The sequence below is a fragment of the Apibacter sp. HY039 genome (assembly GCF_004023655.1).
GTDB lineage: Bacteria > Bacteroidota > Bacteroidia > Flavobacteriales > Weeksellaceae > Apibacter > Apibacter raozihei.
The window spans coordinates 57,672-167,325 of sequence record NZ_SAYM01000007.1 but is presented as its reverse complement, the minus strand read 5'-3'; the positions used below and the strand labels follow the sequence as shown (position 1 = coordinate 167,325).

The 109,654-nt window shown below is 31.9% G+C and carries 99 protein-coding genes and 3 tRNA genes (1 of these 102 running past the window's edge); 57 read left to right on the top strand and 45 right to left on the bottom strand.

Annotation, left to right across the window (positions count from 1 at the left end):
• The 8 genes from EQ921_RS13030 to EQ921_RS13000 all read left to right on the top strand — a co-directional run.
• Nucleotides 1–1,548, top strand: a 1,548-nt coding sequence (locus EQ921_RS13030; RefSeq protein ID WP_128331958.1) for a type VI secretion system Vgr family protein, incomplete at its 5' end; no start/stop codon positions are given.
• Between the two features lie 8 nt (nucleotides 1,549–1,556).
• Nucleotides 1,557–2,627 carry a LysM domain-containing protein gene (locus EQ921_RS13025; RefSeq protein ID WP_128331957.1) on the top strand — a complete coding sequence of 357 codons (1,071 nt, stop codon included), beginning with the start codon at nucleotides 1,557–1,559 and terminating at the stop codon, nucleotides 2,625–2,627.
• 328 nt (nucleotides 2,628–2,955) lie between these two features.
• Complete coding sequence (locus EQ921_RS13020) at nucleotides 2,956–3,204, top strand: hypothetical protein (RefSeq protein WP_164875638.1); 249 nt, start codon at nucleotides 2,956–2,958, stop codon at nucleotides 3,202–3,204.
• 7 nt (nucleotides 3,205–3,211) lie between these two features.
• Nucleotides 3,212–3,811 carry a hypothetical protein gene (locus EQ921_RS13015; protein WP_128331955.1) on the top strand — a complete coding sequence of 200 codons (600 nt, stop codon included), beginning with the start codon at nucleotides 3,212–3,214 and terminating at the stop codon, nucleotides 3,809–3,811.
• Between the two features lie 394 nt (nucleotides 3,812–4,205).
• On the top strand, nucleotides 4,206–4,331 hold the full coding sequence (locus EQ921_RS14950; protein ID WP_255424494.1) for a hypothetical protein: 126 nt from the start codon (nucleotides 4,206–4,208) through the stop codon (nucleotides 4,329–4,331).
• Nucleotides 4,332–4,514: 183 nt separating this feature from the next.
• On the top strand, nucleotides 4,515–4,970 hold the full coding sequence (locus EQ921_RS13010) for a hypothetical protein (RefSeq protein WP_128331954.1): 456 nt from the start codon (nucleotides 4,515–4,517) through the stop codon (nucleotides 4,968–4,970).
• 14 nt (nucleotides 4,971–4,984) lie between these two features.
• A complete protein-coding gene (locus EQ921_RS13005) occupies nucleotides 4,985–6,280 on the top strand; it encodes a hypothetical protein (RefSeq protein WP_128331953.1) in 1,296 nt (431 codons plus the stop codon).
• 65 nt (nucleotides 6,281–6,345) lie between these two features.
• Nucleotides 6,346–6,651: a hypothetical protein gene (locus tag EQ921_RS13000; RefSeq protein WP_128331952.1), complete on the top strand. Its 306-nt coding sequence runs from the start codon at nucleotides 6,346–6,348 to the stop codon at nucleotides 6,649–6,651.
• A 259-nt stretch (nucleotides 6,652–6,910) separates the two neighbouring features.
• Here EQ921_RS13000 and EQ921_RS12995 read toward each other — a convergent pair whose 3' ends face one another.
• From EQ921_RS12995 to EQ921_RS12965, 7 genes are all read right to left on the bottom strand, one after another.
• Nucleotides 6,911–7,624 carry a formyltransferase family protein gene (locus tag EQ921_RS12995; RefSeq protein ID WP_128331951.1) on the bottom strand — a complete coding sequence of 238 codons (714 nt, stop codon included), beginning with the start codon at nucleotides 7,622–7,624 and terminating at the stop codon, nucleotides 6,911–6,913.
• A 20-nt stretch (nucleotides 7,625–7,644) separates the two neighbouring features.
• Complete coding sequence (locus tag EQ921_RS12990; RefSeq protein ID WP_128331950.1) at nucleotides 7,645–8,769, bottom strand: metallophosphoesterase; 1,125 nt, start codon at nucleotides 8,767–8,769, stop codon at nucleotides 7,645–7,647.
• Nucleotides 8,770–8,898: 129 nt separating this feature from the next.
• Nucleotides 8,899–10,161, bottom strand: coding sequence for a threonine ammonia-lyase IlvA (gene ilvA / locus EQ921_RS12985; RefSeq protein ID WP_128152129.1), 1,263 nt, complete (start codon nucleotides 10,159–10,161; stop codon nucleotides 8,899–8,901).
• 482 nt (nucleotides 10,162–10,643) lie between these two features.
• Nucleotides 10,644–11,099 carry a type II toxin-antitoxin system death-on-curing family toxin gene (locus EQ921_RS12980; protein WP_128331949.1) on the bottom strand — a complete coding sequence of 152 codons (456 nt, stop codon included), beginning with the start codon at nucleotides 11,097–11,099 and terminating at the stop codon, nucleotides 10,644–10,646.
• Nucleotides 11,083–11,268 carry a hypothetical protein gene (locus EQ921_RS12975; RefSeq protein ID WP_128331948.1) on the bottom strand — a complete coding sequence of 62 codons (186 nt, stop codon included), beginning with the start codon at nucleotides 11,266–11,268 and terminating at the stop codon, nucleotides 11,083–11,085. The genes EQ921_RS12980 and EQ921_RS12975 overlap by 17 nt, the downstream gene beginning before the upstream one ends.
• Nucleotides 11,269–12,651, bottom strand: a complete 1,383-nt coding sequence (glmM, locus tag EQ921_RS12970) for a phosphoglucosamine mutase (RefSeq protein WP_128331947.1) — start codon at nucleotides 12,649–12,651, stop codon at nucleotides 11,269–11,271. It lies immediately after the preceding gene.
• A gap of 8 nt (nucleotides 12,652–12,659) precedes the next feature.
• Nucleotides 12,660–13,229, bottom strand: coding sequence for a TlpA disulfide reductase family protein (locus tag EQ921_RS12965; protein ID WP_128152121.1), 570 nt, complete (start codon nucleotides 13,227–13,229; stop codon nucleotides 12,660–12,662).
• 206 nt (nucleotides 13,230–13,435) lie between these two features.
• Between EQ921_RS12965 and EQ921_RS12960 the strand changes: the two genes are divergently transcribed.
• The 11 genes from EQ921_RS12960 to EQ921_RS12910 all read left to right on the top strand — a co-directional run bounded on the left by EQ921_RS12960 (nucleotide 13,436) and on the right by EQ921_RS12910 (nucleotide 21,082).
• Complete coding sequence (locus EQ921_RS12960; protein ID WP_128152119.1) at nucleotides 13,436–13,798, top strand: DMT family protein; 363 nt, start codon at nucleotides 13,436–13,438, stop codon at nucleotides 13,796–13,798.
• Between the two features lie 117 nt (nucleotides 13,799–13,915).
• Complete coding sequence (locus EQ921_RS12955) at nucleotides 13,916–14,590, top strand: hypothetical protein (RefSeq protein ID WP_128331946.1); 675 nt, start codon at nucleotides 13,916–13,918, stop codon at nucleotides 14,588–14,590.
• A 24-nt stretch (nucleotides 14,591–14,614) separates the two neighbouring features.
• On the top strand, nucleotides 14,615–15,283 hold the full coding sequence (locus EQ921_RS12950; RefSeq protein ID WP_128331945.1) for a hypothetical protein: 669 nt from the start codon (nucleotides 14,615–14,617) through the stop codon (nucleotides 15,281–15,283).
• A 249-nt stretch (nucleotides 15,284–15,532) separates the two neighbouring features.
• A complete protein-coding gene (locus EQ921_RS12945) occupies nucleotides 15,533–16,168 on the top strand; it encodes a hypothetical protein (RefSeq protein ID WP_164875637.1) in 636 nt (211 codons plus the stop codon).
• Entirely contained in the window at nucleotides 16,165–16,842 is a 678-nt protein-coding gene (locus EQ921_RS12940) for a response regulator transcription factor (protein WP_128152111.1), read from the top strand. The genes EQ921_RS12945 and EQ921_RS12940 overlap by 4 nt, the downstream gene beginning before the upstream one ends.
• A 61-nt stretch (nucleotides 16,843–16,903) precedes the next feature.
• Nucleotides 16,904–17,899, top strand: coding sequence for a sensor histidine kinase KdpD (locus EQ921_RS12935; protein WP_128331943.1), 996 nt, complete (start codon nucleotides 16,904–16,906; stop codon nucleotides 17,897–17,899).
• A 111-nt stretch (nucleotides 17,900–18,010) separates the two neighbouring features.
• Nucleotides 18,011–18,253: a hypothetical protein gene (locus tag EQ921_RS12930; RefSeq protein WP_128331942.1), complete on the top strand. Its 243-nt coding sequence runs from the start codon at nucleotides 18,011–18,013 to the stop codon at nucleotides 18,251–18,253.
• A 49-nt stretch (nucleotides 18,254–18,302) separates the two neighbouring features.
• Nucleotides 18,303–18,929: a YceI family protein gene (locus tag EQ921_RS12925; RefSeq protein ID WP_128152108.1), complete on the top strand. Its 627-nt coding sequence runs from the start codon at nucleotides 18,303–18,305 to the stop codon at nucleotides 18,927–18,929.
• A gap of 101 nt (nucleotides 18,930–19,030) precedes the next feature.
• Complete coding sequence (locus tag EQ921_RS12920; protein ID WP_128331941.1) at nucleotides 19,031–20,797, top strand: DUF885 family protein; 1,767 nt, start codon at nucleotides 19,031–19,033, stop codon at nucleotides 20,795–20,797.
• 85 nt (nucleotides 20,798–20,882) lie between these two features.
• Nucleotides 20,883–20,956 (top strand) — tRNA-Asp (locus EQ921_RS12915).
• A 52-nt stretch (nucleotides 20,957–21,008) separates the two neighbouring features.
• Nucleotides 21,009–21,082 (top strand) — tRNA-Asp (locus tag EQ921_RS12910).
• Nucleotides 21,083–21,411: 329 nt separating this feature from the next.
• Here EQ921_RS12910 and EQ921_RS12905 read toward each other — a convergent pair.
• From EQ921_RS12905 to EQ921_RS12885, 5 genes are all read right to left on the bottom strand, one after another.
• Nucleotides 21,412–22,626 (bottom strand): hypothetical protein, encoded by a 1,215-nt coding sequence (locus EQ921_RS12905; protein ID WP_128331940.1) that lies wholly within the window; start codon nucleotides 22,624–22,626, stop codon nucleotides 21,412–21,414.
• A 258-nt stretch (nucleotides 22,627–22,884) separates the two neighbouring features.
• Complete coding sequence (locus EQ921_RS12900; protein ID WP_128152105.1) at nucleotides 22,885–23,733, bottom strand: DMT family transporter; 849 nt, start codon at nucleotides 23,731–23,733, stop codon at nucleotides 22,885–22,887.
• A gap of 193 nt (nucleotides 23,734–23,926) precedes the next feature.
• Nucleotides 23,927–24,406: a copper resistance protein NlpE gene (locus EQ921_RS12895; RefSeq protein WP_128152103.1), complete on the bottom strand. Its 480-nt coding sequence runs from the start codon at nucleotides 24,404–24,406 to the stop codon at nucleotides 23,927–23,929.
• An 83-nt stretch (nucleotides 24,407–24,489) separates the two neighbouring features.
• Nucleotides 24,490–25,287, bottom strand: a complete 798-nt coding sequence (locus EQ921_RS12890; protein ID WP_221410498.1) for a PhzF family phenazine biosynthesis protein — start codon at nucleotides 25,285–25,287, stop codon at nucleotides 24,490–24,492.
• A gap of 84 nt (nucleotides 25,288–25,371) precedes the next feature.
• Nucleotides 25,372–27,402 (bottom strand): dihydrofolate reductase, encoded by a 2,031-nt coding sequence (locus EQ921_RS12885; protein ID WP_128331939.1) that lies wholly within the window; start codon nucleotides 27,400–27,402, stop codon nucleotides 25,372–25,374.
• Nucleotides 27,403–28,428: 1,026 nt separating this feature from the next.
• On the opposite strand from EQ921_RS12885, the gene EQ921_RS12880 reads away from it, so the two are divergent.
• The 5 genes from EQ921_RS12880 (at nucleotide 28,429) to asnB (ending at nucleotide 33,348) form a co-directional block, all read left to right on the top strand.
• Entirely contained in the window at nucleotides 28,429–28,902 is a 474-nt protein-coding gene (locus EQ921_RS12880) for a 23S rRNA (pseudouridine(1915)-N(3))-methyltransferase RlmH (protein WP_128152099.1), read from the top strand.
• Entirely contained in the window at nucleotides 28,895–29,704 is an 810-nt protein-coding gene (locus tag EQ921_RS12875; RefSeq protein ID WP_128152098.1) for a CPBP family intramembrane glutamic endopeptidase, read from the top strand. The genes EQ921_RS12880 and EQ921_RS12875 overlap by 8 nt, the downstream gene beginning before the upstream one ends.
• Nucleotides 29,689–30,276: an RdgB/HAM1 family non-canonical purine NTP pyrophosphatase gene (gene rdgB / locus EQ921_RS12870; RefSeq protein WP_185144518.1), complete on the top strand. Its 588-nt coding sequence runs from the start codon at nucleotides 29,689–29,691 to the stop codon at nucleotides 30,274–30,276. The genes EQ921_RS12875 and rdgB overlap by 16 nt, the downstream gene beginning before the upstream one ends.
• A gap of 161 nt (nucleotides 30,277–30,437) precedes the next feature.
• Nucleotides 30,438–31,472 carry an alcohol dehydrogenase AdhP gene (adhP, locus tag EQ921_RS12865; RefSeq protein WP_128152094.1) on the top strand — a complete coding sequence of 345 codons (1,035 nt, stop codon included), beginning with the start codon at nucleotides 30,438–30,440 and terminating at the stop codon, nucleotides 31,470–31,472.
• A 211-nt stretch (nucleotides 31,473–31,683) separates the two neighbouring features.
• The gene (gene asnB, locus EQ921_RS12860; RefSeq protein ID WP_128331937.1) at nucleotides 31,684–33,348 is read left to right on the top strand and encodes an asparagine synthase B; all 1,665 of its coding nucleotides are present in this window, start codon (nucleotides 31,684–31,686) and stop codon (nucleotides 33,346–33,348) included.
• Nucleotides 33,349–33,697: 349 nt separating this feature from the next.
• On the opposite strand, the gene EQ921_RS12855 is transcribed toward asnB, so the two are convergent.
• Nucleotides 33,698–34,975, bottom strand: a complete 1,278-nt coding sequence (locus tag EQ921_RS12855; protein ID WP_164875276.1) for an N-acetylmuramoyl-L-alanine amidase — start codon at nucleotides 34,973–34,975, stop codon at nucleotides 33,698–33,700.
• An 88-nt stretch (nucleotides 34,976–35,063) separates the two neighbouring features.
• Between EQ921_RS12855 and EQ921_RS12850 the strand changes: the two genes are divergently transcribed.
• The 3 genes from EQ921_RS12850 to EQ921_RS12840 are packed head-to-tail and all read left to right on the top strand — an operon-like array spanning nucleotide 35,064 to nucleotide 38,483.
• On the top strand, nucleotides 35,064–37,607 hold the full coding sequence (locus EQ921_RS12850; protein ID WP_128331936.1) for a putative LPS assembly protein LptD: 2,544 nt from the start codon (nucleotides 35,064–35,066) through the stop codon (nucleotides 37,605–37,607).
• A 48-nt stretch (nucleotides 37,608–37,655) separates the two neighbouring features.
• Complete coding sequence (locus EQ921_RS12845; protein WP_128331935.1) at nucleotides 37,656–38,033, top strand: RidA family protein; 378 nt, start codon at nucleotides 37,656–37,658, stop codon at nucleotides 38,031–38,033.
• A gap of 15 nt (nucleotides 38,034–38,048) precedes the next feature.
• Nucleotides 38,049–38,483: a hypothetical protein gene (locus EQ921_RS12840; RefSeq protein WP_128152084.1), complete on the top strand. Its 435-nt coding sequence runs from the start codon at nucleotides 38,049–38,051 to the stop codon at nucleotides 38,481–38,483.
• A gap of 4 nt (nucleotides 38,484–38,487) precedes the next feature.
• Here the strand turns inward: EQ921_RS12840 and EQ921_RS12835 are convergent, their stop codons facing one another.
• Nucleotides 38,488–38,976 carry a YkgJ family cysteine cluster protein gene (locus EQ921_RS12835; protein ID WP_128152082.1) on the bottom strand — a complete coding sequence of 163 codons (489 nt, stop codon included), beginning with the start codon at nucleotides 38,974–38,976 and terminating at the stop codon, nucleotides 38,488–38,490.
• 24 nt (nucleotides 38,977–39,000) lie between these two features.
• Entirely contained in the window at nucleotides 39,001–39,909 is a 909-nt protein-coding gene (xerD, locus tag EQ921_RS12830) for a site-specific tyrosine recombinase XerD (protein WP_128331934.1), read from the bottom strand.
• A gap of 112 nt (nucleotides 39,910–40,021) precedes the next feature.
• Between xerD and rocD the strand changes: the two genes are divergently transcribed.
• The 13 genes from rocD (at nucleotide 40,022) to rpiB (ending at nucleotide 54,436) form a co-directional block, all read left to right on the top strand.
• Nucleotides 40,022–41,263, top strand: coding sequence for an ornithine--oxo-acid transaminase (gene rocD, locus EQ921_RS12825; protein WP_128331933.1), 1,242 nt, complete (start codon nucleotides 40,022–40,024; stop codon nucleotides 41,261–41,263).
• 13 nt (nucleotides 41,264–41,276) lie between these two features.
• Complete coding sequence (locus tag EQ921_RS12820; RefSeq protein WP_128331932.1) at nucleotides 41,277–41,603, top strand: nucleotide pyrophosphohydrolase; 327 nt, start codon at nucleotides 41,277–41,279, stop codon at nucleotides 41,601–41,603.
• Nucleotides 41,600–42,790 carry a 3-phosphoshikimate 1-carboxyvinyltransferase gene (locus EQ921_RS12815; protein WP_128331931.1) on the top strand — a complete coding sequence of 397 codons (1,191 nt, stop codon included), beginning with the start codon at nucleotides 41,600–41,602 and terminating at the stop codon, nucleotides 42,788–42,790. Before EQ921_RS12820 ends, EQ921_RS12815 begins: the two co-directional genes overlap by 4 nt.
• A gap of 254 nt (nucleotides 42,791–43,044) precedes the next feature.
• Entirely contained in the window at nucleotides 43,045–44,010 is a 966-nt protein-coding gene (locus tag EQ921_RS12810; protein WP_128331930.1) for a glycosyltransferase, read from the top strand.
• A 3-nt stretch (nucleotides 44,011–44,013) separates the two neighbouring features.
• Nucleotides 44,014–45,159, top strand: coding sequence for an EpsG family protein (locus EQ921_RS12805; RefSeq protein WP_128331929.1), 1,146 nt, complete (start codon nucleotides 44,014–44,016; stop codon nucleotides 45,157–45,159).
• Nucleotides 45,160–45,210: 51 nt separating this feature from the next.
• Nucleotides 45,211–46,194, top strand: coding sequence for a hypothetical protein (locus EQ921_RS12800; RefSeq protein WP_128331928.1), 984 nt, complete (start codon nucleotides 45,211–45,213; stop codon nucleotides 46,192–46,194).
• A complete protein-coding gene (locus EQ921_RS12795; RefSeq protein ID WP_255424493.1) occupies nucleotides 46,191–46,955 on the top strand; it encodes a glycosyltransferase family 2 protein in 765 nt (254 codons plus the stop codon). Before EQ921_RS12800 ends, EQ921_RS12795 begins: the two co-directional genes overlap by 4 nt.
• Nucleotides 46,936–48,051 (top strand): glycosyltransferase family 4 protein, encoded by a 1,116-nt coding sequence (locus tag EQ921_RS12790; protein ID WP_185144517.1) that lies wholly within the window; start codon nucleotides 46,936–46,938, stop codon nucleotides 48,049–48,051. The genes EQ921_RS12795 and EQ921_RS12790 overlap by 20 nt, the downstream gene beginning before the upstream one ends.
• A gap of 79 nt (nucleotides 48,052–48,130) precedes the next feature.
• On the top strand, nucleotides 48,131–48,940 hold the full coding sequence (locus EQ921_RS12785) for a polysaccharide biosynthesis/export family protein (protein WP_128331927.1): 810 nt from the start codon (nucleotides 48,131–48,133) through the stop codon (nucleotides 48,938–48,940).
• A 9-nt stretch (nucleotides 48,941–48,949) separates the two neighbouring features.
• Complete coding sequence (locus EQ921_RS14815) at nucleotides 48,950–51,472, top strand: exopolysaccharide transport family protein (protein ID WP_128331926.1); 2,523 nt, start codon at nucleotides 48,950–48,952, stop codon at nucleotides 51,470–51,472.
• An 81-nt stretch (nucleotides 51,473–51,553) separates the two neighbouring features.
• Entirely contained in the window at nucleotides 51,554–52,762 is a 1,209-nt protein-coding gene (locus EQ921_RS12775; protein WP_128331925.1) for an NAD(P)/FAD-dependent oxidoreductase, read from the top strand.
• On the top strand, nucleotides 52,749–53,669 hold the full coding sequence (locus EQ921_RS12770) for a CPBP family intramembrane glutamic endopeptidase (protein WP_128331924.1): 921 nt from the start codon (nucleotides 52,749–52,751) through the stop codon (nucleotides 53,667–53,669). Before EQ921_RS12775 ends, EQ921_RS12770 begins: the two co-directional genes overlap by 14 nt.
• 305 nt (nucleotides 53,670–53,974) lie before the next feature.
• Nucleotides 53,975–54,436 (top strand): ribose 5-phosphate isomerase B, encoded by a 462-nt coding sequence (rpiB, locus tag EQ921_RS12765; protein ID WP_128152056.1) that lies wholly within the window; start codon nucleotides 53,975–53,977, stop codon nucleotides 54,434–54,436.
• Nucleotides 54,437–54,551: 115 nt separating this feature from the next.
• Here the strand turns inward: rpiB and upp are convergent, their stop codons facing one another.
• The 4 genes from upp to uvrA all read right to left on the bottom strand — a co-directional run bounded on the left by upp (nucleotide 54,552) and on the right by uvrA (nucleotide 60,140).
• The gene (gene upp / locus EQ921_RS12760) at nucleotides 54,552–55,211 is read right to left on the bottom strand and encodes a uracil phosphoribosyltransferase (RefSeq protein WP_128152054.1); all 660 of its coding nucleotides are present in this window, start codon (nucleotides 55,209–55,211) and stop codon (nucleotides 54,552–54,554) included.
• A 175-nt stretch (nucleotides 55,212–55,386) separates the two neighbouring features.
• On the bottom strand, nucleotides 55,387–56,058 hold the full coding sequence (locus EQ921_RS12755; protein ID WP_128331923.1) for a DUF4919 domain-containing protein: 672 nt from the start codon (nucleotides 56,056–56,058) through the stop codon (nucleotides 55,387–55,389).
• 180 nt (nucleotides 56,059–56,238) lie between these two features.
• Nucleotides 56,239–57,210: an acyltransferase family protein gene (locus EQ921_RS12750; protein WP_128331922.1), complete on the bottom strand. Its 972-nt coding sequence runs from the start codon at nucleotides 57,208–57,210 to the stop codon at nucleotides 56,239–56,241.
• Nucleotides 57,211–57,314: 104 nt separating this feature from the next.
• Nucleotides 57,315–60,140 carry an excinuclease ABC subunit UvrA gene (gene uvrA, locus EQ921_RS12745; protein ID WP_128331921.1) on the bottom strand — a complete coding sequence of 942 codons (2,826 nt, stop codon included), beginning with the start codon at nucleotides 60,138–60,140 and terminating at the stop codon, nucleotides 57,315–57,317.
• Nucleotides 60,141–60,334: 194 nt separating this feature from the next.
• Between uvrA and EQ921_RS12740 the strand changes: the two genes are divergently transcribed.
• Nucleotides 60,335–61,054, top strand: coding sequence for a hypothetical protein (locus EQ921_RS12740; RefSeq protein WP_128331920.1), 720 nt, complete (start codon nucleotides 60,335–60,337; stop codon nucleotides 61,052–61,054).
• 94 nt (nucleotides 61,055–61,148) lie between these two features.
• Nucleotides 61,149–61,790, top strand: a complete 642-nt coding sequence (locus tag EQ921_RS12735; RefSeq protein WP_128331919.1) for a trimeric intracellular cation channel family protein — start codon at nucleotides 61,149–61,151, stop codon at nucleotides 61,788–61,790.
• Between the two features lie 13 nt (nucleotides 61,791–61,803).
• Here EQ921_RS12735 and EQ921_RS12730 read toward each other — a convergent pair whose 3' ends face one another.
• Entirely contained in the window at nucleotides 61,804–62,841 is a 1,038-nt protein-coding gene (locus EQ921_RS12730; protein WP_128331918.1) for a YafY family protein, read from the bottom strand.
• Between the two features lie 227 nt (nucleotides 62,842–63,068).
• Between EQ921_RS12730 and EQ921_RS12725 the strand changes: the two genes are divergently transcribed.
• Together EQ921_RS12725 and EQ921_RS12720 are read left to right on the top strand one after the other, a co-directional pair.
• Nucleotides 63,069–63,140: transfer RNA gene (locus EQ921_RS12725), tRNA-Glu, on the top strand.
• Between the two features lie 566 nt (nucleotides 63,141–63,706).
• Nucleotides 63,707–64,801, top strand: a complete 1,095-nt coding sequence (locus EQ921_RS12720) for a slipin family protein (RefSeq protein ID WP_128331917.1) — start codon at nucleotides 63,707–63,709, stop codon at nucleotides 64,799–64,801.
• Nucleotides 64,802–64,861: 60 nt separating this feature from the next.
• Here EQ921_RS12720 and EQ921_RS12715 read toward each other — a convergent pair whose 3' ends face one another.
• The 10 genes from EQ921_RS12715 to EQ921_RS12670 all read right to left on the bottom strand — a co-directional run bounded on the left by EQ921_RS12715 (nucleotide 64,862) and on the right by EQ921_RS12670 (nucleotide 76,190).
• Nucleotides 64,862–67,150, bottom strand: coding sequence for a multicopper oxidase domain-containing protein (locus tag EQ921_RS12715; RefSeq protein WP_221410497.1), 2,289 nt, complete (start codon nucleotides 67,148–67,150; stop codon nucleotides 64,862–64,864).
• Nucleotides 67,151–67,267: 117 nt separating this feature from the next.
• The gene (locus EQ921_RS12710) at nucleotides 67,268–67,555 is read right to left on the bottom strand and encodes a hypothetical protein (protein WP_128331916.1); all 288 of its coding nucleotides are present in this window, start codon (nucleotides 67,553–67,555) and stop codon (nucleotides 67,268–67,270) included.
• 244 nt (nucleotides 67,556–67,799) lie between these two features.
• On the bottom strand, nucleotides 67,800–70,856 hold the full coding sequence (locus EQ921_RS12705; RefSeq protein ID WP_128331915.1) for an efflux RND transporter permease subunit: 3,057 nt from the start codon (nucleotides 70,854–70,856) through the stop codon (nucleotides 67,800–67,802).
• Nucleotides 70,857–70,878: 22 nt separating this feature from the next.
• Nucleotides 70,879–71,931, bottom strand: coding sequence for an efflux RND transporter periplasmic adaptor subunit (locus EQ921_RS12700; protein WP_128331914.1), 1,053 nt, complete (start codon nucleotides 71,929–71,931; stop codon nucleotides 70,879–70,881).
• 3 nt (nucleotides 71,932–71,934) lie between these two features.
• Complete coding sequence (locus EQ921_RS12695) at nucleotides 71,935–73,347, bottom strand: TolC family protein (protein ID WP_164875636.1); 1,413 nt, start codon at nucleotides 73,345–73,347, stop codon at nucleotides 71,935–71,937.
• A gap of 89 nt (nucleotides 73,348–73,436) precedes the next feature.
• A complete protein-coding gene (locus EQ921_RS12690) occupies nucleotides 73,437–74,057 on the bottom strand; it encodes a TetR/AcrR family transcriptional regulator (protein ID WP_128152027.1) in 621 nt (206 codons plus the stop codon).
• A gap of 227 nt (nucleotides 74,058–74,284) precedes the next feature.
• Nucleotides 74,285–74,935, bottom strand: coding sequence for an NAD(P)-dependent oxidoreductase (locus tag EQ921_RS12685; RefSeq protein WP_128331912.1), 651 nt, complete (start codon nucleotides 74,933–74,935; stop codon nucleotides 74,285–74,287).
• A gap of 68 nt (nucleotides 74,936–75,003) precedes the next feature.
• Nucleotides 75,004–75,411 (bottom strand): Rrf2 family transcriptional regulator, encoded by a 408-nt coding sequence (locus EQ921_RS12680; protein ID WP_128331911.1) that lies wholly within the window; start codon nucleotides 75,409–75,411, stop codon nucleotides 75,004–75,006.
• 43 nt (nucleotides 75,412–75,454) lie between these two features.
• Nucleotides 75,455–75,760 carry a hypothetical protein gene (locus tag EQ921_RS12675; protein ID WP_128331910.1) on the bottom strand — a complete coding sequence of 102 codons (306 nt, stop codon included), beginning with the start codon at nucleotides 75,758–75,760 and terminating at the stop codon, nucleotides 75,455–75,457.
• A gap of 43 nt (nucleotides 75,761–75,803) precedes the next feature.
• The gene (locus tag EQ921_RS12670) at nucleotides 75,804–76,190 is read right to left on the bottom strand and encodes a VOC family protein (protein WP_128331909.1); all 387 of its coding nucleotides are present in this window, start codon (nucleotides 76,188–76,190) and stop codon (nucleotides 75,804–75,806) included.
• Nucleotides 76,191–76,325: 135 nt separating this feature from the next.
• On the opposite strand from EQ921_RS12670, the gene EQ921_RS12665 reads away from it, so the two are divergent.
• A complete protein-coding gene (locus tag EQ921_RS12665; RefSeq protein ID WP_128331908.1) occupies nucleotides 76,326–76,892 on the top strand; it encodes a Crp/Fnr family transcriptional regulator in 567 nt (188 codons plus the stop codon).
• A 192-nt stretch (nucleotides 76,893–77,084) separates the two neighbouring features.
• Complete coding sequence (locus EQ921_RS12660; RefSeq protein WP_128331907.1) at nucleotides 77,085–77,750, top strand: hypothetical protein; 666 nt, start codon at nucleotides 77,085–77,087, stop codon at nucleotides 77,748–77,750.
• A 55-nt stretch (nucleotides 77,751–77,805) separates the two neighbouring features.
• Here the strand turns inward: EQ921_RS12660 and EQ921_RS12655 are convergent, their stop codons facing one another.
• Nucleotides 77,806–78,129, bottom strand: a complete 324-nt coding sequence (locus EQ921_RS12655; RefSeq protein WP_128152013.1) for a zinc ribbon domain-containing protein YjdM — start codon at nucleotides 78,127–78,129, stop codon at nucleotides 77,806–77,808.
• A gap of 225 nt (nucleotides 78,130–78,354) precedes the next feature.
• Here EQ921_RS12655 and proB point away from each other — a divergent pair, with 225 nt between their 5' ends.
• Together proB and EQ921_RS12645 are read left to right on the top strand one after the other, a co-directional pair.
• Nucleotides 78,355–79,437, top strand: a complete 1,083-nt coding sequence (gene proB / locus EQ921_RS12650; protein WP_128331906.1) for a glutamate 5-kinase — start codon at nucleotides 78,355–78,357, stop codon at nucleotides 79,435–79,437.
• The gene (locus EQ921_RS12645; protein WP_128331905.1) at nucleotides 79,434–80,687 is read left to right on the top strand and encodes a glutamate-5-semialdehyde dehydrogenase; all 1,254 of its coding nucleotides are present in this window, start codon (nucleotides 79,434–79,436) and stop codon (nucleotides 80,685–80,687) included. The genes proB and EQ921_RS12645 overlap by 4 nt, the downstream gene beginning before the upstream one ends.
• 73 nt (nucleotides 80,688–80,760) lie before the next feature.
• Here the strand turns inward: EQ921_RS12645 and EQ921_RS12640 are convergent, their stop codons facing one another.
• The 12 genes from EQ921_RS12640 to EQ921_RS12585 all read right to left on the bottom strand — a co-directional run bounded on the left by EQ921_RS12640 (nucleotide 80,761) and on the right by EQ921_RS12585 (nucleotide 97,852).
• Nucleotides 80,761–81,321, bottom strand: coding sequence for a hypothetical protein (locus EQ921_RS12640; protein ID WP_128152007.1), 561 nt, complete (start codon nucleotides 81,319–81,321; stop codon nucleotides 80,761–80,763).
• A 354-nt stretch (nucleotides 81,322–81,675) separates the two neighbouring features.
• Nucleotides 81,676–83,337 carry an SWIM zinc finger family protein gene (locus EQ921_RS12635; RefSeq protein ID WP_128331904.1) on the bottom strand — a complete coding sequence of 554 codons (1,662 nt, stop codon included), beginning with the start codon at nucleotides 83,335–83,337 and terminating at the stop codon, nucleotides 81,676–81,678.
• Between the two features lie 5 nt (nucleotides 83,338–83,342).
• On the bottom strand, nucleotides 83,343–86,771 hold the full coding sequence (locus EQ921_RS12630; protein WP_128331903.1) for a WGR domain-containing protein: 3,429 nt from the start codon (nucleotides 86,769–86,771) through the stop codon (nucleotides 83,343–83,345).
• A 17-nt stretch (nucleotides 86,772–86,788) separates the two neighbouring features.
• The gene (locus EQ921_RS12625; RefSeq protein ID WP_128331902.1) at nucleotides 86,789–88,309 is read right to left on the bottom strand and encodes a retron St85 family RNA-directed DNA polymerase; all 1,521 of its coding nucleotides are present in this window, start codon (nucleotides 88,307–88,309) and stop codon (nucleotides 86,789–86,791) included.
• 453 nt (nucleotides 88,310–88,762) lie between these two features.
• Nucleotides 88,763–90,109, bottom strand: coding sequence for an NCS2 family permease (locus tag EQ921_RS12620; protein WP_128331901.1), 1,347 nt, complete (start codon nucleotides 90,107–90,109; stop codon nucleotides 88,763–88,765).
• 151 nt (nucleotides 90,110–90,260) lie between these two features.
• Nucleotides 90,261–91,547 carry an MFS transporter gene (locus tag EQ921_RS12615; RefSeq protein WP_128151995.1) on the bottom strand — a complete coding sequence of 429 codons (1,287 nt, stop codon included), beginning with the start codon at nucleotides 91,545–91,547 and terminating at the stop codon, nucleotides 90,261–90,263.
• Between the two features lie 130 nt (nucleotides 91,548–91,677).
• Nucleotides 91,678–92,496 carry an SDR family oxidoreductase gene (locus tag EQ921_RS12610; RefSeq protein WP_128331900.1) on the bottom strand — a complete coding sequence of 273 codons (819 nt, stop codon included), beginning with the start codon at nucleotides 92,494–92,496 and terminating at the stop codon, nucleotides 91,678–91,680.
• 87 nt (nucleotides 92,497–92,583) lie between these two features.
• Nucleotides 92,584–93,351: a GolD/DthD family dehydrogenase gene (locus EQ921_RS12605; RefSeq protein WP_128151991.1), complete on the bottom strand. Its 768-nt coding sequence runs from the start codon at nucleotides 93,349–93,351 to the stop codon at nucleotides 92,584–92,586.
• A gap of 26 nt (nucleotides 93,352–93,377) precedes the next feature.
• The gene (gene glpK / locus EQ921_RS12600) at nucleotides 93,378–94,859 is read right to left on the bottom strand and encodes a glycerol kinase GlpK (RefSeq protein WP_128331899.1); all 1,482 of its coding nucleotides are present in this window, start codon (nucleotides 94,857–94,859) and stop codon (nucleotides 93,378–93,380) included.
• Nucleotides 94,860–94,874: 15 nt separating this feature from the next.
• Nucleotides 94,875–95,810 (bottom strand): transketolase family protein, encoded by a 936-nt coding sequence (locus EQ921_RS12595; RefSeq protein ID WP_128331898.1) that lies wholly within the window; start codon nucleotides 95,808–95,810, stop codon nucleotides 94,875–94,877.
• 30 nt (nucleotides 95,811–95,840) lie between these two features.
• A complete protein-coding gene (locus tag EQ921_RS12590; protein ID WP_221410496.1) occupies nucleotides 95,841–96,668 on the bottom strand; it encodes a transketolase in 828 nt (275 codons plus the stop codon).
• Between the two features lie 401 nt (nucleotides 96,669–97,069).
• On the bottom strand, nucleotides 97,070–97,852 hold the full coding sequence (locus tag EQ921_RS12585; protein ID WP_128331896.1) for a DeoR/GlpR family DNA-binding transcription regulator: 783 nt from the start codon (nucleotides 97,850–97,852) through the stop codon (nucleotides 97,070–97,072).
• Nucleotides 97,853–98,208: 356 nt separating this feature from the next.
• On the opposite strand from EQ921_RS12585, the gene EQ921_RS12580 reads away from it, so the two are divergent.
• From EQ921_RS12580 to EQ921_RS12560, 5 genes are all read left to right on the top strand, one after another.
• On the top strand, nucleotides 98,209–99,318 hold the full coding sequence (locus EQ921_RS12580; RefSeq protein WP_128331895.1) for a GntR family transcriptional regulator: 1,110 nt from the start codon (nucleotides 98,209–98,211) through the stop codon (nucleotides 99,316–99,318).
• Between the two features lie 303 nt (nucleotides 99,319–99,621).
• The gene (locus tag EQ921_RS12575; protein ID WP_128331894.1) at nucleotides 99,622–101,037 is read left to right on the top strand and encodes a sedoheptulokinase; all 1,416 of its coding nucleotides are present in this window, start codon (nucleotides 99,622–99,624) and stop codon (nucleotides 101,035–101,037) included.
• Nucleotides 101,038–101,127: 90 nt separating this feature from the next.
• Nucleotides 101,128–102,531 (top strand): PTS galactitol transporter subunit IIC, encoded by a 1,404-nt coding sequence (locus EQ921_RS12570; RefSeq protein WP_128151976.1) that lies wholly within the window; start codon nucleotides 101,128–101,130, stop codon nucleotides 102,529–102,531.
• A gap of 47 nt (nucleotides 102,532–102,578) precedes the next feature.
• Nucleotides 102,579–103,469, top strand: a complete 891-nt coding sequence (locus tag EQ921_RS12565) for a sugar phosphate isomerase/epimerase (protein ID WP_228427610.1) — start codon at nucleotides 102,579–102,581, stop codon at nucleotides 103,467–103,469.
• Between the two features lie 312 nt (nucleotides 103,470–103,781).
• On the top strand, nucleotides 103,782–104,627 hold the full coding sequence (locus EQ921_RS12560; protein ID WP_128331893.1) for a DUF4349 domain-containing protein: 846 nt from the start codon (nucleotides 103,782–103,784) through the stop codon (nucleotides 104,625–104,627).
• A gap of 109 nt (nucleotides 104,628–104,736) precedes the next feature.
• On the opposite strand, the gene EQ921_RS12555 is transcribed toward EQ921_RS12560, so the two are convergent.
• Nucleotides 104,737–105,669, bottom strand: coding sequence for a ribonuclease Z (locus EQ921_RS12555; protein WP_128331892.1), 933 nt, complete (start codon nucleotides 105,667–105,669; stop codon nucleotides 104,737–104,739).
• Between the two features lie 307 nt (nucleotides 105,670–105,976).
• On the opposite strand from EQ921_RS12555, the gene dctA reads away from it, so the two are divergent.
• The 4 genes from dctA (at nucleotide 105,977) to EQ921_RS12535 (ending at nucleotide 109,643) form a co-directional block, all read left to right on the top strand.
• Nucleotides 105,977–107,305, top strand: coding sequence for a C4-dicarboxylate transporter DctA (dctA, locus tag EQ921_RS12550; RefSeq protein ID WP_128151968.1), 1,329 nt, complete (start codon nucleotides 105,977–105,979; stop codon nucleotides 107,303–107,305).
• Nucleotides 107,306–107,310: 5 nt separating this feature from the next.
• Nucleotides 107,311–107,898, top strand: a complete 588-nt coding sequence (locus EQ921_RS12545) for a hypothetical protein (RefSeq protein WP_128331891.1) — start codon at nucleotides 107,311–107,313, stop codon at nucleotides 107,896–107,898.
• 186 nt (nucleotides 107,899–108,084) lie between these two features.
• Complete coding sequence (locus tag EQ921_RS12540) at nucleotides 108,085–108,468, top strand: protease complex subunit PrcB family protein (protein WP_164875635.1); 384 nt, start codon at nucleotides 108,085–108,087, stop codon at nucleotides 108,466–108,468.
• A 14-nt stretch (nucleotides 108,469–108,482) separates the two neighbouring features.
• Nucleotides 108,483–109,643, top strand: coding sequence for a cysteine desulfurase family protein (locus EQ921_RS12535; protein WP_128331889.1), 1,161 nt, complete (start codon nucleotides 108,483–108,485; stop codon nucleotides 109,641–109,643).
• On the opposite strand, the gene EQ921_RS12530 is transcribed toward EQ921_RS12535, so the two are convergent.
• On the bottom strand, nucleotides 109,640–109,654 hold the 3' portion of the coding sequence (locus tag EQ921_RS12530) for an aminopeptidase (protein ID WP_128331888.1). It continues 2,808 nt past the right edge of the window; 15 of the gene's 2,823 nt are visible here — the last part of the coding sequence; its start codon lies off the right edge, out of view; its stop codon occupies nucleotides 109,640–109,642. The two genes, EQ921_RS12535 and EQ921_RS12530, sit on opposite strands and share 4 nt — an antisense overlap.

Sequence of the window (109,654 nt, the reverse complement as noted above, 5' to 3'; positions counted from 1 at the left end):
GTAGACGGGCATAACAAGCTCTTTATCCGGGGTCATGCCCCCACCATCCTGCTGGAAAACGGACAGGACTGTGAGAGCTTTGAAGATAAAACACTGGATGCCATTATCCGTAAAGCCACCGGAGAATACCCGCAGGATTTGGTAGCCTGGGACCTACGTCCAAACCTGAAAGACCCGTTAAAATATACCGTACAATACCGCGAGAGCGACTGGAACTTTGTCAAAAGATTAGCGGTACGCTATGGGGAATGGCTGTATTACAACGGACAAAAAATCGTTTTTGGAGGCAGTGGAGGAAAGACCGAAGAACTGGTGGAAGAACAGGATATTTACAGCTATGAGCTGAGTATGCGACTGGTACCCCAGAAGTTTACCTATGTAGGTTACGATGCCAAACAGGCAAAAAACCATACGGTAAACTCGGACAGTGTGCCCATTACCCACCAGCTGGTGAATCCTTTCCAGCAGCATGCCATCAAAGCCTCTGAAGAGGTCTATTCCAAGGTGCCTTTGTCCCTGTATAACCAGTCCTTATTAGAAAAAGGAGAGCCGGAACTCAAAGAGGCGGTAAAAAGACAGAAGCTGAGCCGCCAGAATGTATTCTTTCTGGAAGCCAGGACCAATAATCCGAACCTGAGACTGGGGGATATTGTGAAGATGAAAGCCTGGATGCCGGGGCATGAGATATTTAAAAACGGGGAAGTTCCGTTGGAATCCTATAAAGTTATAGAAATCAGCCACCATCAGGACATTACCGAAGGATATTACAACCAGCTGATAGGCGTACCGATGGACAATGAAGTGCCGGCCTACATGGATGAAAATGCCATACCGGAGTGCGAAGAACAATCCGCCATAGTAACCGATAACAACGATCCGGACGGAATGAGCCGTATACGGGTACAGTTTGCCTGGCAGGAACCTACCCAGGGACAAAGTCCATGGATACGGGTAACCACTCCGTATGCAGGAAAAGGCAAAGGAATGCACGTGATACCGGAGATAGGTGAAGAAGTTATTGTAAGCTTTGAGAACGGAAATGCAGAGAAACCGGTAGTTATTGGCGCCATGTTTAACGGAGAAGGAAAGAGCGGACACGGAGGCGCAGGCAATTATACAAAAGGCATTGTAACCAATAGTAATTGTGGAATAGAATTTCATGATAAGCATAAGCATACCAGATTATGGGATGGAGTAGGTGATGAAATTAAACTGGATGGTGCAGGAAATATTACCACTATTGCTAATGAGATGAATCTTGTTAAGGTAGGAAATGGGGCAAGTCTTTATATGAGTAAAGACGGTTTTATTGAAAAAGATGCAACAAAAAAAATCAGATTCATGTCTAAAAGTAATGAAATAGAAATAAATAGTATGGATGGGAAAGTTTGTGTAAAAGCCGATACCACAATAGAATTTTGTGTTGGTGGAAATACTATAAGCATGAATAAAGATAAAGGTATAACCATATCTTCAGATAAGCCTATAATAATACAATCGCCTGCTAATCCTGTTACTATAAAAGGTTCTCAGGTTGATGTAAATTAGAAGAATTAATGAATCAAGAATATAAAATTCATATAGTAGAATCAGAAGAAAAACTTTCTACTATTGCTAGTAAATACAATACTACTCCTCGTGAAATAAAAGTTCATAATCCTGAATTAAAAACTTTTGGAGGGTTTATTGGAGGAGAGTTTGTTTCTGTAGGACAGAAAATTAGAATTCCTATAGCTGAATTGGTTAAATCTGTATCTGAAATAGAAGATAATTATTTTACCAATTTGGAATTTGAAAAAAAAGCCAGATACAGATGCGAGCAGTTTAATATTACCCGTGTAAATGAAGAAACTATTACCTTATCTTCTGAAACAAGAAATCAATATCTTTATTCATTATCTAAAAATGAACCTGCAATTATGCAAATAGTGTTGGAAGATTCCAATTTTTCAGTGGAACCAGCTTACTTTAAAGAAGGATTTGAATTTGCCCGGAAAATAGAAGACGTAAAAAAGAATCTAATACTCAAACAAAATACTAGGGGCGAAATATCTGATGTTGTTAATATAAAGGAGCTTGATACAAAATGGAATTTTTTTAAAGATAAAGAACTTTCGGTAGATCCTTTATATAAAAATTTGAAAGATAAAGCTCCAGAACAGGCTAGAGATATTATATCTACAGGAGATAAAGAGTTTTCCTCTCAGCAGAATTTAGGAAAAACATTGGGTAAAAATTTATTTTTTCATATTTTGTTACGTGCCAATGTAGGGGAAGAATTGGAAGATTATACTCTTACGCAATATTCACAGCTTTTTCCTAATTTGGAATTAACTACTCATGTGGTTAAATCCAAAGTAAAAGAAGAAGAAGGAATAACTACCTACCGGCTGGTAGGATCTCTGGATAGAACCTATCTGTCCGAAGAAGAATTAAAGCAAAGGTATGATGAGCTGTATAAACCTATGATTAAATATAACTATACGGAATTTAATTACATCTATAGGATTACATATTCTATTAATGCAGACAATTTATTGTTACAAGCCCAAGGTTCTCTCTGTGAAAAAATTAAAAATAATTTTGAAGTGATTACAGAATATACTATTAGAAAAATGGAATTATAAAGTTATGAAAAAAGATATCCGATTAAGAGTTCTAAATAGTAGAATAATTTTACTATCTATATTGGTTCTGGTACCTTTAATACTATTTATAGTTTTCATTGCTGAGAAAATTACTAACACCACTAATCAAACATATTTTATAATAACTTGCTTATCTATTATTGCTATTATTAATTTTTTAATTGTTAAAAAATCTACCAAGCTTGTTAATTTTTCATTTTCTGATTCTTCATTATGTATTTCATCGGATACTATATCCACAAAAATTATTTATTCAGATATTAATAATTATAATATTTATTATTAAATTATTAAAAAAATGGGATACATGATTCGTATAAAAGAAAAAAGAAATTATTTTTTTTGGATTACGTGGAAAAATTTTGATAAAAAAGAAAAGGCTGATGAAGAAGATTATCATGTAATATATGAACTTTTTTACAAGACAAATCTCTTAAAAAAAATGATAGGGATAGATAGAATTATTTTACTATTAGCTTCGCTACCATGGATTATATTAATGGTTGGATTACTTTGCATAGTAGGTATATTTTATTATATATTTTTTATGATATAAAATAATTATGGAATCGAAAAAAATCACATTTAAGGCTGTACATCCCTTAGTATCGGTGTTATGGTTTGCTGTTGTTCTGGTATTACTTTTTTTACTATTAGAAATAGTGCAGACTATATCTTATATGGGGCAAAGAACTTACATAATGATTTCAATCTTTGCTATTATACTGATAGTAGGATATAGGGTTCTAAGAAAACAAATAAAACAAGTTGAATTATTGATTAAGGCAGATAGTCTAGAAATAAGTGAACAAAAAATAGTAGAGAAAAAAGATAATTATTTTTCGAAAGTTCCTTTTAATAAAATTAAAAATTATAATGTTTACTATATGTTGACAAAAAAGATGGGATACATTATAAGGATAAAAGCTGATAAAACGTATATTTATTATGTAGATTGGATTTCATTAAGTGGATCTCAAAAATTTGATACTAATACATATAAAGAAGTGAAAAGTATTTTGGATAATAAGATGTCTAAAAAAAAGAAAACTATAGTAACAGATATACTATTATTACTTTTCTCATCTGTCCCATGGATTACATTTATTGGAGGAATGATGCTATTGTTGGGCATATTTTATTATATATTTTTTATGATATAAATTATAGAATATAAATTAAGGTATTTAAAACTATACAGTGCTTATTTTAAGATGGCTGTTTTAATGACAAAAATTGAAGTATATACCATTAGCTTTAAAAATATAATAGTTTACGCCCTTACAACTTTTATATATCATTAATAAAAATACTTTTTTAACCTCTTTCTCTTTTAGTTCAGATAGAGTATTGGTTAAGAATAAAAAAACTAAAGAATTAAGTATAAAAATTTCGGGAATATCAAATTATGCAATTTATTACCTTATTTTAAAAAAATAGGGCTTTTTAGTGAGAATAAACGAAAATAACAAGAATTTTTATTTTTATAATACCCCGTTAAAATATAATAAAGTAAATCCTGTGGATCATGAGAACTATATACTATTAAAAGAAACTATGAAGAAATATACAAATAAGTATCCTACTAAAACGTTAGTAGACGGGTTAATTCTTTTGATAGCGGGTTTGCCTTTGCTGGTGATAGTAGAGGTATTGGTAAGTATCTTTATTTTTTTACGATAAATATAATATTATAACAAAAATTTTATAGCCTGTATGATGAAACAAAATACACAAATAAGGATTATAAATTTCAAAATTTTTATAATATCTACGTTATTATTGATCCCTTTGTTATTATTAATAATATATATATCAAATAAATTATCGTATAATCCTGTTTATTTCATTATAATTTCATTAGTTGTGATTGTTGGCTCAATGATTAGACTTGAACAAAAATCAACTAAATATGTTATTTTTAATTTTAAAGATAATAAACTATTAATAGAAGGAAAACAAAACGAATCTCTTTTATATTCGAAAATTTTTAATTTTAACCTATACTCTTTGTTTCCTAAAAAGAAACTAGGTTATATACTTCGTATACAGCAAGAAAAAGGGAATTTTTATTTTTGGATTACTACAAAAAATAAAAATATGAAATGGAGTAAAAATGACTATCAAAATATATTAATTCTTAATAATTCCTTAGAACAAAAAGTACAAAAAAAACAATTATTCATAGATTATATTATTTTTGGAATAGCTTTAATTCCTACAATAATAATATCCTTTGTTTTCTTGTTCGTTTTTGTTGTTTTATTTTCACTAATTACAGGAAATATAGAATGGTTTCAATATTTAGAATTTTTAAATTAATCAATAAATAAAAAATGGGAAAATCCTATATACCTAAAGATAAGGTTTTTGCAGTTTGTACCTATCAGTTAAGTTCAGACCCGCAAAAATTTTCCAATACCCGGGAAAAGCCTACGGTATTTTATAAAAATAATAAACAACCGGTTTTAAATAAAGAAGATCGGAATCTGGCGAAACCTTTTACCTGTAAATCTCCATGGAGTTTAGCTAGTTCATTCCTTGCTTTTGGAGCAGGGTTGTTAGTTGCTGCAGCCTTGATGTCTAATCCTGCAGGTTGGATAGTATTGGCTGGAGCAGCGTGTTTATTAGTAGGAGGAGTAGCAACAATTGCTGCCGCAAATCATAAATGTACCGATCCCCTAAATGGAGGAAAATGGCATTTAACACATAGTTCCGTAAAAATAAACGGTAAAATAGCCATAACCGGAGCTTCCCTTCTAAAATGTGGATCAGACGGAATACTAACGCCTTTTTTTAGCGAATCGGCAGCCCGTCAGGCAGCGGCAGAGGTAGCATCCAACAACCGTTGGGAGTTGGGGCTTAATATTGTTGCTTCTTTCGGTGCCGGATTTTTTTTACCCGGAGCTTTTTCCGGAATAGGAGCAGCTGCCGGAACTGCAAAAATTTCAGCCGGAGGAATTCTTGTAGGGAAAATGGGTGCCGGATATGTAGCTTTTAGTGTCCTGGCTTGGGCAGAAAGGGAAACGATCAGAGGATATCATGAAAACCTGGGAGAGTTAAAAGACAGTGAAACTTATGCAAATATGAATACGGTGGAAGGAAATGATCTCATAGGGTTACCAGGAAAGCCTGATGATCTGTTTCAGGACGGAACCGATTTGGTAAATCCTCCTGCTGCGGGTGCTGATCCGAGTGCAAAAGTTGAATACCTGCAAAAATTAACTGCGGTTTGGAAAACCGGAGGATTAATTATTGATGATGTAGCATTGGCAGGAAAACTTGATAAATTAGCTGGTTTATCCAAACCTCAATTAAGAAACCACCCGGTAGCTTTAGAATTAATGAATGAACTGAGTGACCCTGCTAATCACACCAATTGGAGGAATAGTATGAGACACCCCAACTCTAATCGGATGAATCCTTCTATGGTGGAAGATGGTCGTGCAGCAGCAGCTCAATCCTATAAAAATAATCTTCAGCAATTAGGTAAAAATGCAGCAGAAGGAGTATTATTCTTATTACCTTTTGTGGCTACCTGGTTTTCCGAAAATGCGCGAGCTTCATTAGCTAAAGCACTAGCTAATGATGTTTCAGATGTTAGCTTGATAGCCGATAAACCCATTGATTGATTTTTTTATTTTTGAGCGACTACTTATTTTACTAAAAAAATTAGGGTAATGGATTTGATACAGATGTGGTAAAACTACAAGAAGCAGGTTTACAACAAAATCCTTCGGATCAATCTAAATCAATGGATGATTTGGGAAACGATATAGGAAGTGCAACCGATATTGGAAACAAAACCGTTGGAGATCGAACTTCTCAGTTTGTTACTCAAGAGCTTTCCAGTTTTGTACGGTTAGATGATATTGAAGAACACGGTTCAGTTTCCACACGCCAAAGTAGAAGGATAAATGGAACCATTGTAGGGATAAATCAAATGGGAATCAGTCATATAGAAAGAAAAAAGTTTAAAAAACAATTTACCACATATAAGTAAGCAAAAAAGCCAACTCATAAGAGTTGGCTTTTGTTTTTTTAAGCATTCAACTTGTCCAACAATTCCAGTTCTTCCTCTGGAATAAGGATCTTAATAAGTGTAAAGATATTGTATAAGTCCAGCGGTTTGTGGCAAAGGGTAAGGCTTTTGCATTCCGTTTCGGCCAGTAAAGCCGTTTGTGCAATATTACAGAGAGATTTGAGGGTAAAGCCTAAATTCTCTTAATAGGAACTATTTATAATTTTAAGCCCCATAAATCTTATAGGCTTTCACCCTTGGCAAATATTTTTTTATACTCTTCAAAACGAGTATATAATTCCTGTTCTTTTTCTTTAGGCATTCGCCGATGAGATTCTCCAAAATCTGTGGATAAAGCCACGGGTTCCGTAAGTGTCGGAATAATTTCAACAGAATCTACCAAAAGCTGCATTTCCATATTCCAAAGTCTGAAACACATCGTATGGAAAGTATCCTGTAAAGACAATTCCAGCTTTTGCTGAGTAATCAGAAAACCTGCATCTGCTTCCTTGTTTACCCAATGAACGGTAACACCCAGCGGAAGTTTTTCATACACCGCCCATTTTACCGCATCCAGCCCGCGCACGTAGGGAAGATACCCCGGGTGTGAATTTATAATCCGGAAATCAGTGACTATGTTTTCAGGCAGCAGCCCTGCTCCGGCAATTAAAATAGCCTCATAAGACTCGGAATAAAAGGCCGAAGCCATAGACTCCAGCGTGGCTCGTATATATTGATACTGTAAATGATGGCTTAATTCCTCATTATCTAAAGCAAGCAAAAGCTCCGCAGGACGGTGAACCACCAACGGCTGCAAAGGCTTCCTGTAGACAAAAGGCAAGGCATAAACATCTACCTGTGAATACCCTTTACCTTTTAAACGCAATAAAACTTCCTGGGTTTTACGGGTTGGATAATCGTAGGAAATAACTGCGATTCTTTGTTTTTTATTCATAGCGATTACAAAAATACGATCTAAGCTTCATTTTTGGAACTAAACTCTATAACCACATATTCCGACTGGGTTCCTATCCGGTATCTTCCTCCCCAGATGCCGATTCCGGAGCTCACATAAATATGAGTATTCCCCTTTTTAAGGTAACCGTGGGAATCTTCGTATATAGCATCTGCAATTAACGATAAGGGCCATACCTGTCCCCGGTGAGTATGGCCGGAAAGTTGAAGGTCTATTCCGTTTTCCTGTGCTTCTTCCAGATGATACGGCTGATGATCCAATAGTATTACCGGTTTACTTCTGTCCAGTCCTTCACAAAGTTCGGATAAACTTTTACGGGCCGGATTCGTTCGATCATCTCTCCCCACAATATAAAAACGTTGGTTTACCAGAACCGAGGAATCCCTGAGCAACTGAATGCCGGTTTTATTGATAAATGAGATACTTTCTCCGATATTGCTTAAATACTCGTGATTCCCCAGGCAGGCATAGGTACCCAGTGGTGCTTTGATCTCTTTGAAATACTTTTCCAGATGATAATAATTCAACGGCCGGACACTGTTATCTATAATATCTCCGGCAATAAGAAGAAGATCAGGCTTCTCCTCATTAATTTTTTTAATCCATTCTTTAAGTTCTTTTTTGCGGATGGCAAACCCGAGATGCAAATCGCTAATCATCACTATCTTCAGCGGAGTATCCAATTTCTTGGATGTCTTTATTTTCAGTTTGATTCGACGCTTCTGCAAATAATTCAAATGTCCGTATATTCCAATGAATAACAGCAGAACTAATACGATCTTCACTCCTGTTTCCTCTATTAAAAAGCTTGAAGGAAGAATTTGTAATTGCCGAATGCCATACACTACAATATCTAACAGGAAAAACAGCAAAAATGAATATACTAAAATAATCATCCAGCCCGTAGATATTTTATATAAAAGGGTTGCCGGGTAAACGGGTAATTTTTTAACAAATAGAAAAAACACGATAAATGAAGTAGGAAGAAACAAATACAGAAGAAAAAATACATTTTTAACCCAACCTGAGGAATATTCAATTAAAATATTTATGTGTCTGAAAACGTAATAATTAGCTAAAAAGTAAATAAAAATAATGGCAGCAAATGTAAATATTCTTTTCATAAGAAGAAATAACTATTTTTAATTAAAAACGAAAACCAGTATACAAAAGTATCTGAAAATAATGAGAAAAAGAATACTGCCTTTATCTCCACCTGTAAAAACTGGCGAAAATTGCTACGAAAAGATGTATTAAAGCATGAATCTTCCGATATCGCTATTAGGATCCAAGGGCATAAAATCCAGGCCGTACTCCGTCATTCTCTCCCAAAGTTTTTCATACTCCAGATAAGAATCCAGCTCTATTCCTACCAAAGCAGGGCCGGTTTCTCTTTCATTTTTCTTCATATATTCAAATCTGACAATATCTACATGCTCGTTTAGTACCTGATTTACGAAATCTCGTAAAGCACTGGGCCGTTGCGGAAAACGAACAATAAAATAATGTTTTAACCCTTCAAAAATGAGGGATCTTTCCTTTATTTCCTGCATCCGGTTAATATCGTTATTACTTCCGCTTACAATGCATATTACATTTTTTCCTTTAATTTCTGAAGCATAATGATTCAGCGCCGAAATGGAAAGGGCTCCTGCCGGTTCTGCCACAATAGCATCTTCGTTATAAAGTTTCAGAATCGTAGAACATACTTCGCCTTCGGGTATCAGGCAGATTTTATCCAGAACCTTACTGCATATCTGGTACGTGATATCTCCTACCCTTTTAACCGCCGCACCGTCTACAAAACGATCGATTTGTTCCAGAGTTACCGGATGTCCTTCTTTTAAAGCTTTCTTCATGCTTGCAGCCCCGGTAGGTTCCACCCCGATAATCTGGGTATCCGGCGAATAATCTTTAATATAGGCTCCTACTCCCGAGCACAGTCCTCCGCCTCCGTTAGGAATAAAAATATAATCAATTTTTTTATCCTTAAAATCCTTCAGTATTTCCATGCCTATCGTACCCTGCCCTTCAATAATCCGCCTATCGTCGAAGGGAGGAATAAAAGTCATATCATGTTCCTTGGTATATTGCTTGGCAGCTTCTGCACTTTCGTCAAACGTATCTCCCACCAGCACAATTTCTACAAAGTCTTTTCCAAACATTTTTGTTTGTTTCACTTTTTGCTTGGGAGTAATTTTAGGCATGAAAATCACACCGCGCACTTTCATTTTATTACAGCAATAAGCTACTCCCTGGGCATGATTCCCTGCACTGGCACAGGTGACTCCTTTGCTCAAAAGAGCCGGGTCCAGGCTGCTCATCATGTTATAAGCCCCCCTCAGCTTGTAGGATCTTACTACCTGTACGTCTTCTCTTTTCAGATAGACCTGGGCATGAAAACGGTTGGATAAGGTATGATTATATTCTAGTGGAGATCTTTTAACTACTTCTTTGATACGTGCTGCCGCCTCTTCAATATGCAGTTTAAACTCTTTCGTTATTTTAGCAGACATTCTTTTTTTATTTTAAATAGTATACAAATTTATTAATTTAAATTGATTATAAATAAGGAAACCTTTGGGTTATTTCAAAGATTTTAAAATTAAAAACGGAAGTGTAAACCTTTTCCGATGATGTATAAAGTAATTCCTGTATTGAAACTATCAGCGAATGCAGATATCCGGATTCTATAAAGTAGATTACCCGTCACTTTACTTTTCAAACCGCTTCAAGGAGCTGTCATCTGAGCCAATGTTATAAATCTTATAAATCCGGTACCCTACCTCATCGGTAAAAATATAAGATAGACCCACCCATAAATATGTTTGATAATTTATCTTTAGATTTAGGATGCAAAAAAGAGAAACAGAAGTTCTGTTTCTCTTTTTCTCTTTTATACTGATAGTAATAATTGCCTGTAAGAAAAGCAAAACACTCCAGCTGACAGGTACGTATTGAATTATCTCTTCGAATCGTATAAATTCATGGTCAAAAACTATGAATCTGAAAATGGTCCGATATATTGCAAGGTTTTAGTTTCCAGCATATCCAGAATTTCTTGCCTATGCTCTTCAGTACTTTCAGCAACTAAAACTGTCATTTCAAACAATTCAGTTTCAAGACTGACCTCATCCAGATATAACCGATGAACATTTTCAAGTAAAAAGGTAAAATAAATAACCAAAGCCAGCCTTTTGTTTCCGTTGGCTAACGGATGGTTTTTAATTATTGAATAAAATAACCAGGCGGCCTTTTTTTCAATAGTATCATACACTTCCACATCAAAATAAACCGCTTTAATCTGTGCCAATATACTTTCTAATTTCCCTTCATACCGATTCTTGAATGCGGGAATATCTGTTGAATATTCCTGCTCTTCATCCAATAACTGATTAAAAACCAGCTCAAAATCGGAAATATCCAAATAGAAAAGATTATTCACCCTTGTCATATCTTGACAATAACGTTAATGTATGAGAGAGCCTGAGAAGCAATGGTTTGTTTACTCCTTCAAATTTCAGGTTAGATTTTTTTTCTTTGACTATCCAACCTGAAGAAGATGATACAACCTGATTTCTATGCTTAATTTTCTCCAGGGTTTCTTTAAATTTCACTTCCACTTACGCCAAATTCTTTATTTCTTCGATAAAACGATCGGCCAGCTGATCAGCTTCCTGCTGAGTAGGAGCTTCCGTATATATACGTATAATCGGTTCTGTATTAGACTTTCTTAAGTGTACCCAGGTGGAAGGAAAATCTATTTTTAATCCGTCAATAGTTGTAATGGTTTCACCGGAATATTTTTCAGTCAGTTTTCGTAATATCTGATCCGTATCAATTTCCGGTTTTAAATCAATTTTTTTCTTTCCCATAAAATAAGACGGATAGGTTTCCCGTAATTGCTTGCAGGTAATTCCCTTTTTTGCCAGATGCGTTAAAAAGAGAGCAATTCCCACAAGTGAATCTCTTCCGTAATGAAGTTCCGGATAAATGATACCTCCGTTGCCTTCTCCTCCGATTTTCGCTGCGGTTTCTTTCATTTTGGTAACCACATTTACCTCACCAACGGCAGAAGCCTCGTATTTCTGGCCATACTGACGGGAAATATCGCTTAAAGCACGGGAAGAGGATAGATTGGATACTGTAGCGGAAGGAGTCTGAGAGAGAACATAATCAGCTACAGCTACCAAAGTATATTCCTCTCCGAACATGGAACCGTCCTCTGAGATAAGTGCCAGCCTGTCTACATCAGGATCCACTACGATACCGAAATCTGCTTTTTCTTCCGGAACTTTTTTCATAATATCTCCCAGATTTACTTCCAAAGGTTCCGGATTATGAGGAAAATTTCCATTAGGCTCACAGTACATTTCCACCACTTCCACACCCAGTTTTTTTAATAACGGGGGTACAGAAATTCCTCCGGTGGAATTCACAGCGTCTAAGACAACCCTAAAACCTGCTTTTTTAACGGCTTCGGCATCTACCAAAGGCAATTTTAATATTTCGCCGATGTGATAATCGATGGCTGTATTATCTTGTATATAGGTTCCTAACCGGTCTACCTCTACATAATCAAAATCTTCATTTTCAGCAATTTCCAGCAACTCTTCTCCATCTTTGCCGGAAATGAATTCTCCCTTGGAATTAAGGAGCTTTAAAGCATTCCATTGTTTAGGATTATGACTGGCGGTAAGAATAATTCCTCCATCAGCTTCAAGATAAGGAACCATCATTTCCACAGTGGGTGTGGTGGATAAACCCAAATCAATAATATCAATTCCCACTCCCTGTAAGGTAGAAGAAACCAGTGCGGAAACCATTTGTCCGGAAATACGGGCATCTCTTCCTATGACCACTTTTACCTGTTCTTTAGATAATTTTCTTTTTAACCAGGTACCATAGGCCGAAGCAAATTTAACGGTATCCAGCGGAGTAAGATTATCTCCGGTTTTACCGCCTATAGTTCCTCTGATTCCGGAAATACTTTTAATTAATGACATAGATCGTATTATTTACTTTTATTTAAAAAATCATTTATTTTTTCTTCTATAAATGCTCTGGGCATGGCCCCTGCAAATCCTTCTTTCACCTCACCTTTTTGTAGTACGGTTACCGGAATACCGCCCTGAAGATTCGGATCTATAGATCCGATTCGTGAGCTTAATTCACTTACAGGTATCTGATACACATTCTGCATTTTATTTTTCAAGACAAAAGGTGCTACCTGAGCCTGTGTGCGTGCATCGTCTACATTCACAAACAGGAATTTTACCTTTTTATCTTTATATTCATTATGAAGCGCTACAAAATCAGGAATTTCTTCAACACAAGGTCCGCACCAGGTTGCCCAGTAATTTGTAATGTATAGTGTATCACTTTGGGTATTTGCCAATGCTTGAATTTTATCAAAATCGGAACTTATAATAGTAACCTCTTCAGCGGTTTCATTATCAGCGGGAATTTCCGGCTCCGAAGAATTTACCGACAACGAATCCTTTGCTACAGGTGTTTCTTTTGCCTTTTCTTTACAGGAAAAAAAAAGTCCTAAAACCATAAAGAAATAAATAATTTTTTTCATTTGACTGTATTTTATATATACAAAAGTAAGGATTTTTAAAAAGCCGACTTTAAATATTCATGTATATATCCGGTTATTTCTCTCATTTATCATTTGATATTCTTTACAGGTAAACATACATGAAGAAATCTTAATGTTTTATTCATATCAATTTTATTTTCAACTCTCAATTTTGTTTCAAATAATAATTATAAATAAAAGAACAAATGAAAATAGCATCAACCATAGGATTTCTAATATTATCCAATGCATTTATGAATATTGCATGGTACGGACATTTAAAATTTTTCGGAAAAGACAATCATACTTCAATATGGATCATTATACTCTTAAGCTGGGGACTGGCATTATTTGAATATTGTTTTCAGGTACCCGCAAACCGAATCGGGTTTCAGGAAAATGGAGGCCCTTTCTCTCTGGTACAGCTGAAAGTTATGCAGGAAGCCATTACTCTAATAGTATTTATGATTTTCTCTAAAATCGTTTTTCAAAATGTACAGTTTACAGTTAATCACCTGATCGGGTTTTTACTTTTAATTGGTGCCGTCTATTTTATATTTAAAAAATAAACGTACGAAACATAAAAAAACAAGATATGAAGAAAACTTAATTTCCTGTTCATATCAAATTTATCTCGGAATTGCACCTTTACACTATCAAATAATAATAACAAAAAACATAATATCATGGAAACAAAAACAAATCCAACTCAATTAACAGAAAATAGTAACGAAACAAAAAAAACACCTGCGAATGATTTGAAAAAACCTAAACCTGAAAAAGATGAAAAAAAACATTTAATTGACATGAAACCTTTACAATGTTTTCAGGGAACAGTTAAAGAATGGCTATCTAACAAGGATTTTATTTACGATGGTTTTATTCTCGAAACAGAAAATGAAGAGATAAAAATAAAATTCCCTCCTCATTCGGCTAAATTAATCCGAACAGCTGTTGAGAACCATCCTGAAATTTCTTTAAAAGGTGTAGTTCATAACTCTCCGGAGAAAGTTAAAACAGTTCACCTGATCAATTTTCAATCCGAAGGTAATACTGTTGATATTGTTCCTCCTGCTCATCCACCTGTACCGGATACTATGATTAGAAAAGAAGGCAAAGTTACTGATTTTCAACATGATTCAAAAAACAATATCTGTGGATATTTCATTAATGATACATATCTGCTGAAAATACCTCCGCATATAGCTGAAAAATTAAAAGAACAAATGCAGATAGATGTCAGGGTTGAATTTACCGGTATGGCTAAATCCGACAAGGAAGGTGAAGTTAAAGTAAAAGACTACATTATTATAAACACTCAGACTTTAGCTGTAAATACTAACGAATATTTAATTAAATAATAATAACCTATAAATTATAAAAAGATGAAAACAATTATTTCAAAATCCCTGATTTTAGCGGCTCTCATGATAAGTTTTTCCACTTATATGTCTGCTCAGAAAAGAAATCCAAAACCTATGCACAGAGAGGAAGCTGTAGAAAAAGTAACGGCTGTAAACGGTGTAGTAAATGAATGGATATATAACGATGACTTTATTTACGACGGTTTTACTTTGCAAAGCGGAAATGAAGAACTATTTGTAAAAATACCTAAACACATGGGTAAAGTTCTCCGCAATTCCATCGCAAAAAACAATATAACTGTCAATGGTGTTGTTAAGTATTCTCCGGAAGGAAATAAAGAATTAAAATGGGTAAGCATTGTTACAAACGGGAAAACCATTTACGATATTCCTAAAGAAAGACCTGAACAACCACCTGTTGAAAAATTTGTAAACGGAAGTGGAAAAGTTTTGAAATTTCAACAAAACGAACGCGGAGATACTCATGGAATATTTCTTGATAACAAAATCCTGCTTCGTATACCTGCTCATAAATTTTCTTTGTTAAGCTCTTTATTACAAACCGGAAAAACCATCCAGTTTACAGGTTTTGAAAAACCAAAAAACGAAGATGAGGCTGTAGCTGATAATTATTCAGTAATTAAACTTGAAACTCTGACCGTTGACGGTGAACAATATCTTATTAAATAAGCCTTTAGATAGTTAAATAAACAAAGCACTAAGTAAGTGCTTTGTTTATGTTATACACTGTACAGAAACAAAATTTCATATATTTGTTTTTAAATGCAAAAATTATAAGCAAACAATAAAATTAATATGTCTGAATCGTTTCTGCTATATAGTGTTATATTTTTATTGCTGATTTTACTTTTAGCCTTATTAATTTTAAAATCCAAACACATGCATTTTACAATTCACAAATTAAAAAACGTGCTGGGAATGAAACCCAAACGGAACGAAACAGTAAATCGCCTTCATTCAATTCATTCTAATTCCCTGTCTAAAAAAGAAATTGAGTCTAATCATAGTGAAATACTGATTGAAGGAGAATTGATTGATTTAAAAAACAATCACGTTGGCGATGTAGATATGCTTATCATAAATTCACAGAATGAAACTCTGGCAATTCATTTTCCGCCACATTTAGGTAAACCTGTTACGCATCTGATTTCTAAAGGCAAAAATCTAAAATTCAAGGTTCATCCATCCAGAAAAAAAATGTATGAAAACTTCCCTTTATACAATCTTACCGCTATTAAAAGATCGTCCGAATGGATTTATATAGACGATATAAAGCCTGTACCACCTACGGGAATCCCGATTCAACTGGACGGCTATATTTCTGATTTTGTATACAATAAGAGCCATTCTATATCCGGATTTATCCTGAATAACTTTCTTGTTGACATTCCTCCGCATTTCGGTGAAACGATAACTCCTTTTTTAAAAAAAGATGAAAAAATTAATGTTCGTGGTTACAAAAGAAATAAAAATACTGATTTTATAAATAACAGCGGTTATGATATTATTCGACCTTATTCTATAAGTACTAACGAAACCGATTATTTATTATGAAAATTTTAATTATAGAGGATGAAGACAGCCTGGGGACATTTATGAAAAAAGGTCTTCAACAGGCAGGACATTCTGTAACACTTATACAAGAGGGAACTGAAGGTCAGAAAATGGCGGCCATGGAAAATTTTGATCTCATTCTTCTGGATCTAATGCTTCCGGGAATTAACGGGTTTGACATATTATCCAATTTACGAACTTTTCAGATTACTACTCCTGTAATTATTACCAGTGCACTTTCCAGCACTCAACAGGTAGTTCAGGGATTGGATCTAGGAGCCGTAGATTATATAAAAAAACCTTTTGAATGGGAGGAGTTACTGGCTAGAATACGCGTCGTTCAAAAAAAGATTTCCAATCAAACTTCCAATAATTTAGTAATTCAGGATCTAACGATAGACGTGGTAGGCAGAAAAGTTTTTCGTGCAGGCAAAGAAATTAAACTTACGGCTAAAGAATATATTTTATTGGAATATCTGGCAAGAAATGCAAACCGTATTGTAAGTAAGAACCAGATTATGGAACATGCCTGGGATTTGGATTTTGATCCGGGAAGTAACATTGTAGAAGTTCACATGTATCAACTGAGAAAAAAAATTGATAAAGACTTTCCTAATCCTCTTATTGAAACTATTGTTGGTTTGGGATATTCTTTAAAAGGCGAAAAATCGTAAAAAGCAACTTATTATCAAAAAACTATTCACATATTTAAATCTTTACACTCGGATCGCCTGTGTGAATACCTTAGTATTTATGCTTTTATGGCTTTTACTGGGGCTCTTTTTCCATTTTTTTACTTCTTTTAACCTACATTCAAATATTACTAAAAAAGAAGTATTGTTTTTTTTTAGCTGCATTTTATTTTTAGGAAGCTTATTTACTTTTATTACTTCTTACCGGATTACTTTATATGCCTTCCAACCTTTGCGAACTGTTATAGATAAAGCAAATGAAATAAATATTTATAAAAATGCCGAACTGCTTGCAGAACCTAAAGATCAAAGCGAACTAACCGATTTAATCCGCTCATTTAATCATATGCTTTTACGGATAAAAGAACAATCGGAACATCAGAATGCTTTTTTTGCCTCTGCCTCTCATGAATTGAGAACTCCATTGGCTGTGATGCTTACCCGGCTGCAAATTATGATAAAAGAACCTGATGTTTCTTTTGCAACCCAGGAATTATATAAAACACAAATTAAGGAAATCCAACAATTGATTCATATTGTTAACGACTTTCTGTTAATGGGAGAAATTAATAACCAAAACTTACAACTTCAACGGAATCATTGCGACCTTACTGATATATTTCTTCAGCTGATCGAAAAATTTTCTCTTCGCTCTGCTGAAAGAAATACACCATTTAAACTTTCTTTTCTACCCATTGAAGAAGACTTTCGTGTATGGGCAGATGAGGAAAAACTAACCGTTATTCTATCCAATTTAATTAGCAACGCTGTTAAATATTCCCAACAGAATACCTCAATTGACCTTACGGTTTTTAAAAAAGATAATATTGTCAGTATCCTCATCAGCAATAGCATACGTGAAGATATTAATCCTCAAATTACGGATATCAAAAATAAATTTTATCATTCAAAACCTATGAAAGGAGAAGGTTCCGGACTGGGACTATGGATTTCAAAACAACTGGCAGACATTCAGGATATTGAATTATTTTTCAGTATAAAAAACCAAACTTTGTTCGAAGCTCATATTATCATTTAATTATCCGAAAAAAAGATACTTTATTTTCTGTATTAAACATTGATAAACCGTCCTACATTTAGCAGGGAAAAATCATTGAAAAATTTTTATATTTGAAAAAAATATACAGATATGAAAAAAAATATTTTAGCAATCGCAATTCTTACCCTGACGCTTTATTCTTGTGACAATGCTTCGGGAGGTAATAAAAATATAATTCCTGTAGATCCTTCAACACAGTCAGCTGACAGTGCACATGCCAATCATTCTGCTCAAAACCATGAAGCTCACGGTACTGAAAAAAATATGGATTCTACTCATACAGAAAAACAACAACCGGCCAAAGATTCCATTTCGGTACATCAGGGGCATTAATATTAACCCGTTTCAGCCTTTTTATTACTTAATAAAACCGAATTATACCATGAAAAAACTTTTCTTATCTTTTGCAGCCGGAGCATTGCTCCTGTTTTCCTGCAACGATAATTCCAAACATCAGGTGGATACGACTTCGGCTGCTGTCGAAACTGGCAGTTCTGTAGAAGCTCCTATACAGCCGGTAGGAAAAGAATCTACTTATAAAAAAGAACTTCAGTGGACGGCATTTAAAACTGATAAAAAAGTTCCAGTAGCCGGAACTTTTCTAAAAATATCACTTACAGGTGTTAAGGAAGATTTAGCTATTCCCGAATCTTTGGTCAATGCCCGCTTTATTTGTGACGGAACTACAACTTCTACCGGAGATACAGCCAGAGATGGAACTTTAACTACTTTCTTCTTTAAAAGACTTTCTAACCCTGAAATATCCGGATATTTTCAGAAATTTGAAAATAATACCGCTTATATAGTTATTCAGTTAAACGGAAAATCGGTAACAAAAGAGTTTCCTTATGAATTGAAAGGAAATCAAATTATTATCAAAGGCAGTGTTGATATACTAAACGATTTCAATGCGCAAAAACCATTTACCAGTCTTCATAGAGCTTGTTATGATTTACATGAGGGTAAAACATGGACAAATGTAGATTTGGTTATTAAAATTTCAAAATAATCTTAGTAAAGTACTATAAAAGTTAAGAATAAGGAAATCCCTTATTCTTTTTTTATACCTAAGACCTATTTTTTAACGATACAGATTCTAAAATTTAGTTCATGAAAAAAATACTTGTAATTCTGACTTCCTGCCTGTTTTCTAATTTTATTTTTTCTCAATCTGATGAAAATAAATCTCTGTATGATCTGGCTGATGATTATTATGAAGATTTCTTAAAATTAAATCCCATACAAGCCACAATGCAGGGAGATTACAGGTATAATGATTTATTAACCAATGATATTTCCGATGAATTCTTATCTGAATATGAAGATTTTTTTCAGATTTATCTACAAAAATTAAACAAAATTAATTACAGCCAGCTAAACGAAAATTCCAAAATCGTTTACGATGTATTAAAAAATGAAATTGAACTTAGTTTAGAAAAACTCCCTTATCATTTTGAGAGAATTCCTTTTACCCAATTTGAGGGACTTCCCCTGCAAATGCCCGTTATGGGGAGTGGACAGGGTATTCAACCTTTTAAAACCGAAAAGGATTATTCTGACTGGCTCAAACGTGTAGATGCTTTTAGCGGATGGGCAGATACAGCTGTTAAAAATTTTAAAAAAGGAATTGATACCGGAATGGTTCTGCCGGATGTATTAGTTTCTAAAATGATTAAGCAGATGCTTAATGAAGATATTATAAGCGCCGATTTTGAAAAAAACATTTTTTACGGTCCTATTAAAAATTTACCTTCAGACTTTACTTTAGCACAAAAAAAAGATATAACTCAAAAATATCAACAGATGATTATAGGTAAAATTATCCCTACCTATACTCAATTGGGAACTTATCTTAAAGAAGAGTATTTACCTCACAGTCGTAAAAGCATAGGGTATAATTCGTTACCTGCTGGCAATACCATGTATTTGTACTGGGTAAAATATTGGACCACAACAAACAAAACACCGGAAGAATTTTATCAGGCAGGTCTAAAGCAGGTAGACAGCCTTAAAAATGAAATGAATAAAGTACGACTGCAAATAGGTTTTGAGGGATCTTTGAAGGATTTTTTACTGTATGTTAAAACAGATCCGAAAGCTCGCCCCTATACAACTCCAAAACAAATTTTAGATGAATTTAATTCTATTTTATTCAAAATTGAACCTCAGCTAAAATTATTATTTAATAAAACTCCCAAAACCGCTTTTGAAATAAGGCAAACAGAAAAATTCAGAGAAAATACAGCCAGCGCAGAATATTATCAGGGTACTGCTGATGGAAGCAGACCCGGAGTTTTTTATATGCCTATTCCCGATGCAACACAATTCAATGTAACTTCGGGTATGGAATCCTTATTTCTTCATGAAGCTATACCCGGTCATCATTATCAGGTTTCGTTGCAACAAGAAAATACATCACTTCCCAAATTCATGCGGTTTGGCTGGATAGGTTCATACGGAGAAGGCTGGGCCTTATATTGTGAATCATTAGGACCTGAACTGGGGCTTTATACAGATCCTTATCAAAAATTAGGTTCCTTGAGTGATGATATGCTTCGTGCCGTACGGCTGGTTATTGATACGGGAATACACACCCGAAATATGAGCCGGGAGCAAGCTATTGAATATTTTCTGGATCATGTTGCATATAACAGAAATGAGGCTGTAGCGGAAGTGGAAAGGTACATATCTTATCCTGCACAGGCTTTAAGTTATAAGGCTGGCTCTATGAAAATTCAAGAATTAAAAAACAAATATCGTAAAATTCTGGGAAATAGGTTTTCGATTTCAGAGTTTCATGATGAATTATTAAGTTCGGGCTGCCTGCCTCTCAATGTATTAGAAAAAAAGATGTCTGCTTGGGCTGAAAAAAAGTAATTTTTTAATGTAAAAAGTTTGCAGAATAAAAAAATGATTCTATCTTTGCACCACTGAAAAATACTTGTAACAAGTATTGGTAAGAGATCCGGTAGTTCAGTTGGTTAGAATACCTGCCTGTCACGCAGGTGGTCGCGGGTTCGAGTCCCGTCCGGATCGCAATAAGGAATTTAGTTTCCATTCTTTTAAAAACACAAATAAAAATCTATCCGATCCGGTAGTTCAGTTGGTTAGAATACCTGCCTGTCACGCAGGTGGTCGCGGGTTCGAGTCCCGTCCGGATCGCTTTTTTAAGCATTTTATCCACTTTTTTATTTTACAGCTTCAATTTTTTAAATAAAATGTAAAAAATATCTTTTACTTATATTTAATTTTACAACGTACTTTATTCAAATTTCCCAAACATATAATTTATAGTTTCAGCTCTAATTACCCAATAATTTTAATTTAAATGTCTGCAAAATTATTATTTATTCGACGAATTATGTTTTCAATCTGGAATTCCGAGCATATCATCTATAAAAAATATTCAACAAAAAAAGTAACCTTTATTTGAAAAGGTTACTTTTTTTCAATTTTATAAAAATATATAAGAAAAAATATACGATTTCACCTTAAAGCTTCCACCATACCAGGGAAGTACGATCAGCGGATGTATTGGTAGTTCTGGAACTTAAAGTCCAAGGGTACACCGTATTAGTAAAGTGATTCATTCTAAATGTTATTTTATCCCCTGCTTTAGCATCACAAGCCAAAACTACTGAATAGGTTGCAACAGTTGAAATGCCTGTAGTAGGTATAATATTAATATCCAACTCAGCAGCATCTACTAAAGTATTATTTTTTAATAATCCAATATAGTAAACAACAGTACGTGCTGCTTTGACACTTGTTCCCGTAGTTTCTTTTACAGCACCGTATAATCGGAAATTAAATGCATATGCTCCATCTTCAGTTAGCGTAATTGAATATACTTTGGTAGTTGCATCAACAGCACCAAAAGGTAAAACTGTTCCTGAAGTTGCTAAATTTGCAAGAGTTCCAGCATTAGTTGTAACAGAGGTTGCCAGATTCAAAAGGTTGACGGTACTTTTTGGTCTTTCATTTTGCAGACGGTTCCATTGTTTATTCATCCAAAAGTAATATCCTGGATATAAATCGCTGGCCGCAGAACTGGTAGTATTATAAACTAAAAGCCCATCGACTACTGTGCTCATAGGACTCATATTTGTAGCACCTACCAAAGCTACTCTGTTTGGTAAAAATCCCTTATTAGAATCTCCTAATTCTAGTTGGGCTGATGAATTATTGACAGAAGTTCCTCCAATTTTACTTGTTCCGGTTATATATTCGTTACCGGAGACCTGAAATTTGTAATTACTGGAAACTACAGACTGTCCTCCTACATTTACACTTCCCGATTGATAGATATTTTGTGTATTATCTGTCGCCTGAACAGTACTTCCCTGAACTTGCCAGGGCTCTGCAGGAATACCTGCAGCACTGGATACCATATGCTGCCAAAGGACACCATCAAAATAATAATACCCAACATAAGTAACCTTAGCTGTTTTTGTGGTTAAAGTACCTGATAAATCGGAAACATAAACGATTGCTCCTTTTTGATTATCTCCATAGCTATCGTTTTTACTGATAAGGCTTGCACGTGTTAATACAGGAGCTATTATTCCTTCGGGAGAATTGTTTACACTCGTTATCGGAGATACATGAAAAGTTGCATGAGGTTCATTAGTATTAATGCCAACTTGAGCGTTTAAAAAATTAATGAGCATTAAATTTGCTCCAAATAAAAAGATCTTTTTGTTCATCACAATTAAATTATTAGCAATGCAATTTAATAAATAATAAAATAAATTCAAAAAAATATTAAATATATTAAATTAAATTACGAATAAATAAAAAAAACATTACATAATTTGATCTTAATAAATATTAAGTTATTAATTTTTTACTAATAAATAACAATTTATTTTTTTCCTATATTTTATAAAATACAATGCAATTATTTTATATTAACACAAAATATATTTTTTTAAAAAAATGATAGTTAACCAAATCTTCTAAATTTATTTTTTTCTAAAAATAGTAGCTCCTATGCTGGCAACAATAACACAAAGTATGGATAAGCATTGACTAATACTCAGAATTTCGTTTAGAAAAACCAAGCCTGATAACGCTCCAAAAGCGGGTTGCAAACTCATAAGGATACTGAATGTTTTAGAGGGAATCTTTCCTAAAGCAATCAAATCCAATGAAAACGGAACTGCACTGGATAAGAGGGCAACTCCCAATCCCACTAAAAGCCATTTACCATTTAAAACATCCAGATCTCCGGAAAAAATCCCAAAGGGCAGTATAAAAAGAGTAGCGATACACATTCCTACACTTACTGCTTCACCTCTTTTTACTTTTTTTAAAATTTTTCCACCGATAAGTATATAAAAAGCCCAAAATGCACCCGCAACCAAGGCTAAAATTAAACCAATAATATCAACCCCTGCATTATTCCATGGGACAAGTAATGCTATTCCGATGCAAGCTAAAAGAGCCCAAAATAAATCAAGTATTTTTCTTGAACTGAATAGAGCCAATGTTAAAGGTCCTACAAACTCCAAAGCAACACCCAGCCCTAATGGAATACGTTGAATTGCATAATAAAAGATAAGATTCATAGCCGCTAAACAAATTCCATACCCCGAGCAGTATAACCACTGTTCTGCTGTGAGTTTTCGAATATTGGGTCTAAAAAAAAGAACAAGCAGTACTGCTGAAAGACCAATTCTTAAAGAGGCTGTTCCACCGGCTCCTAAAACCGGAAATAGGCTTTTAGCAATTGAAGCTCCTCCCTGAACACTAATCATAGATAAAAGTACAGCAGGTATAGCCGGAAAGGTTTTCTTAGAGTTTGAAGACATAGTATTTAATCTGGCTTATTAAAATGGATAAATGTTATTTTTAAATCAATAACACAGCTTACCTATATTATTTAAAAAGTTTCAAATGTAAAGATTTATCCTATAAAACAGAAGCTTTACCCATAAGATTAAGTATTCAGTTAAAAAAAACGCCGGCTTAAAAGCCGGCGTTTTTACATATTAATTGATTTAATTATTTTTGTTTAAGTAATGTATATTTGGATGCTAACTCCCCACTAATTACATTACCTTCAGTATCCAGTTGGATTAATTGATTTTCAGCTACTTTAAATTGTTGCTTTTCTTTGTCTCCTTCTAAGGTAATTTTGTTTCCCTCTTTACTCCAAACATACTTACCTTTTGATTCAAATGGTTTTTGATCTCCTTTTCCTAAATACCTGGATGAAAGAGTATACATATTATTTTTTTCCAGCTTCAATATAGTTTCGATACCTTCACAATCGGCACATGGTATCACTCCTTTATAAACACCTTCCACATCCAGCGAATTTTCAGAGGTATGTGCATTAACCAAAGAGTCTGCTTTTTGTACCAGAGTATCAGCAATAGCTGAAGTACTGTCTTTGATTTCTTCTGCTTTTTGAGCTTGTTTTTTATCACAGCTAACTACTAAAGCTGCTACAGCAAATAATAAAAAGACTTTCTTAATCATTTTTTTTGTATTATCAAATTTATCCCTATAACACTCAAAAACAATACCATGTTATTGTTTTAACTTCCTTATTTTATATGAACTTATGATAGGTAAATAGAACCTTTTAAATATAATTTTGCATAACCTGAAATTAAAACTTTATTTTCAATAATATCACAATAAATATAACCGCCTCTTTGTGAGCATTGATAGGCTATCATCTTCTTTTTCCCTAATTTCTGATTCCACAGGGGAATTAAAGAAGTATGAGCAGATCCGGTAACCGGATCTTCCGCTACTCCTACTGAAGGAGCAAAAAAACGAGATACAAAGTCAGTAGTTTTTCCTTTGGAAGTAATTATAACACCTAAATATTCAGATGCTTGAGCAATTTTATTTAAATCAGGATTAACTCTCCGTACTTCTTCTTCATTTTCAACCACCAAAATTAAGTCCCTGGAAGCCCAGGCTTCCAGAATTTCACAATCTATCATTTCTTTAAATAAAGGTAATATCTGTAACCGTTTCGGATCTCTGGAAGGAAATTCCATTTCATATTTATCTGATTTACAGATCACAGTAAGAATACCGCTTTGAGTATAAAACTGTATTTTTTTTAAAGTACTATCTACAAAATTAGATAGTACATATGCAGATGCTAAAGTGGCATGTCCGCACAAATCAACTTCAGATTTAGGTGTAAACCACCTCAAATCATAATTTGCTCCCTCATCTCTTTTTAAAATAAAAGCCGTTTCAGATAAATTATTTTCAGCTGCTATTTGCTGCATAATTTGATCATCAATTTTTTGCTTTAAATAACAAACACCTGCCTGATTACCTGAAAAAATTTGTGATGCAAATGCATCTATTATATAATATTCTATAACTGATTCCATAATTTAATTATAAAAATTTATATTGAAGTTATTATTTTACTAATGTAAAAAAGCGGTTATTAAACCGCTTTTTAATTTATTGTATTAATTTTCTAAAGGTAAAAAACTGTATTTTTCAGAATAATACAGCATCTCTTCAGCAAATGATTTAGGATAAGTAACCTCAATATCAGTAATATCTCCTTTACTATTAACTTTAGGAACTAAAACAGGGTTTAGAAAGCCTTTATATGGAGCTAGATTAAATTTTGAATTTCTTTCAAGAACTTCTTTATGAAGCTTTGGATCTACTTTAACACCATATGTTTCAACCAGGTCTTTTGCAGCCTGATAATCACCTTCTGATTTAATTCTCTGAGTTTCTTTTAATAATTCTCCAAATAAATTATGTAATTTTTCATAATTATTTATTTTAAAATAAGTTTTACCATTTTTCTCTATTTTTTCAATAACCTTATCTTTCTGACCTTTTTCACAAACCCATGCACTTACCCACTGACGGTTTCTCATATGTGCTTCTTCAATGTCCCTTCCGGGTTCTATACGTACTAACTGCGTCATCAGACCGTTACGAATATAATCATTGTAAGCAGCCATACCTACCTTTTTCCAATCTTCGACTAAACCTAACTCCTGTAATTTAGGGCTATATAAATAATAAAGACCTACAAGATCAGCTCTCCCTTCCTCAAGTGTTGAAGCATAACTTTTTAATGTTTCCTTTGGAGTACCCACTCCTTTATTTATTTGCCCGGAAGCATGTCCCACCACTTCATGTAGTGCTGTATGTAACTTATCTGCAAGTTCTCCGTATTTTTCGGATAATTCAACTTCTTGCGAGTCGTAAGCAAATTCTTTTAATTTCTCCGTTCCGCCTGCCTGACCATAAGCATCTATGATATTACCTAGAGATACAGATTTTGAACCATACTCTGCTCTAATCCAATCAGCGTTGGGCAAGTTTACACCTATAGGTGTACTTGGGGATGAATCACCCGATTCCGAAGCTGCTATTACCGTTTTATATGATATACCTACAACATTTTTCTTTTTATGCTCTGGCATTAAAGGAGAATTATCTTCAAACCATTGTGCATTTTTGGAAATTACTTCCATTTTTGCAGACATATCAAAATCTTTGATTTGAACAATACTTTCATAAGAGCCTTTATGTCCTAAAGGATCATTATACACCTCTATAAATCCATTAATGTAATCAATATTTCCCTCGGTGGCCTTCAACCAAGCTATATTGTATTCATCCCAGGTCTTCAGGCTACCTGTTTTATAATAACTGATTAGCAGTTTTAAAGCTTCCGCCTGCGGTTTATTTTCAGCTACTGAAACTGCTTTTTCCAACCAAAATATAATTTGATCTATTGCAGCTCCATACATACCCCCGCTTTTCCATATTTTTTCTTCTAAATTTCCCTGTTCATTTTTGATCAATTTGGAATTGAGCCCCCATGAGACAGGTCTGTCTGAATCCTGATTTGTTTTCCCTGAATAATATTTCTCTACTTCTTTATCCGTAATACCTTTCCCATAAAAATTTATTGCAGAACCAGATATAAATCCCTTAGACTCATCCAGATTAACTTTTTTATTATCCTCTTCATTAAAAAGTATATCTACAATGAATGGTTCCAATTCTGTACTAGTATCATTTAATAATTGCTGAAAATAATTCTGTGAAAATTCCGGCATAATTTTGTCATTAGAGTAATGGTGGTGAATTCCATTAGAAAACCATACCCTTTTTAAATATATTTCATAGTTTTTCCAGCTTTGTGCTGATTTATCTCCTTTATAGTTTTTATAAATACTTTCTAATGCTTTACGAATTTTTAAGTTATATTTATAATTCTGATCCCATATTATATCTCTTCCGGACATACCTGCCTGAGCTAAATAGTAAACCAACTTTTTTTCTTTCAGGGAAAGTTTTTCCCAACCAGGAATCTGATATTTCAATACTTCTATATCCGCAAAACGATCAACTTTATATTCAAAATTTTCAGGATCTGTCTTACCTATAGTATTTGAAAATTTAGTATCGCAAGAGACCAGCATAACCGAGGAAGCTATAATAGCTGTTAAAACATTTAATTTCATATTTTGAAATGATTATATACTCATCAAAATTAATAAAAATAAACTTCGTATTCTTATTTAATAATTGTTGATTAATAAACCATGAAGTTAAAAGGATTTTTATAGAAAATGAAAGATAAAAATATGCGCAAATATACTATAATGGATGTATGAAGGAATTAAAAGCGCGGGTTAAAAATCTTTACTTGCCTATAGGGGCTCTGGTAAGCCAAGAAACACAAATAAGATAAGAACCCACGCTATATGGTGTGAGCCCAACTTACTTATTCTGTGTCTCTTTTGAATTTACCAGATTCCCATAGACAGAATAAAAGCTAGCGCTTTATATTAATTAATCCATAAATTACTGGGACAAATATAATAAAAATAAAATAATATACCTCAATACAATATTTTTTACCCAATAAAAAATATTTAACAAACACAATTTTATATTTTATTTACTTTAATCATTATATAGATTAGTTTAATTATTATTAATATAAAAACACTTCATAAATCAAATTCATATTTTAAAAAATATTTCACTTATAATATTATGAAATAAATAAATTTTCTGTTTTTATATGTATTTTTTAGATTATAAATAGCTATTTTTTATATTTTCCTGATTTTATTGTAAAACTAAGTTCAATTTATGATTATTAATTACGTATTAAAAATTATAAATCGTATTTAAAAAGATTATCTTTTACAAGATTTAATGATGTATATAAATTAAAAAAACAGTTATAAAGAATAATTTTTAAATATACATGTTTTATTAGTTTCTCATCTACTATTTTGTTAAAAGAATACAACATTTTAAGTTAACTTAAGCATTATCTGCATCCTATAAATAAAAATATTTTCATATTTAGTATATTTTATCTTGATTAATCTAAAGTAGTAACAAAGATTAATTTCTACTTATTAATTAAAATAAGCAGATTTAAATGTATAATTAACTTATTCAAACCTTTAAAAGGCAGGATAGAGACTATTATCATTAAAAATATTCTCTTACTTTTGTACTCTTTACGTATTATGAAAATTACATTACTCTCGATAGGCAAAACAAATTCGAAAGAGCTGCTGACTTTGATTGAGCAGCTTGAAAAACGTTTACCTTCCTTTATTAAATATGAAAGAAAAGAACTTTCGGATATAAAAAATGCTAAAAATCTTCCGGAATCTGATTTGAAAAATGCGGAAGCTGAATCTTTTATTTCTCAATTACATGCTAGTGATTCACTCATATTATTAGATGAAAAAGGCAAGCAATACACATCTATTGAATTTTCAAAATTTATTGATAATCAAATGAACAATTCAACTAAACACATTGTTTTTTGTATAGGTGGAGCCTGGGGATTTTCAGATAAAATCTATAACTTACCTCATCAAAAAATTTCATTATCTTCCATGACTTTTACACATCAAATGATACGATTATTTTTTACGGAACAACTTTACCGTGCATTTAGTATATTACAGGGTAAACCATATCACAATGAATAACTACTTAAAAATCTATTGGTACGACATTATATTTGCTATTGTTTTATTCATAACCATAGCGGGTATTTCAGGACAACTATTTTTCTATCTTGCGAACTTTTTACACCTAGACACAGCTTTACTAACTCCTATAAATACTGTTTTTAATTATTTAATGCTGTTTCTCATTTTTTATTTTATTTGTTTAAAACCAAGAGAACAAAAATTTAGATTAAGTTATAATTTAAAAAAATTTCAACTATTCCCAATTTGCTTATGCTTATTCATCGGACAGTTTTTATTGTCCGAATTTTTAACAGGATTAATACCCACCCAAGGACCCTTTTTTGGTTATCTGCACAATTTAATGACCCAAGCTTTAGTAGGCTCGCTTAACAAACAACCGGTTGCCGTTTTTATTTCTATATGTATTATAGCCCCGATATTCGAAGAAATATTCTTCAGAGGTTTTATATTAAAAGGAATGCTTAATAATAAAGTTCCTCCTTATAAAGCCATTATTATATCTTCTATAATTTTCGGCGGCATACACATATTCCCCTGGCAGGTTTTAGCAGGTATCTTGGCCGGCATAGTCTTAGGAATATCTTTTTACAAAACCGGTTCACTTGCAGTAAGCACATTACTTCATTTTTTAAACAATTTGTTAGGCTTTTATCTATATTACAAAAATGGAAATTTTGATTCGCCTGAAATCGGATTTAGCAATTATGTTTATCCTATCATTGGTCTTATAATCATCATTATATCAGGTTATTTTCTTAATAAAATCACAAAAAAATACTCATGGAAATATTATTAGCAACTCAAAATACTCATAAAAAAGATGAAATTTTAGCCATGCTTCCTTCTAATTTAAATCTAAAAACATTTAATGATTACAATTTTGAGGGAGATATTGAAGAAACCGGACTCACTTTTGAAGAAAATGCATTTATAAAAGCAAAATTTGGATACGATCTATCGGGAATACCTTGCTTTGCTGATGACAGCGGACTTGTGATAGAAGCATTAAACGGAGAACCTGGAATTTATTCAGCTCGTTATGCCGGAACCGGCTCTTTTGATGATAACATAGCAAAAGTACTTTCTAATATGAAAAATATTACTGATAGAAAAGCTTATTTTATAAGTGTAATTTGCTGGGTTAATAATAAAGAAGTTCGCTATTTTGAAGGAAGAGTTTACGGTACTATTTCAAATTCAATCCTGGGAAAACACGGTTTCGGCTATGATCCTATTTTTGTTCCGGAGGGTTACTCAAATAGTTTTGCAGAAATTTCTGCTGATGAAAAAAATAGAATAAGCCATAGAGCGTTAGCATTAGATCAATTTAAAAAATTTATTAACGAAAATAATCCTATTCAGAACTGAAATTATAGAGTATAAACATCAATAATACAATACCTTGGATAGAAACCTAGATTTTATAAAAATATTTATATTAATATATACTAATAAAAAAAAATCTGTCAGCTTTAAGCATTTAAATTTTAGTTATATTCACAAACAACCATTATCAAAACTAAAATTTTATGTTACCACAAAAAATGAAAGCTGCAGTTGTTCGTGAATTTGGACAACCTTTACAAATTGAAGAAGTAGAAGTTAAAAGACCGGGTAAAAACCAGATTCTGGTAAAAATTATTGCTTGTGGAGTATGCCATACCGATTTGCATGCTATTGAAGGAGATTGGCCTGTAAAACCTAAAATGCCTTTAATTCCCGGACATGAAGGAGTTGGCTATGTTGTTGCTACTGGTGCAGAAGTAACAAGGGTAAAGGAAGGAGATGCTGTTGGTGTACCCTGGTTATATAGTGCCTGTGGCTGTTGCGAATTTTGCATTTCCGGATGGGAAACATTATGCGATATACAAGAGAACGGAGGATACAGCGTTGATGGCAGCTTTGCTGAATACGTAATTGCTGATGCCCGTTATGTGGGAATTTTACCTTCAAATGTTAATTTTTTAGAAATGGCTCCCATTTTGTGTGCAGGTGTAACCGTATATAAGGGGTTAAAAGAAACGGAAACTAAACCAGGAGAATGGGTTGCAATTTCAGGAATCGGAGGACTTGGACATATTGCCGTTCAGTATGCTAAAGCAATGGGGATGCACGTTGCTGCTATAGATGTTGCTGACGATAAACTTAATCTGGCAAAAAAACTGGGAGCAGATTTAGTGGTAAATGCATTAAATACCAATCCCGGAGAATATTTAAAAAAAGAAACCGGCGGTATGCACGGGGCTTTAATCACAGCAGTATCCCCAATAGCATTTAAGCAGGGACTTGAAACCTTACGTAAAAAGGGAACCATAGCTCTAAACGGGCTACCTCCCGGCAATTTTGATCTTCCCATTTTTGAAACTGTTTTAAACCGTATAACCGTAAGAGGCTCAATTGTGGGAACAAGAAAGGACCTGCAGGAGGCTATAGAATTTGCACATGAAGGTAAAATCAAAGCTACTGTAAGTACTGCTAAGCTCGATTCAATAAATGATGTTTTTGATAAAATGAAAAAAGCCCAGATCGACGGAAGAATTGTTTTAGATATGGCCAGTGCCTAGCATACACAAACTGATATTGAACTTGTAATCAATTTTAACTATTATATAAGGCTATATAGAATAAATTAAATTGACTAAATAAAGCCAAAAAAAATTAAATTAAAAACCAAAACAAATAAATACGTTTATAATTTAAACTTATTTTGTATTTAAAATTAAATTAAATAACTTTTAATGTACTTTTGTATTCGAATTTAAAACAATAAATTGTATGTGTGGATTTGTAGGAGTTTTCGAACTGAAAGAAACAAGTGAAATAGTAAGGCCGGAAGCGCTGAAAATGGCTAAAAAAATTCGTCACAGAGGACCGGACTGGTCTGGTATATATTGTGATGATCTTGCTGTACTGGCCCATGAAAGATTATCTATAGTCGATATTGCTTCAGGAGGGCAGCCTCTATTCAGTGAAGACAAAAATTTAATATTAGCTGTTAATGGAGAAATCTATAATCACAAGGAAATACGTAAACAATTTGAAGGTAAATATAATTTTCAGACACAATCTGACTGTGAAGTAATTCTTGCTTTATATAAAGAAAAAGGTATAAAACTTTTTGAAGATATTTCCGGTATTTACGCTTTTGTACTTTATGATAAAGAAAAAGATGTTTATCTGGTAGGTAGAGACCATATGGGAATTATACCTTTATATATGGGTTATGATAAAAAAGGTCAGTTTTTTGTAGCTAGTGAATTAAAATCATTAGAGGGTGTATGTCCTGATATCAAAGAATTTGAGCCTGGAAAATATTTTTATAGTCCCGATGGAGAAATAAAAGAATGGTATCATAGAGACTGGATGAAGTTTGACTCTGTAAAAGATAATACTTCTGATATTCAGAAATTAAGAAAAGGATTGGAAGATTCAGTACACAGACAACTTATGTCGGACGTACCTTATGGTGTATTATTATCCGGAGGTTTAGATTCTTCAATTATTTCTGCTATTGCAAAAAAATATGCGAGCAAAAGAATTGAAGAAGATGGACAAACAGATGCCTGGTGGCCACAACTACACTCTTTTGCAGTAGGTCTTAAAGGTGCTCCTGATTTAATTGCTGCTAAAAAAGTAGCCGATCATATAGGAACTGTTCACCACGAAATACATTTCACTATTGAAGAAGCCTTAGATTCTTTAAGCGATGTAATTTATCACATTGAAACGTACGATGTGACTACTGTAAGGGCTTCAACGCCCATGTATCTTCTTGCTAGATATATTAAATCTATGGGGGTTAAAATGGTTTTATCTGGTGAAGGATCTGATGAACTGTTTGGAGGATATTTGTATTTTCATAAAGCTCCGGATGCCCAGGCATTTCATGAAGAAACTGTACGAAAACTAGATAAACTTCATTTATATGATTGTTTAAGGGCTAATAAATCTTTAATGGCTTGGGGAGTTGAAGGCCGTGTTCCTTTTCTAGATAGAGAATTTATGGATATTGCAATGACTCTTAACCCTAAAGATAAAATGTGTGGAGGTGGAAAAATTGAAAAACATATCTTACGGGAAGCTTTTGAAGACTACCTTCCTGCTGAAGTTGCCTGGAGACAAAAAGAACAGTTTTCTGATGGTGTAGGATACTCTTGGATTGACACTCTTAAAAAAGTTGCTGATGAAAAGATCACTGATAAGCAGATGGAAAGAGCAGCAGAACGTTTTCCTATCAATCCACCTATGTCTAAAGAAGAATACTGGTTCCGTTCTATATTCGAAGAACATTTTCCATCTCAGGCAGCAGCACAGACAGTTCCTTCCGTACCTTCTGTTGCATGTAGCTCAGCTGTAGCTCTTGAATGGGATGAAGCTTTTAAAAACAATCCGGATCCATCCGGACGCGCTGTGAAGACAGTACATACTGATGCAATATAAAAATACATCAATATATATACTATAACTAAATAGTAGCCTTTGGATGATTACTCCAAAGGCTTTTTATTTTACATTTAAATACTATTTACATTTATACTGAATGTTTATGTATCTCTTAATTTATAACTAAAAGAAACAAAAAATTAATATGATAAGATGACTCTTATTTGTTTTAAAAAAATCTTATTTTTTCTAAGATATTATTGAAAAAAGTTTCTTCGAAGAATTTGAAAAGATTAAATAGAGTTTAATTTACCAAAACATAATTTAGCAAAAAAATAGCCTGTTTATAAATAATATAAACAGGCTATAAAACTAACTAATTTTTCTACAAATATTTTCAGATTTTTTATGCAGATATTTTGGATATAACTGCATCGTTAAATCCTAATTTTTTAATATTATCTAGTAATCTTTTTGCCGATTCGTAATTAGTTACTTTGCCGGATGTATATATATAGATATTATTGATTTTATCTCTTACAACATTGTTCAATCCTTTAAAAATAGGATCTTTTTCCCTGTATTTTTTTGTGGATAATAAAATTTCAATAGTGTAATACTCATTTTTTAATGATTCACTATCTTTAAATTCAACGACTGCAGCATCTTTAAAACCAGCTTCTTTAACAATTTTGAGATTTGTGTCTGCCTCTGATTTTAAATTGGTAGCTCCTGCATAATAAACATATTTCCCATTAGATTTTATAATTTCGACATCTTTTATACCTCTAAATTGAGCAGCTCCTTGTGGATACTTGTTAAATGATGCTAAAAACTGTATTTTAAGCGTTGTATTTTTTAAAGGTATTTCGGCTTCTTTAACTTCGACTTTTTGTATTTCAGTTCTACCTGATCTTTTATCAAATTCCTTTTTATATGCCAAAAAGGCTTCATAAATATTTTTTGCTATTGTATTTTGACCTTCCGCAGAAGCTAAATATTCTCCTTCCTGATAATTGGATATAAACCCGGTTTCTATAAGAACTGCAGGCATAGCTGTCTGAACTAATACTAAAAAACCTGCCTGTTTTACTCCTCTGGATAATCTACTTTCTTTTTTGAAATTTTCTTCTACATAAGAGGCAAGTTTTAAGCTGTTTTCAAGATAAACGTTCTGCATAAGTGTTAATCCGATAAGAGACTCAGGTGAGTTGATATCAAACCCCTCATAGGTGGTCTGATAATCTTTTTCCATATATACCACAGAGTTTTCTCTTTTTGCTACATCAAAGTTATCTCTGTTTCTATGAGATCCTAAGACAAAAGTTTCGGTTCCGTAGGGTGCGCTCTTAGAACTGGAGTTACAGTGAATGGATATAAATAAATCTGCTTTGTTTTTATTAGCAATACCTGCCCGGGTCATTAATGGAATAAACTCATCAATAGTACGGGTATAAATAACTTCTACATCTTTATTGTTCTTTTCAATCATTGACCCCACCTTCAATGCCAACGATAGATTAACATCTTTTTCATTAGCATACGGTCCTTTGGCTCCATAATCATGTCCTCCATGTCCCGCATCCAGAACCAGTTTAAACTTTTGTGAATAAGAAAAATTTATACATAGGGCTGTAAACGCAAATAATATATTTTTTAAGTTAAAAATTGTTAAAACTCTCATTAATTCTTTTTTTTGATTAATTTTGGACACAAATTTTTTGAATTTATATACTTTGATTAATTCAAGCTTCAAATATAGTGTACTTTGTTTGTTTTTTCTAATTTTTAACATTCTGTTAGCACAAGTTAAAAAGACTGAAACGCCTTCTGATTCGACAAAAATAATACCTTCAAAAAAAGAAAAATTAGAAGATGTGGTAGATTCCAGAGGGGATGAAATCCGCAATATATTTTCTAAAAAAATGACCTATCTGATACATAATGCTTCCGTTTCCTATCAGGACATGACGATAAAGGCGGATTATATTGTTATGGACTGGAATACAGGGGATATTTTTGCTCGGGGCAAAGTTGACAGTTTAGGAAGAATTATTGAAAATATTACTTTTAAACAAGGAAACAGAGAATTCGAATATACTGAAGCCAAGTTCAACATGAATACAAAACAGGGTACAGCTTTTAATGTACGTACTGAAGAGGATGAAATGGTGATAATTGCTCAAAAAGCAAAAAGGATGAATGAAGAGGAGTATTACATGAGAAACGGGATGATTACAACGGATGAATACTTTAAATCAAAAAAAGATTCTGTGCCCGATTATCATTTATCAACCACCCGTATGAAAATGATTACGGGAAAAAACCAAAAGACTTTAATTGCGGGACCTACAACCATGTATATTGAACAGGTTCCTACTCCATTTATACTCCCTTTTTTATATCTTCCATCATCAGGTCGTAAAAGAGAAGCCGGACTTCTTATCGGTACTTTCGGTGAAAGACAATCTAAAGGTTTTTATCTGGAAAGATGGGGAGTGTATGTTCCTATAGGGGAATATCTTGATTTAGAAACCCGGTTTGGTATTTACACTAAAGGGAGCTGGACTATTGATAATCGTTTCAGATATACTAAAAGATATAAATATTCAGGTAATTTCAACCTGGTATATGAAAAGAATATAAATAGTACTAAAGGTCTGAGTGATTACTCGGAAACAGAAAATTATCGTGTAGTATGGACTCATTCTCAGGATGCTAAAGCTAATCCAAATTTATCGTTTAATTCTTCTGTTAATTTTGTTAGTCAAAATTATTATAATAATAGTATATATAATCAAAACGCATTATCTGGTAATGTAAATAATAATCAAACCTCATCATCCATTTCACTGGTTAAGCGATTTAACAATAATCCGTTAACAGTTTCATTAAATACTTCGGCTTCCCAAAATATTTCTGATGGAACAGTTGCGCTTGTGCTTCCCAGCTTATCCGTTACAATGCCTCAAATTTATCCTTTTGCTCCTAAAAGCGGCTCAAAAAAAGGTTTGTTTCAAAATATTTACATGGATTATAAAATGAATCTTCAAAACTCCGTTACTACGACCACTGAGGATATGTTTTCATCCAAAATGTTTGATAATTCCAAAAACGGAATAAAAAACGAGACAAATCTGGGAACTACTACTACTATATTTAACTACTTCCAATTAGGATTAACCGGAAATTACAAGGAAGCATGGACAACCAAAACAATACGCAGAGATTATAATTCTGTTACAAATGAAGTTGTAACTCTAAATAAAGACGGACTCAGGTCTTACAGAACTTTTGGAACTGCTTTAAATTTAACTACAACACTTTATGGAATGGCTAACTTTGAAAAAGAGGGGCAGGATAAAATGATAAAAGCTATCCGACATATGATATCCCCTACTCTAAGTTATAGTTATTCTCCTAATTTTTCTTCTGATTCATGGGGGTACTATGGTACTTATATAGATGAAAATGGTAAAAAGGTTAAATATTCCTATTTTAACGGCGGCGTTTTAGGTGATCCTTCAAATACAGAGAATAGTTCTGTAAATATTTCCCTGGCTAATAATCTGGAAATGAAAGTGCGGAATAAAAAAGAAAAGACTGGTATAAAAAAGATAAAAATCTTTGAGAGTCTAAATATTTCCACCTCTTATAATTTTGCTGCTGACTCTTTACGATTAAGTCCTATAACTGCTACTGGTTCCAGCTCTCTATTCAATTCTAAACTGAGAGTAAACTATGCTTTGAGGATTAATCCTTATAAAATTGTATTTGATTCTCCAACTTCTACTGTGGGATATAATGTTGATAAATTAGGATATTTCTCTATAGCCAGTTATACAATGGGATTGAACTTTTCTCTGGAACCTTCTATGTTTGGTGGTAAAAAAGAAAAAAAATATTCAAAACAAGGCTCAATACGATATGAAAAATATAATTTTGATGAAGAAAATTATGCCCATTTTGAAATTCCATGGAAATTGGATGTGGGACTTAATTATGCCAGAACCAAAGAATATAACCGTACGGCAAATACATCAGCTACTGTAAATTTAACAGGAGAAATATCGCCTTCTCCGTATTGGAAAATTACAGCTTCTACCAATTATGACCTTGAAAGTAAAGAGTTTGGTTATACCCGACTAGGATTTATGAGGGATCTAAGAAGCTTTAATATCAATTTTAACTGGGTTCCTATTTCTTCCGGTTATAATAAAACATGGAATTTCTACATAGGAATAAAGGCTGCAATTCTTAAAGATGCTGTGAAATATGAAGCAAGAAATTTCAATGACACAAGCACTGATCTTTAAAAAATTAATACCTTTATGAATTAAATTTAATCGTACAATTACAAGAAAATGAAAAAAGAAATTATATCTACTTCTCAAGCTCCTGCAGCTATTGGTCCTTACTCACAGGCTGTTAAAGTAAATAATTTATTATTTATTTCAGGTCAAATCCCGGTTAATCCGGCAACGAATGAATTTTCAGACGAAATAACAGAGCAGACTCATCAAGTGATGAAAAATATTCAGGCTATTCTTACAGAGGCAGGGTTGTCTTTTAATCATATTGTTAAATCTTCTATTTTTTTAACTGATTTAAACAATTTTGCTATAGTTAATGATATTTATGCATCCTATTTTGCAAATTCTTATCCTGCAAGAGAATGTGTACAGGTATCTGCTTTGCCTAAAAACGTATCCATAGAAATATCAGTAATTGCTGCAGAATAAATAGTTTACTATAAAATGATTAGAAATACAATTGCAGTTTTATCGGGACTGTTTGTAGCCGTAGCAATAATTACTTCGTCGGTTATGATTAATCCTTATTGGATACCTTATGAGTATAAAGGTCTTGCAATAGAGTACTGGACTCCTATCATAAAAACGGCTAAGGGTGAGTTTTTCATAGCTTTGCTCATTTCATCTGGTATTGGCTCTTTACTTGGAGGTATCGTTTGTGCCTTGATTGTCAAAACTGCTAAAAAGGCTTATGCTATGTTGATTGGTTTTATTTTGTTATTAACAGCTATTGCTACTGTATTTATTTTCCCTGGCCATCCTACCTGGTACATCGTAAGCATGTTTTTTATTTTTTTTCCGTTTTCGTGGTTAGGTGCACAACTTGTGGAATGGTTACAAAATAAAAAAGAAGCCAAATCAAAAAAGGATTCAGTATAAAATTCTACATTGGAATTTTTTTTATCATCTCTTCGACTACTTTGAATGCTGCTGGACAGATCAAAGTATTTTTCAATGTAATTTTATTGATCTGATATATCTTTTTCCGATCGGTATGCGGATATTCCCTGCAAGCTTTAGGACGAACGTCGTAGATAAGACAATAATTTTCAGAATCCAGAAAAGGACAAGGTAAACCATTAAAAACCCAGTCATTATCTTCGTCTTTATGCAAATATTTATCTATAAAAGCAGAAACTTTCATTTTTAAATGTTTGGAAATTCTTTCTATATCTTTTTCTGTAAATAAAGGACCCGTTGTTTTGCAACAGTTAGCACATTCGAGACAATCAATTTTATTAAATACAGAATGGTGTATTTCTAAAACTTTTTGATCCAGATTTTTTACTTTTTTGTTTTTTAATTTTGATAAATATTTAGAATGAATATCCTGCCGTTTAATAGCTTCTTCTTTATTTTTTTCTATATCCATATTCTTTATCGGTCTTTTTGTAAATTATTGATCCGATTTATAGAACGGGTGAAACTTTTCAATAGCATCCCGTAATTGTTGTTTATCCAAATGAGTATATATTTCAGTTGTTGTGATACTTTCGTGTCCCAGCATCTGCTGAATTGAACGCAAATCAGCACCATTTTTTAAAAGTACTGTTGCATATGAATGTCTAAATGTATGCGGAGATACATTTTTTTTTATTCCAGAATTTGCCACTGCATTCTTGACAATTATAAAAATCATTTCTCTTGTCAATTTTGCTCCTCTTCTATTTAAAAACAAAAAATCTTTATATTGAGGCTTTATTACCTGATGATTCCTGATAGATTGAATATATATGGAAATATATTTTATTGTCCAGTCTGAAACAGGAACTAGTCTTTGCTTCTCTCCCTTACCTATAACTCTTATAAAATTCTCTTCGAAAAATAAATCAGAGAGCCTTAAGTTTGTTAATTCTGATACTCTAAGTCCACATCCGTAAAGTGTTTCTAGAATTGTTCTATTTCTTTCTCCTTCAGAATTTGATAAATCAACAGACTCAATTATTTTCTGAACTTCCTGATGATTAAGCGTATCAGGTAATCTAAATCCGATTTTAGGACTTTCGAGTAATTCTGCCGGATTGTCTTTTCTGATTTCATCTTCCTGCAAAAAATTAAAAAAAGATTTTAATGATGAAATTAATCGTGCCTGAGATTTTGCTGCTTTTGTTTTTTTAGAAAAATCATAAACAAAATCCTGAATAGCTTCTTTGGTAATTATTGATGGATCTAACGCATGATTTTCAGCCGCAAATAATTTTAATTTAGCTAAGTCCCTAACATACGCTTTTCGTGTATTTTCAGACAATCCTTTCTCTAACCATAAATATTCCTGAAAATTTTCTATTGCAGAAATCCATTCCATAATGCAAAATTAGTCTTTTGAAAAAACAAACTCCTAGTAAATATTATTAAATTTGTTTTAATAATTTACAAAAAGAACTAAATTACCTAAATTGCAAAAAAATAAAAAATATATGGAATCAAAATTATCCTCACTACATTTAATGGAGTTAGAAAATCAGTATGGTGCCCATAATTACCACCCTCTTCCTGTCGTTTTAGAGAAAGGTGAAGGAGTGTATGTATGGGATGTGGAGGGGAAAAAATATTACGATTTCCTTTCAGCTTATTCCGCTGTTAATCAAGGTCATTGTCATCCTAAAATTATCAATACATTAATTGAGCAGGCTAAAAAACTTACGCTAACTTCTCGTGCTTTTTATAACAGTGAATTGGGGAAATATGAAGAATTTATAACAAAATATTTTGGCTTTGAAAAAGTTCTTCCTATGAACACGGGTGCAGAAGCGGTAGAGACAGCACTCAAACTGTGTAGAAAATGGGGATATGAAAAGAAAGGTATTAAAGAAGATCAGGCTCATATTATTGTATGTGAAAACAATTTTCATGGAAGAACTACTACTATTGTATCCTTTTCTGTTGATGCCGATGCTTATACTCATTACGGGCCCTTTACTCCAGGCTTCATAAAAATTCCATACAATGATGTACATGCATTACAATCTGTACTGGAACAAAATTCTAATATTGCCGGCTTTTTAGTTGAGCCCATACAGGGTGAAGCTGGTGCTTATGTTCCCGATGATGGATATTTAAAAGCCTGTTATGATTTATGTAAAGAAAAAAACGTACTCTTTATTGCGGATGAAGTTCAAACGGGCATTGCCAGAACCGGAAAATTACTAGCCTGTAATTATGATGAAGTTCAGCCAGATATTTTAATTTTAGGTAAAGCTTTGTCCGGAGGTGCATATCCGGTTTCTGCCGTACTTTCAAATTCTGAAATTATGGATGTAATAAAACCGGGACAACATGGTTCTACGTTTGGTGGTAATCCACTAGCTGCTGCTATAGCAATTGCTGCATTAAAAGTTATTGAAGAAGAAAATCTGGCATCTAATGCATACGAATTGGGTAAGATTTTTAGAGATGAATTAACAAAATTCTGTAAAGATTCTAAAATTGCAGAATTTGTAAGAGGCAAAGGGCTATTGAATGCATTAGTAATTAATAATTCTACTTATAAAAATTTAGCTTGGGAAATTTGCCTTAAATTAAAAGAAAATGGATTACTTGCCAAACCTACTCATACTAATATAATACGCTTTGCTCCACCTCTAGTTATTAACGAAAATCAATTACAGGAGTGTCTTGAAATAATAAAAACTACCATAAGAAAATTCGAAACTATATAACAGATTATTTATTATGAGTTTAAAACTAATTCAGGAACAGGTTGATCAATGGATACAGGATTATGGTGTTAGATATTTTGATGAACTCACTAACATGGCCCAGCTAACAGAAGAGGTTGGAGAGGTTGCACGAATTATTAGCAGAAGATATGGTGAGCAATCCGAAAAAGAATCCGATAAAAATAAAGATTTAGGAGCAGAATTAGCTGATGTTATTTTTGTAGTTACCTGCCTGGCAAATCAAACCGGAATTAATCTTGAAGAAGCTTTTCAAAATCAAATGAATAAAAAAACAAAAAGAGATAAAGACAGACACAAAAATAATGAAAAACTAGTATGACTAATATTTCCATCAAACTTTCAGGTTCCAAAAGTATAACGAATCGTCTTTTAATTCTAAATGCATTATATAATGGCTCCATTTCATTAAAAAATTTGTCTCATAGTCAAGATTCAGATTTACTTCAAAAAGCTCTTTCTTCAAAAGAGGGATTAATAGACATTCATCATGCAGGTACAGCCATGCGTTTTTTAACTGCTTTTTATTCTATACAACCGAATAAAAAAATTATTTTAACAGGATCTCAACGTATGAAAGAGCGCCCCATTGAAATATTAGTAAATGCTTTAGTCGATTTGGGAGCAGATATATCTTATCTTGAAAATACCGGATATCCGCCTGTTGAAATAAACGGTAAAAATATAAATACTAATTCAGTGAATTTATCAGCAGGAATTAGTAGCCAATATATTACTGCACTTTGTCTTATAGGTACTCAGATTGAAAATGGGCTTAAAATAAGTTTAAAAGGAAAAATTACTTCATTACCCTATATCAATATGACCTTGTCTATTTTAAATTCTTTAGGTATTGAAGCTTCATTTTCTAATAATACTATTGATATTCCTTTTAAAAAAGATATTAACAAACAAAATTATATAATTGAAAGCGATTGGTCATCAGCATCTTATCATTATTCATTATGTGCTTTAGGAAAAAATAAAAAAATAACTCTTTCTTATTTATTTGAGGACTCTTTACAAGCTGATAAACGAATTGTCTCAATTTATAAAGATTTTTTTGGTGTACATACTGAATTTAATTCCGGAGAAATTACTTTATCAAAAATAGAGCAATTTGACTATCCTGAATTTATTGAACTTGACATGAATGATTGTCCGGATATTGCCCAGACTGTTTCTGTCACAGCTTTTGGTTTAAAAATACCCATTAAAATAACAGGTTTGGAAACATTAAAAATTAAGGAAACTGACCGTTTATTTGCTCTAAAGAAAGAAATTGAAAAATGTGGTGGCAAGGTTAAAATTACGGATTCTACATTTGAATTAAAAAAATTCGACCAATTTATCGAAAAACAAAAAATATTAACTTATAATGATCATCGCATGGCGATGTGTTTTACTCCCTTAAAATTACTTTTCCCTATAACAATAGATAACCCTTCTGTAGTTGAAAAATCATATGTTGAATTTTGGGATGATATGAAATGTTATGGTATTACATGATTTTTTGGTTACGTGTAAAGTATGATTTTGTATCCTGATTGTTAAAATATTTTATATATTTTAACACTGATTTACTATGATAATATAATTAATTACAAAATTATCTTTACTATATGTTTTTAATATTTAATATTTTAATTTATATCCTAAAAAAAAAATTACACAAATATACATGAAGCAAATCCTAAATTATTTTAAATTAAATAATTAATAATTCGTGTTAAAAAAGTAACTTTGCAACACTTTTTTAATACATGGCTTATAAAGTATCTATAATTGTACCCGTATATAACGTAGAAAAATATCTTTCTAAATGTATTGATTCTTTAATAAATCAAACATTGCAGGAAATAGAAATTGTCCTGATTAATGATGGTTCTACAGACGGTTCCCAGATTATCATTGATAGTTACACAAAAAAAAACACAAATATTGTCAGCATTTGTAAAACTAACGGAGGTTTGAGTGAAGCCAGAAATTTGGGTATAAAAAAAGCTACTGGTGAATACATAGCTTTTGTAGATAGTGACGATTGGGTTGAAAAAGAAATGATGTCAGATTTATATTTTCTTGGTAAAAAACATAATGCTGATATTGTTTTTTGTAATCTTCAAAATGTTGATGAAAAGGGGGAAATTTTCAAATTGCTACCTCAATTACCACAACTTTCGGAAAAAATAATTTTAGAAGAAGATTTTACTGTATTTGGTGAAATGTCCTGTTTTGCATGTAACAAAATTTTTAAACGTGAACTGTTTAATTATATCGAATTCCCATCTGGCTTACATTTTGAAGATATTGCCACTATACCTCGTTTATTTTTGAAATCTAAAGTTATTGCTAAAAGTAATAAGTATTTATATAATTATTTTGTTCGTAAGGGATCTATAACCAGAAATTACACTTCTAAAGGTTTAGACATGTTTAAGGCTATAGGACTTGTGAAAGAAGATTTTTCAATCAGTATTTACAAGAATAACACAGAAGATTGGGAAAAATTTGTAATTTTACAGGGTTTTTATAGTTTTTTAGCTTATTACGCTTATGTTAAAGACAGTTTAGTGAAAAAAAATATGATTATTCATCTTAAAAATTTATTAAAAGAAGAAAATATAAGTAAATCAGACATTATATATTTAAAAAGATATAACAAATTTTATTTATTTTCATTAAGTTACTTAAAAATTGTTTTTTATACTTTAAACATTATCAGACTATAACTTATGCTACATCCTATATATTATGCAATAATGATAATTCTTACTTTTGCAAGTTATAGAGAATTAAGTACGGGTATTAAACAAAAGATATTTTTTGTATTATTTTGTATTATTTTTGTCACACTTGCTGGAATAAGAGTAGCTCAAGGAGCTGATTATTGGCCATATTTTGGTCTTTATATGAGCTCTAATAAGTATGTATCCTGGAGCATGATATTTGATAAAAATATTGGTATTGAGCCCATGTATGTTTTGCTTTCCAAAATAATTGGTACTCTTGGACTTCCTTTTAATGCTTTATTGTTTACAATTGCTGCTATTTCAATCACTTTAAAGGGGAAAACTATATACAATTTTTCTCCATTGCCTGTGTTTTCATTATTATGTTTTTTTATGCCTGGTTTTTTTGCAAGTGATATGGGCCATATGAGGCAGGCACTCGCTACTGCTATATGTATGTATTCCTTTAAGTACATCTCATCAAAAAAATTATATAAATATCTAATATGCCTTTACTTAGCATACTTATCACATAAAACGGCAATGGTATTTATACCGGCTTTTTGGGTAGCCAATATGAAAATATCAACAAATCGAGCTATCTTAATTATAGCTATTGGAGTATTTTTATGGCCTTTTGAACCTTATAGATTGTTAGGAGAATGGTTAAACAATATTTCTACAGAAAATTTAGCTACGGAATCTTTTAATTCTTATTCACAATTAAAAGAAGAATCTTTAACTGTAACTGAGTTTGTTAAAATATTTTTCTTTATCATAATTTTTGTAAACGACAAATATATTTTAAATCAAAATATAAATGAAAATTATATGAAAGTGAGAAATCTTATAGTTGTTTTTTATTTTTTTTACTATGCTTTTCATGGTAATCCAATATTTTCTATAAGACTTTCAGCAATTTATCAATCATTTGATATAATATTAATAGCTATGATTGTAGCATATTCAAGATATAAAAATTTAATTTTTATCTATTACATATTATATATTTATTTGATAAGCTGGAGATTCTGGAGTAATACCAGAGAATTAGGTTTTGATAAATTTAATACGATGTTTAATGCACCAGAATTTAATATTTATTATTTTACCCCACATGAATTTTATGATGAAAAAAGTTCTAATTAATAAAAAACGATATTTATAATTTTGATATGATTTTCTAAAACACTATTACTTATGTTAAAAAAATTTAATTTTATTTGCTATGCAATTCTACTTCCTTTTATTCTTTCTTTTATAACCTATTTTGGATTTACTTCCAAATATGCACAAGTACATGCTAATCTTAATAAACTTCCAGATTTGTATTATTCTGGTTTATATAACTATCGTTTTTTATCCCGTGATTTATTAACTCATATTTATAATTGGCTATCTCCATTTTTACAGAATTTACGAAACCAAAGTATATTTAAACCAATGAATACTTTGGGTACTGATTTTTTTATTCTTACTGTATTATATAATACTTTATTTTATATACTATCCTGTATCATTTTGTATAAAATTTTAATCAAAAATATAGCACAGCCATATTTATTATATTTTCTAATAATATTTATCTTTGCATTATCTCAATACGTTATAACACCATTTGATAATGCTTCAATGTTTTTTTTCTTTTTATCTATTTATTTTATATTCAAGCTAAATGAAAAATTTAATTACAGTTACACTATTTTATTATCATTATTAGTAATTATATCTACATGTAACAGAGAATCTTCTGCTTTAACTTTATCATTCTATGCTTCAGTATTAGTAAATAGTAAGATAACTAACCTATTTAAAAAACAAAAAATTCAATATTTATTAAAATGTTTATGGCTTCCAGTACTAAGTTTTTTAATAGCTTATATAGGCATAAGAATATTTATACATACTGATAAAGCTAGTTTAGTGGAAGGTAACTATTTTAGTCACAATTATAAAGAGATAAAAAACATTTTAGGATTTATTTTTTATTTAATAATAACCTATTTTTCAATTACATCTTCAATAAATAAAAATTATAAATATAATGTTTATAATTATATTGTATTTTCATTTCCTTATATAATTACAATTATATATGCCGGATTACTTTGGGAAATCAGATTGTATATACCATTGATTGCTGGTCAATTAATTTTAGCTAACTATAAATTGTTATCAAAATGATTGATAATCCATCAATATCTATAATCACTGCTTCTTATAATTCAGAAAAATATCTTTCAGACACTATTCGCTCAGTAATAAATCAAACTGATACTGATTGGGAGTGGCTTATTGTTGATGACAATAGTTCTGATAATTCTGTAAATCTTATTAAATCTATTAAAGATCAGAGAATTAAACTAATTGAATCTAACCAAAACTATGGTGCAGCAAAAGCTAGAAATATAGGGTTAAAACTTGCTAAAGGTCGCTTTATTACCTTTATTGATAGTGATGATATATGGTTACCCGATTTTTTAACTACTACTAAAAATTTTTTACTTAATAATAACGAAGAATTAGTTTATAGTTCCTATAAAAGATATGATGAACAATTAAATCCTTTACTATCTGACTTTATAGCAGAGGATCATATTACTTATGAGAGAATACTATATAACTGTCCTATGCCTATGTTAACCACTATGTATGATAGCCAAAGAATTGGAAAAATCCTTATTCCTGAAAATGTATATAAGAGAGAAGATTATGCCTTATGGATAAATGTATTGAAAATTGTCTCTGAAGCAAGAGCAATTGTGAAACCCTTAGCTGTTTACAGAATTCGTGAAAATTCATATTCAAGAAATAAATTTAAAATTGCATATTATCAATTTTTAGTATATTATAATTTTTTAAAGCTATCTTTGCCTAAATCAATTTATTATACAATACAATGGAGCCTTAATGGTTTAAAAAAATATGGAAAATTTAGATATTAGATTAATCAAAACGTTTTTAGGTATTGATAGTTTTTACCTAAAGTGTATGATAGGTTTTGTAGGTTCCTTTTTGTTAACTTTTTTAACTATACCTAAAATTATACGAGTTTCATATAAAAAAAATTTAATGGCTCTTCCAGGAGATCGAAGTTCGCATGTCAAAAGAACTCCTAATCTTGGAGGTATATCTATTTTTTATTCAATAACCATAATGTCCTCTATATGTGCATATGAACTTTTTTCAGCATATATTTTTTTATTTTCTGCCATAATTATATTATTTTTCATTGGACTTATGGATGATATTCTGGTAGTTGCTCCTGACAAAAAATTTTACGCACAGATAGCCACTGCTCTCATGATTTCAATTGGTTCAAATGTTAGAATAGGTAATTTCTTTGGAATACTTGGAATTGAACTTTTACCCTATTGGTTTAGTATACTCTTTACGGTTTTTGTATTTATTTTACTAATCAATGCATATAACCTTATTGATGGTATTGACGGCCTTGCATCTGGTGTAGCTATTTTAGTAAGTATCGCTTTTATCTGGACTTTTTGGAGACTTGGAGAAATAAATTATCCTATGATTGTTTTGTGTTTGACTATTATTGGAAGCTTAAGTGCATTTCTGATTTTTAATTTTTCAAAAAAATATAAAATATTTATGGGGGATACGGGCTCTATGATTATAGGTTTCTTACTTTCATTTATGGGAATAAAATTTTTGAATTTATTTTTACTTTTATCTTCATCAGGAATGCCTATATATCATTTACAATCAGCACCTGTTATAGTTATAGCAATATTAATCATACCTATCGTAGATACATTATGTGTTTTCACAATTAGAATATCTAAGGGAAAATCTCCTTTTGCTGCTGATAGAAATCATATGCATCATCGATATTTACGACTAAATTTAAATCATAAACAGGTTTCAGTAATTATGGTTTTAGAAAACGCATTTATCATTGTAGTTGCTTATTTATTTAGACATATAAATATCCATATATTACTTGTTACCATAATGTTATTAGGAATAATTTTTTCGTTTCTACCGATACTTATATTAAGACTTAATAAATATAATTAAAGTCAATTAGTATCATAAAAAATATTATGGATAATAACAATATAAAAAAAATAACTATTTTTGAAAAATTAATTTTATCATGATGAATTCTAAATTTTACATATTAATACTTTTCTTATCAATATTTTTAACTTCATGTATTGGTGTGAAGGATTTGAAATATTTACAACCCAGTGACAATCTTCAATTAAATCAGTACGGTTTAATACCTGTATCGTATGAGAATTACAGAGTAAAAAAAGATGATATATTAACCATGGTATTAATAACTACTGATGAGAATGCTTCTAAATTTTTAACTACCGAGAATACAGAAGCATTTAAAAACTTTTCAGGCTCATCAACTGGTCGATTAAAAACCGGAGGGTTGCCTGTTGATCCGGATGGCTTTATCACAATATATGGACTTGGAGAATTTTACGTTTACGGATTAACTCTTAGTGAAATAACGAGTTTAGTTCAGACTAAATTAAATCAGGTTTTGTATAATGACGGAAAAGCAGAAGTGAGAATAAACTTAGGAACTATAAAATACTACATGGTCGGAGAAGTATCTTCACCCGGTGAAAAAACAGAAGATTCCAATAGACTTGATTTACTCCAAGCTATAGCTAAAGCAGGAGATTTAACCAGATATGCCGACAGAAGACACATTAGAATTATAAGAGAATATCCGGAAGGAAAAAAAAATATAGTTCTGGATATTACTAGAGATGATATAATGAACTCTCCTTATTACTATTTACAACCTGGAGATCAAATTATAATTGATCCATTAAAAGAAAAAATATCTGGGCTTGGTGGAGGAACAACTATAGGAGACGTAACACAGTTTATGTCGTTAGGAATGTCTGCTATAACTACATATTTATTCTTTAAAAATTTATAAAAATATTTTATGTCTAACGAAACTAATTCTAATTCCAACCCAAATTCTGCATCTTCTAAAAATAAAGCTTCTGAAATTCTAGAAAAAAATTTTTTCAGTATTGAAAGATTTATTAGAAGACTGATTAATAACTGGTATTGGTTTATAATAGCTTTTATTATTGGATGGGTAGTGTCTTATGTTGTAAATAGATTTTCTGACAGGTATTATCAATCTACAATTACTACAAGTATTTCAACGGGTACTTCTAGTGTATTAGCTCCTAGTCAGTCTATAAACTTTATTTGGGGAGGAAATTCCGGCGCTACTCAGGGAATTTTTTATAAAAAATTATTATCGTCCAGAACTCACAATGAAACTCTTGTTAAAAAACTAGGTCTTTATATAAATTATACTCAAAAAGGAAATATTAAAACTACTGAAATTGATTATATTGATATTCCCTTTAGAATAATTATAGATACCTCATATGCTCAAGCTCTGAATTATAACACAAAAGTAGAAGTTTTAAAAAATAATAAATTTAAAATTACTTTTCCTGAGACGTCTAATGAAACTTGTTATTTTTATTCTTCTGAAAAATTGATCAATAGAAAAGCAAATAATAAAAATGAAATAATTATTCCTCTAAATACTTGGATTAATACTAATAATCTTAAATTCAAAATAATTAAAAACGAAGATTTTGAAGGAAATGGTAATGCAGAAGGACTGCAATTTTATTTTAATCTAATATCTATAAATCAAGCCGTATCTACAATTCAGTCATTAATAAGCGTAAATTTTGATAATGAGTTACCATCAGTAATGATTGTTTCTAAAAGAGGATTAAGTTTAAATGGAACTATCAATTTTTTAAATAAATCCATAGAACAGCTAATAATCAGAAGATTAGACGATAAAAATATTGTTAATCAAAATACTATAGATTTTATAAAAGATCAAATAGTAATTACAAAAAAGAAATTAGATAGTGCTTCTGCTGAATTTCAAAAAGTTCAAATTAAAAATAAAACCTTTTCTCAATCAGACATTGGAACTAGTGTAGCTTTGTCCAAGATTCAAAATTTAGATCAACAAAAAGCTGAACTCCAAGCTAAACTTCAAGCTGTATCTTTGTTAAGAAACTCTGTTTTCAACGGCTCTATCATTATCGATAGTAATCTTTCCGGAGTAGACCCTGGATTTTCATCAATACTACAAAACATTCAAAGCTTAGAACAAGAAAAAAGAGAAAAACTTATTTTATATAGAATTAACTCTGAACCAATAAAAGCTCTTGATTATAAAATAAACTTGGCTAAGAATAAAGCGGTTTCAATTTTAGCCAACTCTGGAAAAAATATTTCTAACGATATCAATAATATATCAGAAAAAATCAGGGAAATAGAAGCTGATTTTGCAACTCTTCCAGAAAAAGAACGTGAATTCATAAATGCACAACGTGGTTATTTATTAAATGATGGAATTTATAATAGTTTACTAGATAAATTATCAGAAGCGGAAATGAGAAAAGCCACCACAGTTTCTGATATAGTCATATTAGATAAAGCTAAAAATATAGGTCAGGGCCCCATAACTCCTGATGTAAGAAAAAATAAAATTTTATATATTGGAATTTTTAGTTTAATACCTTTCATTGTACTTTTCTTAATCGAATTATTAGACAACAAGATAAAATTAATTTCTGATCTTAAATCTACTACCAAAATTCCTTTAATTGGTACTATAGGTCCAAAAAATGCAGAAAACAATTTAGTTGTTTTAACAAGACCTAAATCAAGTATTTCAGAAAGTTTTAGAGCTATACGTTCAAATCTTAGATTTTTATTTAACGAAAAAACTGTTAAAAACGGTAAAGTATTTCTTATCACTTCCTCTATTGGAGGCGAAGGTAAAACTTTTATAGCTATCAACTTAGCTTCAGTAATAGCTTTAAGCGGTAAGAAAACCGTACTGGTAGGTATGGATTTAAGAAAGCCGAGAATTTTCGATGACTTTAATATAAGTAATAAAATAGGTTTATCCGGTTATTTATCTGGAAATAATACTCTTGAAGAAATTATTAAACCTACAGGCTATGATAATTTTGATATTATACCTGCAGGGCCAATTCCACCTAACCCTGGAGAATTATTAATCAGTGATGAAAATCGGGAATTAATTGAAAAGTTAAGAAATTTATACGACTATATTATTATAGATTCGCCACCTGTAGGTTTGGTAATTGATGCTTACGATTTAATGAGACTTTCTGATGCTAGATTATATGTTACAAGATGTAATTATACATATAAACAACTATTAAGAAGCATAAATGAAAAATATAAAGCAGAAGAAGTAAATCATATAGGAATAATTTTTAATGACTTCACTAATCCTGGAGGTATTGGCTATGGGTACGGGTATGGCTATGGATACGGTTATGGGTATGGGTATGGATACGGATATGGATATGGATATTTTGAAGAAGATGAAAATTACGACAATTCCTTAATATCCAGAATAAAAAGATTATTTAAAAAATCATAAATTCTAATAGGACTGGTTAAACCAGTCCTATTCATTTATATAAAATTAGGAATAATTCAATCTAAATAAAATTTTAACTCTTTGAAAAAATTAGTTATCATAGGTGGAGGAGCTTCCGGCTTTTTCTTAGCAGCCAATCTTAATAAAACTAATTGGAAAGTTACCATATTAGAACAATCCAAACATCCGCTACAAAAGGTTAAAATATCTGGTGGAGGAAGGTGTAATGTAACACATGCATGTTTTAATCCTAAAGAACTGGTTAAATTCTATCCTAGAGGGTCCAAAGAATTAACTAGTATTTTTTCTCATTTTCAACCTTCTGATACTTTTGACTGGTTTGAAAAAAGAAAAGTTAATTTAAATACAGAAGCTGATAACAGGGTATTTCCTGACACTAATACATCGCAAACAATCATTGACACATTACTTAAACATACTGAAAAAAACAATATACAAGTACATTACGAAACTGTTGTTTCTGATATAATGAATGAAAATCAATTGTTTAAAATTATAACTTCGAAATTCGTTTATGAAGCTGATGCATTAATCATAGCAACAGGAAGCTCTCCCAAAATGTGGAAAATTATATCTAAATTAGGCCATTCAATAATTTCTCCTGTTCCCAGTCTATTTACATTTAATTGTAAATCTCCTTTAATCCAGAATCTTCAGGGAACTTCTTTTACTGAAGCTGAAATATCAATTCCTTTGTTAAAACATACTGAATACGGACCTTTATTAATAACCCACTGGGGACTGAGTGGCCCATCAATACTTAAACTTTCTGCCTGGAAGGCCAGAGAACTTGCTGAATTAAAATATAACTTTATTCTTAAAATTAATTGGGTTTCTGAGAGTTTTGATGAAGTTAAAAATACACTTAACGGTTATAAAGTTCAAAATCCTAAAAAATCCATTTATTCTCTTAAACCCTATAATCTTACACAAAGATTCTGGCAAAATATGCTAAATGTTTTAGAAATAAAAGAAAAAGTGCTTGCTGAATTGAGTAAAACTGATATAAATAGGATTACAGAAACATTAACTAATACCCGACTAACAATAAATGGCAAAAGTACATTTAAAGATGAATTTGTTACTGCCGGAGGAGTCAATCGTAGAGAAATAGATTTCCGGACAATGCAGTCAAAACTAGTGCAAAATCTTTATTTTGCTGGTGAAGTTATTGACATAGACGCAATTACCGGAGGATTTAATTTTCAGGCATGTTGGAGCGAAGCTTTTGTTATCAGTCAACAATTTAACATCTATGAAAAAAATTGATAAAAAAAATATTACATTATTTATTATTTTATCTTTTTCTTTTAGCTGGACAATTGCCTGTTTAATTAATCTGATTGGCTGCAAATCTAATTCCATAACATATTTATTACTTGTTATCGTATACATGTATGGACCTACATCCGCAGCTCTTTTATTAATTAAATTAAAAAAAAATAAGTTTTCCTTAAAATTAAATTTTAAGCCTTATAATAAGCTTTTATTAATACCCTTGGTATTTGTTTGTTTAATATTATTATCTTTTACAATTATTTGGATATTTGGAAATAATCATTTGAATGAAAATTTTGGACAAGTTGACTTCTCAAGTGAAGGTTTTTCTTTTCGTTTAACAAAATTAACTCAAAAATTAATTCCTACCTCTTCAACAGCTTATAATATATCATCTATTTCACCTATTATATTATTTTTTGCATTCTTCATACAGTGTACAATCTTTGGAGGAATTGTAAACTTATTTGCAACATTTGGAGAAGAATTCGGATGGAGAAATTTTTTACTTAATGAAACAAAATCATTGGGATTCTTTAGATCATCAATATTTATAGGAACCATCTGGGGCTTATGGCATATTCCGCTAATTATTATGGGGCATAATTATCCATCATCACCAATTGTAGGAATTTTAATTATGTGTCTGTTTACTATAACAATTAGTCCTATTTTTAGTTATTTAACATATAAAACAAACTCAATATTAGCTCCTTGTTTATTTCATGGAATGATCAATTCTATAGGCACCCTATTTCCTCTTTACGTCTCTAATGGGAACGAACTATATAGTTCCGTAGTAGGAATTTCTACAATACTTTCAAATATAATTATTATCTTATTTATTTTCATCTTTGATAAAAAATTTATACTAAAAATTCATTCTAAAATAGAATAATATTTAATAAAGACATATATCAATCAGTCAATTAGCAATAATAAGTAAAAATCTTATATTTATCTGTTTTTTAATCTTGTTAATTTAGCAATCAATATTTTATTAAAACAAAAGTTTCACTATCGAAATATTTAATAATTAATTAATTAACTGATTATCAATTACTATATTATACATCTATGATAAAAACTGTTAATTATCATAAAAATTATTTCATAATAGTATTGTTTAGTTTTGTTTTAGTAAGTATATTTGTGTTATTGAAATTAAGTCATTTACTAATTAAGAAAATATAATAGTATATCATGGAAAAGAAAAAAATAGCAATAGGTTGTGATGAAGCGGCTTATGCACTAAAAATAGTATTAAAAGAATATTTGGAAAAGCTAGGATATGAAGTAAAGGATTTTGGAGCAGAAAAAGGTGAAGTGGTTCTTTACCCAGATGTTGCAGCAAATGTAGCCAAAGCTGTTGCTTCAGGAGAATTTGAACGAGCTGTATTAACATGTGGAACTGGCATAGGTATGGCTATAACTGCTAATAAAATACCTGGTGTAAGAGCAGCCGTATGTCATGACCCGTTTTCTGCTGAAAGAGCGAGAAAAAGTAATAATGCTCAAATTATTTGCTTTGGGGAACGAGTTATTGGACATGAACTTGCTAAAAGCTTACTAAACACATGGCTTGAATCTGAATTTAGCGGAGGAGGTTCCACTCCTAAAGTTCAACGTATCTGTGATTATGAAGAAGAATATTCAAAAAAATAAATTTGTACAACCAAGTTAGTATAACCTTTTACTCTTAAAATCATTAGTAATTTTATTAAACAAAAAAAGCTGAAGTTTAAACTTCAGCTTTTTAATTGAATTTAAAAAATTCAGTTTATTTTGACAATTTTTTACCAAAAGCAAGATCTCCTGCGTCACCTAATCCTGGTATAATATATTGATTATCATCAAGCCTTTCATCAACAGAAGCAATCCATAGTTCAGAATTTTCGGGAAGTTTTTTAGTTATATAATCAATTCCAGGTTTTGAACCTATAGCTGCAACAATATGAACTTTTTTAGGAACTCCCTGACTTAATAGTACTTCATACACATTAGCCAATGATTCACCTGTAGCTAACATAGGATCGGAAATGATTAAAGTTTTATCCTGTAGAGAAGGAGTAGCCAGATATTCAACCACAATTTCAAATTCCTTTTCACCATTTGGATGATGACGAAAAGCAGACACAAACGTTGTTTCTGCCTGATCAAAAAAGTTCATCATTCCCTGATGTAAAGGTAAACCTGCACGCAATATGGTGCATAGAACAGGTTGTTGATCCAATAAGTCTGTAGGCTTAATTCCAAGTGGGGTTTTAATATTTTCCGTATGGTAATTTAATGATTTACTTAATTCATACCCTAATATTTCACCTATTCTTTCCAAATTCCTTCTGAAACGCATTCGGTCTTTTTGTACTTCAACGTCTCTTAACTCTGCTACAAAATGATTTAATATAGATTTAGTTTGACTAAAATCGTGAACAATCATAAATAATATTTTTTGTAAATATAAGTATTTGTATTATGAATATCCAATCATCTTCAACTGATATTGCACAGAATTTAATAAAATTAAAAATTATATCAAAAACTATCGGTTTTTATGTTAAAATTTTAACTACCCAAAAATAAAACTTATTTAGTACGATAAATATTCAAAAAATTTAATCTACATTTGAGTATACAACTGTATAAATTTTCTCTCTATGATCATCTGCGAAGTTATTATCTTTCGTCCAGATATCTAAAATTTCTTTTGTTTTCGAATTTTCCGATTTTCGAGTATATTTAGCCAAATTAATCCCTAAATAATTTAGCAGAATATATTCATCCCCTAAAGCAATAACTTTAAACGCAGTTTCCTTAGATTTACCATCACCATACTTGGCTATAGCTGTTAACAAAATCTCTGCCTGTAGAGATAATTTATTTATTTTATCTTTGTTTTCATCCTTATTTTGGTTTTTATACGAATTAATTAAATTCATTATAATAACTAAATTTACAGGATCTTTTTCGATCAAATTCTCTCCTAAAGCAATAGCTTTAGAATATTTTTTATCTCCGGTTAATTTTATCAACCGCATATTTTGCGACTTAACCTCCGATGATTTCTTATAGTAGGTAGAAAATAATTTACCGTAATATAAATATTCAGATTTTACTGTATCAGCACGAAAAGTTTCAGGATGTTCAATAAATTGCTTTACCAAATCTTCATAATAAAATGAAGAGTTTTTATTTATTACTTCTTTTTTAACAGTTTCGAGGTCTATTGTTTGCGAAAAAGAACAACTAATCACAAAAAGAGTTAATATAAGAAAAATTCTTTTCATAAGATTTTTATATAATTATTAATTATCAACTAAGATACACACTTTTACTTATATAAAATATTTATACGCATAAAAATTTATACTGAAAATCTTACAAAAACAAAATATAATATTTAATAAGAATAATTTAATAAATGAATATAAATATTTATATTATTTATTATTTATTATTTAATGTAATCAGGACCGTTTTTTCCATAAATCCATAGGATTTATCAGGTATTTGATAAATTTCAACTTTCCTAAATATAAACAAATTATAACAATAAGCACAGCTGACAAAAAAACCAAGATAAAAGGAGGGTTTAAATGATAATAACCTACAATAATATTAAATACGTAATAAACAAAGAGTGGATGAAGCAAATAAATCTCCATTGTATTTAATCCTAAATTAGGTAATACAACAGGCATCACATTTATAAAAGCTATGGAAACAATAATGGTAATCAAAAACCAGACTCCTCTGTAAACAATTCCTTCCAATATAGTTGGATAAGCGTTGTAAGTAGATTCTCCAAAAAGATTGTATCTATATAAATTACTCGTTGTAAAATAAAGTGCTAAAAAAAATAAAATTAAGAAGGTCGTAAAATATATTTTATTTATAGATCTTATTTTTTTTATAAACTTTTCACTGCAAAAATATCCTAAAATAAAATAAGGGAAGAAAGTTAATATTCTTGAAAAAGGAATTACATCTTTCGTAAACCCTAAGGCAAAAGTAATTACTAATGAAATAGTAAATACCAGTATAAATGAAATTTTAAATTTTTCAATAAAATAGAATAAAAAGCGCCAAATCATCAACCCTGCTATGTACCATAAAACGCTTTGAGGAAAAAAGATAAACTTAAACCAATCAAATTTCCCTGAAAAAAAGAACTGAAATAAAATAAATAAAAACTGGAAAACAACATAAGTTGAAAATAATGATTTAAAGCTTTTCACAAATTTATTCCAAGTAATATTTTTAGAAAAATAGCCTGAAATAAAAATAAAAAGAGGCATATGAAAAGTATATATAAAATCGAAAGCTACTCGATTCAAATGATTTATGCCTGCTACTGCTTCCAGCAAATGACCAAGAACCACTAAAAAAATTAATATAAATTTTATAGAATCAAAAAAAGAATCTCTTTGCTTAGGCATAATCTAACTTTATAGTAATTTAAAAATCGATGCAAAAATATAAAAATCCCGCTAAAAAAGACCTTTATTTTAATACATTTTATACTTTACACGTATTTAATATTTTAAAGCATTTCCTCTTTTAAATATTTAGCTGTATAACTTACTTTATTTTTTATTATTTCTTCCGGAGTTCCTTGCACCACAATTTTACCTCCTTTATCTCCTCCTTCCAATCCTATATCCACAATATAATCAGAAGCTTTGATAACATCCAGGTTATGTTCAATTATAAGTACAGAGTTACCTAAATCAACCAGCCTGTTAATAACATCCATTAATATACGAATATCTTCAAAATGCAAGCCAGTAGTAGGTTCATCTAATATGTAAATAGTATTTCCGGTTTGTTTTTTACTTAGTTCAGTAGCTAATTTTACTCTTTGTGCTTCGCCTCCTGATAAAGTAGTAGACTGTTGTCCCAAAGTTATATACCCTAATCCTACTTCTTGTAAAGTTTTAATCTTTTGATAAATCTTAGGTATGGGTTGAAAAAATTCAACCGCTTCATCGATAGTCATATCCAAAACATCGGAAATAGATTTTCCTTTATACCGAACTTCTAAGGTTTCTCTATTAAATCGTTTCCCATGACAGGTTTCACAATGAACATAGATATCCGGTAAAAAATTCATTTCGATAAGCTTTAGTCCGGAACCCTGACAAACTTCACATCTTCCTCCTTTAACGTTGAATGAAAAACGTCCTAATTTATATCCTCTTATTTTAGATTCTGGAAGTTGAGCAAAAAGATTTCTTATTTCGGTAAAAACTCCGGTATAGGTAGCTGGATTAGAACGTGGAGTTCTGCCAATCGGAGATTGATCAACATCTACAATTTTATCCAAAAATTCTATTCCTTCAATTTTTTTGTATGGTAAAGGCAGCTTTTCAGCGCGATAAAAATGCTTGTTTAAAATGGGGTATAAAGTATTGGTTATCAAAGAAGATTTACCACTACCTGAAACTCCGGTGATGCATACTAAACTTCCTAACGGAATATCCAAGGTTATATTTTTTAAATTATTTCCGGTACAACCTGATAATTTTAAATGATGACCATTTCCGGCTCTTCTTTCATCCGGAACATTAATTTTTAGCTGACCGTTTATATATTGAGATGTTAACGTATTAGCTTCTGATATATCTTTAGGTTCACCCTGCCATACTATTTCCCCTCCCCTTTTGCCGGCAAAAGGCCCTAAATCAATCACATAATCTGCATGTAAAATCATATCTTTATCATGCTCTACAACTATTACCGAATTTCCTAAATCTCTTAGTTTTTTAAGTGATTCTATTAATTTTACATTATCTCTTTGATGTAGACCAATACTAGGCTCATCTAAAATATACAATACATTTACCAGCTGAGAACCAATTTGCGTAGCCAGACGTATCCTTTGGGATTCACCTCCGGAAAGCGTTTGAGAAGGACGGTTTAAACTTAAGTATTCCAACCCAACATCTAACAGAAAACTTAACCTTTTGGTTATCTCCTGCAACAACTCTTTGGCTATTATATTTTGATTTTCGGAAATTTTTGCGGGAAGTTCTTTAATCCAGACATCTAATTGTTTTAACGAATAATTTGATATTTCTGAAATGTTTTTCTCATCAAGCCTGAAAAATAAACTTTCTTTTTTTAAACGCGCTCCCTGACAAACCGGACAAATATTATCTTCAAATATCTGGGTCTTAAATTTTTGAGTATCTCCCTCTTCATTACCTTCCGTTAAACGGGTCAGATGTTCCAGCACACCCTCAAAACTTATCTTATAGGTCTTCTTGATCTGAGCATAATCCAAATCCATGGTAATTTTTTCATTAGCACCATATAACACCTCATTTTGCGCCTGCTCAGAAAATTTTTCCCAAGGAGTACTCATGTCAAAACCATTTTTTTTCAAAATAATTTCTATCTGCGACATAATCCACCCGGTATGTTTTAATTCTTCAAAGACTGGAAAAACATTTTTATTAAAAGACAGTTTGGTGTTAGGTATAAGTTTAGATATATTAATTTCTTTCACTCTTCCTATACCATTGCAGTGCTCACATGCCCCTTTGGGAGAATTAAATGAAAACGTATTGGGTTCAGGTACCTGATAAGAAATTCCCGTAGTAGGACACATGAGATTTTTACTAAAATATTTTCCTTGTTCTTCACCCTGTTTAAGCAACATGATTGTACCCTCACCATGCTGCATAGCTAAACGGACAGAAGATAAAATACGCTGATTATATTCATTCTCATCAATAACTAACTTATCTATAACAACTTCTATATCATGTATTTTATATCTATCCAGCTTCATGTCTTTTCCAATCTCTCTAAGCTCTCCATCAACTCTAACCTGTAAAAATCCTTTTTTGGCCAAACTGGCAAATAGTTCACGGTAATGTCCTTTCCTTGAACGGATTAATGGCGCCAGTAACAATACTTTTTCTCCTAAAAAATCCTTATAAATCAAATCGATAATCTGATCTTCCGAGTATTTAATCATTTTTTCTCCGGTATTATAGGAGTAGGCATCAGATGCACGCGCATACAATAAACGGAAAAAATCATATAATTCTGTAACTGTTCCTACAGTCGAACGAGGATTTTTAGACGTAGTTTTCTGCTCTATTGCTATAACAGGAGAAAGTCCGTCAATTTTATCAACATCCGGACGTTCCAAAGTACCTAAAAATTGGCGGGCATAGGCTGAAAAAGTTTCAATGTATCTTCGCTGACCTTCTGCAAAAATAGTATCAAATGCCAATGATGATTTACCACTACCACTCAATCCTGTAATTACCACCAACTTATTTCTGGGTATTTCCAAAGACAAATCTTTCAAATTATGTTCTCTGGCTCCGTATATTTTTATATAATCCTGATTCATAAATTTAATTGTCTTAAAATTATAGATTTACAGATATTTTCAAGACAAATGCAAAGGTACGAAAATTGAAACTTTTTAAAGATTATATTACCTCATAAATTCATAAACAGATTGTTATTTACACAAGCAAAAATTAATTACTGAATTAAAACTTATATAAGTCATTTTTGTACCTTTGCCTCCTCAATAAGGATATGGATAAAAAGCAAGAGTATCTAATAAATAATTCAAGCCCTTTAATTTTAGATAATATTCCGGATCAGGTTAAACCGGGATGGGCTTGTTCTATACTCTCATTATTTGATGTCTACATAGATACCTTACCTGATCCGGTTAGAGAATTATACACTATTATACCGGATATTGAACAGTGGCGATTTGCTTATGAAATTTATCAGAAATTAAAAGATTTTTCAACGTTAAACACTGATTTTGCACCAAATACTTATTTATTGTTAGCGGAACTTACAGCCCAAATTACTTATAATAATTCCGGACATTCTTATGCTTCTGCTTTTGATAAAAATAATGAATTGGATTTTCCTTATCTGGCTATTAATACTGCTAACTATTTTGAAGACAAAACTTTAATCGAAGAAACCGAATCATTACTTCTTTTATTTAACCGGAGTAAAGGCCTTAAGAATACACTAAAAACCAGTCAGGACTTTATTCTCTTCAAAAAAATTAATGATATTTTGTGGATTAACTGGCATTCTAATTTCGAAGGTATAATAAATGGTAATAATAAATTCCAGAATTATATTCCGGATATTTTCATTCTCAAAAAGACAGGTGCTGATATAACTTCCATTACCAACCGAATTTATCAGATTGAAAGAGACATATTAAATCTTCCGGAAAATTTAGAATATTGTACTTTATTAGCTGAAGCCATTCTCGCCATAAAATAATTACAGACTCTGATTAATAAATTATAGTTATCCATTTCTAAAATTTTTAATAAATATTGTAATATTGCAAAATTTTTAAAATTCAGTCAGAAAAATGAAAGAATCTGTAATTGATTTACTCCTGCAAATCCGATATGTGGAAATCATTGAATTTATAGGAACTTTTGCTTTTGCTATAAGTGGTATTCGTGGTGCTGCCACTAAAAATTGCGACTGGTTCGGAGCGTTTGTTCTGGGCTTCGTAACTGCTGTGGGCGGGGGAACTTTACGGGATCTTCTTTTAGATATAACTCCTTTTTGGATGCTAAACAGTATCTATTTATGGTGTACACTTCTGGCTCTCTTATTTTATATTTTTCTAAGGGAACATCTTAACCATCTCAACAGATTTTTCTTCTGGAGTGACAGTATCGGGCTGGGCTTATTTGTAGTCGTCGGTGCAGAAAAGGCCATGCTTCTAGGCTATAACTCATGGGTTATTATTTCTATGGCAACTATAACAGGTATTATTGGCGGAATTCTCCGGGATGTTTTTCTAAATAAAATTCCTCAGATATTTAAACGTGAAATTTATGCCTTTCCTTGTATTTTAGGAGGTAGCTGCTTTGTATTTTTACAACTGTTTAATTTTCAACTTCCTTTCATAAGTATTATCACTGTTGGAGTAGTTGTACTACTACGTTATATAGCTGTGAAATGGGATTTACAAATCCCAAGACTTAAAAGTGAAAGATAAATTGTTTTTTTTACTAATCATCAGATTTTGTTTCAGCTTCGGTGTATAATTGGGATGCACTGAGTAACTTTTTTCTTATTTTTTTTTGCAATAATCTGGGACTTAACACCTTTACTGTATCTCCAAAACCTAATATTTCTCTTTCCAGTTCAAAATTAAGTACCACATCAATTCGTATTACTATACCTCCATCCTCTTCGTTCTTTACAATCTGCTGAGAGCTATGCAAAGGCTTAGTAATTACATAGGGAGCATTATCTTTATTAAACCATAAAATAACTTTTTGTGCCCTATCTTTTTCTGTTTTGGAAACTCCTATTACCTCGTCAAAATAACGGTTAAAGTCAACCCCTTCATACTCAACATAAGGTTCTGCTGCCAATTCGTAGACTTCTTCCATACGATCCAAGGCAAGATTATAAAGAAATTTTCCGCTCTTCTGCTTAGATACCAGAAACCAGCGATTACGATATTCTTTGAGTAGATAAGGATAGTAAACAGATTGCCTAGCCTGTATGGCTTTAAAAGATTTATAATTAATAAGTAATGGTTTTTTATTAACTATTGCATGATAAATAGGAGTAATATATTTAATTCCTCTTAATCGTTGATTTCCTTCAAATTGTATAAATTCCTGTTTTTTATCTTCTGTTTTATATAAACTATTCTCTAATCTGGCTATCATTTCACTCATTTCATCAAAATACTGGAAACCGTTAAGCTGCTTTAATACAGCTACAATTTCCTTCATTTTCCCCATATCGGCATCGGTGATTGGTGAGTTGGTTATACTATATTCAGGATCATCATAAACATAATATTTTCTTTCTTTAACAATAATAGGTGCATTATATCCTAATTTATCGCTTCTCATTAACTGAATATCGGCCTGAATTGTTCTCTTACTTACACCCGTGGTTATGCCTTCATATTCGTATAATGCGTCGGAAACCTTATCGATCAAATCTTCAAGTGTCCATTTCCGATATGGGTTTCGTAAACAATTATCTATAGTTCTGTAACGTATTAATGCAGATTTGTTAGTTGCCATATTATTCTTATCTTTTCAAATATAATTCATTTTAATTTAAAAGACGCAATATAATTGCGTAATAGAGAATATTCTCTCCAATTAAAAAAATTAAATCATAAATAAAAAAGTGATTTACAGTTATATATAAAAAATTATATAAAATTGTTTAATTACGCAATTCTATAACACACTTAAGCATGTATATTTGCAGTATTGATATAGTTAATACCTACTTTCAATGATTCGCTCAAGTAGCACAATGGCAAGTGCATCAGATTTTCAATCTGGAGATCAGGGTTCAATTCCCTGCCTGAGTACGAGTAACACCGGTTCGTTGTCTGAATCTCATGTTTCTGTATAGCATGGAAGTGGTATAAGCCTTTGGCTGTTACCATACTGGAAACAAAACGTGTGTCTGCTAACCATGAACGCTGGGGTTACAGGTTCGAGTCCTGTTGTTTTTTTAAACATAGCTCAATGGATAGAGCACAGTTTTAATCTAGCTGGTTCGATTCCAGCATCCAACTTTTAATTGGACATTGGTTTGTTTAATAGACTGTAAATCTATTAGTAGGAAGGATGAGATACCTTAAAAAATTTCTCGACTTAGGTTTATTGAAAGGAGATTCGGCTTATTATCGTTGGATAATTAAACGGCACTTTACCGAATACTCTGAAAACATAACCAGGTTTACTTATAATTTTTATAAACATTTTGTGAATTCACTAAAATATTATACCATTAAATTTTAGTGATTAAAAACAAAAAAGGATTATATCAAACATTTTTAAACCTCTTTTGTTTCCGTATAAGGAAAGGAATTTCTTTTCAATACACCTTTTTAATTTATAAAATAATAATTATAATGTAAATTTTATACTTATGAAAAGAGTACGAATTATTACCAACACGATTGGATTGGTATTTAAAAATGGTGAATTGATACGAATTTTGGAAAAAGGTTCTCATTGGATTTTTTGGAAAGAAATACTGGAAATTTACGACATGGAGCAACCTTTTAATCCTTATATTAATTTAGAAACTTTACTATTAAATGAAAATTTAAAGGAAAAGTTACATGTTTTTGCCCTTGCGGATAATGAAATAGGTTTAGTATATAAAGATAAAAATTTTTATACTATACTAGAAGCCGGGAAACACGCTTTCTGGAAAAGTAATGAGGGTTTTTCTTTTACTACGGTTGATCTAAATTCACTTGAAATGGATGAATCTATTGATAAAAATTTATTTACCAGAGATATTTTCTTTAAATATATAAGAACTTATCAGATCCAGTCCTACGAAAAAGGGTTGCTTTTTATTGACGGTAAATTTGAAGGTTTACTGGAAGCCGGTTCCTATTACTGGTGGAAAAACAATACAACCATACATGTAGTTAAATCGGATGTACGAAAAATTTCAATGGAAATACCGGGACAGGAAATCCTTACCCGTGATAAAGCTCAGCTTAGAATCAATTTTACAATTACTTATCAAGTAATAGATTTTGTTAAAGCCCTGGTAGAAAATAAGGATTTTGATAAACAATTATATACTTGTGTTCAGTTTGCGCTAAGAGAGTACGTGGGGAAATTGACTTTTGACGAGTTAATGGATACTAAGACGGAAATTGCCTCTGTTGTACTTGCCCTTTGCGCCGATAAAGCTAAAAAACTTGGTGTTGAACTTATGGATTGTGGTTTAAAAGATATTATTCTTCCCGGAGAGATCAAGGAGATAATGAATCAGGTTTTAATTGCTGAAAAGAAGGCTCAGGCAAATAGCATTACCCGAAGAGAAGAAACTGCTTCTACACGTAGTTTGTTGAATACTGCCAAACTAATGGAAGAAAATAGTATGTTATGGAAGTTGAAAGAAATGGAATACATGGAAAAGATAGCAGATAAGATTGGTGAAATCAGCCTTTCCGGTGGTGGAAATACATTGGAACAATTAAGAACTTTGTTTTCTAAATAGCCTTTTAAGAAAAAGACAGCCCAATGATTGGGCTGTCTTTTTTTATTATAAATATTATGATTAATATCTGAACTGCAACCCTGCTCCCCATTTCCATTCACTGTCATAGTAACCGGAAACTGAAATATATTTGGTTAGCAAATAACGCATACGTGTGGTAAATTCAAGGTGATCATCTAAAGACAAGTCCATACGCAGCCGGGGACTTACTACCACATCTTCTTTTTCCAGCTTAACTCTAACCTGCCCGCTGGTTGGTGAAACGCTGGCATCTAAACGCACCAGCATCGGAAGAAGATAACGAAAACCTATGGTCAGGTCATTGATGGTTTGTCTGTTTTGCCTCTGTCCGAATATATTTTTTTCTCTTTCGGAACTTGTATGATTCCAATTGTATCCTATATACGGCATAAACCATTGCATTTTGCCTATATACCTCCCTAAACGAACTTCTGCTTCATAGCCTGGATCGGATTGATAGGCAAGTTTCCATTCCGATTGTAAAGCCCATCTTTTATTTTCCAGCATTAATTTCCCTGTATTACCTCCGCTGCTAAATTCATTTTGTATGCTGAACCGTTTCATTTTATCCATCATGGAAAACATTTTCCAGGACATGGCAGAATCAGGAAGCTGAGGGTTTTGCGGTGAATTTTCATAGCTGAATACCCTACCCATTCCACTCATCATATGATATAATATATGACAGTGGAAAATCCAGTCTCCGGATTCATTAGCTTCAAATTCAATCGTATCGGTTTCCATGGGCATAATATCCAGCGTATGTTTTAAGGGGGAATATTCACCCTGACCATTTAAAATCCGGAAGAAGTGCCCATGCAAATGAAGCGGATGCCTCATCATGGTATTATTATATAATACAATTCTTACCTTCTCTCCTTTCTTTATAACTATTTTGTCAGCTTCAGATATGGTTTTATTGTTTAGCGACCACACATACCGATCCATGTTACCGGTGAGTTCAAAACGCAATTCTTTTACAGGACCTTCAGGCAGTGTAGTAACTACAGGAGATTTAAGCATTGAATAGTTTAATGTAACCGGATTAGTATTTTTTTGAGTAGTGGTATGCATAGATTCATGATTCATAGTATGCCCTGAATGCTCATTTTTTGAATCTTCACCCTCCATATTCATGTTCATCCCCATAGCATGATCGCCATGACCGGAATGTCCGCCTGAGTTATTTTTAATTTCGGGATACATCACCTGATTCATATCCATCTTTTGCATTCCCATTTTCATTCCCATAGGATCCAGGTTTCCATTCATTTTCATCATACCGTTCATCATTTTCATTCCTTCAAAATATTTGAGCGGTTTCAATCGTTCAGCCGGCATTTTATGGCCTCCGTTACCAACCCAAAGAGAAGCTGTACGGGTACGATCTTCAGTAGTAGCTAATAGTTCATACGACATAGAATCATCCGGAACTTCTACCCAGACATCATAAGTTTCTCCATTTCCCATAATAAAACGGTCTACCGTTACCGGTTCCACATCTTTACCGTCGGCAGCAACCACCTGCATTTTACCTCCGGAATACGTAACCCAGAAATAGGAGGAGGAGCCTCCGTTAATAATTCGTAATTTAACTCTTTTATTATGATTTGTTTTGATAGTATCTCCCTGTTTTCCATTGATTTGTATCTGGTCATAATAAACATCGCTAACATCCATTGCACTCATTCTTTTCCACTCATTTTTTATTTTTGTTCCCAAATGTCCTTGTTGAATAGCTTCCAGATAACTTTGAGTAACTCCTTTTTGTATTTTATTTTTCTGTATTTCAGCCCAGTCATCGTGAAAATACAACCTGCGTAAAACATCATTGGAATTAGCATTGGTCCAGTCCGTAACAAGAACCGTATGTTCCGGATAGGTAATTTTTTCATCCTTTTTATCAATGATAAAAGCACCATACATTCCGTCCTGCTCCTGTAATCCGGTATGAGAGTGATACCAATAAGTACCGTTCTGAATAATCGGGAATTTATAAACAACCGTTTCTCCTGCTTTAATAGGAGCTGATGTCAGATAGTCTACACCATCGTATTGGTTGGGTAGCAATATACCATGCCAGTGCAACGAGGTAGTTTTTCCTTTCAGCTTATTATGTATGTATATAACTGCAGTATCTCCTTCCGTAAATCTAAGTGTAGGCATAGGTATTTGCCCGTTAACGGCAAAGGCTTTTTTATTTTTCCCTGTATAATTAACCAGGGTATCTGTAATGGTTAAGTCGTAACGTACTGTTTTTTGTGCAGTAAGCTGGTAGATGCTCATGAAAAAAAACAGCGGAATAATTTTATATATTTTGGATATCATAAATCTGATTGTATAATTAAAAAAAGTTTATAAGTGTTTTTGTATTTAATTTACTATCAAATAGTAAACCATGTTTTATCTTAAGCTTCACGAATACAAAAACGAAATTGAAAAAATCTAGAATTCCGGAGGCTGCCAGGCAACAAAATATACCTGCTGCAATTGAAAAAATTGTAATTTATTTATTTTTAACGTATACTTTTTTAAAGTATTGATGAAAAGTGTGTAGACTGGTGCTTTTGTAACAAATAAACCTGTGGCATGGCATGAATTGTTTATGCATAGCCGGTTTTTGGTATCTGTTGTTTTGCAATGAGTATCTTTTTCTTTCTTACAGCATTCTCTTGACTGGTGCTTCTGTGTGTAGAGTTCGTTACCCCTATAGACTGACTGTACAATATTCACTGAAAACAGGAATAGCAGAAACAAAATTATCGGAAATGGTTTCTTAATCAGAAGCATTTTACAAAAGTAAAGGATCAGGGCATATTACGTTTTATATAATTTCGGTTATTATTTATATAATATTTTTGCCTGGTAATTATAAAACCTATTTTTAATGTTTTCAGTGTAAATAAGGTATATGAATTAAATTTTAACGGATAATTATTCGGGTAGAATATTTCTACCCGAATAATAAAGTAAAATCTCATTCTTTTTCCAGGGCAGGTAATAATAGTTTATACAAAACTGGAGTTAGAATGCGTGATAATAATAAGGAGCTTATCAATCCCCCTATAATAACTAATGCCAATGGACTGTATAATGGAGAGTATTGTATCACAAGCGGTATCATACCAGCTACAGCAGTCATAGTGGTTAAAAATATAGGTATAAACCTAACTTCACCGGCATGTGCAACAGCATCTGTAACGGACATTTTTTCTTCTTTTCTCAAGTAGTGGGTATAATCAACCAGAAGGATCGAGTTTTTTATCTCAATACCTATTAAAGCTATAAAACCTACCATTGAAATAAATGAGAGCGGGTGTCCCGTTATAAATAATGCCCATATTCCTCCCATAATTCCTAAAGGAATAACAGATAATACAATAAGAATGGATTTAAAATTTTTAAATTCTAAAATCAAGGCTGATATAAAAGCTATAAAAGAAATAATCAACACTATGCCAAAACCGTTAAATGCTCTTTGTTGATTTTCTTTTTCTCCTGCAGCTGACCATCTATAACCGTTTGGTAAATCTAACGTATTTAGTTTTTCAATAATTTCATTGTTTATATTATCATATAAGTATCCTTCTATAGCAGAAGCTGTAATAAGGGTATATTGTTCTTTGTTGATACGTGTAAGTGTACTTGGAGTTTTTTCAAAAACTATAGTTGCAACAGATTGAAAGGGAATTGATTCTCCAGTATCAGATTGGATGTATATTTTGTCAAATACTTCGGCAGTTTGTTGTTTGTTTCGGGGTAAAGTCAATCTTATACCTGATTTATTTTCTACATATTCCAACTCAATTTCTCCGGCATCAATTCCGGCAATTGCCATTTGTACCGCAAGATCTATATTGGTAGGGTTAACTCCCAACAGAGCTGCTTTTTCTTTGTTTATAATAATTTGTAAGCCTGTCTTTGTTATCAGTATTGGATTTTGAACATAGTTAGTACCTTCAACCTTTTTTATTATATCTTCAATTTTAACCGAATATGCCTGTAGTGTATCTATATTCTCTCCATATAGCCGTATAGCAATTGGTGCTTCTAATGCGGGTCCTTGTTCATATTCTTTTATTCTGATTTTACTATCTGATACATTTTCTAATTTCTTTCGCAGTCTTTTTATAATTTCAGTTTTTTCCTCTACGGAAATATCTTCATAGCATTGAACAAATATCTCAGCATAATTATTCATAGTCTGCATAGGATTGACATTGTAATAAACTCTGGGATTACCCTTTCCTACATTAGTGGTAAAATATTGAATGTCTTTTTCTGTTGCTAAGGCTTTTTCAACTTCTTTGGCTTTTAAATTTGTGTATTCCAATGATGAATTTGGAGTTGTTTCAATTTCCATATAAAATTGGGGTTTATCCGATTTAGGGAATAGTGAAAATCCCATCATGGGAACAACAGAAAAACCTAAAAGAGTAATAAGCATGACTGAAAGAGCTGCCCGTACGGGATATTTTAAAGAAATTCTGATGATTTTACTATAGGTTAAATCTATTCCTTTTTTTACGGCTCTCAAAAATATGTTGCCTTGAGGATTAGTTTTATCTGTTAATATTTTACTTGAAAGAAACGGGACAATGGCCAGGGATACAAATAAGGAAGCTGACACCGCCAGGATTACTGCCATAGGCAATGATCTTATAAATTCACCGGTGCCTTCGGGTAAAAAAACTATAGGCATAAATGCTATAATCAAGGTAGCCGTAACTCCTATCACAGCAAAAGATATTTGATGGGTACTGGTTAAAATAGCTTTTTTTAAAGGTAGACCAGAACGTACCGTCCTTTCAATATTCTCGTTAACAACAATGGAATCATCTACCAATATACCCAGTGCAATAATCAATCCTACAATACTTAATTGATTAAGATTGTATCCTAACAGGTTTAAAGCTACTAAAGCTATTGCTAATGACAGAGGAATGGATATAATAACAACCAACGTAGATCTGAAGCCTAAAGGCAGAAGAGTTATTATTACCAAAAAAAGAGCAATTATAAAATCACCACCCAACTGTTTTAATCTTTTTTCCACACTACTCGATTGATCAAAGTTTGTTTCAAGTTTAATGGTATCTGGTAAGTTTTTTTCAAAGGAGGATATTTTATCTTTTGCTTCATCTGCGACTGATACTATATTATACCCTTCTTTTAATGATGCTGTAACCAAAGCCGATTGCAGACCATTAAGCCTGATTATGTGGTCTTCTTCTTTATATGTTCTTTTTACGGTTGCAATGTCTTTAAGCTTTAGGTTTGTCTTATTTTTAGTATAAACTATGGTATTGGCTACCTGCTCTACTGATTGATATTTATTACCTGCTTTTACACTAAAAACTGAATTTCCCGATACTACGTTACCTGCTGATATATTAAAACTTTCACGTTTTAAATAATTAATAATTTGAGAGACCGGAATATGATAATTGGCAATTTTATTAATATCAAGCTCAACTCTTATTTCCTGCTCAGGATAACCGTGAGTTTTTATATTTTTAAGACCCTCTACTGTTCTTAAAACATCTTTTAACTTTACAGCATATTTTTCTAATTCTTTATAATCTGCTCCTTTGGATTGTAAGGCCAGTTGAAAAATATTGACATCACTGTTTTTAAAATGTTCGATGCTAAGGATGTATGCATTATTCGGAAGTTTTTGATTTCTAACAATCTCCATTTCTCTTACAACTTCCTGATATTTACTATCTCCATCAACTCCGTATTTATATTCTATAGTAGTAACTGCAATATCACTCCATATCTGAGCTTTAATTTCTTTCACATCCTCCAGTTCGTAAAAACGATCTTCTATCGGTTTTACAATTCGTTCCTGAATTTCATTAGGCATTGCTCCCGGCATTGCTGTAACTATAACATAATAAGCATATTTGATTTCAGGATCTTCACTTCTGGGCATGTTGTTCAACGTTGTCCATCCTAAAGCTAAGATTCCTAAAACAATAAGCAAAGTCAGAGAACTTCTTTCTAAGAAAAATTTTAAAAATGAATTCATAGTGAATAATAGTTTGTATTTCTTATTGGTTAATTGACACCCTGGAACCGGAGGATAAAAATCCTGCACCTTCTTTTATTACTGTATTAATATACTCCGGCTTTTTTTTGAAATAAAATAGGCCTTTATCAATGAAGTCTATATCCAGTTCTACTTTTTCAACCCTTTTGTTTTCTTTGGGTACATATACAAAACCTTTCTTATTGTTACCCTCTATTAAACATTCAAGGGGTAAAGTATAATAGGCAATTGATCTTTCCGGAATAATATTTACTGTAGCAAACAACCCTACGGATATGCTTTCGGAATTTTGGTTTATTTGAATATCTACAGTATGTAAACCTGTGGAATAATCTGCATTATGGGCAATATGTTTAACTTTACCCTTAAATTTATTATTCAATTTTCCTTCCAATTCTATCTCTGCATAATCTCCAACTGCTACTAACAAACGTTCGTTGGCTGTTAAGGAAACTTTTATAATAAATTCATTATTTTTTTCAGAGCTCACCATATAAACTGGACTCCCAGCATTAACAAACTCTCCTTCATTATTCATCTTTTGTAAAACAACTCCATTTTCCGGTGCTTTTATCACTGTATACGCTTTATTATATGCTAATATTTTTAAAGATTCGCGAGCTATATTCATGGTTGTTTCAGCATTTTGTATCTGTTCAAGAGTAGCTGCTGAATCTGTTCTTAAATTCTGAAGTCGTTTGAAATCTCTGACCGCCTTGTTATAACTTTCAGTTGCCTGATCAACTTGTGCCATTAATTCTGTAAGCTCCAACTCTGCCATGAGTTGTCCTTTTCGTACATACTCTCCTTGTTTTGCATACATCCGCTTTATTCTTCCATTCATATTAAAAGACATCTTTACATCTTCTTGTGTTTTTATTATTCCATAAGCTTTAATTTCAGGAATTATACTTTTCTTCTCTATATCTATAATTTTAACAGGAATTGTTTCCATATTTTCCTTAAAATCTGCTTTGTGTTGATCTTTATTTCTGGCGCATGCAGTAAATAAAAGCATAATAACAGGAAATATTATAATTTCTATTTTTTTCATTTTTTAATAGTTTGATAAGTTAATACTGGCACTAGCTCTCTCTACTTCAGCATATTTAATTTTTATATCGTAATACGAGATATTGTATAACAGATTCGTATTGATAAATTGATTTTGTGCATCAAGAAATTCTATATATAATGCCATTCCTTCTTTAAATTGCTTTTCAACTTCTTTATAGTACTTTTGAGCTGCTGATAGTCGTTTTTGTATAGCATAAAAACTGTTGACGACTTCTTTATATGAGTTTATAGCTGTCAATAGTTGTAGCTTAAGCTGCCTTTCTGCTTCATCTTGCTTTGATTTTATTATTTCCAAATTTGCTTTGGACTTTTTTATTTTATATAGTTCTTCTCCTCCTAATGACAATTTCCAAATTAGTGATACTCCCACCATATAATAGCGAGTATTTTGATTAAATCTCCAATCTATACCTTGCGAACCTATATCAAAAAAAGCGTTCATTTTAGGTAGATAATAGCTTTTTGCACTCTGGTTCTCATAGTCGTATATTTTACTGGCAAAATCAAGTTTTTGAAGTTCTTCTCTTTCTCCTAAGCTATCTTCATTAATTTCATCCTTATTTATATCTGAAATTTCGAAATCAGTGAAGCTAATATGACTATCAAAAGGTTTGTTTAGTAAAAAGTTAAAATAAGCCTGAGTATTTTGTAATTTTAGTTTTGCTGAAAATAACTTTTCTTCATTTTTGCTTACTTCATTTTCTGATCTCAACACTACTGATCTATTTACTTTACCATTTTTGAACATAGATTCATTTATTCGTGATCCCTCTTTTGCTAGTTTTACTCCATTCTCATATATATTTATTTCTTCTGTCATCTGACAAAATTGGTAATAAGCTATTTTAATATCTTTTACCAGCTCTCTCTTATATATTTGTAATTCTAGTTGTTGCATGTTAAAAGCTGATTTTTGAATCTTTTGATTGTAGTAGATTTCCGAATTAATTATGGGAAGAGACCATCTGATTTTACTGTCATAATAGTTTTTTGGATTGAGTTGTTCACTAATATTATTTACCTCTGAAAATTGCGCACTGGTAGAGAGTTCATTTAACGTAGAATAAATAGGATTTAGTAAATCTCCTATGGGTAGTTCTATAGCTCTGCCTCCTTTCGCGTAAGAATAATTTCCTTCAAGTGATAAAGTTGGAAAAAATAGAGCACGAGCTTCTTTTAGCGAATACATATTTTTTTTTAAAAGAAAAGTTTGCTGCTTTATACTTTCATTATTATTAAGCCCTTCTTTCAGGTATTCTTCCAAAAATACCTGACCTTTCAAGTAATTAGAATTTAATGAAATAATACAACTTAAAATTGCTAAAATCCACATAGATAATCTATGTTTATAATATGAACCTTGTTCATATAGGTAGTAAAAAAAATTTTTCATTATCATAGTTTTGAAATTAATTATTATAATAACACAAAAATAAACGTTGATTTTTTATTGAACAATGTTTAGTCATTAGGCAAAAAATTTTATTTTTTTATCAGTTTTATAAAAGCGTCTAACACTTCATAATTCATGATGTTTTTAATATTAGCCTCTTCAATTACATTTAATCGATTTCTAATATATAAAGAACTCATTCCGTGTACTGTACTCCAAAATAAAACTGCAAGTACATCTGGTTCTCCATCCTGAATCATTTCATTGTCCAAACATCGTTGAATGATAGTCTGCAAAAATCCAAATGCATCCTGTCCTTCCCACCCTTCTCCATCGCAGTGCTTATAAACATGATCTATAGGAGCTGTCATGATAAACATGAGATCGTAAAGCTCTCTGTTTTCTAAAGCAAATTTAACATACGCATGTGCTATGTCTGTTAATTGTTGAAATGCATCTTCCGTATTGGAAACAGCTTCTGCCATGTATTGCTTCAAAAGGCCGAATCCGGACTTATTGATCTCAAATAGTATAGAATCCTTGTCTTTAAAATAAAGATATACAGTACCTACGCTGTAATCTATTTTTTCCGCAATATTGCGAATCGTCGTATGTTCCAATCCTTTTTCAATAAAAAGTTCTTTGGCTGCTTCGAGTATGGAATTTTTAAGGTCTTCTTTTTCTTTTTGTCTTCGTTCTGCTGTTCCCATGGAAAATTTCTAAAACAAAATTAATGAACAACGTTCATATTTCCAAATATTTTACTCATAAATAGTATATTGAATAAAAATATTTGGGTCATATTTTAAAATTTTTAACAGCTATTAATTTAATCAACAGTAGAATAAAATATCATTCTTCATCCGTTAAAAAATTATTTTATGAAATTATATCTACCGCTTTTTTCATAAAAAAAGGAGCTGTTTAGCTCCTTTTTTTAATATCCGATTGTCATTCTCTGCTGGTGGTGCTGAGGAGTTTCTAGCTCATCTACCATAGCTTTAGCATAGTCCTGTACTGATATTTTACTGTTTCCTTGCTCATCTATAATCAGGTCATCTAAGCCTAAACGATATTTTTCGGTACGTTCTCCCGGTTCTATAACTCCTGCCGGAGAGAAAAATACCCAGTCCAGATCTTTTTCCGGAAGAAACTGCTCCTTTAAAACCAAGGCCAATGATTTCACTCCGAGAAGAATCTCCTCTGGAATTACCCCGGTATCTACCACTGTTTTTCCTGGTGCTACCAATAAACTACCGGCACCTCCTACTACTTGCAATCTCTTAATTCCTGCCAGTTTTACTGCGGCAATTATAGAACGGTATCCTTTTATTGTATCTTCATAAATTTCCGGGTTAGTCCATCCGGGGTTATAGGCACTAATTACGGCATCATTACCTTTTAAAACTTCTGCCAGCTTTTCTTTATCAAATATATCAACGCTAACTACCTTTAAATGTTCATTTTTCACTTTAACTTTTTCAACGGATCTAGCGATGGCTGTTACTTCAAATCCTCTGTTAAGTAACTCGTTTACTAATTCAGAGCCAATAAATCCGGTGACTCCTATCAATACTATTTTTTTCATAACTATATGTATATATTATTTAAATTTAAAACTGAAACTTTATATGTTACAGTATAGGCCAAAAAAAATTAAAATTTTTCACTGAATTCCATCAGACTTTGTGTTTGTAGCTGTTTAAGTACTACTTCTTCAATGGAACTGCTGAGTTCATTAATATTTTCGTTTATTTTCTTTCCTACACAACATTTGGGATTAGGATCCGCCAGAAGCTTTCCTAATAAGGTCTGATTGTACACGCTAGCATAAACTTCGGACAACATAATCTTTTCCGCCGGCTTGTTTAATCTACTCCCTCCGTTTTTCCCTTCTTTGGTTTGGATAAAACCATGCTTACTCAAGTTGGATAACTCTTTTCTTACTAAAACCGGGTTAACATTAATACTTCCAGATATAAATTCAGAAGAAAGCCATTCATCTGAATTTTTAGCCATAAGAGTTAAAATATGCATGGATAGTATAAAATGTCTGTCATTCATTACTGTAACAAATTAAATTACAGTTCAAATTTACATATATTTTTTAAACTGACAAATTTTTCATTGAAATATATACTAATCCCAATATCCAGTATAATAAAGGAAAAAGGCTTATGAGTAAAACTCCCCATTTAAATTTGATTTTTTTTTTACTAAATACAATTTCAACTGAGTTGATTATTGATAGTAAAACAGAAGTAAAATGAACAAAAAAAGAAAACATTGTTCCCCAGGTATAAATCCATCGATAATTTGAATATCTGAACCCTTCCAGTCCTCTTGCAGCAAAAACAGAGAAAAAGAATAAAAATAACAGAATTAATGAATTTTTTGTACGATTGGCAAACATGTAGACAAAGATATAGTCTTTTTAGTTAATTACATGTTATATATTATACCGTTATCTCTATGCAGTTGCCTTCCGGATCTAAAACAGCGCTCTCATAATATCCATCACCTGTAGTTCTTGGTTCACTTGCAATTGTAAAACCGTCTGCTCTCAATCGTTCAGTAAAAGCATCTACCTTATCTTTATTTCTTACCGATATTGCAAAATGAGCTAATCCTTTTAAGTTTTGTCTATTTACAGAATTTTTCATATCAGGAATATGCATTAACTCAATTCGAGTTTTATCTTCTCCAAAAGATAAAAAATATGACGTAAAATTTCTTTTAGGATTATTATACCTTTCGCTGCAAGTAACTTTAAAATATTTCATATAAAATTTTCGAATTAATTCTATATCATCAACCCAAATTGCTAAATGTTCAATTTTCATTACAGTATATTCTCTTAAGTTATAATACAAATATAATCCCTTGTCAATAATCAATAAATGATCTTCGTCAATTTCAAAAATATCCTGAAGGTTAAATAAAATACACTACTTTTAAGAACTTTATAAACTGCAATTATGAATGCAATACATAAACTCATAGATAAATATAAGGTCACTCTTTCTCCCCAATCAGTTGATCAGTTTATATCTATAGTAGAAAGAAAAAAGTATCAGAAAGATGAAATCATTTTAAAGCAGGGGCTAACAAGTCGTTATATGTATTTTATAGAACAGGGAATTATTCGTCAATTCTATTATAAAGAGGGAAGAGACATCACAGAACATTTTTCGTCTGAGGGAGATATTGCCGCTTGTATTGAAAGTCTATTTCTGAAAGAACCTTCACATATTAACATCGAAGCTATTGAAACCTCTATCATTTATCGTATTAATTATGAGAAATTTAAAATTTTATCTAACAAATACCCTGAAATCAATTGTTTATATCAGGCAATATTAGAATACAAATTAATTGTGTCACAAAAAAAAGCAGATTCATGGAGATTTGAAAACTCACATGACCGATATAAACGCTTTTGCAAAGAATTTCCTATTGTTTCAAAAAGAGTATCTATTGCACATATTGCTTCGTATTTGCTGATGACACCCGAAACTCTTAGCAGGGTCAGAGCCATAATTTAACGCTATATGAAAATTTAATTTTAGTTTATTTTATCTAACTCCTGATTATTTAGGGATAGTTATCTCTATCTAAGATATTTGCGATAAACTTATCTATTCGCATTGAACATAAATTATATGATTTCTGCAATAATTTTTATAAAATTGTAACTAAAATATATATGTTTGCATTAAATACAAAATGGTAATTCTATGAAAACAAAAATATCCAAAGCATTTAATGATTTAAAAATGTTAGGCATACGCGTCATCTTTACATTTATAATAATGCTTTTGTTATTTATTTCATTAAATATCTTAGCCTTCTGCTATCCTTTGTTATTTTCAAATTTAACCTACAAATCACTAATTTTTTCGTGCTTAGGCTCTCTTTGTATTGCAATCATTTTTATTGCTCTTGCCATGATTATTTATTACAGATACGCTATCAATCTGGGTTTAAATACCGCATATCCCTATTTAGAGCCTTTTTTCAGAAAAATATGCAATTCTGTTATCTCCAAGACTTACAATGCTTCATCTAAGAAATTGCTGACCAACACCAATGTAAAAAAAACTATTGATTGGAAAAATTCACTTAACCAGACTTATCAGGATAAGACTCCCTGGATATTAAAGGCTATTATTTCATACTTAATAAATAAAATCCCTTTTGTTTCTATATTAAACCAAAGTAAAGTCAAATTTGATTCGGGGAATTATTCGAAAGGAGAGTTTAATGAATTATTCTATTCAGAAGTGGATTCGTATATCAAGCAAACTTTTTTAAGTGGTTTTACACTTACGTGGATTTTAGGCCTTTTTATAATTAATTTAGTTATTCAGGCACTCTATTTATTTTTAATGGGTAACTTTTAAATACTGAAAAAAGAGCTAATTCATTAACTCTTTTTTCAATACTATATGTGTATAATTATTTCTTTAGAAAACAGGTTTTCAGCACAATGCTTGATCCGTCAATTTTACAATCCACTTCTTCAGGATTATCGGTCAAACGGATACTTTTCACTTTAGTACCTCTCTTAATTACCATAGATGAGCCTTTTACTTTTAAATCTTTTATAACCGTTACTGCATCCCCATCCTGTAATTCCGTACCATTACTATCCTTTGGAGTAGTATTATTTTCTGCTTCATCTCCGGACCACTCATAAAAACAATCCGGACAAACATAAGAAGTACCGTCAAAATACACATTTTCCATGGAACATTTCGGGCACGTTAAAACATCTGTCATTATATTTTTTTTAATTATTAGTATATTAAATTAAGGCTGCAAAGATAGATAATTTATCCAGCCTTTACAACTGCCGGTTCAAACGAACTGTCATACCATATAGGTGGTTCTTAAAAAGTAATACATATACTATTTTTAACATTATATTTTTAAAATAAATTTTATTTTCTATATTAAATATTCATAATTATAATAGTATATTTGTTTCTATTCATATTTAAATTTATGAAAGATCGTATAGTCATAAAGATTGGAAGCCAGGTACTCACACGTCCGGATGGATCATTGGATATTACTCAAATGTCCTGCATTGTTGATCAAATTGCTGATCTTCATAAAAAAAACAAGGAAATAATTCTTGTATCTTCCGGTGCAGTGGCTTCCGGAAAAAGTGAGCTAGAAACTATTTCCAAACTGGACAGCGTATCTTCCCGACAATTATATTCTGCTATCGGTCAGGTAAAACTAATCAATCGCTATTATGATTTATTTCGTCATCATGGAATTGTCTGCGGCCAGATACTTGCCACTAAAGAAGATTTTTCTACCCGACGTCATTATTTGAATCAGCGAAATTGCATGTCTGTCATGTTGGAAAACAGAGTGATTCCCATTGTTAATGAAAATGATGCTATCTCCGTTAATGAACTGATGTTTACAGATAATGATGAACTTTCAGGTTTGGTGGCAGCAATGATGCATTGTGACAAGCTATTAATTTTAAGTAATATTGACGGAATTTTTACAGGAGATCCTTCTCATCCGGAGTCCAGACTTATTCAAGAAATAGACACTTTGAAAGATGATATGGGAGCGTATATTCAACCTTCACGTTCTAAAACGGGACGAGGAGGAATGATAACCAAATACAATATAGCCCGAAGAGTAGCTGAAGAAGGTATTGAGGTTATTATAGCCAATGGAAAAACAAAAAATATAATTACAGACCTGATACAAGGAGAAAAAGTTACATCAACCCGATTTATTCCTTCAAAAAAAGAAACTTCCAGTGTAAAAAAATGGATTGCTCATTCCCAGGGATTTGCAAAAGGAGAAGTTCATATTAATTCTGGAGCAAAACAAGCTTTACTGAGTAATAAAGCTGTAAGTATACTACCTGTAGGAGTAACTCAAATATCAGGAAACTTTGAAGCAGATGATATTGTACTCATTATAGATGATCATGGAAAACAAATCGGTTTGGGCAGATCTTCCTATGACAATGTGAAAGCCACTGAACTAATAGGTCTGGCTAATAAAAAACCTATTGTACACTACGATTATCTTTATATAGAAAATAACCTATGATTTCCAGACTAAATAACCTGTTCGAAGATTCATTGCTGGCAAGCAGGCAGGTAAATCTCCTGAGTGATACTCAGATTAATGGCATCCTTAACAAACTCATTGAGGAAACCAAAAAAAATATTTCTTATTTACTAATTGAAAATCAAAAAGATTTGGATAGAATGTCTCGTTCTAATCCAAAATATGACCGGCTTTTACTTACTGAAGAACGAATTTTTAATATCATTAAAGATATTGAAAACGTAGTCTCACTACCAACTCCTTCTAATAAAAAACTTATGGGAAAAACGTTGGCTAACGGCTTAACAATTTCAAAAATTTCAGTTCCTTTCGGAGTAATCGGAATCATTTATGAAGCCAGGCCCAACGTATCCTTTGATATTTTCTCTTTATGCCTTAAATCTGGAAATGCCTGCATATTAAAAGGAGGTTCCGATGCCATAAATTCTAATACAGCTATCGTAAATATAATACGAAGAGTCATTGCAGATGAAGGTTATAATTCTGATATATGTACGCTGCTGCCTAATGAACGCTATGCTACTCAGGAATTAATGAATGCCAGAAACTATGTGGATCTGATTATTCCCAGAGGAGGTAAAGAACTCATAAATTTCGTTCGAGAAAATTCAAAAATTCCAATTATTGAAACCGGCGCAGGTGTGTGCCATACCTATTTTCATAAAGATGGAGATATTGAAAAAGGTGAAAATATAATTTTCAATGCCAAAACACGAAAAGTTAGTGTTTGCAATTCATTGGATTGTTTGGTCATAGATGAAGAACGAATTAAAGATTTACCTACATTATGTAAAAAACTTCAGGAAAAGAATGTCATTATTTATGCGGATAAGCTTTCTCACAAGGCTTTATATGATAGCTATCCAGCTGATTTATTAAAAGAAGCAAATGCGGAAAGTTATGGGACGGAATTTTTGGATTATAAAATGGCAATTAAGACCGTTACTTGTTTTGACGAGGCTATTCAACACATATCTTCTTACAGTTCCAAACATAGTGAAGCCATAATTAGTGAAAATGTAGAAATGATACATAAATTTGAAAGACTGATTGATGCTGCCTGCATATATTCAAATACCTCTACTGCTTTCACAGACGGAGCCCAATTCGGTCTGGGAGCTGAAATCGGTATCAGTACTCAAAAAATGCATGCCCGTGGCCCTATGGCCTTAGATGAACTGTGCACTTATAAATGGATCATTGAAGGCAATGGTCAGATACGAATATAAAAATACCCGATTGAAAATTTATGTATAAATTTTCAATCGGGTATTTTTATAATTTTAACTATTATATCTAACGTTATATTTTAATAAACCAGGCGGTACCCAGCCTTCCAAAAGTTACCTGATTTTGACCGTAAGACGTTCGCCATTGAACCAATACGTTTTGATCGCTCACTGAATAATCAGACATTTGAGCATTAGGACTAAATATAGATTTCCAAACAGGGAATAAGTCTGCAAAGTTTCCCCAGACATGGCTAAATGCATAATTATATTTAGAAGAATTATTCTTTTTGAATTCTATGTCCATACATTCAGCACAAGGTTTATTTATATAGAAATCTTTATTGCTGATACTTGTCGGAATATACCTTAAAACTATGACTCCTGGAGTAGACGATTCTTTTTTTTGAAGGAATACATATTTTCCTGAAGCACCTGCCACTTTATCAGCAAATTTTTTAGCATCTGCCCAATCTTCAGCAGCGAAGGGATCATTTATATTATCCTTTTTATTTGAGTTATTCGTGGAATTTGAAATTTTTGGTTTTTTGTATTTTTGTCCATAACCTCTCACCTGTGCCGGCAAAAAGCTTATGATAAAAATACTTGAGAGGGTTAAAAAAAATTTTTTCATTCGATTTTTAGCATTTTCTTAATAATAAACTACAAATTTTAAAGTTTATTGTCAAATATTGAACCAATTAACAAAAATATTATCTACTAACAAATTTAACTTTTTTTAAAATATTTATTTTTCGCTCTTTATTTATCAAATATAATAATTTTAGCATAATTTTTATTTTATTACATAATAAATGAATCTGAATTAAATCCTTTATTCATCTAATATTTTTTTTTAAAATTATCAGACTTGTTTCATTATTTTCTTAATACACATTAATTTTACTAAAATTAATTCAGTTAAAAAATTGAACGATAAAATATTAAATTCATTGTATAAAAATCACATTTTATATTTACTTAATATTTACATTTTATTAGCGTAAATTTTATTTTTTTGATATTGTAAACGAATTGCCAATATGTGCTCACAGGGTCCTTTTCTTAGACGATTCCTTTTAAAATGATCACAATCACATTGAGCATCAATTAATCGCTGATCATTATCTATTACAGATGAGGTATGAAATACTGAGTTTTTATCATATACTTCTGCGGTTAAAAATAATTTTTTGTCTTGTATTTTAAATTTTAGATTTTTAACTCTTCCTTCACTCACCAATTCTTCAGCTAACTTTTCCTGCTCCGAGGTAAAGCGTAAATCCTCTATATCTAGTGGCTTGTTGGATAATTCACGAATTCTGTACACACCCGAGTTCAAATCATAAATTACATTTCCCGCTTGTGTATAAGAAGTCAATACTGATTGAACTACGGAAGAATGTAAATTTAATTTTTCAGCTAAGTGTTGAGATGTGTCAAACCAGCTTTCTTTAAGTTTATTGAAAACTCTTTTTTTTGTCAGTATATCCACTTCGTTTCTTGGAGCCATTAAATCGAAATTTCCTAACCTGCTCCAATCATTAGCCGTCCAGCCTGAAAGTCCTAACGTAAAAGACATATCCCCTAAATCCGCCACGTAAAACGAAGGCATTCCCGACCCCAGTAAAAAAACCTTAAAACTCTTAGCTATAGGTATCAATCGTTCTAAAATAAATAACCGTCTTCGGCCCCATACACGTATATCTTTTTTACTGTCCCCATGGTAAACCGATCTGTAAAATGTCAAAATTTTACCCCAGGGTTCTATTACCAATCTAACAGGCTTATCAGGTTCTAATAAAAAACGTAAAGCTCTCGGACCTTCTTTTTCTTTGAACCTTCTCAGATACTGGCAAATGCTATAAATATCCATAGGATGCAAATTGAAAACGGCTGAAGGTAATGTCATGGCTGTGCTTACCTGCAAAAAACCTCTCACCCAGGAATCGGGCAAATCTATTTTAATTTCCTTGTAAACCTCTTCATAAGTCGTTTTCATTTCAAAACCGGAAGAATCTATACTAAACTGTGTATCTTTATATCCTCTTATTTTTTGAAACTCACCATATAATTCTGCGGAATAATCAATATTCGTTGTACCGCATTTAAATTCGTTTATTTCATTAAAAACATTATAATTACAGCTTAATTTTCCATAGGAAGATTCATCCTGACTGAAACATTCAAAAAAAACTTCATCGGGATGTACGGTTATAACGGGATCTAAAACATACCATGCATCGGGATCATTTTGATACAAATAATCAAAGTATTTCTGTTTAGCCTGATTGAAAGGAGCCAAGACTTTATTTTTTTCTTCGTATAATTCTGAAAGTTCTTTTTTAATTTCATTTATACGAAACCGTACTTCTTCAATTTCAAACTCAGCCATATATTCCCCTAACCAAATCTTTTCCTGCTCCGCTACCCAGGCTTTATACTCTGTTTTGTCTTTAGGCTTGAATCGTAAATCTGAAACCACTACGTCATGCAATGCAGAAATAGCTTCTCTAAAAGCTACTTTTTTATTTAATTTACCTGTAAAAAAAGTAGGTTCTCGAAGTAAATCCGGAGCAAAACTCATTTTTGTTCCGGCAGAAGAGTTATCTATGGATGTATTGCCTGTATATTTATAATCTACTATCATAATTTCTAATTTTTAACTTCCAGATTCATATCTATGTGAGGATACAAGCTTTTAATATTTGTCAAAATATCGATGCAGGTGGCTCTATCCTGTATGGTTGACTGAGCAGATAAAAAATCTAAAAGCGGAGTGACTATTTTAGCTGTTTCATAATCTTTAATTGATTCCTGATGCAAAAATTTAAATATTCTGTTTTTAGCAACTCTTGCTTTATTTACCTGTGAAAGCGTTGTCTGAAAATAATTAGTTAGCTGACCGATTATTTCCGGCCTGCCGGCTACGTATTGATTTAAATAACCAGTTATAAACGCCTGCACCTGTACACTCGGATGCTCACTTAAACGGGTTAAAAACTTTATATCCCAATTGGATCCGGAATATATCTTTATTAACTCTTTTCCAAAATTTTCAACATCCGGGCGAATTGAATCTATAATACTCAAAAGAGTATCCATGTCCCAGTCAGATTCATTGAATTCAGATCTGAAAAACTCAAAAGCATAATTTCGGGTATCCTCCCATCTGGAATTAAGCAAATTAAGCGCTTTTGTTTTTTCGGTTTTTATACGGCTTATATTTTCTTTATAATAATTCCAACACCATTGTCTTAAAGCCAGAATTTCATGATTTCCGAATGAAATAATCTGTTTCAGTGTAAAATCATCTGACTTTTTATAATTTAAAAGAATTTCATATCCAGTTATTTGACTTTTACGATATTGCGAATGAATAAGTTTAGTAATATCTTTTGGAGCTAATCCTTCGTTCCAATTAGATTTTAACTCATTAGTAACAAATGAGTTAATATATGCATGTGCTCCGGAAAACTTCTCCTTTCTCATAAGTACATAAACTAAATAACGCAAGGCTGTATTAGCGGTTGTTTTGCTATAACGTATCAGTTGAACCAAACGAGATACCATTTCTTTTACTACTTCTTCATATTGAGACTCCGTGTGACTTAAAATAAAATTAATATTATTAACGAGATAGGTATCCGAATATTTTTTCAATAATAAGAGGCCATTTGATCTTATGTCTTTATTTTCATACTTGAGAAATGAATCAATTAAAGATAATGGTAAATCAATTATGTCTTTATTTTCATATTTTTTCATGATGATTGAACTGGCTAATATATGGTTAGCTTTCAACGTTGATGAAAACAACTGCTCTAAAATCTGCCAGTTAATACAATCGTATTCAGTAGAAGCCAAACTATTAAGCCTGGAAATTACTTCTTCAGCAATATCATTATTTTCTTTACTATCTGACAAAATGAGCAATTCGGCAATGGTCTTACCTATCAGTGCTTTTTTTCGTTCTGTCTCAAATGATGTACTATGAAGCAGAATGTTGATCTCTTCTTTAAAATCTTTTACTGAATTAAACAATACCAGTAATGTAAACTCAATCGATTCGAAATAGTATTTTGTGTTGGACTGTACATTTTCATATGCCCAGCTCCTTGAAATGGCTGATTTAGAATTTAAAACTTTAGCAATAAATTCTCTGTCTTCTTTAAAATCATTTTCTTTATTTTCAATAATTCTTTGTCCAAAATTATTAGGTATATAAAAATCACTGTTTAATAAATCTAATATATCGTCTTTATTTAATCGCTGTAAGAGATCATGATACTGCGGATGAGCTGACAAATTATTTAAGGCAAATTGATGGATAAGAGTCATCTTTGCTTTGAATAATAATTGTATGTAAGCCTGAGGATACTGATCCCAGTATTCCGGATAAAGTTCATTTCTTACCCATACAGCTGATAAAACCGGTTCTTCAAATTCATCATCACTTATGTTTTCTACGGGCTCAACTTCAAAGGATTCTGTAATATTCTCATCCCTATCTTCCGGTTCGTCATCATGTTCCGAAAGTAAATTATTTTCTGGTCTTAATTCTTTTTCACCTCCTAATATATTTTTAAAAAAGTTTTTGATTGTTCCAACTATTCCTTTGTCAGAATCATTGTTTAAACTTTCCTGCAGAACAAACTCCTCTTCTTCTTCTTCTGAACTTTCCATTGTATTTTCTAAAAAATCTTCCTCATGTTCTGAAATCTGAGATGTAAAATAATAACTGCGACTATATGCTTCTCTTTTACCTTTTATAAACCTTGAATGATTATTTAAATACACCTGAGGCGAATGACCAAATAAAATGGTAAATAATAAAACGGATTCTGAACACTCCGGATAATCAATCAAAGTATAACGATAAATTTCTTTATCATAATCATAAATACCATAATTAGATACCGGTATTTCTTGTTCTGGAGAATAATCCGATTCTGTATACTGCAACAAAAGATTTACTGCTAATTTTAAGTATTCGTTCTTTCCATCTTTGGCTGTATTTTTGAGAAAATACAGAGCATTTTTCCGAAAATAAGTTTGGGTTTGTTTTGAAAATGCCTGTTTTGCAATTTCTTCTCCACCCACGTCTATACTAAGCAGATAATCTGTTTTGACTGAATCAAAGCCATCATAGTAAGATGCGTTAAAACTACCTTGCTCTTTTTCTATCCGATATGATAATACTGCTACTACCGGATAATCATTCCTAGCCTGTGCCAGTTTATATACAGAACGGATTTGTTTAAAACAGGGAGGCTGAAACTTGCAGATTGTAAAAAATTTCAAAAAATAATCGGTTAATACCGGCCTAATCTTATTAAGTTGATAAAGGACTGTTAAATAAGTTAATTTATCTTTTTCATAATCCTTTAAAAGCTCCTGATAAAGAGCTTCATAATCTTTAATCTGCCAGTAATATTTTATTTCTGCCGAAACTCTCTGTAATAGTTTTTCCTCCATCTCCAAGAGTTCATTTTCACCTGCAATAGTTAAAAACCCTTCGATGGCTATATTTCTGATATATTCCTTTTTATTCGAAAAAGAATAGTGATAGAATAACTCTTTGGCTTCTACTGATTTTAATTTATTTAATGCCCATAATGAAGCATAGGTCTGCATCTCATCTCCTTTAAAAACAAGCTTAATGATAAAAGGTATTGCCTGCTTTATATTATAACAGCCTGCTTTCCATATCACCCGACTGGTTTTCCATGGTGTATTGAAACTCTGAGTTCCGTTAACAGCATCTTGTAACCTATGCAGTATAATTCCTTCTTTTGAATCCGGAAATACTCTTTCAGAAATAGATAGCTCTGTTTTATGTTCTTTTTCCGGAAGGTACCCCTTATTTAATTTTTCTTTTTCTACTGCAAGAAATATTTTTTCCGCCTCATTGTGAGAAACAACTTCCGGCGTTTTAGTTCCTTCTTTGAGTCTGCTTCCTCTTTTTCCATACCGAAAATTCACCAGGTATTCTGATGCGGTTAATTCTAACAGTTCAATTTCATAAACTTTATTAGAATTCCCTTCATTGAAATATAATTTACTTATCTTAACTAGTTTCATTTATCTACTATTTATAATTAAAAAATATCCCACCAGTCCTGGCTGTCATTTTCTTCTTTTTGATTAGTCTCTGGTTTTGTTATAGAAGCTGTTGTTTTTTCCGTAGTATCATTTGAGTTATATTTTTGACACGATATTTCCGGATATCCCTGTTTCTTTATTATGGTTGCTAATTTTTCTGCAAATTCTTTACCTTTTTCCGGATTAACCATTTTAACAAAACGAATATATCCTTCCACTGCATGAATAAGATGGACAGCATTTCCCCACTTCTGATCTTTCCATCCGTTTAAATTTAAGTTGTGTAATAAGGCTCTGAAATTTCTTAATTTTTTTCTCTCTATATTTAATTTTCGATTGACCACTATTCCGGTGACCATTTGTAAATTCCCTTTTCTCATGATATGAGTTTTTTCCGGATGAACCTTAAACCCTTCTTCTACAACTATTTGATTTACAAAAAATAGTAATTGACGGATATTTTTTTGATTTTCATTGGTTGTAGAAAAACTTAAATCATCTGCATAACGGGTGTAAGTAAAATTCAGTCGCTCTGCTAATCCTTTAATTCGTTTATCAAGCTTGTAGGCTATCAAATTACTGATTGCAGGGCTTGCAGGTGAACCCTGAGGCAGAAATCGGGCTCCTTTCTGAACATGATAAGTAACTCCGTCCATGTTCACCTCATAGGTATCTGATTGCGTACATACCAGTGCCAACATTGTTGAAATTTGTTCGGAATATCCCAGTTTATTAAATAGTCCTTTAACTCTTTTGTATTCTATTGATGGAAAAAAATCTTTTAAATCCATGTTGATTACAATATCTTTATTTACATGCGGTTGAGCATTTGATACTATGGATTTTCCCTGAATAAATCCATGCACGTAATCATTTACAGGAATATTTTTTAAAATTTTATCAAGCACCTGAAGCTGAAGTGCTTTAATCTTTGGTTTAGGAGCTGAAATTTTTCTTTTTCCTCCCGATTTTTTAGGTAATTCAAATGTATGATAGTGGTTTATGGTAGAAACCTTTCGCTGATATAATAAATATCGTAATGACGGTAAATCAGTTTCCATATATCCAGCAAATTCAACTACTGAATGAAATACGGGTAAATTAAATTTTTTTAAAGAATTAACATTCGGCTCTGTATTATTTAGGCCTTTAGATACTTGTTTTCCTAAAAAGAGAACCTGTTCCTGTTGAAGTTTCTGCCATCGTTCGGCCTTTTCCAACGCTTTTAATTTATTATTCTGACGGGTAATTTCTCTTTTTTCTTTTGCATTTTTCATGCGCACCTTTCGCATGGACTTAAGCATGCTCAGCTGATCACTGTATTGTTTATTTTTATCCAGTAATTGGTTGAGCTCCTGAAGTAATCTGGTTTCATTTTCAATGAAGATTTCCGGAATTTGAGGACTATCTGTTTTTTCCCAAAATCCTAATCGCTGCATTTCCTCTAAAATATAACTATCTTTAGATGTAGCTCTGATTCGGTCGTAAATTTGCTGTTTCGTTAGTTTTTCAGACATAAGCCTTTTCTATAATTAATGATCATAAAAATAAAAGCCCTGTTTTATTTATCAATAAAATAGGGCTTTCAGGTTAAAAAACCTTCGTATTTTCTAAGGACTATATCAATCAACTCCAGAGAGTAACTACTATACGTATGGTTAAACTCGTGGAGAGGAGAACCGTAACCATACGTATAGTAGTTACTCTCCCCATAAAGATTGCAGGTAGTGCCGAATGTCTAGCAATAGCTCACCGATGACGATACATCATCTTTTTCTTATTCAGAAAAGCAAGGTATTTTTTTAACCCTGAACAAATATAGTATTTTATGTGAAATTAAACAATAAAATCTGAATTAATTTATCAAATACTATGATTTTTACAAATTTATTACAACTCTTGTGTTAATTTATTCTTTATTTTGAGGAATTTAGGTTAACATCTAATTTGTTGTAGAAACATCAATATCGTTATCCCAAAATATGTGAAGCATCCATTACTATTTTCACAAAAAATAAAATAGAAACTACATAAACAGTCGGAGTTACTTCTTTGTATTTTCCTGTAAATACTTTGAGTAACATATAACTAAGCATTCCGTATACGATACCTTCTGCTATGCTGTATGTAAAAGGCATAAAGGCTATAGTTAAAAATGCAGGTAATCCTTCGGTAATATCCGTAAAGTTTATTTTAACTACCGAAGATATCATAAACAGCCCTACAATAATCAATGCGGGTGCTGTAGCAGCTGCGGGAACCATTAAAAACAAAGGAGCCAGAAATAAAGCTAAAATAAACATTAATGCAGTTCCTACAGCTGTCAATCCTGTTCTTCCACCGGAAGCTACTCCGGAAGCACTTTCTACATAAGAAGTAATGGTACTGGTTCCTAAAATGGCTCCCACAGTGGTTCCTAATGCATCGGAAAACAATGCTTTTTTCATTTGCGGAAAGTTTCCTTCTTCATCGGTTAATCCTATTTTAGATACTACTCCGATTAAAGTACCTACCGTGTCGAATAAATTGACAAACAAAAAAGTAAAAACCACTAACAACATATCAATTGAAAAAATCTGTTTCCATCCCTGGGCAGTCATCATAGGCTCTATGGCTTTACCAAAAATAGGTTCGATTGACGGTGGTAAACTGATTAGAGAAGTTTCAGGCAAAGCAACATCTCCCAGAATAAAACCGAATAGACTTGCTACTACGATTCCCACTAATATGGCTCCGTTGATGTTTCTTGCAAACAAAACAGCCGTTACTAATAATCCGGTAAATGCCATCCATACTGAATGCTGGGAAAAATCTCCCAAACTTACTAAGGTATTGGGATTAGATACAATAATTCCTGCTCCTTTTAAACCAATTAGAGTAATGAACAACCCAATACCGGCAGGTATGGCTTCTTTCAAAACTTTCGGTATGCTCTTAACAATTAACTCCCTGATATTAAAAAATGTTAAAAGAATAAATATAATTCCTTCTATAAATACCGCTGTAAGGGCAAACTGCCAGGAATATCCCAAACCTAAAACTACTGAAAAGGCAAAAAAACTGTTCAACCCCATACCTGGTCCTTGTGCAATCGGAAGTTTGGCAAATATACCCATTAGCAAGGTAGCAAAAATAGTTGCTATTGCTGTAGTTGTAAATAAGGCTTCTTTATCCATCCCTGTTTCCGATAATATACTGGGATTTACTATGAGAATGTACGACATGGTAAGAAAGGTTATTAAACCAGCCGTCAGTTCTTTTTTTATGGTAGTATTGTTCTCTTTTAGCTGAAAATAGCTACTTATTAAGGTACGCATGATAATTAGTTAAAATTTAGTTTAGTTTTTTGTGGCAAAAGTAAGAACAAAAAATTAATCGTTTTAGTAATTGCGTATTTAAATAAAGAAAAAGATGGAAAATTCCATCTTTTTCTTTAAAAATAAGTAGTATGTACACAGTACATGTCATTTATATTTTTACATTCACTTGATTTAATTTAGCAGCTCTTCTTCGCTCAACTTCAGGTTTTTTAACATAATTCATTAATATTATACTCAGATAGTACAGAACTGCTAGAAATATAAGAATTCCCTGTGCTTTAAGCTGAGCAATACCCAACGCTACAATTAACGGACCGACAAAACTGGATAATCCTGCGCCTAAATTGATCATGGTTATCGTAGCTCCTTTATATTCAGGTTCTAAGGAAGGAACTAAAGCAGTGAGCGGGGCAAATCCTGCGATGAAGGCTCCGTATAATGCTCCTACCACCATCATTGCTATAAAATTACCCTCAAAAAACGGAGGCGCAAAAGCCATAAGAAGTAAGACAGTTCCACATCCGAAACCTCCAAAAATCTGAACAGCTTTACCCCAACCGATTTTATCGCCTACTATTCCCCAAAAAATATTGAAAAATATATTGACAAAGAATACTAAGGCCCATATCTGAAGCCATTGTTCGGTACTTATTCCATACTGTGACAAAAACAGAGGATAAAATACCGGCATTGCAAACTGTGAAGTTCCATTAATTAGACGAACTAATCCCCCCACTCCTACTCTCGGATTCTTTTTAATTATGGTAATTCCACTCAGTAATATTTTGAGTTGTTCTTTGTATCCTATATTTCCGTGAATACTTCCTTTAACTGCCACACAAATAATGACCACTCCTATCAAAACCCATATCAAAGCGCTCCATAGTAACCCTATACTTCCTATGATTGGCATCATAAAAGAAGCGAATAGATTGGATACTACATATAAGCCTCCGGTAAAGGCTACAAAGAACCATCCTACAGCTGTGGCAAGTGTTTCGGGTTTATTTTTATAGGTTATCCAAACCAGATAGGAGTAACAAAATAACGGATATCCAAACCCACGAACGCAATAGGTAGGTATCATAATGGCAAAACTCATCGTAGGCAGGGCAACCAGTAAAAATAACAACTGACCGACAATCCATAGTAGAGCACCTACCAGCATGGTTTTCCGCGGCCCCCAGGCTTCCGCTAAAACACCCGAAAACCAAGCCCCTATCGCCACAGCTATTCCATAAATTGAAATTAAAGTAGCTGTTTCTTCTACCACCATACCTTTATCTATAAGAAACGGCGATATCCAAGCCTGCTCCAGTCCGTCCCCTACAATAAAGAATAAAACACCTACCAATCCCCAGATTAAATCTACATTTAGCCCTAACACTGTTTTACCTGAACTCTGAACTGTCGTATATGAACTATTTTTTTCCATAAGATCTTCTTTTTTGTTAAATATTAGTGAATAGGAATCCTAAGCGAGATTCATATCTCACTGATAATGATAAGTTTAATAGTTAATTAAATCTTATCAATTAACTGGATTCAAATTCTTTTTTTTGGTTTTATGAGAAAAACATTCCTCCATCTATGTTTATGGTTTGACCTGTAATATACGATGCATCTTCAGAGGCTAAAAATGCGATTAATCCGGATACGTCTTCTGGCTGTCCTGCTCTTCCTAAAGGTATCCCTTGCACCCATTCGGCCATCAGTTCTCCTTTTTGATATTTCTTTTTTTCTGTGCTTAAGATTTGCCCCCAAACTCTGTCGTTATATTCCCACATATCTGTAACGATAATTCCCGGACAAAACGCATTTACAGTTATGCTATGTGGAGCCAGCTCTAAAGCTAAGCTTTGTGTTATTCCTATTACTCCCATTTTACTGGCGGCATAATGCGGAGTATAAATAAATCCTTTTCTTCCCTGCCCGGAAGAAGAATTGATTAATCGTCCACCAGTCCCCTGCTTAACCATATATTTGGCGGCTTCTCTACAGCAAAGCCATACTCCTGTCGTATTTACTGCCAGCACTTTATCGAATTCATCTCTTGTCATTTTATCAAAATGTTCAATGGTAATGATTCCGGCATTTTGTACAGATATGTCAATGGTTTTGAAATGTTTTGCAGCTTCTGCATATAAATTTTTCACCTCATCCTCTTGGGTTACATCCACTAGAACGGGAAGTGTTTGCACATTATATTTTTGAGCCATTTTTTCTGAAGTTTCATAGACCTTTTTATCTATCGAAGCCATTACAAGGTTAGCTCCGTCTTCAGCAAATCGTTGTGCTATTCCTTCACCGATACCTCGATCGGCTCCGGTTATAACAATGGTTTTGCCTTTAAATTCGTCAGAAGTTCTTGTTTTATTTCTCATAATTTCATGGTTTGTAATTAGTATGATTAAACAATAGCAAGTAGTATTATTTAACCTAAGCTGTGATTTTAGTTTTTGTTTTTTTGTTTATTTGATGGTATATCCTCCATCAACCAATAAATCGTGTCCTGTAATCATTCCTGCACCACCGGAACACAAAAAAGCTATAGGTGCCGCTATTTCATCTGTCTCTGCAAAACGTCCGGATGGTATTTCTTTCTTAAAAGCATCTCCTGCCGGGCCGTCCCATGCTTTATGTCCCATTTCGGTTAATACCACCGTTGGTGAAACGGAATTGACTCTGATGCCGTATTTCCCCCATTCATATGCTAGTATTTTAGTCATGGAGATTACACCTGCCTTAGTCACGCTATATGCTACGTGTCTGTCCAAAGCTATGGTTCCAGCCTGTGAAGCTATATTTACTATGGAACCGCAAACATTATTATCTACCATGTAGCGGGCTACTTCCTGATTCATTTTAAAGGTTCCCATGATATTAACCGCTATTAAATCCTCCCAATCTTTATCCTGTACATCTAAGGCTGCATCTAAAGCTACCATTCCGGCACAGTTAACCAGGATATCTATTTTCCCAAACTTTTCTAACGCTTTCTTTATAAGATTTTTTCTGTCTGAGTCTTTAGTCACGTCTATTTGAACTCCTAAACAGTTTTCTCCGAATTCTTCTGCCGTTTTATAGACATCTTGTTTGAAATCTCCTATAACCACTTTCACTCCTTTTTTAATAAAAAGACTGGTGGTTGCTTTTCCAATTCCATTGGCTCCTCCGGTAATAATTGCTACTTGTCCTTCCAGTGAAAAATCGGCATCTGCCCCATAATATTTTAACATAATCTAAGATTTTAATTGTTTATTTTTTATTTATTGATAAGCTCTACAGCTTCTTTCCAACCGTTATATAGATTTTCTCTTTGTGCATTTTCCATTGTTGGATAATAAAAGTTATCGATACCTCTTAATTTTGAAACTTCTTCCAAGTCTTTCCAAACTTTTAATCCTAATCCCCCCATAATAACTGCCCCAAATGCTGAAGCTTCTTCAATGGACAGCTTGTTGATAGGAGCATTAATCATGTCTGACTGAAATTGCATTAAAAATTTATTTTTTGTAGGTCCACCGTCTACTCTAAGTTCTTTTAATTCTATAGCTGCTTTTTGAGTTATAACATCTATCAGATCTTTTATTTGATAAGCAATAGCTTCCAGAGCGGCTCTTACAATGTGAGCTTTTCCCGTTCCTAAAGTTAATCCGGAAATGATCGCTTTGGCTCTAGAATTCCACCAGGGAGCTCCCAGTCCTGCAAAAGCCGGTACCAGATAGACACCGCCATTATCCGGAATACTATAAGCTATTTCATCGGTAGCATATCGATGCTCTATAAGCTTCACTTCCTCTTTTAACCAGTTTAATGTAGCTCCCGTACAATGAATGTTCCCTTCGTATACATAATAGACTTTATTGCAGGCTGCAAAACCTACGGAAGTTACCAAACCCTCCGGGGCTAACTGAGGAGTTTCCCCTATGTTGATCATAACGGAAGAACCTGTACCGTAGGTAGCTTTTCCCTTTCCTTTATCATAACACATCTGACCTACCAACGCCCCATGAGAATCTCCAATCACGCCAGCAATGGGTATTTCGTGTGTAAAATATCCCAGGAATGTAGTATTCCCATACACGGAATCACTGGGTCTAGGTTCAGGCAGCATAGTGGGTGGTACAGAGAAAAGCTCAAGCAAATTTTCATCCCAGTTACATGTATGGATATTAAAAAGTAATGTTCGTGAAGCATTGGTATAATCGGTAGCATGCACTTTACCCTGCGTTAACTTCCATATCAACCAGGAGTCCATAGTCCCCATCAAAAGTTCTCCCTTATCGGCCAATAGCCTGGCTTCTTTAACTTCTTCTAAAATCCATTGAACTCCACTTGCCGAAAAATAAGGGTCTACTAACAAACCTGCTTTCTCTTTAATCATATTTTCATATCCTCCGTTTTTTAACTTTTCACATATTGAAGCTCCTCTCTGACATTGCCAGACTATAGCATGGTAAACAGGCTTTCCTGTATTTTTATCCCAAACTACTACCGTTTCTCTTTGATTTGTAATAGATACTGAGAGTATATCCTGCTGTTTAATCTCGTTATTTTCAAGCAAAAGTCTTACGGCTAATAGTGTGTTTTCAAAAATTTCTTCTGCATCGTGTTCTACCCAGCCTGCTTTTGGATAGTATTGCTGGTGCGGTACATTTTCCCTATGCACCACCTGCCCTTTTTTATTAAAAAGTATTGCTTTAGTAGCAGACGTACTTTGATCTATGGCTATGAAGTATTTCATATTATCTTGCTTTAACTACTTTAAAAATTCAAGGGTTGATTGATAAATTCCTTCTGAATCAATTCCATAATGATGGAAAATTTCTAAAGCGTTGGCATGTATGGTATTTTCGTCCGGTATACCCAAAATTTTTACAGGCACTGGATTTTCAGATAAAGTTTCTGTCACAATTGCTCCTAAGCCACCATAAATACTGTGTTCTTCAACCGTAATAATTTTACCTGTTTCCCTGGCTGCTTTTTTTATAATTTCCGTATCTGCCGGTTTTAGGGTATGCATATCAATTACTCGTGCATAAATACCTTTTTCTTTTAATTTTTTGCCTGCCTGTAAACAATGATAAACCGTTTCTCCGGTTCCTATAAGAGTAATATCGTTACCCTCCATCAGGGTGTTAGCTTTTCCAATCTGAAAATCAAAATTTTCATTATCATATACATTAGGCACTGCATTTCTTCCCATACGCACGTACACCGGATATTCGTGATCTACTAATATTTCTGTAAGCTTTTTAGTTTGGTAAATATCACTTGGAAAAATAACCTGAATACCCGGGAAAGTTCTTATAGCAGCAATATCATGTAAGCTGTGATGTGTGAAACCCAGAGCTCCGTAACTTACGCCACCGCTAACACCAATAATGCTTACATTATTTTGAGAATAAGCAATATCCACTTTTATCTGCTCTAAGCTTCTGGCTACATAAAAACATGCCGGACCACAAACAAAAACTTTTTTCCCTGTTGATGAAAGCCCTGCTCCTACGCCTACTGCATTTTGTTCTGCTATACCTACTTCAACAAATTGCTCGGGTAATTCTTTAGCAAAATTATTTAAAGTTACCGAACCTCTTGCATCTGAAGTTACCACAACAATATCTTTATCTTTTTTCCCTAATTCAAGTAAAGTGGAGGTAAAACTTTGCCTGCATGGAATTTTATTTTCTATCATTTTTTTATAGTTTAAGGTGAGTTACTTGAGTTACTTTTCTAATTGTGCTATACGTTGCTCAATTTCATCTGAAGCTTGAATAAATTCTTCTTGAGATGGTACTCCGTGATGCCACTTAAGAACATTTTCCATATAAGATATTCCTTGTCCTTTGGTCGATTTTGAAATGATTAAATGTGGTTTTTTATTTTGATAATTAATGGATTCAAATGTTTTAATAATATTTTCCATATCGTTTCCATTCATTTCCAACACTTCCCAGCCAAAGGCTTCCCATCTTTCTCTCATAGGCTCTAAAGTCATTACTTCTTCCGTTTTATCGCTTATCTGAAGGCCGTTTCGATCAATAATTCCTACTAAATTATCTAATTTGTAATGACTTCCTGACATAGCAGCTTCATAAATTGAGCCTTCTGCCTGTTCACCATCGCCCATTAAAACAAATGTTTTATAAGCCTCTTGATTCATTTTGGCTGAAATAGCCATACCAACTCCAACAGACAATCCATGCCCTAACGCTCCACTGCTGACTTCTACTCCTGGAATCTTAATGGTCGGATGTCCCGCCAATACAGAAGCATAATCTCCGTAACTATCAAGAGTTTCTTTTGATATAAATCCGGCAGCTTCCAATACTGAATAAAGAATTTCTACACTATGGCCTTTACTCATAATAAATCGATCCCGATCTTTTTTCTTTGGATCTCTGGAGTCCACGTTTAATACGTGAAAATATAATGCTGTGAGTATATTTGCCGAAGAAAGCCCTCCGCCAATGTGCCCCGCCTTAGCTTTATATATTACATTTAAAAGCCTTAGCCGTACTTGTTCTGATTTTAATTGTAAGTTTTTTACCATTATTATTCGTTTAATTCTACTTTATAATTTCCTGCTTTTGAACAAATCCATAGGTTTTTAAGCCGGGTATTATTTTTCTTTTTACTTATTATAGTTTTTGTTTATGATTGTAAAAGTAAAAAATAAAAAGATAAAAACAAATAAATCGAAATAAAAAAATTAATGATATTTGTCTTATTAAAAAAAATACTTTTTCAGAATCCACCACTTAATAGATAATAATTTAGAGAATAAATAAATATAAAGTATTAAAAATCATAATTTTAATTCAAAAAAAATATTAAATCAATTATTAAAGACATTAAAAACTTTAAAACAAAATATTTCAAAAAAAAAAAAAAAAAAAAAAACCAAAATAATATTTTGGTTCTTTTTTTAATTTATATATCTTTTAATATCTTTTATATAGCCTCAGAAAGCTCTGCTAATGTGTATTTGATCTCATATTCCTCAAGGAATTTTACATGGTCTGCTGAAATGTTAGAGTCTGTTATAAGCAAATCTATTAACGACAAAGCTCCCAGACTCGCAAAAGAACTTAATCCTATTTTTGATGAGTCTGCGACTAAAAAAACCTCATTAGCTGATTCTATCATGGCTCTTTTGACACAAATATCATTAATGCTTGGATAGGTAATACCTGATTTAAGAGTTATTCCTGCTGTGGCCAGAAACAGCTTGTCTACATTGAGGTTACTAAAAAAATCTGCTGCCTTTTGTCCTGTTAAAGATAGTGTAGGCGCTTTAAATTCTCCTCCGGTCACCACTAATGATATATTAGGGTTTACACCCAGAATCAGCGCAATGTTTAATGCGTTGGTAATAACCGTTAAGTCATTATAATTAACTAGTAACTTAGCTATTTCAGAAGTTGTGGAACCTGAATCAAGAATGATTGTGTCTCCATTTTTAATAAACGATTGAGCTGTTTTAGCAATGGCCATTTTTTCTGCAACTTTTTTATGCTGATTTTGAAGTGCAAAATTTTTGACATGAACACTTATATCTTTTAACACGGCTCCTCCGTGCTCTTTTATTATGAATCCTTCTTTTTCCAATCTGTCTAAATCCTGACGTATAGTAACTTCAGTAACTTTAAAAATACGACTTAGAGCCTGTACTTTGGCTTGCCCATCTTCCTGTATAAGTTCTAGAATTTTATCTCTTCGTTGATTCGGTAACATGTTGAAAATTATTGTTTTTTACAAAAGTACATATTTTATATTCAACAATAGAAAATAAAAGAAATAAATATATTTTTGTTTATTTTCTTTTTATATTATAATATTGGATAAAATACTGGTTACTTAAACCGCAATCAGCACAATTCGCTAACAGGTAACTGAAAGGATTTTTTTTATATGGTTTATAAAGTTTACATAGTATTTACATTATAGATTACATTTTCACTGTTAAATATTTTAGGAAAAATTAAAATAACATTAAATTAATTTATTACATTTATATTACATATATTTAAATATGTAACTACATTAATAAAACACAATATATCTAACCATAGATTAAACTTGTTTTTTATATGCATAATAAACATACATCTGCCGAAATATATTCATATATAAAGGAAAGAATTTTAAACGGCATCTTTTCGAAAGATTCATTATTACCTACAGAAACGACTCTGGCATTAAATTTTTCAGTATCCAGACCCACCATTGCTAAAGCATATAACAGGCTACAAAAAGAAGGTTACATTGAGAAAAAGAAAGGTATTGGCAGCACGGTTTTATACGAATCTAATAAAATATACTCTTTCGGATTATTATTACCAGGTAGCGGCGAATCCGAAATTTTTTCAGCCATTAATGATCAGCTGTTACGGGTATCTGAAAAAGGAGAATTTAATTTACTTTGGGAAGGAGCAACTGCCAGCAGTGCTGATACTAGAAAAAAACATATTTTCACTTGTTGCGAACTTTACATAAATAAGAAAGTAGATGGTATTTTTTTTGCTCCTTTAGAACGCACAGCTGATGCTGTGTTAATCAACCAGCTTATATGTAAAGATATACAAAAAGCAAATATTCCTCTTGTCCTTATTGACCGAAGTATTCATAGCTATTCACAAAAAAATGACTTTGATTTAGTCGGTTTAAATAATTTTGAAGCCGGATATTTAATGGCACAGCATCTCATTGATTCCGGCTGTGAAAATGTGTACTTCTTTCACCTTCCTCATTCTGCAACCTCTGTTAAACTAAGAATTGCCGGTGTTCAAAAAGCTTTATCTGATCATAAAATATTTTTTTGTGAAGAACAGATTCTTTGTGCAAATCCTTTTGATTTAAAAATTATTGAACAAATTAAAATTACAAATGGAAAAACAGGAGTAATCTGCGCAAACGATGTTACTGCTGCCGCTCTAATGTCTAGTCTTGAACAATTACATTTAGTTATCACTAAAGATCTTGTAATTTGCGGATTTGATGATATGAAATATTCCAGTCAGCTTAAATATCCTTTGACTACTTACTCTCAACCCAGTGAAGATATAGCTAACGTCAGTATTGAACTAATGATGAGACGATTGAAAAATAAAAATTGCCCTCCTGTTACTGTTTCTTTATCCGGAGAATTGATCATACGAAATTCGAGTATATTTATTAAAAAAGATACCATAACACCATAATTTTTATTTAGATTTCTTAAACAACCTACACTTTGCATCTGAAGATGTAAAAGATATTTCTATCCGGTAAACAATAATTTAAACCTATTAATATACAAATACATTATTATATTAACCGAAAAATATTTTATTTTTTATCATTAAAGAATAAAAATATTCATATAGAGTAATAAATGAAAAATACATAGAAAAAAATATTGATTTAAGATAAAAATAATATTACATTTGATTTACATACATCTTTATTATGTAAAAATACAAGAGGATCATGTAAACATCAATTTAAATATAATACCTTATCTCATGAATCAAAAAGAATGTATCTTAGGTATAGATTTTGGAACAACTTCTCTCTCTATTGTTCTTCTTAATGTAGTTTCTGTTAAAATTGAAAAAGTATATAACTACAATACAGATGCATATATTAAGTATGAAGATTCTTCAATTAAAGAACAATCACTTGAAAAAATTGCTTTTTGGTTTGATAAAGTTATTGATATCATACAATCCAAACCTGAATATAAAATTGTTGCTTTTGGCTTTACCGGACAAATGCACGGTATAATCGGACTGGATAGTAATGGTAATGCTGTTACAAATTTGGTCACCTGGCAAGATAAGTCTTGTGAAAAAGTTACTGTAAATAATCAAAATATACTTGAGAGAATACGATTTCTTACCGGTGATAATACTTTAGTTTGCGGATATGGAATAGTTACCTTATTTAAATGGCTAAAATATGAACACCGTGTTGATATTGAAAGTTTTTGCACGCTTCCGGATTATTTCGCTAAAAAATTAACCGGCAATAAAAAGAGTGTACGAATGTCACCTAGTATGGCTCATAGTATTGGTTTATTTAATATTGAAACAAACGAATGGAATAAGATATTAATTGAAAAAGCAGGTTTAGAAAATTTAAGTTTTCCAATTATAGAAGAAACCGAATCAATTATTGGATATATGAATTCAGCTCCGGTAGTTTGTCCGATAGGAGATAATCAAGCCAGTTTTTCTGGCAGCATAATCGATAAGAATAAAACAGTTCTGCTGAATGTGGGAACCGGTGCCCAACTTTCATTTTTAGTAGAAAAAAAAGATCATGTACTTTATAAAAAATATATTGATGGCCTGGAAACCCAGCTAAGACCTTACAGTGAAAAATTTTATCTGCTAGCCACCAGTTTTGTGAATGGTGGAAACGTTTATAAATCTCTTTTTAATTTTTTTAAAAATGTTGGCTATACTTTATTGGGTATTGAAAATTTTGATGATTTATCTATCTGGAACAACATGATGAAGGCTGGAACATCTGTTATCAATTCATCTTATCCGGTACAAGTATCTCCTTTTTTAGAAGGTCAACGTAAAAATCCAGATATAGGAGCCTCTATTTCAAATTTACGTTCTAACAATTTTGATGCTCCACATTTAATTTATGGTTTTTTGGAAGGTATGGCTTTATATTATAAAACAGGATTTTTTCCTGAACTTAAAAATGAAATAAACTATATATGTGGGAGTGGTAACGGCCTTAAAAAAAATGAACTGTATTGTAAAATTATTGAAACTGTATTTGAATATCCTTTGCTCCTCACCTCCTATAATGAAGAAGCAGCGGTTGGTGCTGCTATACATGCAGGTATAAAATCAGGTATAATAAAAATTAGTGATTATGAATTTATGAGTACTCTTTCTGAAAATTCCAAATATGACTAATAACTGCTTTTGACCAATAAGTCTCATATTCAGATACGGATTAGTGAAAAATTATTTTTTGTATAAATAAAATTTAAAACCTTTATATCTATGGAACTTTTTATTGATTATATAAACCGGAGTTTTGTTTTTTTTATAGGACTTGGTGCATCTGCCATGATGTTTTTTATTATTACTCTTCTGTCTTTAGTAATGAAAGTAAATTTATCCAAATCTTTAGAAGGGGGCTTAAGAATGGCTATTGCTTTGACGGGTATGGGAGCTATTATATCACTTTTAACCAGTCAATTTGGCCCTGCTTTAAATTTGTTTGTGGAACGAACAGGTTCCAGCCTTGTTATCAATGATTTGGGGTGGGCTGTTTTAGCACTTATTACCTGGAGTTCAGTATATACATTGTTATTTGTTTTTGTCTGCCTGATTGTTAATTTGGTCATGATTCTATTAAAAAAAACCAATACATTGAATGTTGATTTATTTAATATCTGGCATTTATCCATTTTGGGACTTATTATTGACTTTTATTCGGGTTATATTTTTATTTCTATACTATTTGTTGCGTTCATTTATGTACTCATGCTAAAAAATGCCGATGTTATGAAGCCCAGACTCAATTCAGTATTGAATTACGATTCCAAAAACATCACTACTACTGCTCATCCGGCATTTTTATTTAACCCTATCGTTTTAATCTTTAACAAAATAATTGATAGACTTTTACCATCTATTGATAAACTTGATTTTAATGCAGATACTCTAAATCAAAAGATAGGTTTTTGGGGAAGTAAATTTGCTATAGGTACTTATCTTGGTATCTTCGTTGGCTTACTTAGTAACTCTTCTTTACAAGAAATGTTAGCTTTGTCTTTTATCGGTGGGGTTTGCATAGAATTATTCGGTATTGTAGGCAGCTGGTTCGGACCTGCTATTGAGCCTCTTTCGCAAGGTGTTACTCGTACAATGACACAAAAGTTCGGAGGAAGAAAATTATATATTGGTATTGATTGGGCCATTGTAGGAACCCGTGCTGAAATATGGGCCACAGCTAATATTTTAGCTCCTTTTTTAATTGTTATTGCTTTATTTTTGCGAGGTAACCAGACACTACCTCTGGGGGGAATCATTATGACCTGCCTGGTTCCATCTTTATTACTTATTACACAAGGGAAAATTATTAGAATGACTCTGATTGGTATAATTTCTATTCCTTTGTATTTATGGGCCGCTACAGAAATTGCTGAATTCACTACACAGACCTCTCTCTCTTTAGGAACCTATCCATCCGGACTGCCAGATAATTCTTTATTCACTTCTATTGAAGCTATCCCTATTGAAAAATTAATAGCTCTATGGATTGGTCGAACGGCTGCACAACCTACATATTTATCACTTATTATGATTGCAGGAGCTTTAATTCTATATTCCTTTTTATTCCTATGGTATTTTAAAGCCATGGAAAAAGAAACGTCCGAAGAAAAAAAAGCAGTTAATTAAAAATTGAATTTCTAAACTTAGATATTAAAACTTAAAAAATTAAAATCATGAAAACAAACTCAATGACTTACGGTATCTATTTTGCGTACTGGACTAAAGAATGGAAAGCAGATTATAAATATTATATAGATAAAGTTTCAGCTATGGGATTTGACGTACTGGAAATATCCTGCGCGGCTTTTGGTAGTCAATATACCACTGATAATGAACTTTACGAGTTAAGAGATTATGCAAAAGACAAAGGAATTATTTTAACAGCCGGATACGGCCCTACAAAAGAACAAAACCTTAGTTCTTCAAATCCTTCCATAGTTGCAAATGCAAAAGAGTTTTTCAAAAATACATTAATTAAACTCAATAAATTAGATGTAAAGCACTTAGGTGGAGGTTTATATTCATATTGGCCGGTAGATTATTCAAACCCTATTGATAAGCCCGGGGACTGGAAAAGATCGGTTTCAGAAGTCAAAGAAATTGCATCTATTGCCGCCGATAATAATGTAATTTTAGGCATGGAAGTTCTAAATCGTTTTGAAGGATATCTTCTTAATACTTGTGCAGAGGCTTTGGAATTTGTAGAGCAGGTAAATAGTCCCAATGTAAAAATTATGCTGGATACATTCCATATGAATATTGAAGAGGACAACATTGGTGATGCCATACGTATGGCTGGAAATAAATTATCTCATTTACATATCGGTGAACAAAACCGAAAAGTTCCAGGAAAAGGAAGTCTGCCCTGGTATGAAATCGGCAGTGCACTAAGGGATATTGATTTTAGCGGTTCTGTTGTCATGGAGCCTTTCGTAATGCCGGGTGGCACTATTGGTTCAGAAATTAAAGTATGGAGAAATCTTGTTGATGATGTAAGTGAAAATTCTTTGGATAAAGATGCCAAAGGGGCTCTTGATTTTGTCAAACATGTTTTTACCAAGTAAAATCAAAAATCAGCTGACATAGTTATACTCAAACAAAGTCATCAAAAATTTGATGACTTTGTTCATTTTATAAATTAGTAGATTGTTAATTACTTTTAAATTACTATACATTTCTTGTAAAAATTCAAAAATTGTATTCTTTATGCTAAAAAAATATATAGATTTCCAACTTTTTATTTTACAAAAGAGTTTTAAATTACTGATTTTCAGTAACTGTATTTTGTAAATAAAACTACAACTATTTTATCCTTATTTGAAAAATATTTACCTCTACGTCTCCTTTATCTTTGGCATAAATAAAAAGTAAACATTATGAAAACAATTTCTTTTTTAGTAGTAATCTTATTGAGTTCTATCCTATTTATACGATGTAGTAAACAAGAGAAGAAACAACGAATTGTCGAAAATGAGATTATAGCATTTGATAGCATCTCTTCAACTACAGGCGTAAAAGATCCGGATAAAAAATTTATTCACGAATCCAATATAATAATTGAAGTAAAAGATGCTTTAAAATCAACATTAGCTATCGAAAAAAATGTAATTGCTCTAGAGGGATATGTGGGTAAAAGTGAGCTAAAATCAGATATTATTTCAGAAAGTATAACTCCAATATCAAAAGATAGTACCCGAGAAACCAAAGTATATTCTGTAGTAAGTTATATGGAAATAAGAGTACCTCAAAAGAATCTGAACTCTTTTCTTCTCACTTTAAATCAAGAAATTGGTTTTATAACCTCCCGTAATCTCGAGATATTTGATGTTTCGATTAATAATAAGTTATTAAATGATCAAAACATAGATTCTGTCTCTAGCATAGACGATTTAACTAACAATAAAACAACTTCTAACAAAGCATCAAAGTATCAAGATATTAAAAAAGAATTATTAAATGACAAAATAAAATTTGCTACAGTAATTATAACTTTGCAAGAAAAAGAAAGTATAAAAAATACTCTTATCCCAAACACTAAAAATTATAAGACTAATTCAGATTCAAACTTCGGATATCAATTAAAAACCTCTTTTCTCAGGGGTAGTTATATGTTTGAAAAAATGGTGACATTTTTATGCAGTTTATGGCCTTTATGGCTTCTACTTCTTTCCGGTTATTTTTTTTACAGGAAATACAAAACTAAAAAATCAAATTCCAACTAAAACATCATAATTTTGATTATACACATATAACTAATAAAAATTCAGGGAGATATAAAATTCATATTCCTGAATTTTTATTTATATACTATCTACAATAAACTTTTTTGCATTATTCTAATATGTTACATATATCTTTAAAATCAAATGTTTTCAGTTCTTCAGGCAACCATGTATTTGGAAAAACAGAGCAAGCTTCATCTCTAAAAACGGAAAGTTCAGTATATCTGTTTGAGAAATGACCTAAAATCAAATTTTTAACATGAGCATTTTTAGCTATTGTAGCCGCCTGTAAAGAGGTGCTATGACCAGTTTTATATGCTAAATCTTCCAAATCTCCTAAAAAAGTAGATTCATGATACAGAACATCTGTTCCTTCAATTATTGGAACAACGTTCATATTAAACATAGTATCTGAACAATAAGCATAACTGTACGAATGCTTTGGAGGTAATGTCAAATTTTCGTTTTTAATTACTTTTCCTTCTTCAGAAACAAAATCTTTACCCATCTTCAGGTTTTGATAATCACAAATTTGAATTTCCGGATACTGTTCTATAACTTCCATGTTAAGTCTTCTCAAACGAGTTTTTTCTTTGAATAAAAATCCATTAGTATAAATTCTGTGATATAAAGGTATGGTATAAATCATGACCTTCTCATCCTCATATATCAATTCACTTTCTGTTGAAGTTAATTCTATAAAATTTAAAGAATAGCTCTTATGGCTTTCGGTTAATCTTAACTGCGTTTCAATTAATTCTTTAATTCCTTTAGGACCATAAATATTCATCGCTTTTTTTCTTCCAAGTAAATTAAAAGATGAAATAAGTCCTATGAGTCCAAATACATGATCTCCATGAAGATGGGATATGAAAATATGGTCTATTTTTGAAAACTTAGCTTGAGCTTTCCTTAACTGGACTTGAGTTCCTTCTCCACAATCAATTAAAAAATGTCGGTTACGGGTAACTAATAATTGCGATGTGGGATGCGAACGAACAGTCGGAATTGCTGAATTAAATCCCAATATAGTAAGTTTCATGGTTAATTATTTATAATCAAAATTATTAAATGATTTTATCAACTTATAAATTTACATTATTTTTTTCATTTTTGACCTTTATTCTACTTTAGCTTACTTATTTTAATGGTAATATGGTTGAAAATTGATTGCATTTTTATAGCTAATAACAAAAAATATTCTTTCATAGCCTAATCATAGCTATAAATAATAAACTATAAATCAATAATTTAAAAAACAATGAAGTTTTTTTTAATTAAAATGTAATAAATTTTAATTAAAGTATCCTAAAAATTTATACATTCCAACGAAATAAAATAACACAGGAATGAAAATATTTAAAAGCCTCTATGTCCAGGTAATCGTTGCTATTATCATTGGTATAGTATTAGGGTATTATTATCCCAGCTATACTGTTCAGATTGATCCTATTAACGATGTAAATGCCCATATACCTGGACTTGCTGAAAAATTAAATCCTTTAGCACAAGGATTTATCAAACTAATTAAAATGGTAGTCGGTCCTTTAATTTTCTGTACTATAGTTTTAGGTATTGCAGGAATGGAAGATATCAAGAAAGTGGGCAAAGTTGGTGCAACTGCTATTATTTACTTTGAAGTATTAACCACTATAGCCCTAATTATAGGTCTTGTTTTTGTAAACATTCTTAAGCCCGGAGACGGAATGCATGTAAATGCTGCCTCACTTGACTCTTCTTCCGTTGGTAAATACATTGAGCAAAGTAAAAGTGAGGATAATAGTACCATTAATTTTTTGCTCGACATGATACCGGAAAATGTTATCGCTTCCATAGCCTCCAATAATCTGTTACAGGTTTTGGTATTTGCTGTATTATTTGGAATTGCCCTTACTAAAATTGGTCCTAAGGCATCTCAGCCCGTTTTGAATGTTATGCAGTCTTTTCTTGATGGATTATTTACTATTATTAAAATCATAATGTATTTAGCTCCTTTAGGTGCCATGGGAGCTATGGGATATACTATTGGCAGATATGGATTAAGTTCTCTGGTGAATCTCGGCATGCTAATGGTCAGCTTTTATGCAACCTGTATAATTTTTATATTTTTAGTTATCGGCGGAGTCTTATATTATAATAAATTCAGCATATTTAAACTTTTAAAATATATCAAAGAAGAATTATTGATAGTATTAGGTACTTCTTCTTCTGAATCTGCTCTGCCCGGGGTTATGAAAAAGCTTGAAAATATGGGATGTTCCAAATCAGTTGTTGGCTTAGTAATTCCTACCGGATATTCTTTTAATCTTGATGGAACCTGTATTTATTTGACTATGGCAGCTGTATTTATTTCTCAGGCTCTGGATATGCATTTAGGCATAGAACAGGAAATTACCTTGTTACTTGTCCTGTTGTTAACATCTAAAGGTGCTGCTGCTGTTACCGGAGGAGGCTTTATTACATTAGCTGCAACCCTTCCGGTAGTAGGCCATGTTCCTGTTGAGGCTGTTGCTCTTATTTTTGGAATTGACCGATTTATGAGTGAAGCCAGAGCTATCACTAATCTAATTGGAAATTCCGCTGCCACTATTGTAGTTGCCAAGTGGGAAAAAGAAATTGATCTGGAACGGGCTCATGATGTCTTAGACGGTAAAATAATTACTGAAAATTTAAATTAAAAAAAATGAAAAAATTAACCATACTTATATTTACTATTATTCTGTCTGTTCTAACTTTATCCAGCTGCTCAAAAGCTCCTGATAAAAAAGATCTTACTATTATATTGAAAGATGAACTCCAAAAAAAGGCATTTGTAAGTAGTGATATTTTTAAAAAATTTCCCGTTTCTGTGAAAGACAGTATTTTTAGCATCAAGAAAAATAAAAAAATGTTTGATGCTTTAATCAAAATGGGTATTATGGAAAAAAATGATACTATATACTACCTTTCCAAAGCAGGAAAACGTCTACATGATGAAAAGACATCCAGTATGTTTTTTGTTGGTAGTTATGAAATATTAGAAATTAAGGATGTACAGACAACTGATAATGGATGGGCTATGACTCTTCTAATTGCTCCAAAAGAATTACAGGCATGGATTAATGATCCTGCAATCATTGAAGATCTAAAACCTGTAAAAGTTTCTGATTATATTGACCCGCAGGAACAAAAAATAGAGATTGTCAGAGCTGTCAATAAAAAAGATCCTGCAGATAAACGCTTTTATAAACTTATAATTAAAAATAAATTAAATCAATCATTTACTTTTTAATTGATAATAAAGACTTTTAATAAAAGTTACATTTTTAAAACAGTTATACCATTATTTAGATTTCCACATTCATTTAAAGATATTTTTTATCTTTGTGATGTGGAAATCTTTACAATGAAAAAGGTAGTTTTTTTATTTTTAACTTTTTTTACCGTTATTTTTGTAAGTAACTGTAAATCCAATAATATGAACTCGGAACCTAAATTTGAATACACAATAATTGATTCCGGAGATTATGGAGATATTTCTGAATATTCAGAAACTGTAATCAGTGATAAAAGCAAATATGACGCTCTATTTACGCGATTAAAACAAAATCAATACCCTATTGAATATCCTGAATTTAATCCTGATAAAAGTTATATTTTTATCACCTTCGGTAAGCAGAATAGCGGAGGACTAGATTTTCAACTTAAAAAAGTAGAACCTAAAGAGGGTAAAATTGTAGTAACTTTGCATTCTAAAAGTTTTAATGGACCTACTATAAGTACTATGGCCATTGCCCTTCCTTATATGGTCATAGAAATTAATAAAACACTAAGCACTGAGTTGCTTATTTTAAAACAGTAATAAGACTTAATCAGATGAAAAAGATATATTTGGATAGTGCCGCCTCAACTATTATAGATCATCGTGTAATTGATGCTATGACAGAATCTCTCAAAGATGATTTTGGAAACCCATCATCCATTCACAGCTTTGGGCAGGAAGGTAAATCCAAAATTGAATCAGTACGAAAATTTATAGCCAGAAGTTTAGGAGTATCTTCAGGTGAAATTATTTTTACATCCTGCGGAACAGAATCCAATAATCTTATTATACGTTCATGTGTTGAAAATTTGGGTATTAAAAGAATCATAACTTCTCCTCTAGAACACAAGTGTGTTACAGAAACAGTTCGTGATATTAAAGAAAAACACCCGGAATTGGAAATACTATTTATTCCTGTAAAAAATGCTCAAGGTGATTTAGATTTAGACTTTTTGGAAGAACTTTTACAAGACTCTGTACCGACTTTAGTTTCCATAATGCATGCAAATAATGAAGTAGGTAATTTAATTGACTTAAAAGAAGTAGCTGTTTTATGCAAAAATAACAATGCTTTATTTCATTCTGATACTGTACAAACTGTTGGACATTATCCGTTAAATTTTTCTGAAATACCTATCGATTTTGCCTCTTGCAGTGCGCATAAATTTCACGGTCCTAAAGGTGCTGGTTTTGCTTTTATAAGAAAAGCCTCTCATTTAAAGGGAATAACTACAGGTGGTGCTCAGGAAAGAAATATGCGTGCAGGAACAGAGAATATCTATGGTATTATCGGTCTTGGAAAATCTTTAGAACTAGCACTTAATGAACTTGATGAGAGAAGAAAAATTATTGAAGATCTAAAAGTATATACTCTGGAGTCCCTATCAAAAAAAATACCCGGTGTTAAATTCAACGGTTACAGCAATGTCATGGACAAAAGCATATATACTTTAATTAGTGTTTTATTACCATTTCCGAATACTATGGTCGGATTTCAACTTGACATGAAAGGTATAGCGGTCTCTCAAGGCAGTGCCTGTGCCTCAGGAGCAGCCAAACCGTCCAATACTATGCTTCAGTTATATTCTTTGGAAGACTTAAAGGATACAACCACATTAAGAATTTCTTTCAGTCATTACAACACGAAAGAAGAAATTGATGAATTAATAGCTGTTTTAGTAGATATATACGAAAAATCAACGGTTACTTCTTAATACCAACCTCT

What these genes read in the sequence shown, in the direction of transcription:
- EQ921_RS13025 (WP_128331957.1), top strand. Translation starts at nt 1,557, where the DNA reads ATGAATCAAGAATATAAAATTCATATAGTAGAATCAGAAGAAAAACTT.
- EQ921_RS13020 (WP_164875638.1), top strand. Translation starts at nt 2,956, where the DNA reads ATGATTCGTATAAAAGAAAAAAGAAATTATTTTTTTTGGATTACGTGG.
- EQ921_RS13015 (WP_128331955.1), top strand. Translation starts at nt 3,212, where the DNA reads ATGGAATCGAAAAAAATCACATTTAAGGCTGTACATCCCTTAGTATCG.
- EQ921_RS14950 (WP_255424494.1), top strand. Translation starts at nt 4,206, where the DNA reads ATGAAGAAATATACAAATAAGTATCCTACTAAAACGTTAGTAGACGGG.
- EQ921_RS13005 (WP_128331953.1), top strand. Translation starts at nt 4,985, where the DNA reads ATGGGAAAATCCTATATACCTAAAGATAAGGTTTTTGCAGTTTGTACC.
- EQ921_RS12995 (WP_128331951.1), bottom strand. Translation starts at nt 7,624, where the DNA reads ATGAATAAAAAACAAAGAATCGCAGTTATTTCCTACGATTATCCAACC.
- EQ921_RS12990 (WP_128331950.1), bottom strand. Translation starts at nt 8,769, where the DNA reads ATGAAAAGAATATTTACATTTGCTGCCATTATTTTTATTTACTTTTTA.
- ilvA (WP_128152129.1), bottom strand. Translation starts at nt 10,161, where the DNA reads ATGTCTGCTAAAATAACGAAAGAGTTTAAACTGCATATTGAAGAGGCG.
- EQ921_RS12980 (WP_128331949.1), bottom strand. Translation starts at nt 11,099, where the DNA reads ATGACAAGGGTGAATAATCTTTTCTATTTGGATATTTCCGATTTTGAG.
- glmM (WP_128331947.1), bottom strand. Translation starts at nt 12,651, where the DNA reads ATGTCATTAATTAAAAGTATTTCCGGAATCAGAGGAACTATAGGCGGT.
- EQ921_RS12965 (WP_128152121.1), bottom strand. Translation starts at nt 13,229, where the DNA reads ATGAAAAAAATTATTTATTTCTTTATGGTTTTAGGACTTTTTTTTTCC.
- EQ921_RS12960 (WP_128152119.1), top strand. Translation starts at nt 13,436, where the DNA reads ATGAAAATAGCATCAACCATAGGATTTCTAATATTATCCAATGCATTT.
- EQ921_RS12955 (WP_128331946.1), top strand. Translation starts at nt 13,916, where the DNA reads ATGGAAACAAAAACAAATCCAACTCAATTAACAGAAAATAGTAACGAA.
- EQ921_RS12950 (WP_128331945.1), top strand. Translation starts at nt 14,615, where the DNA reads ATGAAAACAATTATTTCAAAATCCCTGATTTTAGCGGCTCTCATGATA.
- EQ921_RS12945 (WP_164875637.1), top strand. Translation starts at nt 15,533, where the DNA reads ATGAAACCCAAACGGAACGAAACAGTAAATCGCCTTCATTCAATTCAT.
- EQ921_RS12940 (WP_128152111.1), top strand. Translation starts at nt 16,165, where the DNA reads ATGAAAATTTTAATTATAGAGGATGAAGACAGCCTGGGGACATTTATG.
- EQ921_RS12930 (WP_128331942.1), top strand. Translation starts at nt 18,011, where the DNA reads ATGAAAAAAAATATTTTAGCAATCGCAATTCTTACCCTGACGCTTTAT.
- EQ921_RS12925 (WP_128152108.1), top strand. Translation starts at nt 18,303, where the DNA reads ATGAAAAAACTTTTCTTATCTTTTGCAGCCGGAGCATTGCTCCTGTTT.
- EQ921_RS12920 (WP_128331941.1), top strand. Translation starts at nt 19,031, where the DNA reads ATGAAAAAAATACTTGTAATTCTGACTTCCTGCCTGTTTTCTAATTTT.
- EQ921_RS12905 (WP_128331940.1), bottom strand. Translation starts at nt 22,626, where the DNA reads ATGAACAAAAAGATCTTTTTATTTGGAGCAAATTTAATGCTCATTAAT.
- EQ921_RS12900 (WP_128152105.1), bottom strand. Translation starts at nt 23,733, where the DNA reads ATGTCTTCAAACTCTAAGAAAACCTTTCCGGCTATACCTGCTGTACTT.
- EQ921_RS12895 (WP_128152103.1), bottom strand. Translation starts at nt 24,406, where the DNA reads ATGATTAAGAAAGTCTTTTTATTATTTGCTGTAGCAGCTTTAGTAGTT.
- EQ921_RS12890 (WP_221410498.1), bottom strand. Translation starts at nt 25,287, where the DNA reads ATGGAATCAGTTATAGAATATTATATAATAGATGCATTTGCATCACAA.
- EQ921_RS12885 (WP_128331939.1), bottom strand. Translation starts at nt 27,402, where the DNA reads ATGAAATTAAATGTTTTAACAGCTATTATAGCTTCCTCGGTTATGCTG.
- EQ921_RS12880 (WP_128152099.1), top strand. Translation starts at nt 28,429, where the DNA reads ATGAAAATTACATTACTCTCGATAGGCAAAACAAATTCGAAAGAGCTG.
- EQ921_RS12875 (WP_128152098.1), top strand. Translation starts at nt 28,895, where the DNA reads ATGAATAACTACTTAAAAATCTATTGGTACGACATTATATTTGCTATT.
- rdgB (WP_185144518.1), top strand. Translation starts at nt 29,689, where the DNA reads ATGGAAATATTATTAGCAACTCAAAATACTCATAAAAAAGATGAAATT.
- adhP (WP_128152094.1), top strand. Translation starts at nt 30,438, where the DNA reads ATGTTACCACAAAAAATGAAAGCTGCAGTTGTTCGTGAATTTGGACAA.
- asnB (WP_128331937.1), top strand. Translation starts at nt 31,684, where the DNA reads ATGTGTGGATTTGTAGGAGTTTTCGAACTGAAAGAAACAAGTGAAATA.
- EQ921_RS12855 (WP_164875276.1), bottom strand. Translation starts at nt 34,975, where the DNA reads ATGAGAGTTTTAACAATTTTTAACTTAAAAAATATATTATTTGCGTTT.
- EQ921_RS12845 (WP_128331935.1), top strand. Translation starts at nt 37,656, where the DNA reads ATGAAAAAAGAAATTATATCTACTTCTCAAGCTCCTGCAGCTATTGGT.
- EQ921_RS12840 (WP_128152084.1), top strand. Translation starts at nt 38,049, where the DNA reads ATGATTAGAAATACAATTGCAGTTTTATCGGGACTGTTTGTAGCCGTA.
- EQ921_RS12835 (WP_128152082.1), bottom strand. Translation starts at nt 38,976, where the DNA reads ATGGATATAGAAAAAAATAAAGAAGAAGCTATTAAACGGCAGGATATT.
- xerD (WP_128331934.1), bottom strand. Translation starts at nt 39,909, where the DNA reads ATGGAATGGATTTCTGCAATAGAAAATTTTCAGGAATATTTATGGTTA.
- rocD (WP_128331933.1), top strand. Translation starts at nt 40,022, where the DNA reads ATGGAATCAAAATTATCCTCACTACATTTAATGGAGTTAGAAAATCAG.
- EQ921_RS12820 (WP_128331932.1), top strand. Translation starts at nt 41,277, where the DNA reads ATGAGTTTAAAACTAATTCAGGAACAGGTTGATCAATGGATACAGGAT.
- EQ921_RS12815 (WP_128331931.1), top strand. Translation starts at nt 41,600, where the DNA reads ATGACTAATATTTCCATCAAACTTTCAGGTTCCAAAAGTATAACGAAT.
- EQ921_RS12810 (WP_128331930.1), top strand. Translation starts at nt 43,045, where the DNA reads ATGGCTTATAAAGTATCTATAATTGTACCCGTATATAACGTAGAAAAA.
- EQ921_RS12805 (WP_128331929.1), top strand. Translation starts at nt 44,014, where the DNA reads ATGCTACATCCTATATATTATGCAATAATGATAATTCTTACTTTTGCA.
- EQ921_RS12800 (WP_128331928.1), top strand. Translation starts at nt 45,211, where the DNA reads ATGTTAAAAAAATTTAATTTTATTTGCTATGCAATTCTACTTCCTTTT.
- EQ921_RS12795 (WP_255424493.1), top strand. Translation starts at nt 46,191, where the DNA reads ATGATTGATAATCCATCAATATCTATAATCACTGCTTCTTATAATTCA.
- EQ921_RS12790 (WP_185144517.1), top strand. Translation starts at nt 46,936, where the DNA reads ATGGAAAATTTAGATATTAGATTAATCAAAACGTTTTTAGGTATTGAT.
- EQ921_RS12785 (WP_128331927.1), top strand. Translation starts at nt 48,131, where the DNA reads ATGATGAATTCTAAATTTTACATATTAATACTTTTCTTATCAATATTT.
- EQ921_RS14815 (WP_128331926.1), top strand. Translation starts at nt 48,950, where the DNA reads ATGTCTAACGAAACTAATTCTAATTCCAACCCAAATTCTGCATCTTCT.
- EQ921_RS12770 (WP_128331924.1), top strand. Translation starts at nt 52,749, where the DNA reads ATGAAAAAAATTGATAAAAAAAATATTACATTATTTATTATTTTATCT.
- rpiB (WP_128152056.1), top strand. Translation starts at nt 53,975, where the DNA reads ATGGAAAAGAAAAAAATAGCAATAGGTTGTGATGAAGCGGCTTATGCA.
- upp (WP_128152054.1), bottom strand. Translation starts at nt 55,211, where the DNA reads ATGATTGTTCACGATTTTAGTCAAACTAAATCTATATTAAATCATTTT.
- EQ921_RS12755 (WP_128331923.1), bottom strand. Translation starts at nt 56,058, where the DNA reads ATGAAAAGAATTTTTCTTATATTAACTCTTTTTGTGATTAGTTGTTCT.
- EQ921_RS12750 (WP_128331922.1), bottom strand. Translation starts at nt 57,210, where the DNA reads ATGCCTAAGCAAAGAGATTCTTTTTTTGATTCTATAAAATTTATATTA.
- uvrA (WP_128331921.1), bottom strand. Translation starts at nt 60,140, where the DNA reads ATGAATCAGGATTATATAAAAATATACGGAGCCAGAGAACATAATTTG.
- EQ921_RS12740 (WP_128331920.1), top strand. Translation starts at nt 60,335, where the DNA reads ATGGATAAAAAGCAAGAGTATCTAATAAATAATTCAAGCCCTTTAATT.
- EQ921_RS12735 (WP_128331919.1), top strand. Translation starts at nt 61,149, where the DNA reads ATGAAAGAATCTGTAATTGATTTACTCCTGCAAATCCGATATGTGGAA.
- EQ921_RS12730 (WP_128331918.1), bottom strand. Translation starts at nt 62,841, where the DNA reads ATGGCAACTAACAAATCTGCATTAATACGTTACAGAACTATAGATAAT.
- EQ921_RS12720 (WP_128331917.1), top strand. Translation starts at nt 63,707, where the DNA reads ATGAAAAGAGTACGAATTATTACCAACACGATTGGATTGGTATTTAAA.
- EQ921_RS12715 (WP_221410497.1), bottom strand. Translation starts at nt 67,150, where the DNA reads ATGATATCCAAAATATATAAAATTATTCCGCTGTTTTTTTTCATGAGC.
- EQ921_RS12705 (WP_128331915.1), bottom strand. Translation starts at nt 70,856, where the DNA reads ATGAATTCATTTTTAAAATTTTTCTTAGAAAGAAGTTCTCTGACTTTG.
- EQ921_RS12700 (WP_128331914.1), bottom strand. Translation starts at nt 71,931, where the DNA reads ATGAAAAAAATAGAAATTATAATATTTCCTGTTATTATGCTTTTATTT.
- EQ921_RS12695 (WP_164875636.1), bottom strand. Translation starts at nt 73,347, where the DNA reads ATGAAAAATTTTTTTTACTACCTATATGAACAAGGTTCATATTATAAA.
- EQ921_RS12690 (WP_128152027.1), bottom strand. Translation starts at nt 74,057, where the DNA reads ATGGGAACAGCAGAACGAAGACAAAAAGAAAAAGAAGACCTTAAAAAT.
- EQ921_RS12685 (WP_128331912.1), bottom strand. Translation starts at nt 74,935, where the DNA reads ATGAAAAAAATAGTATTGATAGGAGTCACCGGATTTATTGGCTCTGAA.
- EQ921_RS12680 (WP_128331911.1), bottom strand. Translation starts at nt 75,411, where the DNA reads ATGAATGACAGACATTTTATACTATCCATGCATATTTTAACTCTTATG.
- EQ921_RS12675 (WP_128331910.1), bottom strand. Translation starts at nt 75,760, where the DNA reads ATGTTTGCCAATCGTACAAAAAATTCATTAATTCTGTTATTTTTATTC.
- EQ921_RS12670 (WP_128331909.1), bottom strand. Translation starts at nt 76,190, where the DNA reads ATGAAAATTGAACATTTAGCAATTTGGGTTGATGATATAGAATTAATT.
- EQ921_RS12665 (WP_128331908.1), top strand. Translation starts at nt 76,326, where the DNA reads ATGAATGCAATACATAAACTCATAGATAAATATAAGGTCACTCTTTCT.
- EQ921_RS12660 (WP_128331907.1), top strand. Translation starts at nt 77,085, where the DNA reads ATGAAAACAAAAATATCCAAAGCATTTAATGATTTAAAAATGTTAGGC.
- EQ921_RS12655 (WP_128152013.1), bottom strand. Translation starts at nt 78,129, where the DNA reads ATGACAGATGTTTTAACGTGCCCGAAATGTTCCATGGAAAATGTGTAT.
- proB (WP_128331906.1), top strand. Translation starts at nt 78,355, where the DNA reads ATGAAAGATCGTATAGTCATAAAGATTGGAAGCCAGGTACTCACACGT.
- EQ921_RS12645 (WP_128331905.1), top strand. Translation starts at nt 79,434, where the DNA reads ATGATTTCCAGACTAAATAACCTGTTCGAAGATTCATTGCTGGCAAGC.
- EQ921_RS12640 (WP_128152007.1), bottom strand. Translation starts at nt 81,321, where the DNA reads ATGAAAAAATTTTTTTTAACCCTCTCAAGTATTTTTATCATAAGCTTT.
- EQ921_RS12635 (WP_128331904.1), bottom strand. Translation starts at nt 83,337, where the DNA reads ATGATAGTAGATTATAAATATACAGGCAATACATCCATAGATAACTCT.
- EQ921_RS12630 (WP_128331903.1), bottom strand. Translation starts at nt 86,771, where the DNA reads ATGAAACTAGTTAAGATAAGTAAATTATATTTCAATGAAGGGAATTCT.
- EQ921_RS12625 (WP_128331902.1), bottom strand. Translation starts at nt 88,309, where the DNA reads ATGTCTGAAAAACTAACGAAACAGCAAATTTACGACCGAATCAGAGCT.
- EQ921_RS12620 (WP_128331901.1), bottom strand. Translation starts at nt 90,109, where the DNA reads ATGCGTACCTTAATAAGTAGCTATTTTCAGCTAAAAGAGAACAATACT.
- EQ921_RS12615 (WP_128151995.1), bottom strand. Translation starts at nt 91,547, where the DNA reads ATGGAAAAAAATAGTTCATATACGACAGTTCAGAGTTCAGGTAAAACA.
- EQ921_RS12610 (WP_128331900.1), bottom strand. Translation starts at nt 92,496, where the DNA reads ATGAGAAATAAAACAAGAACTTCTGACGAATTTAAAGGCAAAACCATT.
- EQ921_RS12605 (WP_128151991.1), bottom strand. Translation starts at nt 93,351, where the DNA reads ATGTTAAAATATTATGGGGCAGATGCCGATTTTTCACTGGAAGGACAA.
- glpK (WP_128331899.1), bottom strand. Translation starts at nt 94,859, where the DNA reads ATGAAATACTTCATAGCCATAGATCAAAGTACGTCTGCTACTAAAGCA.
- EQ921_RS12595 (WP_128331898.1), bottom strand. Translation starts at nt 95,810, where the DNA reads ATGATAGAAAATAAAATTCCATGCAGGCAAAGTTTTACCTCCACTTTA.
- EQ921_RS12590 (WP_221410496.1), bottom strand. Translation starts at nt 96,668, where the DNA reads ATGGTAAAAAACTTACAATTAAAATCAGAACAAGTACGGCTAAGGCTT.
- EQ921_RS12585 (WP_128331896.1), bottom strand. Translation starts at nt 97,852, where the DNA reads ATGTTACCGAATCAACGAAGAGATAAAATTCTAGAACTTATACAGGAA.
- EQ921_RS12580 (WP_128331895.1), top strand. Translation starts at nt 98,209, where the DNA reads ATGCATAATAAACATACATCTGCCGAAATATATTCATATATAAAGGAA.
- EQ921_RS12575 (WP_128331894.1), top strand. Translation starts at nt 99,622, where the DNA reads ATGAATCAAAAAGAATGTATCTTAGGTATAGATTTTGGAACAACTTCT.
- EQ921_RS12570 (WP_128151976.1), top strand. Translation starts at nt 101,128, where the DNA reads ATGGAACTTTTTATTGATTATATAAACCGGAGTTTTGTTTTTTTTATA.
- EQ921_RS12565 (WP_228427610.1), top strand. Translation starts at nt 102,579, where the DNA reads ATGAAAACAAACTCAATGACTTACGGTATCTATTTTGCGTACTGGACT.
- EQ921_RS12560 (WP_128331893.1), top strand. Translation starts at nt 103,782, where the DNA reads ATGAAAACAATTTCTTTTTTAGTAGTAATCTTATTGAGTTCTATCCTA.
- EQ921_RS12555 (WP_128331892.1), bottom strand. Translation starts at nt 105,669, where the DNA reads ATGAAACTTACTATATTGGGATTTAATTCAGCAATTCCGACTGTTCGT.
- dctA (WP_128151968.1), top strand. Translation starts at nt 105,977, where the DNA reads ATGAAAATATTTAAAAGCCTCTATGTCCAGGTAATCGTTGCTATTATC.
- EQ921_RS12545 (WP_128331891.1), top strand. Translation starts at nt 107,311, where the DNA reads ATGAAAAAATTAACCATACTTATATTTACTATTATTCTGTCTGTTCTA.
- EQ921_RS12540 (WP_164875635.1), top strand. Translation starts at nt 108,085, where the DNA reads ATGAACTCGGAACCTAAATTTGAATACACAATAATTGATTCCGGAGAT.
- EQ921_RS12535 (WP_128331889.1), top strand. Translation starts at nt 108,483, where the DNA reads ATGAAAAAGATATATTTGGATAGTGCCGCCTCAACTATTATAGATCAT.